This is a genomic window from Tianweitania aestuarii, assembly GCF_018457165.1.
In the GTDB taxonomy this organism is placed as follows: Bacteria; Pseudomonadota; Alphaproteobacteria; order Rhizobiales; family Rhizobiaceae; genus Tianweitania; species Tianweitania aestuarii.
In genome coordinates, this window is record NZ_JAFMNX010000001.1 from 1,237,336 (window position 1) to 1,348,805 (window position 111,470).

116 protein-coding genes and 7 tRNA genes (2 of these 123 only partly in view) are annotated in these 111,470 nt (G+C 60.2%); 102 read left to right on the forward strand and 21 right to left on the reverse strand.

All coding sequences use genetic code 11. The annotated features are described in order from the left end of the window. Together JYU29_RS06110 and JYU29_RS06115 are read right to left on the reverse strand one after the other, a co-directional pair. Nucleotides 1-499 carry the 5' portion of an ABC transporter permease gene (locus JYU29_RS06110; RefSeq protein WP_213983810.1) on the reverse strand. It extends 488 nt beyond the left edge of the window, so 499 of the gene's 987 nt are visible here — the first part of the coding sequence; its start codon is at nucleotides 497-499; its stop codon lies beyond the left edge, outside the window. Between the two features lie 51 nt (nucleotides 500-550). Then, entirely contained in the window at nucleotides 551-2,161 is a 1,611-nt protein-coding gene (locus tag JYU29_RS06115; RefSeq protein WP_213983811.1) for an ABC transporter substrate-binding protein, read from the reverse strand. Nucleotides 2,162-2,354: 193 nt separating this feature from the next. Between JYU29_RS06115 and JYU29_RS06120 the strand changes: the two genes are divergently transcribed. From JYU29_RS06120 to JYU29_RS06230, 23 genes are all read left to right on the forward strand, one after another. Further along, on the forward strand, nucleotides 2,355-2,681 hold the full coding sequence (locus JYU29_RS06120) for a hypothetical protein (RefSeq protein ID WP_213983812.1): 327 nt from the start codon (nucleotides 2,355-2,357) through the stop codon (nucleotides 2,679-2,681). A gap of 210 nt (nucleotides 2,682-2,891) precedes the next feature. Then, nucleotides 2,892-3,257: an NADH-quinone oxidoreductase subunit A gene (locus tag JYU29_RS06125; protein ID WP_213983813.1), complete on the forward strand. Its 366-nt coding sequence runs from the start codon at nucleotides 2,892-2,894 to the stop codon at nucleotides 3,255-3,257. Next, on the forward strand, nucleotides 3,248-3,856 hold the full coding sequence (locus JYU29_RS06130; protein WP_213983814.1) for a NuoB/complex I 20 kDa subunit family protein: 609 nt from the start codon (nucleotides 3,248-3,250) through the stop codon (nucleotides 3,854-3,856). The genes JYU29_RS06125 and JYU29_RS06130 overlap by 10 nt, the downstream gene beginning before the upstream one ends. A gap of 4 nt (nucleotides 3,857-3,860) precedes the next feature. Further along, a complete protein-coding gene (locus JYU29_RS06135; RefSeq protein ID WP_213983815.1) occupies nucleotides 3,861-4,466 on the forward strand; it encodes an NADH-quinone oxidoreductase subunit C in 606 nt (201 codons plus the stop codon). Between the two features lie 9 nt (nucleotides 4,467-4,475). Next, complete coding sequence (locus JYU29_RS06140; RefSeq protein WP_213983816.1) at nucleotides 4,476-5,666, forward strand: NADH-quinone oxidoreductase subunit D; 1,191 nt, start codon at nucleotides 4,476-4,478, stop codon at nucleotides 5,664-5,666. 1 nt (nucleotide 5,667) lies between these two features. Next, nucleotides 5,668-6,741 carry an NADH-quinone oxidoreductase subunit NuoE gene (nuoE, locus tag JYU29_RS06145; protein WP_213983817.1) on the forward strand — a complete coding sequence of 358 codons (1,074 nt, stop codon included), beginning with the start codon at nucleotides 5,668-5,670 and terminating at the stop codon, nucleotides 6,739-6,741. Continuing rightward, nucleotides 6,741-8,045 (forward strand): NADH-quinone oxidoreductase subunit NuoF, encoded by a 1,305-nt coding sequence (gene nuoF / locus JYU29_RS06150; protein ID WP_213983818.1) that lies wholly within the window; start codon nucleotides 6,741-6,743, stop codon nucleotides 8,043-8,045. The genes nuoE and nuoF overlap by 1 nt, the downstream gene beginning before the upstream one ends. Nucleotides 8,046-8,169: 124 nt before the next feature. After that, complete coding sequence (nuoG, locus tag JYU29_RS06155; protein ID WP_213983819.1) at nucleotides 8,170-10,254, forward strand: NADH-quinone oxidoreductase subunit NuoG; 2,085 nt, start codon at nucleotides 8,170-8,172, stop codon at nucleotides 10,252-10,254. 9 nt (nucleotides 10,255-10,263) lie between these two features. Continuing rightward, a complete protein-coding gene (gene nuoH / locus JYU29_RS06160; RefSeq protein WP_213983820.1) occupies nucleotides 10,264-11,310 on the forward strand; it encodes an NADH-quinone oxidoreductase subunit NuoH in 1,047 nt (348 codons plus the stop codon). A gap of 1 nt (nucleotide 11,311) precedes the next feature. Then, nucleotides 11,312-11,503 carry a hypothetical protein gene (locus tag JYU29_RS06165; protein WP_213983821.1) on the forward strand — a complete coding sequence of 64 codons (192 nt, stop codon included), beginning with the start codon at nucleotides 11,312-11,314 and terminating at the stop codon, nucleotides 11,501-11,503. A gap of 2 nt (nucleotides 11,504-11,505) precedes the next feature. Beyond that, nucleotides 11,506-11,997, forward strand: coding sequence for an NADH-quinone oxidoreductase subunit NuoI (gene nuoI, locus JYU29_RS06170; RefSeq protein ID WP_213983822.1), 492 nt, complete (start codon nucleotides 11,506-11,508; stop codon nucleotides 11,995-11,997). A 172-nt stretch (nucleotides 11,998-12,169) separates the two neighbouring features. Beyond that, a complete protein-coding gene (locus JYU29_RS06175) occupies nucleotides 12,170-12,790 on the forward strand; it encodes an NADH-quinone oxidoreductase subunit J (protein WP_213983823.1) in 621 nt (206 codons plus the stop codon). A 2-nt stretch (nucleotides 12,791-12,792) separates the two neighbouring features. Further along, entirely contained in the window at nucleotides 12,793-13,101 is a 309-nt protein-coding gene (nuoK, locus tag JYU29_RS06180; protein ID WP_213983824.1) for an NADH-quinone oxidoreductase subunit NuoK, read from the forward strand. A gap of 10 nt (nucleotides 13,102-13,111) precedes the next feature. Continuing rightward, a complete protein-coding gene (gene nuoL, locus JYU29_RS06185; protein WP_213983825.1) occupies nucleotides 13,112-15,100 on the forward strand; it encodes an NADH-quinone oxidoreductase subunit L in 1,989 nt (662 codons plus the stop codon). Then, a complete protein-coding gene (locus JYU29_RS06190; RefSeq protein WP_213983826.1) occupies nucleotides 15,100-16,608 on the forward strand; it encodes an NADH-quinone oxidoreductase subunit M in 1,509 nt (502 codons plus the stop codon). Before nuoL ends, JYU29_RS06190 begins: the two co-directional genes overlap by 1 nt. A 14-nt stretch (nucleotides 16,609-16,622) precedes the next feature. Continuing rightward, nucleotides 16,623-18,062, forward strand: a complete 1,440-nt coding sequence (gene nuoN, locus JYU29_RS06195) for an NADH-quinone oxidoreductase subunit NuoN (protein WP_213983827.1) — start codon at nucleotides 16,623-16,625, stop codon at nucleotides 18,060-18,062. A 3-nt stretch (nucleotides 18,063-18,065) separates the two neighbouring features. Then, a complete protein-coding gene (locus tag JYU29_RS06200) occupies nucleotides 18,066-18,893 on the forward strand; it encodes a biotin--[acetyl-CoA-carboxylase] ligase (protein WP_213983828.1) in 828 nt (275 codons plus the stop codon). 10 nt (nucleotides 18,894-18,903) lie between these two features. Next, the gene (locus tag JYU29_RS06205) at nucleotides 18,904-20,574 is read left to right on the forward strand and encodes a ribonuclease J (RefSeq protein ID WP_431192826.1); all 1,671 of its coding nucleotides are present in this window, start codon (nucleotides 18,904-18,906) and stop codon (nucleotides 20,572-20,574) included. A 35-nt stretch (nucleotides 20,575-20,609) separates the two neighbouring features. Further along, a complete protein-coding gene (mce, locus tag JYU29_RS06210; RefSeq protein ID WP_213983829.1) occupies nucleotides 20,610-21,014 on the forward strand; it encodes a methylmalonyl-CoA epimerase in 405 nt (134 codons plus the stop codon). A gap of 12 nt (nucleotides 21,015-21,026) precedes the next feature. After that, a complete protein-coding gene (locus tag JYU29_RS06215) occupies nucleotides 21,027-21,302 on the forward strand; it encodes a DUF1467 family protein (RefSeq protein ID WP_213983830.1) in 276 nt (91 codons plus the stop codon). A 399-nt stretch (nucleotides 21,303-21,701) separates the two neighbouring features. Next, nucleotides 21,702-23,030, forward strand: coding sequence for a proline--tRNA ligase (gene proS / locus JYU29_RS06220; RefSeq protein ID WP_213984295.1), 1,329 nt, complete (start codon nucleotides 21,702-21,704; stop codon nucleotides 23,028-23,030). A gap of 68 nt (nucleotides 23,031-23,098) precedes the next feature. After that, nucleotides 23,099-24,325: a lipoprotein-releasing ABC transporter permease subunit gene (locus JYU29_RS06225; protein ID WP_213984296.1), complete on the forward strand. Its 1,227-nt coding sequence runs from the start codon at nucleotides 23,099-23,101 to the stop codon at nucleotides 24,323-24,325. After that, nucleotides 24,325-25,008, forward strand: a complete 684-nt coding sequence (locus tag JYU29_RS06230) for an ABC transporter ATP-binding protein (RefSeq protein WP_213983831.1) — start codon at nucleotides 24,325-24,327, stop codon at nucleotides 25,006-25,008. Before JYU29_RS06225 ends, JYU29_RS06230 begins: the two co-directional genes overlap by 1 nt. Nucleotides 25,009-25,150: 142 nt before the next feature. On the opposite strand, the gene lipB is transcribed toward JYU29_RS06230, so the two are convergent. Next, nucleotides 25,151-25,960 (reverse strand): lipoyl(octanoyl) transferase LipB, encoded by an 810-nt coding sequence (gene lipB / locus JYU29_RS06235; protein WP_213983832.1) that lies wholly within the window; start codon nucleotides 25,958-25,960, stop codon nucleotides 25,151-25,153. A 223-nt stretch (nucleotides 25,961-26,183) separates the two neighbouring features. Here lipB and JYU29_RS06240 point away from each other — a divergent pair. From JYU29_RS06240 to JYU29_RS06255, 4 genes are all read left to right on the forward strand, one after another. After that, nucleotides 26,184-26,268, forward strand: a tRNA-Leu gene (locus JYU29_RS06240). 152 nt (nucleotides 26,269-26,420) lie between these two features. Next, nucleotides 26,421-27,002, forward strand: a complete 582-nt coding sequence (locus tag JYU29_RS06245) for a transglycosylase SLT domain-containing protein (RefSeq protein ID WP_250157192.1) — start codon at nucleotides 26,421-26,423, stop codon at nucleotides 27,000-27,002. 128 nt (nucleotides 27,003-27,130) lie between these two features. Beyond that, on the forward strand, nucleotides 27,131-28,546 hold the full coding sequence (gene mgtE, locus JYU29_RS06250; protein WP_250157193.1) for a magnesium transporter: 1,416 nt from the start codon (nucleotides 27,131-27,133) through the stop codon (nucleotides 28,544-28,546). Between the two features lie 91 nt (nucleotides 28,547-28,637). Continuing rightward, nucleotides 28,638-29,024 carry a MerR family transcriptional regulator gene (locus tag JYU29_RS06255; protein ID WP_213984297.1) on the forward strand — a complete coding sequence of 129 codons (387 nt, stop codon included), beginning with the start codon at nucleotides 28,638-28,640 and terminating at the stop codon, nucleotides 29,022-29,024. A 67-nt stretch (nucleotides 29,025-29,091) separates the two neighbouring features. Here the strand turns inward: JYU29_RS06255 and JYU29_RS06260 are convergent, their stop codons facing one another. The 5 genes from JYU29_RS06260 to JYU29_RS06280 form a co-directional block, all read right to left on the reverse strand. Continuing rightward, entirely contained in the window at nucleotides 29,092-30,597 is a 1,506-nt protein-coding gene (locus JYU29_RS06260; protein ID WP_213983835.1) for a tripartite tricarboxylate transporter permease, read from the reverse strand. A gap of 4 nt (nucleotides 30,598-30,601) precedes the next feature. Next, nucleotides 30,602-31,063, reverse strand: coding sequence for a tripartite tricarboxylate transporter TctB family protein (locus JYU29_RS06265; RefSeq protein ID WP_213983836.1), 462 nt, complete (start codon nucleotides 31,061-31,063; stop codon nucleotides 30,602-30,604). Nucleotides 31,064-31,124: 61 nt separating this feature from the next. After that, nucleotides 31,125-32,099 (reverse strand): tripartite tricarboxylate transporter substrate-binding protein, encoded by a 975-nt coding sequence (locus JYU29_RS06270; RefSeq protein WP_213983837.1) that lies wholly within the window; start codon nucleotides 32,097-32,099, stop codon nucleotides 31,125-31,127. Between the two features lie 178 nt (nucleotides 32,100-32,277). Beyond that, nucleotides 32,278-33,453: an alpha/beta hydrolase gene (locus JYU29_RS06275; RefSeq protein WP_213983838.1), complete on the reverse strand. Its 1,176-nt coding sequence runs from the start codon at nucleotides 33,451-33,453 to the stop codon at nucleotides 32,278-32,280. 2 nt (nucleotides 33,454-33,455) lie between these two features. Beyond that, on the reverse strand, nucleotides 33,456-34,913 hold the full coding sequence (locus tag JYU29_RS06280) for a TrkH family potassium uptake protein (protein WP_213983839.1): 1,458 nt from the start codon (nucleotides 34,911-34,913) through the stop codon (nucleotides 33,456-33,458). 101 nt (nucleotides 34,914-35,014) lie between these two features. On the opposite strand from JYU29_RS06280, the gene ilvA reads away from it, so the two are divergent. Further along, the gene (ilvA, locus tag JYU29_RS06285; RefSeq protein ID WP_213983840.1) at nucleotides 35,015-36,289 is read left to right on the forward strand and encodes a threonine ammonia-lyase IlvA; all 1,275 of its coding nucleotides are present in this window, start codon (nucleotides 35,015-35,017) and stop codon (nucleotides 36,287-36,289) included. Between the two features lie 354 nt (nucleotides 36,290-36,643). Then, on the forward strand, nucleotides 36,644-37,996 hold the full coding sequence (locus JYU29_RS06290; RefSeq protein WP_250157288.1) for a DEAD/DEAH box helicase: 1,353 nt from the start codon (nucleotides 36,644-36,646) through the stop codon (nucleotides 37,994-37,996). A gap of 59 nt (nucleotides 37,997-38,055) precedes the next feature. Here JYU29_RS06290 and JYU29_RS06295 read toward each other — a convergent pair whose 3' ends face one another. Then, nucleotides 38,056-38,850: an SDR family NAD(P)-dependent oxidoreductase gene (locus tag JYU29_RS06295; protein WP_213983842.1), complete on the reverse strand. Its 795-nt coding sequence runs from the start codon at nucleotides 38,848-38,850 to the stop codon at nucleotides 38,056-38,058. A 210-nt stretch (nucleotides 38,851-39,060) separates the two neighbouring features. On the opposite strand from JYU29_RS06295, the gene JYU29_RS06300 reads away from it, so the two are divergent. The 11 genes from JYU29_RS06300 (at nucleotide 39,061) to JYU29_RS06350 (ending at nucleotide 51,834) form a co-directional block, all read left to right on the forward strand. Next, the gene (locus JYU29_RS06300) at nucleotides 39,061-40,095 is read left to right on the forward strand and encodes a cysteine synthase A (protein WP_213983843.1); all 1,035 of its coding nucleotides are present in this window, start codon (nucleotides 39,061-39,063) and stop codon (nucleotides 40,093-40,095) included. Next, a complete protein-coding gene (locus JYU29_RS06305) occupies nucleotides 40,095-40,832 on the forward strand; it encodes an alanyl-tRNA editing protein (RefSeq protein WP_431192827.1) in 738 nt (245 codons plus the stop codon). Before JYU29_RS06300 ends, JYU29_RS06305 begins: the two co-directional genes overlap by 1 nt. A gap of 4 nt (nucleotides 40,833-40,836) precedes the next feature. Then, the gene (gene sseA, locus JYU29_RS06310) at nucleotides 40,837-41,688 is read left to right on the forward strand and encodes a 3-mercaptopyruvate sulfurtransferase (protein ID WP_213983844.1); all 852 of its coding nucleotides are present in this window, start codon (nucleotides 40,837-40,839) and stop codon (nucleotides 41,686-41,688) included. Continuing rightward, nucleotides 41,685-42,257: a GNAT family N-acetyltransferase gene (locus JYU29_RS06315; RefSeq protein WP_213983845.1), complete on the forward strand. Its 573-nt coding sequence runs from the start codon at nucleotides 41,685-41,687 to the stop codon at nucleotides 42,255-42,257. Before sseA ends, JYU29_RS06315 begins: the two co-directional genes overlap by 4 nt. 105 nt (nucleotides 42,258-42,362) lie before the next feature. Then, nucleotides 42,363-42,436: transfer RNA gene (locus JYU29_RS06320), tRNA-Cys, on the forward strand. Nucleotides 42,437-42,504: 68 nt separating this feature from the next. Next, on the forward strand, nucleotides 42,505-43,179 hold the full coding sequence (locus JYU29_RS06325) for a protein-L-isoaspartate O-methyltransferase family protein (RefSeq protein WP_213983846.1): 675 nt from the start codon (nucleotides 42,505-42,507) through the stop codon (nucleotides 43,177-43,179). Between the two features lie 288 nt (nucleotides 43,180-43,467). Then, nucleotides 43,468-44,829 carry a TolC family outer membrane protein gene (locus tag JYU29_RS06330; RefSeq protein WP_213983847.1) on the forward strand — a complete coding sequence of 454 codons (1,362 nt, stop codon included), beginning with the start codon at nucleotides 43,468-43,470 and terminating at the stop codon, nucleotides 44,827-44,829. A gap of 180 nt (nucleotides 44,830-45,009) precedes the next feature. Then, nucleotides 45,010-45,696, forward strand: coding sequence for a PopZ family protein (locus JYU29_RS06335; RefSeq protein ID WP_250157194.1), 687 nt, complete (start codon nucleotides 45,010-45,012; stop codon nucleotides 45,694-45,696). A 123-nt stretch (nucleotides 45,697-45,819) separates the two neighbouring features. Beyond that, nucleotides 45,820-48,723, forward strand: a complete 2,904-nt coding sequence (locus tag JYU29_RS06340; RefSeq protein ID WP_213983849.1) for a valine--tRNA ligase — start codon at nucleotides 45,820-45,822, stop codon at nucleotides 48,721-48,723. A 115-nt stretch (nucleotides 48,724-48,838) separates the two neighbouring features. Next, nucleotides 48,839-50,677: a dihydroxy-acid dehydratase gene (ilvD, locus tag JYU29_RS06345; RefSeq protein ID WP_213983850.1), complete on the forward strand. Its 1,839-nt coding sequence runs from the start codon at nucleotides 48,839-48,841 to the stop codon at nucleotides 50,675-50,677. Between the two features lie 338 nt (nucleotides 50,678-51,015). Continuing rightward, nucleotides 51,016-51,834 carry a tetratricopeptide repeat protein gene (locus JYU29_RS06350; protein ID WP_213984299.1) on the forward strand — a complete coding sequence of 273 codons (819 nt, stop codon included), beginning with the start codon at nucleotides 51,016-51,018 and terminating at the stop codon, nucleotides 51,832-51,834. A 65-nt stretch (nucleotides 51,835-51,899) separates the two neighbouring features. On the opposite strand, the gene purB is transcribed toward JYU29_RS06350, so the two are convergent. The 3 genes from purB to JYU29_RS06365 are packed head-to-tail and all read right to left on the reverse strand — an operon-like array spanning nucleotide 51,900 to nucleotide 55,350. Next, nucleotides 51,900-53,201: an adenylosuccinate lyase gene (gene purB, locus JYU29_RS06355; RefSeq protein ID WP_213983851.1), complete on the reverse strand. Its 1,302-nt coding sequence runs from the start codon at nucleotides 53,199-53,201 to the stop codon at nucleotides 51,900-51,902. 50 nt (nucleotides 53,202-53,251) lie between these two features. Continuing rightward, nucleotides 53,252-54,268 (reverse strand): P1 family peptidase, encoded by a 1,017-nt coding sequence (locus JYU29_RS06360; protein WP_213983852.1) that lies wholly within the window; start codon nucleotides 54,266-54,268, stop codon nucleotides 53,252-53,254. Continuing rightward, nucleotides 54,265-55,350 (reverse strand): branched-chain amino acid ABC transporter substrate-binding protein, encoded by a 1,086-nt coding sequence (locus JYU29_RS06365; RefSeq protein ID WP_250157195.1) that lies wholly within the window; start codon nucleotides 55,348-55,350, stop codon nucleotides 54,265-54,267. Before JYU29_RS06365 ends, JYU29_RS06360 begins: the two co-directional genes overlap by 4 nt. Nucleotides 55,351-55,477: 127 nt before the next feature. Between JYU29_RS06365 and JYU29_RS06370 the strand changes: the two genes are divergently transcribed. From JYU29_RS06370 to JYU29_RS06390, 5 genes are read left to right on the forward strand one after another with little or no spacing between them, the layout of a single operon-like run. Beyond that, entirely contained in the window at nucleotides 55,478-55,975 is a 498-nt protein-coding gene (locus tag JYU29_RS06370; protein ID WP_213984301.1) for a flavin reductase, read from the forward strand. 21 nt (nucleotides 55,976-55,996) lie between these two features. Continuing rightward, nucleotides 55,997-56,329 carry an XdhC family protein gene (locus JYU29_RS06375; protein WP_213983853.1) on the forward strand — a complete coding sequence of 111 codons (333 nt, stop codon included), beginning with the start codon at nucleotides 55,997-55,999 and terminating at the stop codon, nucleotides 56,327-56,329. Between the two features lie 2 nt (nucleotides 56,330-56,331). Beyond that, nucleotides 56,332-57,024 (forward strand): XdhC family protein, encoded by a 693-nt coding sequence (locus JYU29_RS06380; protein WP_213983854.1) that lies wholly within the window; start codon nucleotides 56,332-56,334, stop codon nucleotides 57,022-57,024. Further along, nucleotides 57,021-58,655: a molybdopterin-binding/glycosyltransferase family 2 protein gene (locus JYU29_RS06385; RefSeq protein ID WP_213983855.1), complete on the forward strand. Its 1,635-nt coding sequence runs from the start codon at nucleotides 57,021-57,023 to the stop codon at nucleotides 58,653-58,655. The genes JYU29_RS06380 and JYU29_RS06385 overlap by 4 nt, the downstream gene beginning before the upstream one ends. Nucleotides 58,656-58,693: 38 nt before the next feature. Next, nucleotides 58,694-59,569: an alpha/beta hydrolase family protein gene (locus JYU29_RS06390; RefSeq protein WP_213983856.1), complete on the forward strand. Its 876-nt coding sequence runs from the start codon at nucleotides 58,694-58,696 to the stop codon at nucleotides 59,567-59,569. A 23-nt stretch (nucleotides 59,570-59,592) separates the two neighbouring features. Here JYU29_RS06390 and JYU29_RS06395 read toward each other — a convergent pair whose 3' ends face one another. Continuing rightward, nucleotides 59,593-59,925, reverse strand: a complete 333-nt coding sequence (locus tag JYU29_RS06395; protein WP_213983857.1) for an SMR family transporter — start codon at nucleotides 59,923-59,925, stop codon at nucleotides 59,593-59,595. Nucleotides 59,926-60,470: 545 nt separating this feature from the next. Continuing rightward, a tRNA-Asn gene (locus tag JYU29_RS06400) sits at nucleotides 60,471-60,545 on the reverse strand. A 184-nt stretch (nucleotides 60,546-60,729) separates the two neighbouring features. On the opposite strand from JYU29_RS06400, the gene JYU29_RS06405 reads away from it, so the two are divergent. Then, nucleotides 60,730-61,056, forward strand: a complete 327-nt coding sequence (locus tag JYU29_RS06405; protein ID WP_431192840.1) for a PGPGW domain-containing protein — start codon at nucleotides 60,730-60,732, stop codon at nucleotides 61,054-61,056. Between the two features lie 9 nt (nucleotides 61,057-61,065). On the opposite strand, the gene JYU29_RS06410 is transcribed toward JYU29_RS06405, so the two are convergent. Further along, nucleotides 61,066-61,740, reverse strand: a complete 675-nt coding sequence (locus tag JYU29_RS06410; protein ID WP_213983858.1) for an alpha/beta hydrolase — start codon at nucleotides 61,738-61,740, stop codon at nucleotides 61,066-61,068. 254 nt (nucleotides 61,741-61,994) lie between these two features. Here JYU29_RS06410 and JYU29_RS06415 point away from each other — a divergent pair, with 254 nt between their 5' ends. The 6 genes from JYU29_RS06415 (at nucleotide 61,995) to JYU29_RS06440 (ending at nucleotide 68,609) form a co-directional block, all read left to right on the forward strand. Beyond that, nucleotides 61,995-63,152, forward strand: coding sequence for a cysteine desulfurase family protein (locus JYU29_RS06415; protein WP_347879858.1), 1,158 nt, complete (start codon nucleotides 61,995-61,997; stop codon nucleotides 63,150-63,152). Between the two features lie 184 nt (nucleotides 63,153-63,336). Further along, nucleotides 63,337-64,872 (forward strand): Fe-S cluster assembly protein SufB, encoded by a 1,536-nt coding sequence (gene sufB, locus JYU29_RS06420; protein ID WP_213983860.1) that lies wholly within the window; start codon nucleotides 63,337-63,339, stop codon nucleotides 64,870-64,872. 45 nt (nucleotides 64,873-64,917) lie between these two features. Beyond that, entirely contained in the window at nucleotides 64,918-65,673 is a 756-nt protein-coding gene (gene sufC, locus JYU29_RS06425) for a Fe-S cluster assembly ATPase SufC (RefSeq protein ID WP_213983861.1), read from the forward strand. Nucleotides 65,674-65,684: 11 nt separating this feature from the next. Next, nucleotides 65,685-66,950 (forward strand): Fe-S cluster assembly protein SufD, encoded by a 1,266-nt coding sequence (sufD, locus tag JYU29_RS06430; RefSeq protein ID WP_213983862.1) that lies wholly within the window; start codon nucleotides 65,685-65,687, stop codon nucleotides 66,948-66,950. 34 nt (nucleotides 66,951-66,984) lie between these two features. Next, nucleotides 66,985-68,226 (forward strand): cysteine desulfurase, encoded by a 1,242-nt coding sequence (locus tag JYU29_RS06435; RefSeq protein WP_213984303.1) that lies wholly within the window; start codon nucleotides 66,985-66,987, stop codon nucleotides 68,224-68,226. A 5-nt stretch (nucleotides 68,227-68,231) separates the two neighbouring features. Beyond that, the gene (locus tag JYU29_RS06440; protein ID WP_213983863.1) at nucleotides 68,232-68,609 is read left to right on the forward strand and encodes an SUF system Fe-S cluster assembly protein; all 378 of its coding nucleotides are present in this window, start codon (nucleotides 68,232-68,234) and stop codon (nucleotides 68,607-68,609) included. Between the two features lie 50 nt (nucleotides 68,610-68,659). Here JYU29_RS06440 and JYU29_RS06445 read toward each other — a convergent pair whose 3' ends face one another. After that, nucleotides 68,660-68,977 carry a DUF1236 domain-containing protein gene (locus tag JYU29_RS06445; RefSeq protein ID WP_213983864.1) on the reverse strand — a complete coding sequence of 106 codons (318 nt, stop codon included), beginning with the start codon at nucleotides 68,975-68,977 and terminating at the stop codon, nucleotides 68,660-68,662. 171 nt (nucleotides 68,978-69,148) lie between these two features. Between JYU29_RS06445 and sufA the strand changes: the two genes are divergently transcribed. After that, nucleotides 69,149-69,535 carry a Fe-S cluster assembly scaffold SufA gene (sufA, locus tag JYU29_RS06450; RefSeq protein WP_213983865.1) on the forward strand — a complete coding sequence of 129 codons (387 nt, stop codon included), beginning with the start codon at nucleotides 69,149-69,151 and terminating at the stop codon, nucleotides 69,533-69,535. Between the two features lie 4 nt (nucleotides 69,536-69,539). Here the strand turns inward: sufA and JYU29_RS06455 are convergent, their stop codons facing one another. Further along, nucleotides 69,540-70,037: a GFA family protein gene (locus JYU29_RS06455; RefSeq protein WP_213983866.1), complete on the reverse strand. Its 498-nt coding sequence runs from the start codon at nucleotides 70,035-70,037 to the stop codon at nucleotides 69,540-69,542. 69 nt (nucleotides 70,038-70,106) lie between these two features. Between JYU29_RS06455 and JYU29_RS06460 the strand changes: the two genes are divergently transcribed. Further along, nucleotides 70,107-70,439 (forward strand): TfoX/Sxy family protein, encoded by a 333-nt coding sequence (locus JYU29_RS06460; RefSeq protein ID WP_213983867.1) that lies wholly within the window; start codon nucleotides 70,107-70,109, stop codon nucleotides 70,437-70,439. Here JYU29_RS06460 and JYU29_RS06465 read toward each other — a convergent pair whose 3' ends face one another. Beyond that, nucleotides 70,440-71,972, reverse strand: coding sequence for a DEAD/DEAH box helicase (locus tag JYU29_RS06465; protein ID WP_213983868.1), 1,533 nt, complete (start codon nucleotides 71,970-71,972; stop codon nucleotides 70,440-70,442). A 158-nt stretch (nucleotides 71,973-72,130) separates the two neighbouring features. Further along, entirely contained in the window at nucleotides 72,131-72,898 is a 768-nt protein-coding gene (locus JYU29_RS06470) for an NAD kinase (RefSeq protein WP_347879869.1), read from the reverse strand. Between the two features lie 146 nt (nucleotides 72,899-73,044). Here JYU29_RS06470 and JYU29_RS06475 point away from each other — a divergent pair. Together JYU29_RS06475 and JYU29_RS06480 are read left to right on the forward strand one after the other, a co-directional pair. Next, nucleotides 73,045-73,120: transfer RNA gene (locus JYU29_RS06475), tRNA-Thr, on the forward strand. A 28-nt stretch (nucleotides 73,121-73,148) separates the two neighbouring features. Continuing rightward, complete coding sequence (locus JYU29_RS06480) at nucleotides 73,149-73,328, forward strand: hypothetical protein (RefSeq protein WP_213983870.1); 180 nt, start codon at nucleotides 73,149-73,151, stop codon at nucleotides 73,326-73,328. Between the two features lie 15 nt (nucleotides 73,329-73,343). Here the strand turns inward: JYU29_RS06480 and rlmB are convergent, their stop codons facing one another. Continuing rightward, nucleotides 73,344-74,156: a 23S rRNA (guanosine(2251)-2'-O)-methyltransferase RlmB gene (gene rlmB / locus JYU29_RS06485; RefSeq protein ID WP_213983871.1), complete on the reverse strand. Its 813-nt coding sequence runs from the start codon at nucleotides 74,154-74,156 to the stop codon at nucleotides 73,344-73,346. 185 nt (nucleotides 74,157-74,341) lie between these two features. Between rlmB and JYU29_RS06490 the strand changes: the two genes are divergently transcribed. The 12 genes from JYU29_RS06490 (at nucleotide 74,342) to rpoC (ending at nucleotide 88,646) form a co-directional block, all read left to right on the forward strand. After that, a tRNA-Tyr gene (locus JYU29_RS06490) sits at nucleotides 74,342-74,426 on the forward strand. 24 nt (nucleotides 74,427-74,450) lie between these two features. After that, a tRNA-Gly gene (locus tag JYU29_RS06495) sits at nucleotides 74,451-74,524 on the forward strand. Between the two features lie 171 nt (nucleotides 74,525-74,695). Next, nucleotides 74,696-75,871, forward strand: coding sequence for an elongation factor Tu (gene tuf, locus JYU29_RS06500; RefSeq protein ID WP_213983872.1), 1,176 nt, complete (start codon nucleotides 74,696-74,698; stop codon nucleotides 75,869-75,871). 395 nt (nucleotides 75,872-76,266) lie between these two features. Further along, nucleotides 76,267-76,342: transfer RNA gene (locus tag JYU29_RS06505), tRNA-Trp, on the forward strand. Between the two features lie 251 nt (nucleotides 76,343-76,593). Then, entirely contained in the window at nucleotides 76,594-76,797 is a 204-nt protein-coding gene (gene secE, locus JYU29_RS06510) for a preprotein translocase subunit SecE (RefSeq protein WP_213984304.1), read from the forward strand. Between the two features lie 25 nt (nucleotides 76,798-76,822). Further along, nucleotides 76,823-77,350: a transcription termination/antitermination protein NusG gene (gene nusG / locus JYU29_RS06515; RefSeq protein ID WP_213983873.1), complete on the forward strand. Its 528-nt coding sequence runs from the start codon at nucleotides 76,823-76,825 to the stop codon at nucleotides 77,348-77,350. A 149-nt stretch (nucleotides 77,351-77,499) separates the two neighbouring features. Continuing rightward, a complete protein-coding gene (rplK, locus tag JYU29_RS06520) occupies nucleotides 77,500-77,931 on the forward strand; it encodes a 50S ribosomal protein L11 (protein ID WP_213983874.1) in 432 nt (143 codons plus the stop codon). 4 nt (nucleotides 77,932-77,935) lie between these two features. Next, nucleotides 77,936-78,640: a 50S ribosomal protein L1 gene (gene rplA / locus JYU29_RS06525; protein WP_213983875.1), complete on the forward strand. Its 705-nt coding sequence runs from the start codon at nucleotides 77,936-77,938 to the stop codon at nucleotides 78,638-78,640. A 357-nt stretch (nucleotides 78,641-78,997) separates the two neighbouring features. Beyond that, complete coding sequence (gene rplJ, locus JYU29_RS06530) at nucleotides 78,998-79,516, forward strand: 50S ribosomal protein L10 (protein ID WP_213983876.1); 519 nt, start codon at nucleotides 78,998-79,000, stop codon at nucleotides 79,514-79,516. Between the two features lie 57 nt (nucleotides 79,517-79,573). Continuing rightward, nucleotides 79,574-79,951: a 50S ribosomal protein L7/L12 gene (gene rplL / locus JYU29_RS06535; RefSeq protein WP_213983877.1), complete on the forward strand. Its 378-nt coding sequence runs from the start codon at nucleotides 79,574-79,576 to the stop codon at nucleotides 79,949-79,951. A gap of 199 nt (nucleotides 79,952-80,150) precedes the next feature. Continuing rightward, nucleotides 80,151-84,284 carry a DNA-directed RNA polymerase subunit beta gene (gene rpoB / locus JYU29_RS06540; RefSeq protein WP_213983878.1) on the forward strand — a complete coding sequence of 1,378 codons (4,134 nt, stop codon included), beginning with the start codon at nucleotides 80,151-80,153 and terminating at the stop codon, nucleotides 84,282-84,284. Nucleotides 84,285-84,449: 165 nt separating this feature from the next. Beyond that, nucleotides 84,450-88,646, forward strand: a complete 4,197-nt coding sequence (gene rpoC, locus JYU29_RS06545; RefSeq protein WP_213983879.1) for a DNA-directed RNA polymerase subunit beta' — start codon at nucleotides 84,450-84,452, stop codon at nucleotides 88,644-88,646. A gap of 86 nt (nucleotides 88,647-88,732) precedes the next feature. Here the strand turns inward: rpoC and JYU29_RS06550 are convergent, their stop codons facing one another. Then, nucleotides 88,733-89,023, reverse strand: coding sequence for a transcriptional regulator (locus tag JYU29_RS06550; protein WP_213983880.1), 291 nt, complete (start codon nucleotides 89,021-89,023; stop codon nucleotides 88,733-88,735). A gap of 434 nt (nucleotides 89,024-89,457) precedes the next feature. On the opposite strand from JYU29_RS06550, the gene rpsL reads away from it, so the two are divergent. From rpsL to JYU29_RS06720, 34 genes are all read left to right on the forward strand, one after another. Further along, nucleotides 89,458-89,829, forward strand: a complete 372-nt coding sequence (gene rpsL / locus JYU29_RS06555; protein ID WP_008837709.1) for a 30S ribosomal protein S12 — start codon at nucleotides 89,458-89,460, stop codon at nucleotides 89,827-89,829. A gap of 55 nt (nucleotides 89,830-89,884) precedes the next feature. After that, nucleotides 89,885-90,355 (forward strand): 30S ribosomal protein S7, encoded by a 471-nt coding sequence (rpsG, locus tag JYU29_RS06560; RefSeq protein WP_189501722.1) that lies wholly within the window; start codon nucleotides 89,885-89,887, stop codon nucleotides 90,353-90,355. Nucleotides 90,356-90,379: 24 nt separating this feature from the next. After that, on the forward strand, nucleotides 90,380-92,470 hold the full coding sequence (fusA, locus tag JYU29_RS06565) for an elongation factor G (RefSeq protein WP_213983881.1): 2,091 nt from the start codon (nucleotides 90,380-90,382) through the stop codon (nucleotides 92,468-92,470). A gap of 66 nt (nucleotides 92,471-92,536) precedes the next feature. Beyond that, on the forward strand, nucleotides 92,537-93,712 hold the full coding sequence (gene tuf, locus JYU29_RS06570) for an elongation factor Tu (protein WP_213983872.1): 1,176 nt from the start codon (nucleotides 92,537-92,539) through the stop codon (nucleotides 93,710-93,712). Between the two features lie 63 nt (nucleotides 93,713-93,775). Further along, nucleotides 93,776-94,084: a 30S ribosomal protein S10 gene (gene rpsJ, locus JYU29_RS06575; protein ID WP_007066362.1), complete on the forward strand. Its 309-nt coding sequence runs from the start codon at nucleotides 93,776-93,778 to the stop codon at nucleotides 94,082-94,084. A 106-nt stretch (nucleotides 94,085-94,190) separates the two neighbouring features. Next, the gene (gene rplC / locus JYU29_RS06580) at nucleotides 94,191-94,910 is read left to right on the forward strand and encodes a 50S ribosomal protein L3 (RefSeq protein ID WP_213983882.1); all 720 of its coding nucleotides are present in this window, start codon (nucleotides 94,191-94,193) and stop codon (nucleotides 94,908-94,910) included. Beyond that, nucleotides 94,910-95,530, forward strand: a complete 621-nt coding sequence (gene rplD, locus JYU29_RS06585; protein WP_213983883.1) for a 50S ribosomal protein L4 — start codon at nucleotides 94,910-94,912, stop codon at nucleotides 95,528-95,530. The genes rplC and rplD overlap by 1 nt, the downstream gene beginning before the upstream one ends. Further along, nucleotides 95,527-95,820, forward strand: coding sequence for a 50S ribosomal protein L23 (locus JYU29_RS06590; RefSeq protein ID WP_189501729.1), 294 nt, complete (start codon nucleotides 95,527-95,529; stop codon nucleotides 95,818-95,820). Before rplD ends, JYU29_RS06590 begins: the two co-directional genes overlap by 4 nt. Nucleotides 95,821-95,842: 22 nt before the next feature. Beyond that, entirely contained in the window at nucleotides 95,843-96,676 is an 834-nt protein-coding gene (gene rplB, locus JYU29_RS06595; protein ID WP_213983884.1) for a 50S ribosomal protein L2, read from the forward strand. A 15-nt stretch (nucleotides 96,677-96,691) separates the two neighbouring features. Next, nucleotides 96,692-96,970: a 30S ribosomal protein S19 gene (gene rpsS, locus JYU29_RS06600; RefSeq protein ID WP_213983885.1), complete on the forward strand. Its 279-nt coding sequence runs from the start codon at nucleotides 96,692-96,694 to the stop codon at nucleotides 96,968-96,970. A gap of 2 nt (nucleotides 96,971-96,972) precedes the next feature. Beyond that, nucleotides 96,973-97,362 carry a 50S ribosomal protein L22 gene (gene rplV / locus JYU29_RS06605; RefSeq protein WP_189501734.1) on the forward strand — a complete coding sequence of 130 codons (390 nt, stop codon included), beginning with the start codon at nucleotides 96,973-96,975 and terminating at the stop codon, nucleotides 97,360-97,362. Continuing rightward, the gene (gene rpsC / locus JYU29_RS06610) at nucleotides 97,362-98,066 is read left to right on the forward strand and encodes a 30S ribosomal protein S3 (protein ID WP_213983886.1); all 705 of its coding nucleotides are present in this window, start codon (nucleotides 97,362-97,364) and stop codon (nucleotides 98,064-98,066) included. Before rplV ends, rpsC begins: the two co-directional genes overlap by 1 nt. 34 nt (nucleotides 98,067-98,100) lie before the next feature. Further along, nucleotides 98,101-98,514 (forward strand): 50S ribosomal protein L16, encoded by a 414-nt coding sequence (gene rplP / locus JYU29_RS06615; RefSeq protein WP_213983887.1) that lies wholly within the window; start codon nucleotides 98,101-98,103, stop codon nucleotides 98,512-98,514. A 15-nt stretch (nucleotides 98,515-98,529) separates the two neighbouring features. After that, nucleotides 98,530-98,730 (forward strand): 50S ribosomal protein L29, encoded by a 201-nt coding sequence (gene rpmC / locus JYU29_RS06620; RefSeq protein ID WP_213983888.1) that lies wholly within the window; start codon nucleotides 98,530-98,532, stop codon nucleotides 98,728-98,730. Between the two features lie 11 nt (nucleotides 98,731-98,741). Then, entirely contained in the window at nucleotides 98,742-98,984 is a 243-nt protein-coding gene (gene rpsQ, locus JYU29_RS06625; RefSeq protein WP_213983889.1) for a 30S ribosomal protein S17, read from the forward strand. 67 nt (nucleotides 98,985-99,051) lie between these two features. Continuing rightward, complete coding sequence (gene rplN, locus JYU29_RS06630) at nucleotides 99,052-99,420, forward strand: 50S ribosomal protein L14 (protein WP_209336929.1); 369 nt, start codon at nucleotides 99,052-99,054, stop codon at nucleotides 99,418-99,420. A 13-nt stretch (nucleotides 99,421-99,433) separates the two neighbouring features. After that, nucleotides 99,434-99,745 carry a 50S ribosomal protein L24 gene (gene rplX / locus JYU29_RS06635; protein WP_213983890.1) on the forward strand — a complete coding sequence of 104 codons (312 nt, stop codon included), beginning with the start codon at nucleotides 99,434-99,436 and terminating at the stop codon, nucleotides 99,743-99,745. Further along, entirely contained in the window at nucleotides 99,738-100,295 is a 558-nt protein-coding gene (gene rplE, locus JYU29_RS06640; RefSeq protein WP_213983891.1) for a 50S ribosomal protein L5, read from the forward strand. The genes rplX and rplE overlap by 8 nt, the downstream gene beginning before the upstream one ends. 26 nt (nucleotides 100,296-100,321) lie before the next feature. Beyond that, complete coding sequence (gene rpsN, locus JYU29_RS06645; protein ID WP_213983892.1) at nucleotides 100,322-100,627, forward strand: 30S ribosomal protein S14; 306 nt, start codon at nucleotides 100,322-100,324, stop codon at nucleotides 100,625-100,627. A gap of 12 nt (nucleotides 100,628-100,639) precedes the next feature. After that, a complete protein-coding gene (gene rpsH / locus JYU29_RS06650) occupies nucleotides 100,640-101,038 on the forward strand; it encodes a 30S ribosomal protein S8 (RefSeq protein WP_213983893.1) in 399 nt (132 codons plus the stop codon). Nucleotides 101,039-101,069: 31 nt separating this feature from the next. Next, nucleotides 101,070-101,603, forward strand: a complete 534-nt coding sequence (rplF, locus tag JYU29_RS06655) for a 50S ribosomal protein L6 (protein WP_213983894.1) — start codon at nucleotides 101,070-101,072, stop codon at nucleotides 101,601-101,603. A 12-nt stretch (nucleotides 101,604-101,615) separates the two neighbouring features. Then, entirely contained in the window at nucleotides 101,616-101,975 is a 360-nt protein-coding gene (rplR, locus tag JYU29_RS06660; RefSeq protein WP_213983895.1) for a 50S ribosomal protein L18, read from the forward strand. An 83-nt stretch (nucleotides 101,976-102,058) separates the two neighbouring features. Continuing rightward, on the forward strand, nucleotides 102,059-102,622 hold the full coding sequence (gene rpsE, locus JYU29_RS06665; RefSeq protein ID WP_213983896.1) for a 30S ribosomal protein S5: 564 nt from the start codon (nucleotides 102,059-102,061) through the stop codon (nucleotides 102,620-102,622). An 11-nt stretch (nucleotides 102,623-102,633) separates the two neighbouring features. Then, complete coding sequence (gene rpmD, locus JYU29_RS06670) at nucleotides 102,634-102,831, forward strand: 50S ribosomal protein L30 (protein ID WP_213983897.1); 198 nt, start codon at nucleotides 102,634-102,636, stop codon at nucleotides 102,829-102,831. A 17-nt stretch (nucleotides 102,832-102,848) separates the two neighbouring features. Continuing rightward, on the forward strand, nucleotides 102,849-103,319 hold the full coding sequence (rplO, locus tag JYU29_RS06675) for a 50S ribosomal protein L15 (protein ID WP_213983898.1): 471 nt from the start codon (nucleotides 102,849-102,851) through the stop codon (nucleotides 103,317-103,319). A 163-nt stretch (nucleotides 103,320-103,482) separates the two neighbouring features. Then, a complete protein-coding gene (secY, locus tag JYU29_RS06680; protein WP_213983899.1) occupies nucleotides 103,483-104,823 on the forward strand; it encodes a preprotein translocase subunit SecY in 1,341 nt (446 codons plus the stop codon). Continuing rightward, nucleotides 104,820-105,410, forward strand: a complete 591-nt coding sequence (locus tag JYU29_RS06685) for an adenylate kinase (protein WP_213983900.1) — start codon at nucleotides 104,820-104,822, stop codon at nucleotides 105,408-105,410. The genes secY and JYU29_RS06685 overlap by 4 nt, the downstream gene beginning before the upstream one ends. Nucleotides 105,411-105,619: 209 nt before the next feature. Next, entirely contained in the window at nucleotides 105,620-105,988 is a 369-nt protein-coding gene (gene rpsM / locus JYU29_RS06690; RefSeq protein WP_213983901.1) for a 30S ribosomal protein S13, read from the forward strand. Between the two features lie 115 nt (nucleotides 105,989-106,103). Continuing rightward, nucleotides 106,104-106,493, forward strand: coding sequence for a 30S ribosomal protein S11 (gene rpsK, locus JYU29_RS06695; protein WP_213983902.1), 390 nt, complete (start codon nucleotides 106,104-106,106; stop codon nucleotides 106,491-106,493). Nucleotides 106,494-106,600: 107 nt separating this feature from the next. After that, complete coding sequence (locus JYU29_RS06700) at nucleotides 106,601-107,611, forward strand: DNA-directed RNA polymerase subunit alpha (protein WP_189501772.1); 1,011 nt, start codon at nucleotides 106,601-106,603, stop codon at nucleotides 107,609-107,611. 61 nt (nucleotides 107,612-107,672) lie between these two features. Beyond that, nucleotides 107,673-108,104 (forward strand): 50S ribosomal protein L17, encoded by a 432-nt coding sequence (gene rplQ, locus JYU29_RS06705; protein WP_189501774.1) that lies wholly within the window; start codon nucleotides 107,673-107,675, stop codon nucleotides 108,102-108,104. Nucleotides 108,105-108,241: 137 nt separating this feature from the next. Continuing rightward, nucleotides 108,242-109,765 (forward strand): DegQ family serine endoprotease, encoded by a 1,524-nt coding sequence (locus JYU29_RS06710; RefSeq protein WP_213983903.1) that lies wholly within the window; start codon nucleotides 108,242-108,244, stop codon nucleotides 109,763-109,765. Then, complete coding sequence (locus tag JYU29_RS06715; RefSeq protein ID WP_213983904.1) at nucleotides 109,765-111,078, forward strand: replication-associated recombination protein A; 1,314 nt, start codon at nucleotides 109,765-109,767, stop codon at nucleotides 111,076-111,078. Before JYU29_RS06710 ends, JYU29_RS06715 begins: the two co-directional genes overlap by 1 nt. Nucleotides 111,079-111,180: 102 nt before the next feature. Beyond that, nucleotides 111,181-111,470 carry the 5' portion of an HNH endonuclease gene (locus JYU29_RS06720; protein ID WP_213983905.1) on the forward strand. 127 nt of this gene lie beyond the right edge of the window, so only the first 290 of its 417 coding nucleotides appear in the window; its start codon is at nucleotides 111,181-111,183; its stop codon lies beyond the right edge, outside the window.

Here is a 111,470-nt window from a genome sequence, read left to right on the forward strand (position 1 = left end):
GCAGCCAGCGCAGCTGCACGGCAAAGATCACGATCAGCACGAGGCCGAGCCAGAAGCCGGGCACGGCGTAGATGGCTAGCGAGCCGACCGACAGCAAACGATCGCGCAGACTGCCGGGCTTCGCACCGGCCCAGATGCCGAGCAACGAGCCGAGCCCAAACGATAGCGCAGTGGCTGATCCCATCAGAAGCAGCGTGTTCGGCAGACGTTCGAGGATCACGTCGAGGTTGGGGCGCGAGAAGATCACGGAGCGGCCGAAATCGAGATGGGCGAGGGCGTAAAGATACGCGGCGAGCCGGCCCCAGACTGACTGGTCCAGCCCCCACTGCGCGCGCAGATCGGCACTCAATCCCGCATCGCCGCCGAGAGAGGCGGCATAAGCATCCACTGCGTCGCCCGGTGCGGCTTCGAGGAGGAAGAACGTACCGAGGACAACGATCGCCAGAACCGGAATGCTGGCGATCAGGCGCCTGCGGATCAGCCGCAAAGCCCTGTTCATGACGCGTCCAGAACCATCAAAGGGCGCAGTTCCGCAAGCGACACTTCGGCATCAAGTCTCGATCCAGGTATCGGCCCAGTTTGAAACGGCCCAGCGGGGATTGTTGGCCACGTTCTTGACGCTCGTTCGCGCCACCGTGATGAAGCCCCAATCCGCCACATTGATCAGGGGCAGGTCGGTCGCGACCAGCTTCTGGAACTCCTTGTAGAGTTCTGTCCGCTTCGTCTCGTCTAGCTCGCTCGCTGCTTTGTCGATCAGCGCATCGAGCTCAGTGTTCTTGTAGCCGCCCTGGTTGGAGAAGGGCACGCCATCCGGGATGCCGCTCTGCACCAGGATCGTCGTCGAGATTGCCGGATCGCCGCGGAAGACCGTTGGCGCAATTGCCAGATCGAAGGCGTGGTCGGTGTAAACGGCCTTCTGATGCGCAGCTGCATCGTTGTTCACCAGTTCAGCCTCGATGCCGACGGTAGCCAGCGCCTGGCGCAGATAATCGCCGAACTGGCGCGTTTCGTTGAAGTAAGGCGCCGGCAGAAGCTTGAGGCTGAAGCGGATGCCGTCAGCATTTCGGGGATAGCCGGCTTCATCCAGCAGAGCATTGGCTTTGGCGACATCAAAGGGGTAGGTCGCAACATCGCCCGTGTAGAATTGCGGATCGTTCTTGGGCACCGGCCCCGTCGCGGTTTCCGCGTAGCCGAGGAAAATCGTCTTCACCACGAAGTCGCGATCGATCGCATGCGCGATTGCCTGGCGCACCTTCAGATCGGCAAGCTCCTTGCGGCGGTGGTTAATCTCCACCACGAGCTGGTAAGTCAGCGCTTCATAGCCCTTCGAGATGACCTCGATGCCTTCGACTTTGCTGATGCGATCGAGATCGGCGAGCGGCACCATCGAGAAGGCGGCAAGCTGGATCTCTTCGGCTTCCAGCGCGCTCGCTGCCGCACCGCGGTCCGGCAATACGCGATAGATGATCTCATCGAGATATGGTGTGTCGTCGCCCCAGTAATCCTCGTTGCGCGTCAGCCGGTAATATTCGCCCGGCTTGTATTCCGCGAACTTGAACGGTCCCGTACCCACCAGCTGAATGTTGGCAGGGTTGTTGGCGATGTCGCCGGTCTCATAGATGTGCTTCGGCAGCACGCTGGAGACCACGGGCAGGGCATTGCGGATGAGCTGAAACGGTGTCGGCCTCGAGAAGCGGAAGATCGCCGTGGTGGCGTCGGGCGTCTCGACGGCTTCCAGATCCTTGAAGATCGTACGCCCCAGATTCTGCAGCGGCTTCCACACGTTTAAGGCCGAAAAGGCCACGTCATTCGACGAAAACGCGCTGCCATCATGCCATTTCACGTTCTCACGCAGCTTAAATGTAACGCTTAAACCGTCGTCGGAGCCCTCCCACGAAGTCGCCAAACGCGGCGCCAACCCATCCTCACCTTCATACGACGCTTCCGCCAGCGGCTCTATCACCTTGGAAGCAATAAAGAACACGCCGTTCGACGCGACGATCGCAGGGTTCAGGTTGCGCGGCTCGGAATCAGCTGCAACAATCAACCGCCCACCCTTCTGAACCGCCTGCGCAAAGCCGATTGTCGGCAGCGCTGTGGAGGCTAACAGGACAGATGATCCGGCGATAAACGAGCGTCGGTTGAGGGAAAGGGGCGGCATCAGCACATCCTTGACAAGGTGACAGTCGCGCAATCTTTCTTGCGCAGACCGGCTTCACCAGCAACAACAACCTAAACCCGGCGCGCTTCGAAGAAAATGGTGATATTTCGCTGCAGAAGCTGATTTGCGCGGATCGAAGGCGCTGAGGAATAAAGGTGCCTGACAGGCGGGTCGACAAAGTTCGCGGATCAGCGTGGCGACGGGCTTCCCGTTGGTGAGTCGTTTGAAGCGGTATGTCCTGCTAAGATGGAGCGGCGCGATCCCGCTGCATGTGCTCATCGTCCGTGACATGCTGATTCTCGGCACGCTGCTGAACGTTGTCACGACGATCGCTTCGTTGATTGTGCTCGCTGCCGGTGCGCCTGTGCCGCTCGGATTCGCCGTTTTTCTCCTGCCTCTTCCCTATAACCTCTTCATCTTCGGGTGCGTTTGGCGTTCGGCGGGACAGGTGGGCGGAATTTGGGGAAATCTTTCATGCATATTGGCAGCTGTATGGCTGGTCGGTGCGACAATCCTTTGAAAAGCTTATGATTAACATTGGTATAGGTTCTGTCAGTTTCCTGCGAACTCTTACCCCACGTCGCGCCTAATTGGCTTGCAAGCCGGCTGCGGAAGGGATAGTCACGCCGCGTTGCAGCAATGCCGCCGCTTATCTCCTTGTGTCGCATCTGCTTTCTCGCGAAGCTGCTGTGCCTTAGATAAGAAGCGTTAGGCTAGCCAAGGTCTGTTCATGGACACCCTACTGAGTTCCTATCTTCCGGTCGTGATTTTCATCGGCGTCGCCATGTTGGTTGGCGTCGCGCTAACGGTCGCGCCCTTTCTGGTTGCTTATCGCAATCCCGATCCCGAGAAACTGTCGGCTTACGAGTGCGGCTTCAATGCGTTCGACGATGCGCGCATGAAGTTCGACGTCCGCTTCTACCTGGTGGCGATTCTCTTCATCATCTTCGATCTCGAAGTGGCGTTCCTGTTCCCGTGGGCAGTGTCTTTCGGTGAGATCGGCATGTTTGGCTTCTGGTCGATGATGGTGTTCCTGGGCATCCTGACGCTCGGCTTCATCTATGAATGGAAGAAGGGAGCACTCGAATGGGATTGAGCCCGACGCCGGTATTTCCGACCAAAGTGACCCCTGAGGGAACACTCGTCGCGCGCCAGCCGCGCGGCATCATCGATCCGAACACCGGCAAGCCGGTTGGCGCGGACGATCCGTTCTTTGGCGAGATCAACGACGAGCTCGCCGACAAGGGCTTTATCCTCACCTCATCCGAGGCGCTGATCACCTGGGCCCGTTCGGGCTCGCTGATGTTCATGACTTTCGGTCTGGCCTGTTGTGCGGTGGAGATGATCCACACATCGATGCCGCGCTATGACAGCGAGCGCTTCGGCGTTGCGCCGCGCGCATCACCGCGCCAGTCGGACATCATGATCGTGTCCGGCACGCTGACCAACAAGATGGCGCCTGCTTTGCGCAAGGTCTACGACCAGATGCCGGAGCCGCGCTACGTCATCTCGATGGGCTCCTGCGCCAACGGCGGCGGCTATTACCATTATTCCTATTCCGTCGTGCGCGGCTGCGATCGCATCGTGCCGGTGGATATCTATGTGCCCGGCTGCCCGCCCACTGCGGAAGCCCTTCTGTACGGCATTCTTCTTCTTCAGAAGAAGATCCGCCGCACCGGCACGATCGAGCGGTGAGGCCATGAGCGAAGCTCTCAACGATCTTGCTGCCTATCTCGGTGAAAAGCTGGGCAATCGGCTGGAAAAAGCCGTTGTGGTTCACGGCGAGCTGACGATCACTGTGCCGGCGCCCGTTATCGTGGAAGTCGTATCCTTCCTGAAACGCGACGCGCAGTGCCAGTTCATCTCGATCCTGGATGTCTGCGGTGCGGACTATCCTTCGCGGCCGCAGCGCTTCGATGTGGTTTATCACTTCCTGTCGCCGCGTCAGAACCAGCGCATCCGCATCAAGGTTCTGACGGACGAAGATACGCCGGTGCCGTCCATCATCAGCGTTTTCCCGGGCGCCGACTGGTATGAGCGCGAGACCTACGACCTCTACGGCATTCTGTTCTCCGGTCATCCGGATCTGCGCCGCATCCTGACTGACTACGGTTTCGAAGGTCATCCACTGCGCAAGGACTTCCCGTTGACGGGCTTCGTCGAAGTTCGCTACGACGACGAGGTGAAGCGCGTGGTCTACGAACCGGTGGATCTCAAGCAGGAATTCCGCAACTTCGACTTCCTGTCTCCGTGGGAAGGTACCGATTACGTGCTGCCCGGCGACGAGAAGTCGAAGGCGAATTAAGGCGCTAAAATGCCCGAAACATCCGTTCGCAATTTCAACATCAACTTCGGCCCGCAGCACCCTGCGGCACACGGCGTTCTGCGCCTCGTGCTGGAGCTCGACGGCGAAGTGGTGGATCGCGTCGATCCGCATATCGGCCTGCTCCATCGCGGCACCGAGAAGCTGATCGAAGCTAAGACCTATCTGCAGGCCGTTCCGTATTTCGATCGCCTCGATTACTGCGCGCCGATGAGCCAGGAGCATGCCTTTGCTCTGGCTGTGGAGCGTCTGCTCGAGATCGAAGTTCCGAAGCGCGGCCAGCTCATCCGCGTGCTTTGTTGCGAACTCAGCCGCTGCATGTCGCACATCCTCAACGTCACGACTCAGGCGCTTGATATCGGCGCCTTGACCCCGCCGCTGTGGGGCTTCGTCGAACGCGAGCGGATGAACACGTTCTATGAGCGGATTTCCGGCTCGCGCATGCACGCAGCCTATTTCCGTCCCGGCGGCGTTCATCAGGACATTCCGGACCAGATCATCGAGGACATGGGCAACTGGCTCGATCCGTTCCTCAAGACCCTCGACGATCTCGACAGCCTGATGACGGGCAATCGCATCTTCAAGCAGCGCAACGTCGATATCGGTGTCGTGTCTCTCGATGAGGCTTGGGAGCGTGGCTTCTCCGGTGTGATGGTACGCGGCTCGGGCGCTGCCTGGGATCTGCGCAAGTCGCAGCCCTATGAGTGCTATTCCGAGATGGAATTCGACATTCCGATCGGCAAGAACGGCGACTGCTATGATCGCTACCTAATTCGCATGGAAGAGATGCGCCAGTCGGCGCGCATCATGCGCCAATGCATCGATCGTCTGCTTGGAGCGGAAAAGGTCGGCCCGGTGTCGAACACCGACGGCAAGGTCGTTCCGCCGAAACGCGCTGCGATGAAGCGGTCGATGGAAGCGCTCATCCATCACTTCAAGCTCTACACCGAAGGCTACAAGGTGCCGGCCGGCGAGGTCTATGCCGCCGTTGAAGCACCGAAAGGCGAGTTCGGCGTTTATCTCGTGTCCGACGGCACCAACAAGCCGTATCGTTGCAAGCTGCGCGCACCAGGCTTCGCGCATCTTTCGGCGATGGATTTCATGTGCAGGGGCCATCTTCTGGCCGACGTGAGCGCCGTTCTCGGCTCGCTCGATATCGTGTTTGGTGAGGTCGACCGCTAAAATGTCCGTTCGTCGCCTTGCAGAGCCCGCAGTTCAGCCAGCCAGCTTCGCCTTTAACGAGGAAAACGCTGCCTGGGCTGACCGCGCCATCGCCAAATATCCGGAAGGCCGCCAGCAGTCCGCCGTGATCCCGCTGCTCATGCGGGCACAGGAACAGGAAGGCTGGGTTTCGAAGGCTGCCATCGAGACTGTCGCTGATATGCTGGGCATGCCCTATATCCGCGTTCTCGAGGTTGCGACCTTCTACACTCAGTATCAGCTGAAGCCGGTTGGTACGAAGGGGCATGTGCAGGTTTGCGGCACCACGCCCTGCATGGTGCGCGGCGCCGGCGCGTTGATGGATGTGTGCCGCTCCAAGATCCATCACGACCAGTTCCACACCAATGAAAGCGGCACGCTGTCCTGGGAAGAGGTCGAATGCCTCGGCGCCTGCGTGAACGCGCCGATGGTCATGGTGTTCAAGGATACCTATGAAGACCTGACACCGGACCGTCTGGCTGAGATCATCGATGCTTTCGAGGCGGGCAATCCGCCTCAGCCCGGTCCGCAGATCGATCGTTTCTATTCCGCTCCGGCTTCCGGCTTCACGTCGCTGACCGACGAGCAGGCCATTCAGGACAACGCCCGCGAATGGCGTGAGAAGCGCAAGCAGGCATGGTCGGCCGAAGCGGCACCGGCAACCGGAGAAACGGCTGCGCCGCCGTCGGAGGCCGCACGACCGAAAACGGATGCGGCTGAAACCAATCCAACCATCAAGTCGCCATCGCCGGAAAAGACCAACCCTGCGGCCGAACGCGCCGATAGCGTGAAGGCACCGACTGGCAACGCCGCCGAGGCCAACAAGGCCGATCCTTCCGTTGAGGGTGAGGCCAAGCAGCGCAAGAACAGCACCGAGAAGGAAGGCGACGAGAGCCTGAAGGCTCCGGAGCTTTTCAAGGAAGAACCGGTTGGTGCTGACGCCAAGGGTGAAGCAGCATCCGACGCCGACACGACGAGCGCTGGCAAGGATATGGCCGGTCATCCGGATGCCGAAGCTGAAGGCAAGTCTGGCAGCAAAGACGGTGAGGCAAGCTGATGCTCGCAGATAAGGACCGCATCTTCACCAATATCTACGGCCGTTTCGACCAATCGATCCAGGGTGCGATGGCGCGCGGATTGTGGGACGGAACGGACGAGATCATCGCAAAGGGTCGCGACTGGATCATCAACGAGATGAAGGCGTCCGGCCTGCGTGGCCGCGGCGGCGCTGGATTCCCGACCGGTCTCAAGTGGTCCTTCATGCCGAAGAACACGGAAGGGCGTCCGTCCTATCTCGTGGTCAACGCCGATGAGTCGGAGCCTGGCACCTGCAAGGACCGAGAAATTCTGCGCCACGATCCGCATACGCTGGTCGAGGGCTGCCTGATTGCCGGTTTCGCGATGGGCGCAACCGCTGCCTACATCTATGTTCGCGGCGAGTTCATCCGCGAGCGCGAAGCGCTGCAGCGGGCGATCGACGAAGCCTATGAGATGGGTTTCATCGGCAAGAACAACAAGAACGGCTACGATTTCGAGATCTACGTTCACCACGGCGCGGGCGCTTATATCTGTGGTGAGGAAACGGCCTTGCTCGAGAGCCTCGAAGGCAAGAAGGGCCAGCCGCGCCTGAAGCCGCCATTCCCGGCGAATATGGGTCTTTATGGCTGCCCCACGACCGTCAACAACGTCGAGTCGATTGCGGTCGCACCGACCATTCTTCGTCGCGGCGCCAGCTGGTTCTCGTCCATCGGCCGTCCGAACAATGTCGGCACCAAGCTGTTCATGCTGGTCGGGCACGTCAACACGCCCTGCACGGTTGAAGAAGCCATGGGCATCTCCTTCCGCGAGCTGGTGGAAAAGCACGGCGGCGGTATTCGCGGCGGCTGGGACAATCTGCTTGCCGTTATTCCCGGCGGCGCATCCTGCCCGGTGGTGAAGGCGGAAGACATCATCGATTGCCCGATGGACTTCGATGGCCTGCGCGAACGCAAGTCATCCTTCGGCACGGCAGCCGTGATCGTGATGGACAAGTCGACGGATATCGTGAAGGCAATCGCGCGGCTGTCCTACTTCTTCAAGCATGAAAGCTGCGGCCAGTGCACGCCTTGCCGCGAAGGCACGGGCTGGATGTGGCGTGTGATGGAGCGGCTGGTGCGCGGCGAAGCGCAAAAGCGTGAAATCGACATGCTGCTGGACGTGACGAAGCAGGTCGAAGGTCATACGATCTGCGCACTTGGCGATGCGGCAGCATGGCCGATCCAGGGTCTGATCCGTAATTTCCGGCCCGAGATCGAACGTCGTATCGATGAGTTTTCCTACAACGCGCACCGTGTCGAGCCGGTGCTGGTTGCTGCGGAATAAGGGTACGGGATCAGCGAGCCTGGCACGGCATTGAGATCAAGGATCTCGCAGCGCCAGCAGGCACGATATTGGTAGAGTGGATCAGGAGGCACTGGCCTTCAGGATCCAAAGGAATTGGCAGATCATGGCTAAGCTCAAGGTCGACGGGAAAGAAATAGAGGTACCCGACCACTACACGCTGCTTCAGGCAGCGGAGGATGCGGGTGCCGAGGTGCCGCGTTTCTGTTTCCATGAGCGGTTGTCGATCGCCGGAAACTGCCGCATGTGCCTGGTCGAGGTAAAGGGTGGACCTCCCAAGCCGCAGGCTTCCTGCGCCATGGGTGTCAAGGATCTGCGTCCGGGTCCGAACGGCGAGCTGCCGGAAATGTTCACCAACACGCCGATGGTCAAGAAGGCCCGCGAAGGCGTGATGGAGTTCCTGCTCATCAACCATCCGCTGGATTGCCCGATCTGCGATCAGGGCGGCGAGTGCGATCTGCAGGACCAGGCGATGGCCTTCGGCGTCGACGCTTCCCGCTATGGTGAGAACAAGCGCGCGGTTGAAGACAAGTATATCGGTCCGCTGGTCAAGACGATCATGACGCGCTGCATCCACTGCACGCGCTGCGTCCGCTTCACCACTGAAGTTGCCGGCATTTCCGAGCTCGGTTTGATCGGCCGCGGCGAGGATGCCGAGATCACCACCTATCTCGAACAGGCGATGACGTCCGAACTGCAGGGCAATGTCATCGATCTCTGCCCGGTCGGCGCGCTCACCTCGCGTCCCTATGCTTTCCAGGCGCGTCCTTGGGAGTTGTCGAAGACGGAATCGATCGACGTCATGGATGCGGTAGGTTCGGCGATCCGCGTTGATACGCGCGGCCGCGAAGTCATGCGCATCATGCCGCGCGTGAATGACGAAGTGAACGAGGAGTGGATCTCCGACAAGACCCGCTTCATCTGGGATGGCCTGCGCACACAGCGGCTCGATCGTCCTTACATCCGTCGCGGCGGTCGCCTGCAGCCGGCAAGCTGGGCCGAAGCCTTTGCAGCGGTGAAGACGGCTATGGCCGGCAAGGCGGGTGACCGTGTCGGTGCGATTGCTGGCGACCTGGCAACCGTCGAGGAAATGTACGCGCTGAAGAGCCTGATGGGCTCGGTCGGTTCGGCCAACATCGATTGCCGCCAGGATGGTGCAGCACTCGATCCCGCTCACGGCCGCGCAAGCTACATCTTCAATCCGACCATCGACGGCATCGAACAGGCTGACGCCGTTCTGATCATCGGCTCGAATCCGCGCTTCGAAGCCTCGGTGCTGAATGCGCGCATTCGCAAGGCATGGCGTCAGAAGGGCATGCCGATCGGCGTGATTGGCGACATGGGCGATCTGCGTTACGACTACGAGATGCTCGGTGCCGGCACGGATACGCTGACCCAGCTGTCTGATGGCAAGCTCGACTTCCTCGATGTCCTGAACAAGGCCGAGCGTCCGCTGATCATCGTAGGGCAGGGCGCTTTGGCGCGTGCCGATGGTTCGGCTGTTCTGTCGGCTGCAGCAAAGCTCGCCGAGTCCGTGGGCGCCGTCGCTGAAGACTGGAACGGCTTTGCGGTGCTTCATACTGCGGCAGCGCGCGTCGGCGGTCTCGATATCGGTTTTGTGCCGGGCTCGAACGGCAAGTCGGTTGCCCAGATGATGGGTGCGCTCGATGTGCTCTTCCTGCTTGGCGCCGATGAGTTCGACATGAACCAGATCGGTGCGGACACGTTCACCGTATACATCGGCAGCCATGGCGATGCCGGCGCACATCGTGCTGATGTCATTCTTCCAGGTGCCACCTACACGGAAAAGTCCGGTTTGTTCGTGAACACCGAAGGTCGTGTTCAGCTTGCCAACCGTGCCGGCTTTGCGCCAGGCGAAGCCAAGGAAGACTGGGCCATCCTGCGCGCTCTGTCTGACGTCCTCGGCCATAAGCTGCCGTTCGACAACCTGGCTCAGCTGCGTGCCAAGCTCTTTGCCGAGTTCCCGCATCTGGCCGCGATCGATGAGATCGCGCCAGCGGATATGGCGGGCCTTTCGGCTCTGGCCGATCTTGGTGGCGACTTCGAGCGTGGCGCTTTTGTTTCTCCGGTGAAGGACTTCTACCTCACCAACCCGATTGCCCGTGCATCTGCTGTGATGGCCGAATGCTCTTCGCTTGCGCAGAGCGGTTTCCAGCAGGCAGCGGAATAAGAGATGGCGATGGAAACTTCCTTCTTCTGGGTCTATGTCTGGCCGCCACTGCTCATCCTGATCCAGTCGCTGGTTCTGGTGGTGATCCTGCTCGTGGGCGTGGCCTACCTGCTTTACGCCGACCGCAAGATCTGGGCCGCCGTTCAGCTGCGCCGCGGCCCGAACGTGGTCGGTCCATGGGGTACGCTCCAGGCATTTGCCGATCTGTTGAAGTTCGTCTTCAAGGAGCCGGTGATTCCGTCCGGCGCCAACAAGGCCGTGTTCCTGTTGGCACCAATGGTCTCCGCCGTTCTGGCGATCGCGGCCTGGGCCGTTATCCCGGTGAGCGAAGGCTGGGCTATTGCCAGCATCAACGTCGGCGTTCTCTACATCTTCGCGATTACTTCGCTTGAAGTGTATGGCGTGATCATGGGCGGTTGGGCGTCGAACTCGAAATACCCGTTTCTGGGCGCGCTGCGTTCGGCTGCACAGATGGTGTCTTATGAAGTCTCGATCGGCTTCGTGATCGTCACCGTGCTTCTCACCGTCGGCTCGCTTAACCTGACGGACATCGTTCTGTCGCAGCATACCGGCCTTGGCACGATGCTCGGCCTGCCGAACACGTTCCTCGACTGGAACTGGCTGGCACTGTTCCCGATGTTCATCATCTTCTTTATTTCGGCGCTGGCTGAAACGAACCGTCCGCCCTTCGATCTGGTTGAAGCCGAGTCGGAACTCGTCGCCGGTCATATGATCGAATATTCGTCGACGCCGTTCCTCTTGTTCTTCCTTGGCGAGTATGTCGCGATTGTCTTGATGTGCGCGCTCACCACCATCCTGTTCCTGGGTGGATGGCTGCCGCCGTTCGACTTTGCCCCCTTCACCTGGGTGCCGGGCGTCATCTGGTTCGTGCTGAAGCTGTGCATGGTCTTCTTCATGTTCGCGATGGTGAAGGCCTTTGTTCCGCGCTATCGCTATGACCAGCTGATGCGTCTGGGCTGGAAGATCTTCCTGCCCATCTCGCTGGCGATGGTTGTGCTTACGGCGGCCTTTCTCAAGATCACAGGGTTCGCCTGATATGTCGCTTTCCATGATCGGTGCATTGGTTGGCTTGGTGATCGCGCTCGGCTTTGCCGCGTTCAGCCTTGCGCTCAGCCGGCGCGTCGATCTGGATGAAACACGTAAGGCACTGCACGTAAGTGCCTTGATTCAAATGATTGTTCTTCCTGCTGCGGGCTGGTTCGTCGCGCCTGCCTTATTTGGAGACTGAGGATGTCCGCCTTTGCCCAGGCCGCAAAGTCTCTGCTGCTGATTGAATTCGTAAAGGCGTTCGGCCTTTCCATGCGGCAGTTCTTTGCACCCAAGCACACGATCAACTACCCGCACGAAAAAGGGCCAGTGAGCCCGCGCTTTCGTGGCGAACATGCTTTGCGCCGTTATCCCAACGGTGAAGAACGCTGCATTGCCTGCAAGCTGTGCGAAGCGATCTGCCCGGCGCAGGCCATTACCATCGAGGCCGGCCCGCGCCGCAACGATGGCACCCGCCGCACCGTGCGTTACGACATCGATATGGTGAAATGCATCTATTGCGGCTTCTGCCAGGAAGCCTGCCCGGTGGATGCGATCGTGGAAGGGCCGAACTTCGAGTTCGCCACCGAAACCCGCGAAGAGCTTTACTACGACAAGGACAAGCTGTTGGCGAACGGCGACCGTTGGGAGCGCGAACTTGCGCGCAACATCCAGCTCGACGCGCCGTATCGCTGATAACCAGGGGTGAGGGCGCATGATCCGTCTGCACAGCTTGGAAGACACCAGACCGCGAATGATCCTTCCCCTTTCGCGGAACGCAAATTAAGAGGAGCTGGCATCTGCCCGAGGGGGTAAGCTGCCTGCATGTCGTGTTCTCCGAACACGGCGCCGAGAACCGAGGATACCCATGCTGACCGGTATAGAGGCGGCCTTTTTCTATCTTTTCGCTTTCGTCGCCGTGGCGTCTGCCTTCATGGTGATCGCGGCGAAGAACCCCGTTCATTCGGTTCTTTTCCTGATCCTCACCTTCTTCAACGCCGCCGGCCTGTTTCTGCTGACGGGTGCCGAGTTCCTGGCGATGATTCTGCTGGTGGTTTATGTCGGCGCGGTGGCGGTTCTCTTCTTGTTCGTCGTGATGATGCTCGACGTCGACTTCGCAGCCTTGAAGAGCGGTGCGCTTCAATATGCGCCGGTTGGCGCACTCGTCGGCATCGTTCTGGCGGCCGAGTTGATCGTGGTTGCGGGTGGATACGCCTTCACGCCTGAGCTTGCGGCAACGGCATCCATGCCGACGCCCGATCTCGCGGTGCGCAGCAACACGGCAGCGCTCGGCGACATTCTGTACACGCATTACGTCCATTACTTCCAGATGGCCGGTCTGATCCTGCTGGTTGCGATGATCGGCGCGATCGTGCTGACGCTTCGTCATAAGCCGAACGTGCGCCGCCAGTCGGTTGCCGCTCAGGTCGCGCGGACGCCGGCAACGGCGATCGAGGTCAAGAAGGTCGAGACGGGCAAGGGTATCTGACCATGGAAGTAGGCATCTCCCACTTTTTGACCGTTTCGGCCGTTCTGTTCACGCTCGGCATCTTCGGCATCTTTTTGAACCGCAAGAACATCATCGTCATTTTGATGTCGGTCGAGTTGATCCTGTTGGCGGTCAACTTGAACTTCGTCGCCTTCTCCAGCGTACTGGGCGATCTGGTTGGCCAGGTCTTTGCCTTGTTCGTTCTGACGGTGGCAGCCGCAGAGGCGGCCATCGGACTTGCGATCCTTGTGGTCTTCTATCGCAATCGCGGCTCCATCGCGGTTGAAGATGTTAATGCGATGAAGGGCTGACGGCAGCGCCATGTATCAGGCCATTGTTTTTCTTCCGCTCCTCGGCTTCCTGATCGCCGGCCTGTTTGGTCGCTCGATCGGTGCAAAGGCGTCCGAATACGTCACGTCCGGCTTCCTGGTCGTGGCTGCCGTTCTTTCGTGGATTGCCTTCTTCACGGTTGCGCTCGGTCAGACCAAAGCCTTCACCGTTCCGGTTCTGCGCTTCATTCAGGTCGGCGGCATCGACGTCTTCTGGGCACTGCGCATCGATACGCTGACCGCCGTCATGCTGATCGTGGTCAACACCGTGTCTGCATTGGTGCACATCTACTCGATTGGCTACATGCACCACGATCCGCATCGGCCGCGCTTTTTCGCTTACCTCTCGCTCTTCACCTTCGCCATGCTGATGCTGGTGACATCGGACAATTTGATCCAGATGTTCTTCGGCTGGGAGGGCGTGGGCCTGGCGTCGTATCTGCTGATCGGCTTCTGGTACAAGAAGCCGTCGGCCAGTGCTGCGGCCATGAAGGCGTTCATCGTCAACCGTGTCGGCGATTTCGGCTTCGCGCTCGGCATCTTCGGCGTCTTCGTTCTGTTCGGTTCGGTGAACTTCGATACGATCTTCGCCAATGTCGCGACCTTCATTCCGGCAGAAGGTGCTGCGCCGCAGGGGCAGGTTGCCCTGACCTTCCTCGGTTATGCGCTGAACAACCAGGCCGCTCTGACGGTTGTCTGCCTGCTGCTCTTCATGGGCGCGATGGGCAAGTCCGCACAGATCCCGCTGCACACCTGGTTGCCCGACGCGATGGAAGGCCCGACGCCTGTGTCGGCGCTGATCCACGCTGCAACCATGGTGACCGCCGGCGTGTTCATGCTGGCCCGCTTGTCGCCGATCTTCGAGCACAGCGCGACGGCTCTGACCTTCGTCACCTTCATCGGCGCGACCACGGCAATCTTCGCCGCAACCGTCGGTCTGGTTCAGAACGACATCAAGCGCGTAATCGCTTATTCGACCTGTTCGCAGCTCGGCTATATGTTTGTCGCGCTTGGTACGGGTTTCTACGGCGCCGCCGTGTTCCACCTCTTCACGCATGCCTTCTTCAAGGCGCTGCTGTTCCTGGGCTCGGGTTCGGTGATCCATGCCGTGTCCGACGAGCAGGACATGCGCAAGATGGGCGGGTTGCGTAAGCTTATCCCGACCACATACTGGATGATGGTGATCGGCACGATCGCGTTGACCGGCGTCGGTATTCCGACGACGATTCTCGGTACCGCCGGCTTCTTCTCGAAGGACGCGATCATCGAAGGTTCGTTTGCTGCGCATAATGCGGCAAGCGGCTACGCCTTCATCATGCTCGTGCTCGCCGCCGTGTTCACCAGCTTCTATTCCTGGCGCCTGATCTTCATGACCTTCCATGGCAAGCCGCGCGCGTCGGCTGACGTCATGCACCACGTGCATGAATCACCGCCGGTGATGCTGGTGCCGCTTTATATCCTGGCAGTTGGTGCCCTCTTTGCGGGCGTTCTCTTCCACGAATATTTTGTCGGCCACGACTACAACGAATTCTGGAAGGGCGCTTTGTTCACCCTGCCCGAAAACGAGATCCTCGAGCACTTCCACCATGTGCCGTTGCTCGTGAAGCTGTCGCCCTTCATCGCGATGATCGTCGGCTTCCTGCTGGCCTACCAGTTCTACATCCGCTCGCCGGAAACACCGAAGCGACTGGCTGCTCAGCATCACGGCCTCTACCAGTTCCTTCTCAACAAGTGGTATTTCGACGAGCTCTACAACTTCCTGTTCGTGCGCCCGGCCATGCGCCTTGGCCGCTTCCTCTGGAGGCAGGGTGATGGCCGCGTGATCGATGGTATGGGACCAGACGGCATTGCCGCACGGGTTGTCGATGTCACGCGCGGTGTCGTGCGTCTGCAGACCGGCTATCTCTACCACTACGCCTTTGTAATGCTGATCGGCATCGCCGCGCTGGTCACCTGGATGATGCTGGGGAACAGCTTCTGATGACTGACTGGCCAATTCTCTCGACGGTCACGTTCCTCCCGCTCGTTGGCGCGTTCCTGATCTTCCTGATCCGTGACGATGGCGCGAGCGCACGTCGCAACATCCGCAACGTCGCGCTTTTGACGACGGTGTTTACCTTCGTCCTGTCGCTTCTGATCTGGATCGGCTTCGACAACAGCCAGTCCGGTTTCCAGATGGTGGAAAAGACGAGCTGGCTCGACTCCGGCATTTCCTACCACATGGGTGTCGACGGCATTTCGATGCTGTTCGTTATCCTGACCACCTTCCTGATGCCGCTTTGCATCGCGGCCAGCTGGGTATCCGTTGAGAAGCGCGTCAAGGAATACATGATCGCGTTTCTCATCCTGGAAACGATGGTCATCGGCGTGTTCTGTGCACTCGACATCGTTCTTTTCTACGTGTTCTTCGAAGCAAGCCTGATCCCGATGTTCATCATCATCGGCGTCTGGGGTGGCAAGCGCCGCGTTTATGCGAGCTTCAAGTTCTTCCTTTATACGCTGCTCGGCTCGGTGCTGATGCTGCTCGCTATCATGGCCATGTTCTGGCAGGCGGGCACGACCGACATTCCGACGCTGATGACGCATGAGTTCCCGGCCAGCATGCAATACTGGTTATGGATCGCCTTCTTCGCGTCGTTTGCGGTCAAGATGCCGATGTGGCCGGTTCATACCTGGCTGCCGGACGCGCACGTTGAAGCGCCAACGGCGGGCTCCGTACTTCTGGCAGGCATTCTCCTGAAGATGGGCGGCTATGGCTTCTTGCGCTTCTCGCTGCCCATGTTCCCGGATGCGTCTGACTACTTCGCGCCCTTCGTCTTCACGCTGTCGGTCATAGCGATCATTTACACCTCGCTGGTCGCGTTGATGCAGGAGGACATGAAGAAATTGATCGCCTATTCGTCGGTTGCGCATATGGGCTTTGTGACGATGGGCATCTTCGCGATGAATGCCGAAGGCGTTCAGGGCGCCATTTTCCAGATGCTGTCGCACGGCCTCGTCTCGGGTGCGCTCTTCCTCTGCGTCGGCGTGGTCTATGATCGCCTGCATACCCGTGAGATCTCTGCCTATGGTGGTCTGGTGCATAACATGCCGAACTACGCGGTCGTGTTCCTGATCTTCACGATGGGCAATGTCGGTCTGCCGGGCACCAGTGGCTTCGTGGGCGAGTTCCTGACCATGATGGGTGCTTTCCGCGCCAACACCTGGGTCGCCTTCTTCGCGGCCACCGGTGTCATCCTTTCGGCGGCTTATGCGCTTTGGCTCTATCGCCGCATCATCTTCGGCGCCTTGACCAAGGAGAGCCTGAAGTCGATGCTGGATCTCTCGACGCGCGAAAAGGCCATCATCTATCCGCTGGTAGTGCTCACGATCTTCTTCGGCGTTTATCCGGCTCCGGTCTTCAATGTAACGACCGCTTCGGTCGACGCGTTGATCTCCCATATCTCCCAGGCGACGGGCGCGGCTGATACCGCCTCGCTCGCGAAGTAAGGACGTCCGCAGCAATGACTACGGCTCTTTCCACAAGCCTTTCGCTGCTTGGCCCGGAACTCATCCTCGCCGTCGGCGCAGTCGCGCTTCTGATGATCGGCGTGTTCAGCGCGGAACAGCGAGCCAACCGGCTTGTCACCGGTCTGAGCGTTGCCGTGCTCGTGGCAGCGCTCCTGTGGATGTGGTTCTACGGTCGTGACGGCTATGCCTTTGGCGGCGCTATTATTCAGGACGCGTTCGGCCGCTTCATGAAGAGCCTTGCGCTCATCGGTTCGGCGGTCACGCTGTTCATGTCGGTCGGCTTCGCCAAGAGCGAGCGCTTCGACAAGTTCGAGTTCCCCGTATTGATCGTGCTTTGTACGCTCGGTATGATGCTGATGATCACAGCCAACGACATGCTTGGCCTGTATCTTGGCCTCGAACTGCAGTCGCTGGCGATCTATGTGCTTGCCGCCTTCAATCGCGACAGCCTCCGCTCCACGGAAGCCGGTCTGAAGTATTTCGTGCTCGGCGCATTGTCTTCCGGCATGCTGCTTTACGGCATTTCGCTGGTTTACGGTTACACTGGCCACACGGGCTTCCAGGAAATCGCACTCGCCTTGAACGGTTCGGAGCGTCAGCTCGGCCTCGTCTTTGGTCTGGTCTTCGTTCTGGCCGGCTTGGCTTTCAAGATTTCCGCCGTGCCGTTCCACATGTGGACGCCGGACGTTTATGAAGGCGCGCCGACGCCGATCACCGCCTTCATGGCTGCTGCGCCCAAGATGGCTGCCATGGCGCTGACAGTGCGCGTCACCATGGAAGCGTTTGCGCCGATCGCACCGGACTGGCAGCAGATCATCGTGTTCATCTCGATCGCGTCCATGCTGCTTGGTTCGTTTGCCGCCATCGGTCAGCGCAACATCAAGCGCCTGATGGCCTATTCCTCGATCGGCCACATGGGCTTTGCTCTGGTCGGTCTGGCCGCCAACTCCGAAACGGGCGTTCGCGGCGTCGTGCTCTACATGGCGATCTATCTGGCGATGACGCTGGGCACCTTCGCCGTCATTCTCGCGATGCGCCGCAAGGAAGGCAATGTCGAGAATATCGACGATCTCGCCGGTCTTTCTACGACCCATCCGCTGATGGCGCTCGTTCTGACCATCATGATGTTCTCGCTCGCTGGCATCCCGCCTTTGGCAGGCTTCTGGGCCAAGTGGTACGTCTTCCTGGCGGCGATCAACTCCGGTCTTTACGCCTTGTCGGTGATCGGTGTTCTCGCTTCCGTGGTGGGTGCCTTCTACTACTTGCGTCTCATCAAGATCATGTGGTTCGATGAGCCTGTCGGCAGCTTCGTTCCTGTTGCCGGTGAGTTGCGCGTTGTTCTGGCTGTGTCGGCTGCCTTTACGCTGCTTTACGTGCTCATCGGTGGTCCGCTCGGCAATATGGCGGAAGCCGCAGCAATGTCCTTCTTCTGAGGAATGACGTTCCAACTCGCTCCGGAGGCACTGGATCAAGGGTATCGCTTGGAGGGCCATCATACGGTCGGTTCCACAAATGCCCTTGCCCTGGAGCGTGCAACGAATGGTGACGCGGGCAATCTCTGGATCTGCGCGCTGAAACAGGAAAGTGGCCGCGGGCGACGGGGTCGCGCCTGGGAAACGCCGGTCGGCAATCTCGCGGCAACGTTGCTGGTGGTCGGAAGCCATGATCCCAAGAGAGCCGCCACGCTCGGCTTCGTGGCAGGGCTCTCGCTCTCGGACGCTCTGCAGGCAGCTCTGCCTGACGCCGATCTTTCGGTCGCAGCCGATGCTGGCGGGATGCGGGACGGCAGTCGCTTTGCCTTGAAGTGGCCGAACGATGTTTTGGCTGATGGTGCCAAGCTGTCCGGCATCTTGCTTGAATCGACGTTCCTGCCGGACGGGCGCTTCGCCGTTGCTGTCGGGATCGGCGTCAACGTAGTCGCTCACCCCGCAGATCTTCCCTATCCCGCAACATCGCTGCAGGCTCTGGGTGCTGATCTGACGGCCGAGGACCTGCTCAGCCTGCTCAGCGCAGCCTGGGCGCGCAACATTGCGCTGTGGGACGAGGGGCGGGGCCTGGCTGTTATCCGCGACCTTTGGCTTGCAAGAGCCGCTGGCCTAGGCGGCGATGTGGCCGTGCGGCTTGACGGCGCGGTTCTTCGCGGCACATTCGAGACCATCGACGAGGATTGCCGCTTCGTTATTCGTCTGAACGACGGCAGCCTGGCGCAGATCGCGGCAGGTGACGTACATTTCGGGGCTGTCGCTTCGGCGTCCGCTTCATAAAGGATAGACATTGGCTGACGAGAACAACGCGGAACTGGTCTTTGTGCCTCTTGGAGGCGTCGGCGAAATCGGCATGAACTTCGCGCTCTACGGCTTCGGTCCGCCGAAGGCACGCGAATGGATCGTGGTGGATGTCGGCGTGACCTTCCCAGGCCCGGATCTGCCTGGTGTCGACCTTGTTTTGCCCGACATCCGTTTCATTGAGGAGCGGCTCGACGATCTGCGCGGCATTATCATCACGCATGCGCATGAAGATCACTATGGCGCTCTGCTCGATCTTTGGCCGCGCCTGAAGGCGCCGGTCTGGATGACGCCCTTCAGCGCCGGCCTCTTGGAAGCCAAGCGCTCGGCGGAAGCCAAGTCGCTGGAGGTGCCGGTCGAGATCTACAAGGCGGGATCCACCTTCCAGGTTGGACCTTTCTCGATCGAGGCGATTGGCGTGACCCACTCGATCCCCGAACCAGTTTCGCTGGCAATCACCACGCCGGTGGGAACAGTCATTCATACCGGCGATTGGAAGATCGATCCAGCACCGACACTGCCGCCACTGATCGACGAGAACCGGTTCCGCGAGCTTGGCCAGAAAGGCGTGGCCGCGCTGATTTGCGACTCGACCAACGCGTTGCGCGAAGGCGACTCGCCTTCCGAGGAAGCCGTCGGTGAAGGCATTCGGGGTGTCATCGAAAATGCGCCGGGCCGCGTTGCGATCACGACTTTCTCGTCGAATGTCGGCCGCATCAAGTCGGTTGCAGAGGCCGCTTTGGCGACCGACCGTCAGGTGCTGGTGCTCGGCCGCTCGCTCAAGCGCGTCATCGACGTTGCAAGCGACCTTGGCTATCTCGAAGGTCTTCCGTCGTTCATCGGTGAGGAGGATTACGGCTATATCCCACGCGACAAGGTGGTGATCCTGTGCACCGGCAGCCAGGGCGAAGCCCGCGCAGCGCTTGCGAAGCTCGCGCGTGACGAGTTCCGCAATGTTGCCTTGTCGCCGGGTGATCTCGTCATCTACTCGTCGCGGACCATTCCCGGCAACGAGAAGGCCACTCTTGAAACCAAGAACCTGTTGATCGAGCAGGGAATTAAGATCGTCGAAGACAGCGATGCCCTCGTTCATGTGTCCGGTCACCCGCGCCGCAGCGAGTTGCGCCGGATGTATGAATGGGTGAAGCCGCAGATCGCGGTGCCTGTTCACGGCGAGGCGGCTCACCTCATGGGGCATGCCCAGCTCGCGCGCGATTGCGGTGTCACCGATGTCCCGAAGGTTCGCAACGGTGACATGGTTCGCTTGGCGCCCGGTCCGTCCAAGATCATCGATCAGGTGCCGATCGGGCGCGTCATGAAAGATGGTCGCCTGATTGGCGATGAGGTTGCGACCGGCGTTCGTGATCGCCGCAAGCTATCCTTTGCCGGCCATGTGGCGGTGAATGTCGTGCTCGACGAGCGCTATGACCTCGCAGGCGATCCTGATCTGGTTGCGATCGGCATTCCCGAATCTGATGGCAGAGGCGAGGACTTCGAGGAAGTTCTGCTCGACGCTGCGATCGGTGCCTTTGACAGTATCCCGCGCCAGCGCCGCAAGGATCTGGACATGGTGTCGGAAGCGGTGCGGCGTGCGGTCCGCTCGTCGGCCAACGAAGTCTGGGGTAAGAAGCCGATCGTAACCGTCTTCGTGACGCGCTGAGTGCCCGCCAGGAAGAACCGCCAGGGGAGGACAGCATGCTCGGACGTCTCAACCATGTCGCGATCGCGGTGCCGGATCTCGCCGCGGCGTCGGCGGTTTACCGTGATACGCTCGGCGCAACCGTCACGGAGCCTCAGGCTCTGCCGGAACACGGCGTGACGGTCGTGTTCATCGATGTGGGCAACACAAAGATCGAACTGCTCGAGCCCTTGGGCGAGACCTCGTCGATCGCTGGTTTTCTGCAGAAGAACCCGGCCGGGGCTATGCACCACGTTTGCTACGAGGTCGCGGACATCCTCGCGGCGCGTGATCAACTGAAAGCATCGGGCATGCGAATCCTGGGGGATGGAGAGCCGAAGATCGGCGCACACGGCAAGCCGGTGCTGTTCCTGCATCCCAAAGACTTCCAAGGTACGCTCGTTGAACTCGAGCAGGTCTGAGGGCTGATCCTGATGAGCTGGATTTCGTTTGTTGCTGTTTATTTCGTGATCTGGTGGCTGACCCTGTTCGCGGTTCTGCCGTTCGGCGTTCGCACGCAGGATGACGACAATGCCGTCACTCTGGGAACAACGGCCAGCGCACCGCGCGGTCCGCATATGCTGCGCGCAATCGTCAGCACCACGATCGTGGCGTCCATTATTGTTGGAGGCTTTTATTGGCTGACCCACGGTTTGGGCTACAGCTTTGACGATATTCCGCTCATGGTTCCTCAGGACCTCGCCCGCTAACCTTCTGAGTTCATACAGGTCAAAAAAAATGCAGGGCATTTAGCCCTGCATCCAAGATACGCGTCCGACCATTTCCGTATTCCGGCGGCTGCGAGTGACCGCGCCTAGATCGCATCCTCCCAAGACTTGACCGCGTTCGGAGAATGAAATGTTTTTCTTCATTCCCGCTGTTGTATGATTGACCTTAACTGTTGGACACAAAGTTGTCACGAAGAATCTTATTCAATAGCTTATAGCTTGTGCTGCATTGCACAAAAACTGCGCAGCTGGACCCAAGCTTTCGCTTCTGGAACGGTCGGGCTGGCTCGGGTTTCCAAGCTGCCATGAAATGGCTATGAAGCGAGCCCAGTCACAGCCAAAGCACGCCGATTCCGGCAGCACTCTTTTACGGATTTCATGATGCGTCTGTCGCGCTACTTCCTTCCGATCCTCAAGGAAACGCCGCGCGAGGCGGAGATCGTGTCGCATCGCCTGATGCTGCGTGCCGGCATGATCCGCCAGCAAGGGCAGGGCAGTTTCTCCTGGCTGCCGCTTGGCAAGCGCGTGTTGGACAAGGTCTGCACCATCATCCGCGAGGAACAGAACCGCTCCGGTGCCTTGGAGATCATGATGCCGACCGTGCAGTCGGCGGATCTTTGGCGCGAAAGCGGCCGCTATGATGCGTATGGCAAGGAAATGCTGCGCATCAAGGACCGGCATGATCGCGACATGCTTTACGGTCCGACCAACGAGGAAATGGTCACAGACATTTTCCGGTCGTATGTCCGGTCCTATAAGGACCTGCCGCTCAACCTCTACCATATTCAGTGGAAGTATCGCGACGAGGTGCGCCCGCGCTTCGGCGTTATGCGCTCGCGTGAGTTCCTGATGAAGGACGCTTACTCCTTCGATTTGGACTTTGAGAGTGCGAAGGCTGCTTACTACCGTATGTTCGTGGCCTATCTGCGCACCTTCGCGCGCGTCGGCATGAAGGCGATCCCCATGAAGGCCGATACGGGCCCGATCGGTGGCGATCTCAGCCATGAATTCATCATCCTGGCAGATACGGGCGAGAGCGGCGTGTTCTGCCACCGCGATTATCTCGACATGCCTGTTCCGGGCGCCGACACGGACTTTTCCGACGACGCGGCGATTGCCGGCATCGTGCAGGACTGGACGACGCCCTACGCGGCAACCGACGAGATGCACGACGAAGCGGCCTGGAACGCCGTTCCTGCCGGTGATCAGCTCGCTGCCCGCGGCATCGAAGTCGGCCACATCTTCCACTTCGGTCAGAAATATTCCGAGCCGATGGGCGCCAAGGTTCAGGGTCCAGACGGCAAGGACCATTTCGTGTCCATGGGGTCTTACGGCATCGGCCCGTCGCGCTTGATAGCCGCGATCATCGAGGCCAGCCATGACGAGAACGGCATCATCTGGCCGGAAGGTGTTGCCCCCTTCGATGTCGTGATCATCAATATGAAGGCCGGCGATCCCGAATGTGACCGTGTGTGCGCCGAACTCGAAGCGGCTCATGAGGCTGCCGGGTTCGATGTGCTCGTGGACGACACGGATCAGCGCGCCGGAGGTAAGTTCGCGACCGCTGATCTGATCGGCATTCCGCTGCAGGTCATCGTCGGCCCGCGCGGCGTGGCTGATGGCACTGTGGAAGTCAAGCGCCGCGCGACAGGCGAGCGCGACGTGAAGACCATTGCTGAACTCAAAGCGTCTCTGGAGACAAAGGCTTGAGCAAACAACCCGCACCGGCAGCCCATCCTTTGCCGGCTGGTGCCGGACCCTTCTCGGTATTCGAACGTATGGTCGCCTGGCGCTACCTGCGTGCCCGGCGCAAGGAAGCGTTCATCTCGGTGATCGCTTCCTTCTCCTTTGCCGGCATCATGCTGGGCGTCGCGACCCTGATCATCGTCATGGCGGTGATGAACGGCTTCCGTACGGAGTTGATGAGCCGCATTCTGGGCGTTAACGGCCATCTCATCATGCAGCCGATCGATCGTCCGCTTGATGATTATGCGGAAGTTGCTCGCCGCATCGAAGGCGTGGGCGGCGTCAAATATGCGCTGCCTCTGGTTGAGGGTCAGGTGCTGGCTTCCGGCAAGGTTGGTGCGGGAACTGGCGCGCTCGTACGCGGCATTCGCGGCGAGGATCTCGCCAAGGTTCAGCTTGTCGCCAACAACATCAAGCAAGGCACGCTGGAAGGCTTCGACACCGGTGACGGTATTGCCATCGGTACGCGCATGGCGGAGAGCCTGGGTGTCGGGCTGGGCGACGGCGTGCAACTGATCTCGCCTGAAGGCGACGTGACGCCCTTTGGCGTGACAGCCCGCCAGAAGACCTATCCGATCAAGGCGATCTTCGAAGTCGGCATGTCGGAATATGATGCCTCCATCATCTTCATGCCTTTGTCGGAAGCCCAACTCTACTTCAATGCCGAAGGGCTGGCGCAAACGATCGAAATTTATGTCGACAACCCGGACAATGTCGACGCTCTGAAAGTCCCGATCGAGGATGCCGCGCAGCGGCAGCTCGTGCTGACGGATTGGCGATTGCGTAACCAGACCTTCTTCTCGGCGCTGGAAGTCGAGCGCAACGTCATGTTCATGATTCTCACGCTGATCGTGCTGGTGGCCGCGCTCAACATCATTTCCGGCCTGATCATGCTGGTGAAGGACAAGGGACGAGACATTGCCATCTTGCGCACCATGGGTGCCAGTCGCGGGGCGGTGATGCGCATCTTCCTGATGACAGGATCTGCCATCGGCATCACCGGCACCATTGCTGGCGTGATTCTTGGCGTCGTGGTCTGCCTTAACGTGGAGCGCATCCGCGCCTTTTTCTCTTGGCTTTCGGGAACGACCCTGTTCAATCCCGAGCTTTATTTCCTGTCACAGCTGCCGGCTGAGATGAACATGAGCGAGACCGTTTCGGTGGTCGCCATGGCGCTCGTTCTGTCTTTCCTGGCAACGCTGTTCCCGGCTTGGCGCGCTGCTCGGCTCGACCCGGTCGAGGCCCTGAGGTACGAATAATGGCTGGTGAAACCGTGCTCGCGCTCAAGCGCGTCGAGCGTCATTACGTCCAGGGCGAAAAGAAACTCAGCATCCTCAATGGTGCTGACTTCGTGCTGCGTCGCGGCGAGATGGTTGCGCTTGTTGCCCCATCCGGCGCCGGCAAATCGACCCTTCTGCACACCGCTGGTCTGCTCGAGCGACCGGATGCCGGCGAAGTCATTCTTGCTGGACGCCAGTGCGGCGAGATGAGCGATGAAGAGCGCACGGCAGTCCGCCGCAACGATGTCGGCTTTGTTTATCAGTTCCACCATCTTCTGCCGGAGTTCTCCGCCTTGGAGAACATCGCGATGCCCCAGCTCATCAAGGGCCTTGCGCCCAAGGAAGCACGCGACCGTGCGGCGCAGCTGCTGGATTACATGAAGATCGGCAAGCGCGGTCATCATCGGCCGGCCGAGTTGTCGGGTGGCGAACAACAGCGCGTCGCAATCGCCCGTGCCGTTGCCAATGCGCCCCTGGTGCTTCTGGCCGATGAGCCGACCGGCAACCTCGATCCCGTCACCGCTTCCTATGTGTTCGATGCCATGGAGGCATTGGTTCGCCAGTCGGGCCTCTGCGCCCTGATTGCCACGCATAACCATGATCTGGCTGCGCGCATGAACCGACGCGTCACGCTGCAGGACGGCAAGATCGTCGACTTCTGACGACTGCCCCCAAGCGGCCGCTCACCGCTACTGTTAATTAAAAGCCTAAGCTTCCGTTCACCCTGTCAGGAGACCTGTGGGGAACGGAAGAAGAACACTTGCAATTTGAACAAAAATGGAACAAACATGGTACATACTCAGATCAAGGAGCTAAGCCATGACCGAGATGTTCCAGGACGTGTTTTCCCTCGTTTCCATCAGCGCCTTCCTCGTGGGCGCTGCCTTCTGGATCGGCGCCATCTGAGGCAACCGTTCCGAACACCTCGATGAAGGCTGATCGCAGCGCTTCATCCAGATCAGCCATCGTGACCGGCAAACCAAGATCCACCAGGCTGGTCACGCCATAGCCGCTGATTCCACAAGGCACTATGCCGGAAAAGTTGTTGAGCTCGGGTTCGACATTGATCGCGATGCCGTGGAAGCTCACCCATCGCCGGAGCCGAATCCCGATGGCCGCGATCTTGTCTTCGGCAGGGGAACCATCGGCGAGCGGCGGCCGATCCGGCCGCACCACCCAAACGCCAACCCGATCGTCACGGCGCTCGCCGCGAATGTTGAAGCGATCGAGCGTCTTGATGATCCACGCTTCCAGTGCGGCCACAAAGGCGCGCACATCCTCGCGGCGACGCTTCAGGTCGAGCATCACATAAGCCACGCGCTGTCCTGGCCCATGATAGGTATATTCGCCACCACGACCGGCTTCGAACACCGGGAAGCGGTCGGGCTGAAGTAGGTCCGTCGAAACCGCGCTCGTGCCGGCCGTATAAAGCGGCGGGTGCTCCACCAGCCAGATCACCTCGTTGGCGTGTCCGTTGCGAATCGCAGCCGCACGCTCCTCCATCAGCGCCAGTGCGGCGGGGTAGGCGGTCAGGCCGGGCTCGATCCGCCATTCCACCGCAGGTGAGTCCGCCTTGGGGAGAAAGGATGTATCGAGTTGATCGCGCGTGGACATTACCGGGCAGGCTCCTCGGAGCTTGTTTTTAGAGGTGGAAGGGCGGCAACAATCCTTGAGGTGAGCGCGCCACTCTGCGTCCGCTTCATATAGACTTTCGTCGGCGCGCCTGCATCCCCAGTGAAAAAGTGTTCGAACGCGATTATTCCGCTGTTTCGCACTTGTGCGCCCCAAACCCATTTGCTAGATGCCCGGAGCCGGTCAACGACCGGATCTACCACGTGCGGTCGTGGCGGAATTGGTAGACGCGCAGCGTTGAGGTCGCTGTGCCGCAAGGCGTGGAAGTTCGAGTCTTCTCGACCGCACCATTCGCTCCAGGAGCGATCCCAGACAATTTGTGATCAGGCATCTCATGCCGGGGTTTGGGATTTCGCTCGGGCGGGCAAGGCAGCCTCACAGATCCGTTAATTCGCTCTTTACGCGATATTTAAACATCCCGCTGTTTCTTGCGCGGATGACGATGAAACCTCTTTATGCCTGCTTGCTGTTGGCATCCCTTGCTGGATGCGCCAGCGCGCCACACAGCATCAACAATGCCTGCGCGATCTTTAATCAACGCGATGGTCTCTTCAACGACTGGCATGCTGCGGCCAAGCGTGCCGAACGTGCGCATGGCATTCCTGTGCCAATCCTGATGGCGACGCTGCGGCGGGAATCAGGCTTCCAGAGCGATGCACGGCCGCCGCGCACCAAGCTGCTGGGCTTCATCCCTTGGTCGCGGCAATCCAGCGCCTATGGCTATTCGCAGGCCCTGGATGGAACTTGGCGGCAATATCGTCAGGAAACGGGCCGATCGCTCGCGCGCAGAAACAACTTCGCGGATGCGGTGGATTTCGTCGGCTGGTATCATTCCCGCACGGTGGCGAACAAAGGCGTTGCACCCAACGACGCGTACAACCTTTATCTCGCCTACTATCTGGGCTGGTCCGGCTTCGACAACCGCGGCTCGCGCAGCAACAAGGCCGTTCTTCGCTACGCGCGCGACATGGCGACAACCGCCAAGCGCTACCAGGCACAGCTGGCGTCCTGCAGCCGGCTCTGAGCCGCGTGGGCGGTTCTTTGCCAAATAGCCCGCATTTCGTTTTGCCTCCGTCACGATAAGAGGTTATGGCTCGCGAAGTTGGCGTCCGGCCGGCTTCCCCTATCATCGAACGGCATTTGGAGGCGCTCTTGGACGACTCGCACGGCGTCGACAAAGATCAACGCAACGCCTCCGACGAAGCCGACATCTACGGCGAAGACGGCGCGATCCGCTCCAGCTTCCTGCAGACGATCAGCGATGCGCTCGAGCGCCGCGATCCGGCCGCGTTGAAGCGCGAGATCGAGGATCTTCACCAGTCCGAGATGGGCGATCTGATCGAGGCACTGCAGCCTGATCAGCGTAGCGAGCTGGTGACACTGCTCGGCTCGGATTTCGACTTTGCGGCGCTGACCGAAGTCGATGACAACATCCGTGCCGAAATCGTCGATGCGATGCCGAACGAGCAGATCGCGCAAGCGGTCCAGGAGCTCGATTCGGACGACGCCGTTTATATTCTGGAAGATCTCGACGAGGCGGATCAGGAAGCGATCCTTGCCCAGCTTCCCTTCACGGAGCGCGTGCGACTGCGTCGCTCGCTGGATTATCCGGAAGAAACTGCCGGACGCCGTATGCAAACGGAGTTCGTGGCGGTTCCGGCCTTCTGGAGCGTCGGTCAGACGATCGACTACATGCGCGACGATGGCAATCTGCCGGAGCGTTTCAGCCAGATCTTCGTCATCGATCCGACGTTCAAGCTGCTCGGTGCGGTCGATCTCGATCAGGTTCTGCGCTCCAAGCGCGGCGTGCGGATCGAAGAGGTCATGCACGAAACCCGCCACGCCATTCCGGCCACGATGGACCAGGAAGAGGCTGCCCGCGAGTTCGAGCAGTACGATCTCCTGTCTGCCGCCGTCGTGGATGAGAACGATCGTCTCGTCGGCGTGCTGACCATTGATGACGTCGTGGACGTGATCCAGCAGGAGGCGGAGGAAGATCTTCTGCGCATGGGTGGCGTCGGCGATGAAGAACTGTCCGACTCGGTGCGCGACACCTCCCGCTCGCGTGTTCCGTGGCTCCTGGTCAACCTCGTCACCGCGTTCCTTGCGGCGTCGGTCATCAACCTGTTCGAAGGCACAATCCAGCAGATCGTCGCCCTTGCGGTTCTGATGCCGATCGTTGCCGGCATGGGCGGCAATGCGGCTTCGCAGACGATGACGGTTACCGTGCGCGCGCTCGCCACCCGCGACCTCGATATCTACAATGCAGGCCGCATCATCCGGCGAGAAATGGGCGTCGGCTTCATCAACGGCGTCCTGTTTGCCGTGCTGATCGGCTGCGTAGCGGGCTTCTGGTTCGGTGATCCGAACATCGGCGGCGTCATTGCGGCTGCCATGGTCATCAACATGTTCGCGGCCGCTCTCGGCGGCATCCTGATCCCCTTGCTGCTCGACAAGGTTGGTGCGGATCCGGCTGTTTCCTCATCCGTATTCGTGACGGCGGTCACCGACATCGTCGGCTTCTTTTCCTTCCTCGGCCTCGCGAGCTGGTGGTTCGGCCTGTCCTGAAGGAGTAGGTGGTCAGACGTTGGCTGATTTGACTCTTACGTAAATGCAGTGACAAGGTTGGCTGAAGAAGCGAGTGCAGAGCCGACAATCCGTGCGGGAATATTACACCATCACCGAGTTGACGCGCGAGTTCGACATCTCGACGCGCACCCTGCGCTTCTACGAGGATGAGGGGCTCATCCATCCGTTGCGACGCGGCCGCACGCGATTGTTCCGGCCAAGCGATCGCCATCTGCTCAAGCAGATCCTGCGCGGCAAGCGCCTGGGATTTTCGATCAACGAGATCCGCGAAATCGTTCAGATGTACAAGGAGCCGCCCGGCGAAGTCGGGCAGCTCAAGCTGATGATCCATCGCATCGACGAAAAGCGCGACGACCTCAAGCAGAAGCGCAGGGATCTCGAGGAAACACTGGCCGAGCTCGACCACGCGGAAGAAGCCTGCGTAGAGCGTCTGGCGGAACTCGGCGTCAACACCTGATTCCGAAAGCAAAGCAGGGCGGAAGCCCAGCTCCCGCCCCGCTTTCCTCCTGCTCTGGCAGGAAGGATCAATCCTCTTCCACAAAGACCTCGTCGCGCTTCTTGCGCACGGACGGCAGGAACACGACGATCAGAACCGTAAGCGCCAGCAGAAGCAGAATGGCGCTGATCGGGCGGGTGACGAAGACGGATGGATCGCCGCGTGAGATGATCATGGCGCGGCGCAGGTTTTCTTCGAGAAGCGGACCAAGCACGAAGCCCAGAAGAAGCGGCGCCGGCTCGCAGCGCAGTTTGGCCAGCACGTAGCCGATCAGGCCGAAAAACGCGACGGCATAGAGGTCGTAGGCATTGCCGTTCACGCTGTAAACGCCGATCGAGCAGAACGCCATGATGATCGGAAACAGCACGTAATATGGCACCGTCAGAAGCTTCACCCACAAGCCGATCAGCGGCAGGTTCAAAACCACCAGCATAAGGTTGCCGATCCACATGGAAGCAATGATGCCCCAAAACAGCTTCGGCTGCTCGGTCGCGACATTGGGTCCGGGCACGATGCCCTGAATGATCATTGCGCCGATCATCAGCGCCATGACGGGATTGGCCGGAATGCCGAGCGTCAGCATCGGGATGAACGAGGTCTGCGCGCCGGCATTGTTGGCAGACTCTGGTCCAGCCACGCCAGCCACGATGCCCCGCCCGAACTCTTCCGGCGTTTTCGAGATACGCTTTTCAACGGTGTAGGAGGCAAAGGAGGCGAGGATTGCGCCACCGCCGGGCAGAATGCCCAGAGCAGAGCCGATCGCCGTGCCGCGCAGCATGGGCGCGACCATTGCCTTCAGATCCTCGCGGGACGGCATCAGTCCACCGACCTTTGCCATCAGAACTTCACGCGTTTTCTCGCTTTCCAGGTTCCGCAGGATTTCGGCAATGCCAAAAATGCCGACCGCAACCGCCACGAAGTTCAAGCCATCGGAATATTCCCGAATGCCGAAGGTGAAACGTGGTGTGCCGCTGTAGATGTCGGTGCCGACAAGGCCGAGAAGAAGGCCGAGCACCACCATGCCCAGCGCCTTGACGATGGAGCCATGGGCGAGCGCGATCGACGAAACCAGGCCAACGACCATCAGCGAGAAATATTCCGCGGCACCGAATTGCAGCGCGATCGAGGTCAGCGGTGGTGCGAACAGCGCCACGAGGAAGGTCGAGACACTACCCGCAAAGAACGAGCCAAGTGCTGCAATGGCGAGTGCCGCGCCTGCTTTGCCCTTTCGCGCCATCTGATAGCCGTCGAGCGCGGTGACGGCTGACGAGCTTTCGCCAGGCATGTTGATGAGGATGGCAGTGGTCGAGCCGCCATACTGCGCGCCGTAATAAATTCCGGCCAGCATGATCAGCGATGAAACCGGTTCGAGCTGGAAGGTGATCGGCAAGAGCATGGCGATCGTGGCAGTTGCGCCAATTCCCGGCAGCACGCCGACCAGCGTTCCAAGAAGCGCGCCGACGAGACAGAACAGGAGGTTCCAGGGCGAAGCGGCCGTTGCAAAGCCGAGAGCGAGATTACTGAACAGATCCATCCAATCAGTATCCCAGCCACGGCCCGAACAGGCGGAAGGGCAGGCCGAGCCCTTTGATGAACACCAGAGCCGAGAACAGGCTGACGGCGATTGCAAGCACGACGGCCATGAGCGGTCGCATCCGGGTGGATGCAAAGGCGGCGATCAGCGCAGCAAGGAACAGGGCAGGGACGAAGCCCAATCCCCGAACGGTCAGGCCGAAGATGATCGGAGCAGGCAAGATGAGCAGCATACCGCGCCAGGCAAAGGCGCCGATCGGCTCTCCTTGGACTTGGGTTGCCTGAACAAGCACGATGCAGCCCAGGAAGATCAAAATAAGCGAGAGGACCAGAGGGAAATAGCCAGGTCCCATACGGAAGGTCGTGCCAAGCTCAAGGCCGAACGCCTGAAAGGCAAACACTGCTCCGATGGCGATAAACAGCGCGCCGGCCGCTCCGTTGGCTGGATCGATGGAAACAGATTTCATGCGCAGTCCAGATAAGGAAAGCGGAAAAAGAAGGCGGCAATACGCCGCCCTCAGCCTGGGATCAGTCGGCGTATTGTCCGGCAGCCTCGATCACCGGCTTCCAGCGGGCGATCTCGCCTTCGAGCTTGGCCTTCAAGGCGGCAGGCGTGGCATCCGATGCAGGTGACGGCGCAGTGCCCAGTTCCGCGAACCGATCAACCACGTTCTGGTCGGCCAGTGCGACCTGCAGCGACTTCGACAAACGGTCGATCACGTCGGCCGGCGTGCCCTTTGGCGCGTAGAGGCCATGCCAGATGGACACATCGAAGTTGTTCAAGCCGCCTTCCGTCGAGGTTGGAATATCCGGCAGAACTTGAAGGCGCTCGGGCGTGGTGACCGCATAGGCTTTGATCGTGCCGCCCTGGATCTGCTTGGTTGTATTGGTGGTCTGGTCGCACATGATGTCGACCTGGCCGCCGAGAAGATCGGTCATGGCTGGACCGGTCCCCTTGTAAGGAACGGTCACCAAGGGCGTGTCAATCGCGCTCATGAACATCATGCCGCACAGGTGCGACGCCGCGCCGATGCCGGCATTGGCGACCGTGACGGTGTCCTTGTTCGCCTTGGCGTATTCCACCAGGCTCTTCAGGTCGGTCGGCTCGAGATCCTTGCGCGCCACAAGCGTCATGGGAACTTCGGTCACTAGGCCGATGTAATCGAACGCGTTCAGCGTGTCATAAGGAAGCTTGCGGTAGAGCGTGGCGCTGGTTGCCATGCCGATATGATGCAGCAGAAGCGTGTAGCCGTCGGGATCAGCATCCGCCACGCGCCCAGCACCCAGAGTGCCACCGGCACCGCCGACATTTTCCACGAGAACCTGTTGTCCGAGGTCCTTCGACATCGCTTCGGCAACAAGCCGGGTCACGGTGTCGGTCGGGCCACCGGCCGAGAACGGTACGACGACGGTGATGTTGCGGTCAGGGAATGTCTGCGCCTGAGCGCCAAGTGTGCCGACGACAGACAGACCTGCGGCTAGAACTGCCACGAGTTTCTTCACGATGTTCCTCCCGGTTATCTGCGCGAACGGTCCGATCTCCTCCCGGACATGGTGCGCAGTTGGGATGATGGTTCCCTTTTTTTCAGCTTTCCGCAACTGGTCTGCGGCGCGAAAAGCGGGCTAAACCGCTTGCGGGAGCATCTTCCACATCATCAATTCGTCGTAGATGGCTGCGCCGCTACTGTCCGAGCACCACGTTGAAGACTTCGAACGGGGTGGTCACGACGATCGAGGCAGCGGAGGCCACGGTCTGGCCCAATGCCGAGCCGAAGGTTTCCACACGGCTTGCCGGATTGCCCGATTGATCCCCGCGCATCCCGCCATCGGAGCGCAGCTGGTCGCCGAGCATCTGGATCAGGAGTGGGTTGTCGGCGAACTTGGCGTGGTTCAGGCGATCGGCTGAATGCACTTCCGTCAAATCCGCGACGGTCACACCGAGCTTGGCCAACGCTGCATCGTCATCATAGCCGCCAACGCGCGGACGGTTGCCGGCAATGAGCCCGGAAATGCGAAGCGCATTGTCGTCGCGCGACAAAAGCAGCAGGAACGGCTTCTTCGGCGTGCCATAGCGTTTCATCTGCGAGCGGAACACGTCGATGTCGATGTCGGGCGAGGCGAGTATGACATCGCCGAGCTTGCCGTCGAGATCCCCGTCATTGGTGATAGCAAGCTGGCGCAGCGCTTCCATCGTGAGCCACGTGCCCATCGAATGCGCGATGATGTCGATGCGGCTGGCACCCGATTTCGCCAGAAGCCGCAGCGTTTGTTCCAGACTGTCGCGCGCAACGGTGGCGCTGTTGCTGTCATAAACATAATCGAGCGTGCGACCGGCCGATGCCCAGGTGAAAAGCACGGGCGTACCGGGATACTTCGCGTCGTGAACGATCTGCGTTGCGCGATAAACGGCGGCATCGAAGCTGGTGTTGTAGCCGTGCACGAAAACGAGCGCGCGGTCGCCTTTCCTCTTGATGCTTGCATCGAGATCGCGGCTGAAGGCGCTCTGTTCCTTGTAGAGCGCGATCTGGGTCGGCGTGAAGAAACGCGCCGGATCGGGCTTCCCGTTACGGGCATGCTCGATCATGCCGACCTGATGCACCGCAGGCACCGTCACGTCGATGCGCGCGAAGCTCAGGCCTTCGCCGCGCATGCCGCTGTAAACGAAGCTCGGATCATCGGCTTTCTTGCGGGTGGTGGCGATGAAGATGTCATGATCGGCTGCCACCTGCGGGCTCGACGCAGCGTCGGCAACGGGCACGAGCGGGAAGGCGCTGCGTCCCGCACATGCGCCGAGCGACAGGCTGAGAAGCGTGATGAAGCAAAGCCGCGCGAAGGAGAGGGTGGTCGGCAAGGTCATGGTCAGCGTCCCCAGAAGCCCGGCGTAAAGATCACCAGCACGGCCAGAATTTCCAATCGCCCAAGCAGCATGGCGAAACACAGCACCCATTTGGCGGATTGGGGCAAGCCCGAATAGTTGCCGGCAGGGCCAATCACGTCGCCCAGACCCGGACCGACATTCGTCAGGCACCCGAGTGCACCGGAGAGCGATGTCATGATGTCGAGGCCGGTCGCCGCAAGCAGGATCGTCGTGATTAGCCAAATCATCATGAAGGCGGAGATGAACAACACAACTGCGCGCTGCATCGTGTCTTCCACCGGGCGATCTCCATAGCGAACCGGAAGAACCATGTTCGGATAGATCAGGCGCTTGAGACCATTCACCAGCAACTCATACAGGATGAGGAAGCGGTAGGCCTTGATGCCGCCAGCCGTCGAACCCGAACAGCCGCCGAGAAAGGTGGCAATAAAGGCGCTGGCGACGGCGAACGGCCCCCACAGCGAGTAATCAACCGACGCATAGCCCGTGGTGGTGATGATCGACACGAAGTTGAAGGTGGCATGCGTGATGGCGGCACTGAACGGCATGCCGGTGGATACCCGGAGGTAGATGGCGACCGCGCAGGCAAACACGATCGTGTAGCCCGCAAAAACGCGGATCTGCGGGTCGCCTAGCGCTTCGGTGCGGCCGCGCACGGCAAACAGGATCAGGATCGACGAGGGAAGCGCGCCGATCACCATGAAGGTGATGGCGGTCCACAGGATCATGTAATTGTCGGCATACATGCCGAAGGAAATGTCGTGGGTCGACAGTCCCGCCGTGGAGATCGTCGTCATGGCGTGGTTGAGCGCGTCGAAGCTTCCCATGCCGGCTGCGGCATAAGCGAGCGCGCAGGTGAGCGTCAGCGAGACGTAGATCGTCAGCAGGGTGAACGTGAAGGTGGCGAGGCGCTCGAACGGGCGGTCTTCGATGTCGCTCGACTCGATCCTGAAATAGGTGATGCCGCCGATGTTCAGGAAAGGAAGCAGGAACAGGCCGAGCGCGATCACGCCGAGCCCGCCCATCCATTGCAGAAGCGATCGCCACAGGAGAATGCCGGGAGGGGCATTGTCCAAACCGTTGATCACCGTTCCACCCGTCGTGGTGATCGCGGAAACGGCTTCGAACACGGCATCCGAGATCGTCAGTTCGAGCGATGACATCATGAAGGGCACGACGCCCGCCGCGGCCATCGTGAACCAGAGAAGGTTCACCAGCAGAAAGCCGAAGCGCGGTGATACCGTTGGCGGCCGGGCCTGGGTTGCGAGGGCGACGCCGAGGGACAAACCGCCGGTGAAGAAGGCGGAGAACACGAACACCTTCCAGTCCTCATGCCCGTAGTAAAGATCCACGGCAGCCGGCAGCAGCATGGCCACCGACAGATACATGCCGAAGATACCGGCAACGTGGAGGGCGGCGCGGGTGGCGAAGCTTTGCAAACAAACGTTCCAGTGGCGGCGCCGAACAAGACGGGCGAGTGGTGGCGATAGGCTTTCGAATATGCAATGACGGCCTCTTCGTCCACAGCCGGGTTGCCGTCATGTCCACGCTCGAAGCCTCCACCGCCTTTATTGACCATGTGGCGGAGGCTGCACGCGCCATTCGCGAGATCTTTCCTGAAACACCGTTGCAGGAAAACGACTATCTTTCGCGCAAATATGGGGCGCGCATCTTCCTGAAGCGCGAGGACCTGTCGCCGGTTCGCTCCTATAAGATTCGCGGCGCCCATAATTTCATGCGCCGTTCGCTCGATGCAGCGCCGGACACCAAGACCTTTGTTTGTGCTTCGGCCGGCAATCATGCGCAGGGCCTCGCTTTCGTGTGCCGCCACTTCGACAAGCAGGGCGTCATCTTCATGCCTGTCACGACGCCGCAGCAGAAGATCGACAAGACCCGGTTGTTCGGCGGCGCGAATGTCGAGATCCGGCTGGTGGGTGACTTCTTCGACGATTGTTATCGAGCAGCTATCGCCTTCGCGTCCGAAACGGGTGCCGTGCTGGTGCCGCCTTTCGATCATCCCGACATCATAGAGGGTCAGGCAACGGTTGCGATGGAGATCGCGGAGCAATTGCCGGCGGATGTCACCGTTGATCGCATGATCATCCCCGTCGGCGGTGGCGGTCTGGCGGCAGGCGTTTCGAACTATCTCGACACTCAGGGTTGGGAGACGACCTTTACCTTTGTCGAGCCTGTTGGTGCGCCGAGCCTGCGCACGAGCCTTGCCACCGGCAAGCGCGAAAAATTGGCGCGCGTCGACAACTTCGTGGATGGCGCTGCGGTGGCTGAAATCGGCGAAGCGCCGTTCGAGCAACTTCGCAAGTTCTCTGCCGATGATGTTCGTTTGATTCCGGAAAATCGTCTTTGCGGCACGATCGTCGAGATGCTGAATGTCGAAGGCGTCGTGCTGGAACCGGCGGGCGCGATGTCGATCGATGCCTTGAAGGATCTTTCGCCGGAAGAGCGGGAAGGGAAGGTCATCGTTGCCGTTGTGTCGGGCGGCAACTTCGATTTCGAACGGCTGCCGGACGTCAAGGAGCGGGCGCTTCGCTTCGAGGGTTTGAAGAAATACTACGTCATCCGTTTTCCGCAGCGGCCGGGCGCCTTGCGAGGCTTCCTCGATCTGCTTGGACCGGAAGATGATGTGGCGCGCTTTGAATATCTGAAGAAGTCGGCGCGCAATTTCGGATCCGTTCTGATCGGTATCGAAACCGCACGGCCTGAGAACTTCATGCGGCTCGAAGTCAAGATGGAGGCCGCTGGCTTCCAGTACCAGAACATCACTGACAACGATGCGCTGGCCAGCCTGATCATCTGAGCTGCAACGGCCGCTGCATCGCACCGCACAATGAAACCTTGCGTTTGGGACCGAACAGGCCCATATGGCGAGGAGTAGGCGCATGGGCTGGCATCGACCAGCTTTCTCGAAATGAGACTGGTTGCGTCATTCTGCCCGAGCCGGATGTTCCGGCGCGGGTCAAGCGCTCCCTCCAAAGGGAGCACGACAGCGCAACCGAGTGGAGCCAAGACTCCGCCGCCACGTCGTTTCCTAGATAATTCTGTCGCGGGGCTGCGCCCGCCGACACATCGCGGCATGTTGACCGCGCGAAAGATTAGTTTGTCCGATATTCAGACTTCCACGCCGACTTCCACGTCCACACCAGCGCCGACCATGGCCGATCTCGGCATCAGCGGCGCCTTGCTTCAGTCCACCGCCAAGGCAGGCCTGGTAAACCCGAAGCCGATTCAGGTAGCTGCGATCCCGCCGCATCTGGAAGGCCGCGACATCATTGCCATCGCCCAGACCGGTTCCGGCAAGACCGCCGCCTTCACCCTGCCGATCCTTACCAAGATCATGGCGCTCGGCGCCAAGCGGATCCCCAAGACCGCGCATGCGCTGATCCTCGCGCCGACGCGCGAACTGGCAGTGCAGATCGAGGACACGATCAAGGCCGTTACCAAGGGCATGCACATTTCCACGGCGCTGGTGCTGGGCGGTGTTTCCCGCTTCAGCCAGGTCAAGAAGCTGCAGCCCGGCGTTGACGTGTTGATCGCAACGCCCGGCCGCCTCGTCGATCTGGTTCGCGAAGGCGATGTCAAACTTGCCGAAACGCGTTGGCTCGTTCTCGACGAAGCTGACCGTATGCTGGACATGGGCTTCATCAACGACGTGAAGAAGCTGGCACGCGCCACGCATCCGAAGCGTCAGACCGCGCTGTATTCCGCGACGATGCCGCAGGAAATCGCGTCACTGGCCGATTCGCTGTTGAACGATCCGATCCGTGTCGAAGTCGCGCCGCAGGGCACGACCGCCAAGGAGATCGTGCAAAGCGTGCACATCGTTCCGCTGAAGCAGAAGCGCGTCTTCCTGTCCAAGCTGCTGGCCGATGAAGCCATGAAGCAGGTGATCGTGTTCGCTCGCACCAAGCATGGTGCCGACCGCGTCACGCGCGATCTGGAGCGCGATGGTTTCAATGCCGCCGTGATCCACGGCAACAAGTCGCAGAACGCCCGTCAAAAGGCGCTGAGCGGCTTCCGCGATGGCTCCGTGCGCATTCTGGTTGCCACCGATATTGCGGCACGCGGCATCGACGTGCCGGGCATCAGCCATGTCGTGAACTTCGATCTGCCGGATGAAGCGGAAAGCTATGTGCACCGCATCGGCCGTACCGGTCGTAACGGCGCCGATGGCGTTGCGATCACGCTGTGCGATCCGGCCGAGGCTTCCAAGCTGCGCGCGGTCGAAAAGGTCACCCGCACCAAGCTGACGATCGCCAGCGATCTGTCCGGCGGTGTTGATCTCGATGCACAGGCAGCCATGCCGCAGCCCGCTCGTAACCAGCGCCCGGGCAACCGTCCGCAGCAGAACCGCGGCGGTCATCGCGGTGGTGGCAAGCCGCAGGGTGAGCATGGCGGCGATCGTTCGGCTCAGGCCAAGCCTGCGCGCAAGCCTGACGGCGACAAGCCGTTCCGCGCCAAGCGCCGCACCTGGGGCAACCGCAAGCCGGCGTCCCGCGCTGCCTGATTGCTGACTTGAACAAATGAAAAAAGGCGGAGCCTGGGAAACCAGCTCCGCCTTTTTGTTTAGCCCCAGCCCTTCTTGTTCCAGCCGCTCAAGCGAAACAGCAGCTCGTGCCGCAATCCATGTGGCAGCATCCGCACCACTTTCATCGGCCATGCCAGGCGCCGGGGAAACACGACCTCGAAGCCACCCGATTGAAGGCCGCTCACCATGCGGGCGGCAGCAGCATCGGTCTGCATCAGAGCCGGCATCGGAAACTTGTTGAGCCGGGTCATGGCCGTTTCTACGAAGCCCGGATTGATCATCTGGATCCGCACATTGATCTTGCGCAGATCAAAACGCAGCGCTTCGGCAATCGTGTTGAGGGCGGACTTCGTCGAGCCATAGGCAGCTGTTGTCGGCAGTCCAAAATAAGCCGTCAGCGAACCGACAATCGCGATCTGCCCCTTCTTGCGGCCCTTCATCTTTTCCACCACTGGCGCCAGGCAGCGCACGACGCCAAAGATGTTCACGTCATAAACCCGCTCATAAAGGGCAGGCTGCACCCGCGACCCGGCGGCCGGCAGCGACGTACCGGCGTTCAAGACGGCCAGTGCAATCGGACCAAGCTCGGCCTCGATTCGCTCCACCGTTGCCCGCGCAGCGTCCTCGTCCGTGACATCGAGCGGGAAGGCCGCGATGCGACCCTTGCCGACATCTTCTCGCGTCAGTGCTTCGAGCTTGTCGACGCTGCGTGCCGAAGCCGCAACCGTGTAGCCTTCGCGGGCCAAAGCGAGACACAAGGCATAACCGATGCCGCCGCTGGCGCCGGTGACCCATGCAACACCCTCTGCTGGCGAAGCGCGAAACAAGGACATATCAACATTCTCCTGAACGCCCTGCCTCTAGCGGCTTCGCGTGTTCGCAGAAAGGCTTTCCAGGCCCATTTGTGCACTTAGAATGGGTGTTTTGCGCTGCCATATAGTGGAATGGGATTCCCATATTGCGGTTTTGCGGCGAACAACCGTCCTTGTCACGCGGCTCGGTGCTTCATAGTTTCCCCTGACAACAGGTTCAGTGAGGACACCATGGATCGCTCCGTACTCGACGCGATTGGCAACACGCCGCTCGTTCGGCTCAAGCGCGCGTCGGAGGAAACCGGCTGCGAAATCTACGGCAAGGCCGAATTCATGAACCCCGGCCAGTCCGTCAAAGACCGCGCCGGGCTGTTCATCATTCGCGACGCGGAAGAAAAAGGCCTGCTGAAGCCGGGTGGCGTGATCGTGGAAGGCACGGCCGGCAACACCGGCATCGGCCTGACGCTGGTGGCAAAAGCATTGGGATATCGAACAGTTATCGTGATTCCTGAAACTCAGAGCCAGGAAAAGAAGGACGTTTTGCGCATCCTCGGCGCCGAACTGATCGAAGTGCCGGCCGTTCCCTACAAGAACCCCAACAACTACGTGAAGCTCTCCGGACGTCTCGCCGAGCAACTCGCACGCACCGAGCCAAACGGCGCGATCTGGGCCAACCAGTTCGACAACACCGCCAATCGCGACGGCCATATCCGCACCACCGCCGAAGAAATCTGGCAGCAGACCGACGGCAAAATCGACGGCTTCATCTGCGCAGTCGGCAGCGGCGGCACACTCGTTGGCGCGTCCATGGGTTTGAAGGCGCATAACCCTGCAATCAAGATTGGGCTGGCCGATCCAATGGGGGCGGCTTTGTACAGCTTCTACACCGAAGGCAACTTCGCGTCGGAAGGCAGCTCGATCACTGAAGGCATCGGGCAGGGCCGCATTACCGCCAATCTCGAAGGGTTTGCGCCAGATTTCGCCTATCAGATCGAAGACAGCGAAGCGCTGCCGATCATCTATGACCTGATCGAGGAAGAGGGCCTATGCCTTGGCGGCTCGAGCGGCATCAATATCGCCGGCGCCATGCGGCTAGCCCGCGATCTTGGGCCCGGCCATACGATCGTGACGGTGTTGTGCGATTACGGCTCGCGCTACCAGAACAAGCTGTTCAATCCCGACTTCCTGCGCTCCAAGAACCTGCCGGTTCCTGCCTGGATCGAGCAGAAGCCTGCGATCGACGTGCCTTTCGAGGCTGCATCCTGATGCCTTTGACGCAAGCCTTGTTCCGCGACGATGCCTATTTCGCGGAAGCCGATGCTGTGGTGGTGGCTGTCAACGATGATGGCGGCATCGTTCTGGACCGAACCATCTTCTATGCCACGTCAGGCGGCCAGCCGGGCGATACTGGTTCTCTGACGCGCGAGGACGGCACGGTCTTACCGATCGCAACCACGGTCACCGGCGATACCAAAGAAGACATCATCCATGTCCCGGCCGAGGGCGCAGCGGCGCTTTCAGCCGGTGAAAAGGTCCATCTAGCGATCGACATGGAGCGCCGGCTCAAGCTCATGCGCATGCACACGGCCTGTCATCTGCTGACGACCTTCTGCCAGTTCCCCGTCACGGGTGCTGCTGTATCGGTTGATGATTCGCGGGTCGATTTCGACATGCAAGGCGCGACGATCACCAAGGAAGACGCGACAGAAAAACTGATGGCGCTTGTGCGCGCCGATCATCCTGTGTTCACCAGAATGATCAGCGAAGAGGAGTTGGCGGCCAATCCTTCCCTTGTGAAGTCGAAGAACGTGCGTCCGCCAACCGGCACCGGACAGATCAGGCTGGTGTGCATCGGGGATGATGCGAGTATCGACAGTCAGCCTTGTGGCGGCACCCATGTTCGCTCCACAGGCGAGATTGGCGAAATACATATCGGCAAGATCGAGAAGAAGGGACGCGAGAACCGACGTCTGCGCCTTCGCTTCGGTCCGTTGGAAGGATAAATCCATGAGCGAACAAGCACGCTTCTTCGTCACGCCGGACTGGCTGCAGGACAATCTCAAGACGCCAGGCGTCACGATCGTGGACGGCTCCTGGTACCTCCCGGCGCAGGATCGCGATCCTAAGGCGGAATATGAAGCCGGCCATATTCCTGGTGCGGTGTTTTTCGATCACGAGCAGGTGGTGTCGCCCGACAGCGATCTTCCCCACACACTGCCATCCCCGGAAGAGTTCGCCCGTATTGTGGGCACGGCAGGTATCACGGCCGATGATACGATCATCGTCTATGACGGGCCCGGCCTGTTTACCGCACCGCGCGTGTGGTGGATGTTCCGAACCTACGGCGCGAAGGATGTTCGGATCCTGGAAGGTGGCATCGATGGCTGGAAAACTGCCGGTCGCCCGCTTACTGCCGATCTGACGAAGATTGCGCCGGCAGTCTTCAAGGTCGATGCGCATCCCGAGCGCATCGCCTCTTTCGAGGACATGATGCGCATTGTCGAAACGGGTGAACGGCAGATCGCGGATGCTCGGCCGGCTGGCCGCTTCACAGGCAATGACCCCGAACCGCGTGAAGGCATGCGAAGTGGCCATATGCCGGGCGCGCGCAGTCTTCCCGCATTGTCGCTGTCGCGCGACGGCAAGCTGCTGCCGGCTGACGAGCTCAAGGCAAAGGTCGAATCAGCAGGCATCGACCTGCAGAAACCTGTCGTGACTTCCTGCGGATCCGGAATCACGGCCGCGGTCTTGTCATTGGCGCTGGAATCACTCGGCCACAAAGACCTCAAGCTTTATGATGGCTCATGGAGCGAGTGGGGCGGGCGTTCCGATACGCCGCTCGCAAAAGGCGAGGCATGAAGCGTCTGTCGCAAGAGCCGAGGGAAGCCATCCCGGTCACAGTCACTTTCCTTGAAATGTTGCGGCAGCCCTCGTTCTATCCCCGAATGCCCGGGAACAGCGAGGTAGCACTGTTTGCCGCACGTGATATCCCGCTGCACTACTACCGCTATCTGATGGATCGTGTCGGGCGCAAATGGCATTGGGTTGCCATGTTGCGCTTGTCCGACGAAGAGCTTGAAACCTATCTTCGGACGCCGGGCCGCGATGTTCGTGTCCTCTACCTGAACGGCGCGCCGACGGGCTTCTTTGATCTGCATGCGCAGGCGCCCGACTTCGTCGACCTCGCTTACTTCGGCATGATGAGCGAGGCGATCGGGCTTGGGCTCGGCCGATGGTTTCTGGGCGCAGCGATCCAGGCTGCCTGGTCCTACGAGCCCAAACGCGTGATCGTGCAGACCTGCACGCTGGATCACCCTGCAGCCTTGCCGCTCTATCAGAAACTTGGCTTCAATCCGATCGGCCAGACAACAAGCGTTATCCAGCCGCTTTCGGAGGCTGAACGAGCTGCGGCGATCTTCAGTAAGTGAGGATTGTCTTAGCGGCAGCAGCGAAAGCTGCGGTTATCAGCAACTGACGCTTGACGGCGCCGGGGGTGGCACCTATTGAACCGCCCTGTGCGAGGCGCGTGTTGAGGCCTCGTGGCGGAGTGGTTACGCAGAGGACTGCAAATCCTTGCACCCCGGTTCGATTCCGGGCGAGGCCTCCACTCGCGGCTCGCACATTCCAGGAATGGTGGATCCTCTTCGAGGACCCCCACAGTCTGCAAGGTTTGCGATGAGCGTCGATTTCGCTACCCAGCGGTTGAGAATGGTGGATGGGCAAGTGCGCACCACCGATGTCACCAGCCTGGAAATCATCGACGCGATGCTCGCAGTTCCGCGCGAAGACTTTGTTCCTGCTCGCAAGCGCGCCCTTTCCTATGTCGACGAAGATCTAGAGATCGCTCCGGCGCTTGGCGGCAATCGGCCGCGCTTCCTGATGGAGGCTTCGCCGTTCGCCAAGATGTTGCAGATGGCTGATATCCGGCCTGGCGACTTCGTTCTGGATGTCGGCGCCGGCACAGGCTACGGCGCAGCGATTCTCTCGCATCTGGCAAGCTCCGTTGTGGCGCTGGAAAGCGATACGACCCTTGCCGAACACGCCACGACCGCTTTGCAGCGTCTCGGCTACGATAATGTAGCGGTGGTCAACGGTGAATTGAACAAGGGCTATCCGACTCAAGGACCCTATGACGTGATCGTCGTGGAAGGATCCGTGGACGAGGTGCCTCAGGTTATGTTCGACCAATTGAAGGAACACGGCCGTTTGGTCGCGGTTGTGGGCCGCGGCAATTCCGGCTCCGCACGACTTTACGTCCGTGAAGGCAAGACTGTCTCGGGCCGGCCAGTGTTCAACGCTGCCGTTCAGCCGCTTCCTGGCTTCGACAAGCCCGCTGCTTTCCAGTTCTAAGCTCTTTCGGTTGTCGAGCGATAACCGACCGGCGGTTGCAAACCGCTTGGGCCATACACTTGCGCGCCTGTGATTATTGCACGAGGCTCATGGTAAGGTTCTGTGGAACCGTGCCCTTGCTGCAACAACGTCTGCAGCAATTATGATCGAACCCTTAACCTCGCTTTGACATTCTTGCGCAACCGCGGGTGGAAGGTATAGCCCTATGCCTCGTGGGCGATTGCATATTCTGAGTCCACCGTCGGCAGGTCGCGGCCATTTGGTCTAGCCGTCAATCAGTGAGGGCGCGTGTCTATTTTTTCCAAAAGTTTGTTCGCCGCATTGCTCTCAACGAGCGTGGCATTTTCTTCCGCAGCTTTGAGCGAAACCCTTACGGGCGCGCTGGCTAAGGCTTATGAATTCAATTCGCAGCTGAACTCTGCTCGCGCTGGTGTGCGGGTGAGTGATGAAGGCGTCGCTATTGCGAAGTCCGGTTTTCGACCGGTAGTAGCGGGCTTCTCCAACTACTCTTTGGCCCGTCAGGCCGGCATTCGTCTCCAAACAGGCGGTTTCGGCGTCTCGGTGTCGCAAATCCTGTTCGACGGCTTCCAGACCCGGAACAACGTTCGTGCAGCCGAATCGCAGGTGTTCGCCCAGCGCGAAGCTCTGCGCAATTCGGAAATGAACATCCTGCAGAACGCCGTCACGGCCTATATGGATGTGATCCGCGATCGTCGCGTGGCGAACCTCTTGCAGCAGAACCTTGCCTTCCTTGAAGAGCAGGTTCGCGCAGCCAATTCCCGCTTCGAAGTGGGCGAGGGCACCCGCACCGACGTTGCGCAGGCGGATGCCACCCGTGCATCGGCTGTTGCCCAGCTTGCCGCTGCCCGTGCGCAGGCACTGGCCAGTGCCGCAGCCTATCGTCAGGTGATTGGCGATGAGCCGGACGGGCTCGCAGCAGCCGCACCGGCTGCCAAGCTTCTGCCGGCCACACTCGATCAGGGAATTTCCTCAGCGCTTCTGGTTCATCCGGCCATCAAGTCCAACCTGCATGTGGTTGATGCGACCGAGTTCACCGTGAAGTCTGCTGAAGGCGCTTTGCTTCCGCAGCTTTCGGCGGAAGGCACCTTGCAGCGCAGTTACCGCGAATCGAGCCCGGGCACCATTCAGGATGGTGACACGGATGCGGCCAGCGTCGGCTTGCAGCTGAACATTCCGATCTACAACGGCGGTCGCACCTCCGCGGTAGTTCGCCAGAACAAGGAACAGGTTGGTCAGGCGCGCATCGATGTCGATGTCAGCCGTGACCAGGTTCGTCAGGCTGTGACCTCTGCCTGGACGCAGTATATCGCAGCGCAGCAGTCCATCGCCGCCAACCGCGAGCTGGTATCTGCCGCACAGCTTGCTTTGTCCGGCGTGCAGGAAGAGCTGAATGTCGGCCAGCGCACCACACTCGACGTGCTGGACCAGCAGGCCGACGTGATCACCGCACAGGTCAACCTCGCCAATTCCGAGCGTGACGCTGTTGTGGCCAGCTATGCGATCCTCAGCGCAACCGGTCAGCTATTTGCCGATCGGCTCGGCCTCAAGGTCGCGAAGCACGATCCGAAAGAGCACTACAAGGCTGTGAAGGACAAGTGGTTCGGCCTGCGGACGCCAGACGGCCGCTAAACGATCGGAGACTTGCGCAAATGTTGTGTGCAAGTCTCTTCTCCCATGTTCCGGGATTCACCGCTTGTTAGGCATCGTTTACGCTCAACCTGTTGATTCGGCAGCTTTGGTTGCTGCCGATTACGGTGAAGCGGCGGTGTGACCATGGCGCAAACGAACAGTGTTCAGCGTGAGCCCTCCATGGAGGAGATTCTCGCTTCGATCCGCAGGATTATCGAAGACAGCGATACTGCGCGGCCTGCCAATGATGCTCCGGTGGCCGTGGCATCTGAGTCGGTGGCCGCCACAAGCGAAGTTGCCGGCATTGAAACGATGCAGCTCGGCGTCCGCGACGCGGCTCCCAAATCCCAATCGCAGCCTGAAGCACGGGCTGACCATGCTTCTGCCGATGAAGCCAGTCTGCAGCGGAACCGTCGCATTGCTGAAGAACTGCGTCCAAGCCTTGCCGCTGTCGCGGCAGCCAAGCCTTCAATGTCCGAGCCCGAAGCCGTCACGCAAGCGCCGGCTGCTCAGGCCGCTGCTGCTGAGCACGAGGCAGCCAGCTCGGTCGGCGCGAGCGCATCTAAGCAAGACGCTATGCCGACCTTCGAAGATCTGCTTGAAGACGAAATGAAGGCTGCGCCCGAAGCGGACACGGCAAGCCCGTTGCCTTCCATTATCTCCGACAAGACCGGCCGTCAGGTCGCGGCTGCCTTTGGGGAACTTTCCGAAGCCTTTGCGGCAACACGCCAGAAAAGCTTCGACGAGATGGCTGAAGCCATGCTGCGCCCTATGCTGACGGATTGGCTCGATAACAATCTACCAACGCTGGTTGAGCGTCTTGTGCGCGAAGAGATCGAGCGCATTGCGCGAGGTCCGGCTCGCTGATCTCCTCGAGGTCGCACTAAAAAGCGGCATCTGTTGACTTGATGGGAGCCTTGGCGTTTTAACCGACGCCAAGATCAGTGGCCGTGAGGCTCGCTCCGTTTATTCAGCAGGTTCGGTATCCCAATGCTAGAGAAAACCTACGACTCGAAGTCCGTCGAGCCGCGTATCGCGAAACTCTGGCAGGAAGCGGATGCGTTCCGCGCCGGTGCTGGCTCAGCCGAGGGCGCCGAGCCCTTTACCATCGTTATTCCACCGCCGAACGTCACCGGCTCGCTCCATATGGGGCACGCGCTCAACAACACGCTGCAGGACATTATGGTCCGCTTCGAGCGCATGCGCGGCAAGAATGTGCTGTGGCAGCCGGGCATGGATCACGCCGGCATCGCCACGCAGATGGTTGTGGAGCGTAAGTTAGCTGCCGAAGGTCAGCCGAGCCGTCGCGAGCTTGGCCGCGAAGCCTTCATCGACAAGGTCTGGGAGTGGAAGAACGAATCCGGCGGGCTGATCTTTAATCAGCTTCGTCGTTTGGGCGCGTCCTGCGACTGGTCGCGTGAGCGCTTCACCATGGATGAAGGCCTGTCGAAGGCTGTCATCGAGGTCTTTGTCTCGCTTTACAAGGACGGCCTGATCTATCGCGGCAAGCGTCTCGTGAACTGGGACCCGCAGTTCGAGACCGCAATCTCCGATCTTGAGGTCGAGAACCGCGATGTCGACGGCCATATGTGGCACTTCAAGTACCCGCTGGCCGGCGGCGAGACCTACACCTATGTGGAGAAGGATACCGACGGCAACGTCGTGCTCTCGGAGGAGCGTGACTACATCTCGATCGCGACCACGCGCCCCGAGACCATGCTGGGCGACGGTGCTGTCGCTGTGCATCCGGATGACGAGCGTTATAAGTCGATCATTGGCAAGCTGTGCGAAATCCCGGTTGGTCCGAAGGAGCATCGCCGGCTGATCCCGATCATTGCCGATGAATATCCCGATCCGGAGTTCGGCTCCGGCGCGGTGAAGATCACCGGCGCGCACGACTTCAACGACTACCAGGTTGCCAAGCGCAACGACATTCCGTTGTACCGCCTGATGGACAGCCAGGCGCGGATGCGCGCCGATGGCGAGGCCTATGCGCGTGAGTCGCAACGCGCCATGGAGATTGCACGGTCGGGCGAACTGCCGAGCGAAGACGACATCGACGGCATCAATCTGGTTCCGGAGGAATATCGCGGTCTCGACCGCTACGAAGCACGCCAGCGCATTGTCGATGCGATCAGTGCCGATGGCCTCGCCGTCACGCGTCTCGATGAGGAAGGCAACGCCGTTCCTTATGTCGAGTCCAAGAAGATCATGCAGCCCTTCGGCGATCGCTCTGGCGTCGTCATCGAGCCGATGCTGACGGACCAGTGGTTCGCCGATGCCAAGACCCTGGCTGAGCCGGCCATTGCTTCGGTACGCGAAGGGCGCACCAACTTCGTGCCGAAGAACTGGGAGAAGACGTATTTCGACTGGATGGAAAACATCCAGCCCTGGTGCATTTCGCGTCAGCTTTGGTGGGGACACCAAATCCCGGCATGGTACGGCCCGGACGGCAGCGTCTTCGTTGAGAAGGACGAAGAAGCCGCGCTTGAAGCGGCCGTGCAGCACTACCTCGCCCATGAAGGTCCTTGGAAAGCTTGGGTTCAGGAGCGTCTGGAGAACTACGAGCCCGGCTCGATCCTGACGCGCGACGAGGACGTGCTCGACACTTGGTTCTCATCGGCGCTGTGGCCATTCTCGACGCTTGGCTGGCCGGATGACACGCCTGAACTAGCCAAGCACTACCAGACCGACGTCTTGGTTACCGGATTTGATATCATTTTCTTCTGGGTTGCCAGAATGATGATGATGGGTCTTCACTTCATGGATGAAGAGCCCTTCCACACGGTCTATGTTCACGCGCTAGTCCGCGACAAGACCGGCGCCAAGATGTCGAAGTCTAAGGGCAACGTTATCGATCCGTTGGATCTGATCGACGAATACGGTGCGGACGCGCTGCGCTTTACGCTGGCCATCATGGCGGCGCAGGGCCGCGACGTGAAGCTCGACCCGGCACGTATCGCTGGCTACCGCAACTTCGGCACCAAGCTATGGAACGCCACGCGTTTCGCCGACATGAACGGCGCTAAGCGCAACGACGCCTTCTGGCTGGCCGATGCCAAGCTGCCGGTGAACCGTTGGATACTGACCGAGCTGACCCGCACGTCGCGCGAGATCACGGAAGCAGTCGAGGCTTATCGCTTCAACGAAGCAGCGGGTTCTGCTTATCGCTTCGTTTGGAACCAGTTCTGCGACTGGTATCTTGAGCTCCTGAAGCCTGTCTTTATGGGCGAGGACAAAGCAGCCAAGGCGGAAAGCCATGCCGTTGCCGCTTTCGTGCTCGACGAGATCTACAAGCTGTTGCATCCGTTCATGCCGTTCATGACGGAAGAGCTTTGGGCACATACGGCCCGCGACACGCCACGCTCGACGCTGCTTTGCCATGCCGAGTGGCCGGCACCATCCTTCGAGGATGCGGATGCTGCGGCGGACGTAAACTGGCTGATTGATCTGGTGAGCGGCATCCGCTCGGTGCGCTCGGAGATGAATGTGCCCGCTGGTGCCGTCGCACCGATCGTCGTGGTGGACGCTTCGGCTGAAACCCAGGCGCGCTTTGCTCGGCATGAGAGTGCGATCAAGCGCCTCGCGCGTGTCGGGGATATCGCGTTTGCCGATGCTGCGCCCGGACAAGCGGCTCAGTTGGTGCTTGGTGAGGCCACGATCTGCCTGCCGCTCGGCAGCCTGATCGATGTCGGCGCCGAGACGGCGCGTTTGACCAAGGAGATCGGCAAGGCAACGGCCGAGATCGAGCGTATCGACAAGAAGTTGTCGAACGAGAAGTTCGTGGCCAATGCCCGCGAGGACGTTGTCGAAGCCGAGCGTGAGAAGAAGGTGGCTTTGACGCAGGATGTGGAAAAGTTGACCGCAGCCCTGCAAAGGGTCCAAAACACTTGAACGGCTTGATGAAGTTACGCGCAGTCAGCGCGTAACTTCATCATTTTGCCCTTCCACCATGCGAGCGCCCACATGACCTCGGAGGCGAGGTCGCCCGAAAATTGGACAGAGTATCATGCCTGCTTATCGCTCCCGTACTACCACCCACGGTCGCAACATGGCCGGCGCTCGCGGCCTTTGGCGCGCGACCGGCATGAAGGACAGCGATTTCGGCAAGCCCATCATTGCCGTGGTGAACTCCTTCACGCAGTTCGTACCGGGGCACGTTCATCTCAAGGATCTCGGCCAGCTCGTGGCGCGCGAGATCGAAGCGGCCGGTGGTGTCGCCAAGGAGTTCAACACGATCGCCGTCGATGACGGTATCGCGATGGGCCATGACGGCATGCTGTATTCGCTGCCATCGCGCGAGCTGATCGCCGACAGCGTCGAGTACATGGTCAACGCGCACTGCGCCGATGCCATGGTCTGCATTTCCAATTGCGACAAGATCACGCCGGGCATGCTGATGGCCGCGATGCGGCTGAATATTCCGGCCGTGTTCGTGTCAGGCGGTCCGATGGAAGCCGGCAAGGTCGTGCTGCAGGGCAAGGAACATGCGCTCGATCTCGTGGACGCCATGGTGGCGGCAGCCGATGACCGGGTGTCCGAAGAAGACGTCAAGACCATCGAGCGCTCGGCGTGCCCGACCTGCGGCTCGTGCTCTGGCATGTTCACGGCCAATTCGATGAACTGCCTGACCGAAGCGCTCGGCCTCTCGCTGCCAGGTAACGGCTCGACGCTGGCGACGCATGGCGACCGCAAGCGCCTGTTCGTGGAAGCCGGCCATGTCGCCGTTGATCTCTGCCAGCGCTATTATGAGCAGGACGATGACAGCGTGTTGCCGCGCAACGTCGCCGACCGCAAGGCGTTCGAGAACGCCATGACGCTCGACATTGCGATGGGTGGATCCACCAATACGGTGCTGCACATCCTTGCGACTGCGCATGAGGGGCAGATCGACTTTACGATGGACGATATCGACGCGCTGTCGCGTCGTGTGCCGGTGCTCTGCAAGGTCGCGCCGGCCAAGAACGATGTCCATATGGAAGACGTGCATCGTGCCGGCGGAATCATGGCGATACTGGGCCAGCTCGACAAAGCCGGCTTGATCCATCGCGACAGCCCGACCGTGCATAGCGGCACGATCGGCGACGCGATCGACCTCTGGGATATTTCGCGCACCACGCAGGACAATGTCCGCAACTTCTATATGGCGGCGCCCGGTGGCGTCCCGACGCAGACGGCGTTCAGCCAGGATCGTCGTTGGGACGCGCTCGATCTTGACCGCGAGACCGGCGTCATCCGCAGCGCCGAGCATCCGTTCTCGAAGGATGGTGGACTAGCCGTCCTGAAGGGAAACATTGCCGTTGATGGCTGCGTCGTGAAGACGGCTGGCGTCGACGAGTCGATCCTGAAGTTCACCGGTCCGGCCAAGGTCTATGAGAGCCAGGATGCGGCAGTGAAGGCCATTCTGAGCAACGAGGTGAAGGCCGGTGATGTCGTGGTCATCATCTATGAAGGCCCGCGTGGCGGTCCCGGCATGCAGGAGATGCTTTATCCAACCAGCTATCTGAAGTCGAAGGGACTCGGTGCATCCTGCGCGCTCCTGACCGATGGCCGTTTCTCCGGCGGCACGTCTGGACTGTCGATCGGCCACGTTTCGCCGGAAGCCGCGGAAGGCGGTTTGATTGGTCTTGTACGCGAAGGCGACATGATCGCGATCGATATTCCGAACCGCTCGATCGACCTTCTGGTGGAACAGGCGGAGCTCGACCAGCGTCGCGCTCAACAGGATCAAGCTGGGTGGAAGCCTTCGGAGCAGCGCAAGCGCAAGGTGTCGGACGCGCTCCGCGCTTATGCCCATTTTACCACCAGCGCGGCCAGAGGCGCCGTGCGCGTGGTGCCTGAAGAGTAAAGATCGCCACATAGCTGAAGAAGGGCCGCCCCAGTGCGGCCTTTCTTGTTTCCAGCAAATAAAACGCCTTCGGTCATCTCGTTGCGATTCAGCAACACTCCTTTGACCAAGCCTCGTCTATACCAGTCACCGGGGATCACACGCCCACTTTGTGCCATAAACCCGGCGCACCTCGAAGCTGTTCGATCGGTGCAAAGGGGGCTTGGCTCGATCGGCGTATGCCGCATACTGCGGCCGGGGTAGGTATGAACGCACGAGTTGTATCAGGGTTGTGTTATGCGCATTCGATTGCGGCTCAAGCTGCGATTCCGATGTCCGCTTCACCCTTCGCGTCAGTGATGAACAAGCGCCAGCGCAGGATACCTGCCGGGGCAACGCGAGCTTTCCTGCTTGCGGCTGCGGTTGCTTGCGGATCCTTTGCCGGAACCGGGGCGGCGCGCGCTTTGGACGAGAAGAAGGTGGTGGAGCCCGGCTCCAACCCGTGGGCGGTCTTCAAGTTCGGTTTTTCCGCTTACAAGAGCGGTCACAAGGACCAGGCTGTCGAAGCTTACAAATACGCTGCTGAAAATGGCCAGATAGGCGCACAGTGGAAGCTGGCGCGTATGTATGCCGAAGGCGATGGCGTTGGCCGCGACGATTACCAGGCCTTCAAGTTCTTTTCCGAGATCGCACGCCAGGAAGTCGAGCCCGGCAGCCCGGAAGACACCTATATCTCCGACGCGCTCGTAGCGCTTGGCCGTTACCTGAAGTCCGGCATTCCCGGCAGCCCGGTGGATGCCGACCTTTCCGCGGCCAATGATTACTACATGCGCGCCGCTGCGACCTATCGCAATCCGGATGCGCAGTATGAAGTCGGCAAGATGTATCTGCAGGGTGACGGCGTTCGCTCGAACATTCGCCAGGCAGGGCGCTGGCTGCAGCTTGCAGCCGAGAAAGGCCATGCCGGCGCGCAGGCGACGCTCGGCAATCTCCTGTTCCACAGCGGCAAGGTCACGCGCGGTCTGGCGATGATGACGGCAGCTCTTGAGCGCGCGACACCGAGCGACCAACCCTGGATCCGCGGCATGCAGGAAGAAGCTTTTGCGCTGGCCGACGAACGCGATCGGCGCAGTGCCATCCTGCTGGCGCAGGACATGCTGACCAAGGGTTCACGGTAGAAACAAAAAGAGCGGGCTTGGCCCGCTCTTTGTCATTCGGCTTTGAGCCTTTGTGCCTATCCGGTCTAGCCGAACACGCGCTTGAAGATCGTGTCCACATGCTTGGTGTGGTAGCCAAGATCGAACTTCTCGCGGATTTCTTCTTCCGACAGCGCTGCACGCACTTCCGTGTCGGCCAGAAGCTCCTCCAGAAAGTCGGCGCCCTTTTCCCACACCTTCATCGCGTTGCGCTGAACGAGGCGGTAAGCGTTTTCGCGGCTGACACCCGCTTGGGTGAGCGCAAGCAGAACGCGCTGGCTCATCACCAGTCCCTTGAACTTGTTCATGTTCTTCAACATGTTCTCAGGATAGATCACGAGCTTTTCGATCACGCCTGCAAGCCGGTGCAGCGCAAAGTCGAGTGTCACGGTGGTGTCGGGGCCGATGGCGCGCTCGACACTGGAATGGCTGATGTCGCGCTCGTGCCAGAGCGCCACGTTTTCCATCGCCGGCACAACCGACATGCGAACCAGACGGGCGAGACCGGTCAGGTTCTCGGTCAGCACGGGGTTGCGCTTGTGCGGCATTGCCGACGAGCCCTTCTGGCCCGGCGAGAAGAATTCTTCCGCTTCCAGAACTTCGGTGCGCTGCATGTGGCGGATCTCGATCGCCACATTCTCGATCGAGGAGGCGATCACGCCGAGCGTCGCAAAATACATCGCATGGCGATCGCGCGGGATGACCTGCGTAGAAACAGGCTCAGCCGTCAGACCCATGGCTGCGGCGACATGCTCTTCAACATGAGGATCGATGTTGGCGAAGGTGCCGACTGCGCCTGAAATGACGCAGGTGGCAATCTCCTCGCGGGCAGCGAGCAGCCGTGCCTTGTTGCGGTCCATCTCGGCATAAAACCGCGCGAAGGTCAGGCCCATCGTCGTGGGCTCGGCATGGATGCCGTGGCTGCGGCCGATGCGAACCGTGTCCTTGTGCTCAAGGGCGCGGGTCTTCAGCGCGGCAAGCAAACGGTCGAGCCCGGCAAGCAGGATGTCGGTTGCGCGCACGAGCTGCACGTTCAGCGTGGTGTCGAGCACGTCAGACGACGTCATGCCCTGATGAATGAAGCGCGAGTCCGGACCGACGAATTCGGCAAGGTGGGTCAGGAAGGCGATGACGTCATGCTTGGTCACGGCCTCGATCTCGTCGATGCGGGCAACATCGAAGGTTGCCGCATTGCCTTTTTCCCAGATCGTCTTGGCGGCTTGCTTGGGGATGACGCCGAGTTCGGCCAGAGCGTCACAGGCATGAGCCTCGATCTCGAACCAGATCCGGAACTTGGTCTCTGGCGACCAGATGGAAACCATTTCCGGGCGGGAATAACGCGGGATCATGCGGGACCTCTCGACTTAAAAGCGGGCTCTATCAGAGTGCGGGCTGCGCCTCAATTGCGGCTATACAAGCGTCCCCAACTCGGCATGAGATCGCCGGGCGCGGGAGTGGCAGCATAAACGCCGCGCGCGATGGCACGTGCCATCGTGGAAGCGCCGGCAGCGTAGATCGCGATGGCATCTTCCGTGCTCAATGGCGCGGGCTCCCTGCCGGTGGCGAGGGCAAAAACAAGATCACCATCCATTGGCGTGTGAGCAGGCCAGATGGCACGGGAAAAGCCGTCATGCGCGGCAATGGCCAGACGCTTGGCGGCAGCTTTGGTGAGCGCGGCATCGGTCGCGATAATGGCGATCGTGGTGGCTTCCACCGGCTGCGGATCGCGGAACTTCAGCCGCACCGCGCCGGCATCTGCGGGCAAGGGATGTGGATAGGGTATGCCGCCGAACTCATCATCCATCTCGAAGGGTGCGGACCAGAACGCGCCTTGATCGCCGACCGTAACCCCGCCCATGGCATTGACTGCCACAAGCGCTGACACGGTGTGGCCGCTGGGTAGCAGCGTCGATGCGGAACCGAGGCCACCTTTCAGGCCGGCAGTGAGGCAGCCGACGCCAGCACCGGCGGTGCCGAGGGTGAAGTCTTCGGATGCGCTCGTTACGGCCTGGTAGCCGAAATCGCGATACGGCGGAAAGCGGCTCCATTCCTTGTTGCCGCCATTTGAAAGGTCGAACAAAATGGCGGCGGGCACGATGGGAACGACGGCGCCACGTACCTGGAAGCCGATGCCCTTCTCACGCAACGCAGCCTGTACGCCCGATGCCGCATCAAGTCCAAAGGCCGAGCCGCCCGACAGAACCAGTGCGTGGACAGTCTCGACGGAATTATGTGGCTCAAGCAGATCTGTTTCGCGGGTGCCTGGCGCGCCACCCAGCACCTGCACCGCGGCCACGGCTGGCTGATCGCAAAGCACAACCGTCGTGCCGGAATTTAAGTCAACATCGCCCGCTTGGCCGACGCGCAGCCCTGCGACATCCGTAAGGAGATTGCGCGGGCCGGGGCGAAGGCTCACGGATCGAGCCCCACGAACTGAGAGCCATCGAAACGGTACAGCCGATAAGGGTTTGCGGCGAGATCGCCCTGTTCGTTGAAGCGGATGGTGCCGATCGCGGTCGAAAAATCCTCGGTGTCGAGAATGCTGCGCGCGCTCTTGCCTTTGGCCGCTGCATCCGCGATCGCCTTGGCCGCGATCTCTACCGCCGCATAGCCCGGCATGACATAGCCTTCCGGCTCGATGCCGGCGGTGCGCAACTGCAGCAGGGTTTCCGTTGTGGCTTCGGTCGACCAGTCGGGCGGCGCGATCATCAGGGTGCCTACGGCAGGAAGGGTGTTCACGGTTGCCGCGCGCAGCGCTTCGCCGCCGGCGAGCGTGAGGTCATAGTCGAGCTGCTGGGCGTCACGCCCCATGATCGCGACGTCTTCGCGATCGCCACCAACAAACACATGCGTCGCCCCTGCGCGCTTCAGGCGGCCAACCAGTCCAATCTGGTTCTCCAGCTGCGGCCGGAAAGTGTCGACGAAGGTTGGCTTCAGGCCGGTGGCTTCAGCGGCTGAGCGAAAACTTTCCGCGAGATTGCGGCCATAGATCGTTCCATCATCCACGATGGCAAACAGCGTGTCGCGCCAAAGCGGAAGAAGCAAACCTGCCACCGCCTGCTCTTCGGCGTCGTCCCGGGGCGCGATACGGTAAATCGGCCAGCCGGTTTTCTCGCGATTGTCGGTCAGGCTGTTTGTACGCACGCCGGGTGTGACAACGGGAATGCCGGCCTGCGAAAGAAAGGGCATCGCAGCGTTGATGGCGTCCGTGCACAGGAAGCCGATCACAAAGTCAGCTTTCATTTCAACAAAATGGCGGGCTGCGGTCGCTCCGCCTTCGGCGGTGCACAGGTCGTCCTGAACCTCAAGCGTGATTGGGCGATCAGTCATCGCCTTTGCCGCCGCTTCCGCGCCGTTGCGCAACTGCTGGCCGAGCAAGGACGAGGATCCGGAAAGCGGTGCGGCAACGCCGATGACATCAGCGCGTGCGGGTGTCCCGGCAGCAATGGTGCTGATAAGGATGAGACCGGTCAGGAAAGGGCGGTATCGAAGGGGCAAGGGTAATGTCCAAACGCTTGGCGCTCGTTCAGACCTAAAGCCTAGCTCCCTCGCGTGCAACTGCTTGCCGGCGACTTGCAGCGCGGAAGCGGCCGCCTATATCGCCGAAGAAGGAATGGATACAAGCGTGTTGAAGCAGAACAAGGTTGAACCCGGCGATTACCGCGAGGCGATGAGCCTGTTTGCAGGTGCCGTGCATGTCGTCACCACCGACGGGTCGGCTGGTCGTCGCGGTACGACCGTGATTGCGGCCTGTTCTGTGTCGGATAGCCCACCGACGGTTCTGGTGTGCCTTAATCGGTCCAGTGCGAGCAACGACTTGTTCGTCAAGAACGACGTCTTCGCCTTGAACACGCTGAGCTCCGATCAGATCGACGTGTCGCATGCCTTTTCCGGTCTGACCGGCCTGTCTGCGGATGAGCGTTTCGCAAGTGCCCAGTGGGACACGATCGAAACAGGTGCGCCGGCGCTCATTGGTGCGCTTGCGACGTTCGATTGTCGTGTCATCGAAGCCAAGGATGTCGCCACGCATCGCATTCTATTCGGCAAGGTGACGGGTTTGCGGGTTGGCGAAAGCCACGAGCCGCTGATCTATCACGGCCGCAGCTATCGAGCGTTGGGTTGAACGAGGCCGAGGAGCCAATCCATGAGCGCACCGGACAGTCCGCACCTCAATCCGCTTGACATCGCAGCAGCGTGGACCGCTGAAGGCCGGCAGATTGCCCTGGCGACGGTTGTAGAAACCTGGGGCTCTGCGCCGCGCCAAGCCGGCAGTCAGCTGGTGATCGACGCGGAAGGAAACTTCGAAGGGTCGGTCTCGGGCGGCTGCGTCGAGGGTGCCGTTATTGCAGAAGCGGTTGATGTGATCGCATCGAACAATCCACGCATGCTAGAATTCGGTGTTGCTGACGAAACCGCGTGGCGCGTCGGATTGTCCTGCGGAGGCCGCATCAAAGTCTTCGTCGAGCCTTTGGTCTGATCGTGGATCGCGCGCTTCTCCTTGCCTTGAATGAGGAACGCCGCGTGCGGCGCGCCGCGGTCGTCGTTACCGACCTCGTAACCGGAAGCGGACGCCTTGTTCGTCAGGCAGATGTCGCACAGGATCCGCTTGATGAAACACTGCGGGAAGCCTTTCGATCCGGCCAGTCCAGGCAGGTCGAGGTGGACGGGTGCGCTCTGTTCCTGAATGTCCACCTGCCGTCGCCCCGCCTTGTGATTATCGGCGCCGTTCACATCAGCCAGGCGCTGGCACCTATGGCGCGAATCGCAGGCTTCGAGCTGGAGGTGATTGATCCTCGAACCGCCTTCGCAACGCCCGAGCGATTTGCCGGATCGACCCTTCATGCGGATTGGCCGGAAGAGGTTCTTGCCCGCCAGCCGCTGGATGCTTTTTGCGCGTTGGCTGCGCTGACGCATGATCCGAAGATTGACGACTATCCATTAAAGGCAGCTTTGCAGGCCGGCTGTTTTTATGTTGGTGCTTTGGGAAGCAGAAAAACACATGCAACCCGGTTGGCGCGCCTGGCGGAAAGTGGCGTGTCGGAAGACCAGCTTCGAACGATCCGTGCACCGATCGGGCTTGATATCGGCGCATCCAATCCAGCAGAAATTGCGGTCGCTGTTCTTGGCGAAGTCATTGCTGCCATGCGTGGCCGTATCGGCGTGGCGGGATGAAGTTCGGGCCTGTTCCCGTACGCAATGCGGAAGGCGTCGTGCTGGCGCATGCAGTGAGTGCGGGTTCGCTTCGGTTTAAGAAGGCCCACCATCTGACGGCGGGGGATGTAGGCGCGCTTGAGCGAGCTGGCGTGACAACGGTAGTCGCAGCGACTTTAGAAGCAGGCGATCTCAACGAAAACGACGCCGCCGCGCGGGTGGCGGAAGGTCTCGGTGGCCGAAACATCGAGATCCGTGATGCCGGCACCGGCCGCGTGAACCTGCATGCGAAGACGGCCGGCGTCTTCATCGTCGACAAGGCAGTGGTCGATGCGATGAACAGCGTCGATCCCGCGGTGACCGTGGCGACGCTTGCGCCTTTCGCGACGGTGCGTCAGGGGCAGATGATCGCGACCGTGAAGATCATCCCCTTCGCTGTCCCACTTGCCGATGTGCAAGCGGTTAGGGCCGAGCTTAGCGAAACCTCGCCGCTGGAGGTGGCAGCGTTCAGGTCGGCGCGGGTTGCCTTGATCCAGACGGAACGTGCCGGCCTAAAAGCATCGGTGCTCGACAAGACCGCCGGCGTCACACAAGCCCGGCTCGACCGATCCGGTAGCCGCATTATCCGAGAAGAGCGAATCGCCCACAATGCTGGTGCGTTAGCGCAGACGCTTCGCGCTGTTGCTGAAGAGTGTGAGCTGATCCTCGTGTTTGGCGCATCGGCTGTGAGCGATGCGCATGATGTCATTCCTGCAGGCATTCGAACTGCACGCGGCGTGGTGAAGCGGGTCGGTATGCCCGTTGATCCCGGCAATCTGCTGGTACTGGGTGAACTGGAGGGCAAGCCTGTGATCGGCGCACCCGGCTGTTCTCGCAGTCCTAAGGAGAACGGGTTTGATTGGGTGCTGGATCGCATCCTCGCCGGGCTTGAAATCACGGATCGCGTCTTCTCCGGCATGGGCGTCGGTGGGCTTCTGGGAGAGATTGCCACCCGTCCTGCGCCGCGAGAACGAACGCAGCCGTTTGGAGAAAAGCGCGAGGCTGGTTTCAAGGGGCTGAAGGTACACGCTATCGTCCTCGCCGCGGGACGCTCAAGCCGTATGGGCGGTAAAAACAAGCTGCTGGCGAAGTTTGGTGGCGAACCGCTGATCCGGCGCGTTGTGTCGCGTGTTCTTGAAAGCGGTGCCGCAACCGCGACGGTTGTCTCGGGTCACCAGGCGGATCTAATCACCGCAGCGCTCGTCGGACTGCCGGTGAAGGCCGTCCTCAACCCGGCTTATGCGGAGGGTATGGCGACCTCCTTGCAAACCGGGTTGGCAGCACTTCCGTCAGATGTATCCGGGGTCTTGGTGGTGCTTGGTGACATGCCGGAGGTAGGCGCCGAGGATCTCGCGCGCATGAAGAAGACTTTCGAAGCGCGAGGCGGAACGGTAATCGTCAGGGCAACGAACGATGGTAAGCGCGGCAATCCAGTCATACTGCCACGTGCATGTTTTGCGGAGATCGCTGCGCTTCATGGCGACACCGGCGCACGCGCGATCATCGAGTCGGGCGCGTTTGAAGTGGTCGATATAGAGCTTGGTCAGGCGGCCAGTGTCGATGTCGACACACCGGCGGCACTTCAGGCGGCAGGCGGTATCCTGCCGGGATAAACCGTGGCGTTGGCGGCGGAGATGGGTGACAAAGAGCCATGCGCCGACTCATTATCGCTCTTCTCGCCACGACCCTACCTTTTTCGCTGCCCGCTCAGGCCGAGCAGTTGAAGCCGTTCAAGGACAAGCTGTTCGCGTATCCGGCAGTTCTCGCGACCTCGGACAACGGCGCACATGTCACGATCGACTATCAGGAAATGCGCGACATCAACGGTCGCGATGCCATTCCTGAGCGGCGCGTGAAGCCCAGCTACATCTCAACCAATGTGCGTGGGGTTCAGCAGGATCTGGCGCTGGTGAGCGATAGCGGCGCAAAGATCAGTCATGTCGCGGTTGGCAAGCGTGAGAATGCGAGCATGATCGTGCTCTATCTTCACGGGCAGGGCGGCTCGCGCAAGCAGGGTGTGGACGACTTCACCTTTGGCGGAAACTTTAACCGGATCAAGAACTTGATGGCCGCCAACGGCGGTCTTTATCTGTCGCCGGACTTTCCTGACTTCGGTGATAAAGGCGCGGCGCAGATCGCTGAACTCATCAAGCACTACAGCGACGCGTCACCAAAAGCGCGGGTCTTCGTGGCCTGCGGTTCCATGGGAGGGGCGCTTTGCTGGGCTTTGGCGCGTAAGCCGGAGGTCCTAAGTAAGCTGGGTGGACTGCTGCTGCTTGGGTCGCTGTGGGACGATGACTTCCTGACGAGTGCAGCTTTCAAGGCGAAAGTTCCGGTGGTTTTCGCGCAAGGCAGCCGCGATCCGGTGTTTCCGGTGGAGAAGCAGGAAGCATTCTTCCGCAAGATCCGAGCGGCCAGCCCGACCTATCCGACCCGCTTCATTCGCTTCGAAAGCGGGTCGCATGGCACGCCTATTCGCATGATTGACTGGCGCGAAACGCTGAATTGGATGGGCAATTCAGGCTGATTTAGCGATTTGGCAGCGCAATTTTAGTGCGTACTCGTCTTCGACAGGAGGTTGATGACGAGTACGCCGGCAATGATCAGAGACATGCCGAGAACCGCGAAACCATCCGGTCGCTGATTGTAGAGCGCCCAGGCTACGAGCGTGACCAGGATGATGCCGCCGGCCGACCAGATCGCATACGCAATGCCGACGGGAATGGTGCTGAACACGCGAGCCAGAAGGTAGAAGGCAGCGCCATAGGCTAGAGCCACCACGAGGGAGGGGCCGACACGCGTGAAACCCTGTGACGCCTTCAATGCACTGGTGCCGATCACTTCGGCTGCAATCGCAAGAACGAGAATCACGTAGGGCTGCATCGGCCAGGTTCCTGATGGTTCTGTTCAAACGGCAGACGAAGACGGCTTGTCATGATCAGGTGCTGTGACCCGACGCCTTGACCCAGATCGGGTCTGTTGACGAGTGAACAACACTTTGGCAGTGATCACACGTTGCGAAAGCAACAAGGGCGCTGGAGGGAACAAGTCGGTTTTGACGACTTGTCCCTCTCAGCTCGCAGATCCCTTTCTAGCCTCCGCTGGGATTGGTGCCCCAACTTCGCCGGCCTTCTGGGCACTGCGTCTCTTCTAAATACTGAGTACGGTCTGCCTGGAGCAAGGATTTGTTTCTGGCAAATAGCCGGCACAAGATATTGATCGGGACAGTGTGGATAACGGGATGTTCCCGTGGCCACGAATGTCTTCAAGGATCAAATCCTGATCCCTTTGGCTGCGGCTCAAGGATCAATCGCCGGCAACAAAAGCAATACGTCAACAGCAACGGCTAGAACCGTCACGAACAACGTTTGCCTTGCAAAGTAAGGGGACACAAAAGCACGACCAAACAACGCCTTGAGGTAGGCGAGTGGCTCCCCGGGCCGGATTCGAACCAGCGACCAACCGGTTAACAGCCGGTTGCTCTACCACTGAGCTACCGGGGAACAGGTGCTCGTTTGTGAGTGCGCTGCCTATAGCAAAGAGGTTTTGGTTTTGCAAAGAGGCAATTCACTTTTTCCACACTGGAAAGTCATTCCGCACCGTCACTTCAACAAAGCAGCCGCCATGCCTATGTGCGAGAAGCCGTTTCAAAGCCGCACCAGACGGATCGAGAGGAGTGCCAGTATCATGACGATTGATCCGAATCTGCCGCCCAGGCGCAAGATCAACCTTATGGGACGTGACTTCACCATGCCGCAGTCGCGGCGCTGGCGGATTACGATCGGCGTGCTGCTGATCATCGGCGGTTGTCTGGGTTTCCTGCCGATCCTCGGCTTCTGGATGATTCCGCTCGGGCTTCTGGTGCTGTCTTACGAATATGCCTGGGTCAGACGACGGCGGAGGCGCGTTTCGGTCTGGTGGGGCAGGAAGCGGCAGAAGCCGGCGATGAAAAACAAACGGCCGCCGCGAGATGTCGCGACGGCCGTTCAGAATGCCGAGACGTTGAAGAGCTAGACGAACGGCCTAGCGCAGGCGCTTCGGCCGTGCGTCGGACAGTTCGCCGTTCAAACGGCGGTCGAGGTAATCCGAGCAGGCGTCGATCAGCTCGGTTTCCTGGTTGGCGAAGAAGTGGTTGGCGCCGGGCATCGTGTTCTGCGTGATCGTGATGCCTTTTTGCGTGTGGAGCTTGTCCACCAGCGTTTGCACGTCCTTCGGCGGCGCGACCTTATCGGCATCGCCATGGATGATCAGGCCGGACGACGGGCAGGGCGCCAGGAACGAAAAGTCGTAGATGTTGGGCTGCGGCGCGATCGACATGAAGCCTTCCACTTCCGGACGACGCATCAGGAGCTGCATGCCGATCCAGGCGCCGAAGGAATAGCCGGCAACCCAGCAGCTCTTCGAATCGGGATGCAGGGACTGCACCCAATCCAGCGCCGCCGCCGCATCCGACAATTCGCCGGTGCCATGGTCGAACTCGCCCTGCGAACGGCCGATCGAGCGGAAGTTGAAGCGCAGCGTGGTGAAGTTGCGCTTCTGAAACATGTAGAACAGGTCGTACACGATACGGTTGTTCATCGTTCCGCCGAACTGCGGATGGGGATGCAACACGATTGCGATCGGGGCACTCTTTTCCTTCGAGGGCTGATAGCGACCTTCGAGGCGGCCTGCCGGACCGGTGAAAATGACTTCGGGCATAGGTACTCCACTTGAGCGCCGGCCCAGCCTGTGCATGGCCTCAGATGAATGGCAGTCATGCCTGTCGCGCACTTGACGCTTCTGGCCGGGCTCCGGTAAAACCCTTGTTTAGAACCATTCAAAACTGGCGGACAGTTAGGATCCCGCCGGCAAAGCGGCTAGATAGGACGCGGAGCCTTGCGTTTTCAAGGAAATAACGCACGAACAGTGATCCGGACCTGCCTATGCCCCGCACAGCGTGGAGGATGGCAGTGATGCAGTCGCGCGCTTATCTCGACCATAACGCGTCCATGCCGCTTCGCCATTCCTCCCGGGCCGCGATGATCGAAGCCCTGGATGTTGTCGGCAATCCCTCGTCGGTTCATGCGGAAGGCCGCAAGGTCAGGCAGCTAGTTGATGGCGCACGGCGCGATGTTGCCGCACTCGTGGGAGTCGATCCGGCACGGCTGGTTTTCACGTCCGGTGCTACCGAAGGCGCGATGACGTTGTTGACGCCGCATTGGACCATGGGTCGTGCGCCGCTGTTGTTTTCGCACCTGTATGTCGGCGCGACGGAGCATTCCTGCGTGTCCGGTGGCGGACGCTTCGCGCCCGAGCAGATGACGGTGATTCCGGTTGGTCCAAACGGCGTGATCGATCTGGCGGCGCTGCCAGCGCTGCTTGAAGCGCATGATCATGCCGAAGGCCTTCCGCTGGTTGCGGTGCAAGCCGCTAACAACGAAACCGGCGTGGTTCAGCCGATCGAAGAGATCACGAAGATCGTTCGTGGCGCGAAGGGTACGCTGATCGTGGATGCGGTGCAGGCGGCCGGGCGGTTGCCGATCGCACTCGATGCGGGCTTTGGCGACTATCTCATTTTGTCGGCGCACAAGATCGGTGGGCCGAAGGGCGTGGGGGCCATTGCGTCTTCCTCGGATGTGTTGATGCCGGCCGTGCTGATCCGCGGCGGCGGGCAGGAGCGCGGGCATCGCGGCGGCACGGAGAATGTCAGCGGCATCGTCGGCTTTGGCGCGGCCGCGCGTGAAGCGTTGGGTGAGCTTGGCGAGATGCCGCAGCTCGCAGAACGTCGGAAAGAACTCGAAGCCGAGATGAGGCAGCGTGTCCCCGATGTCGTGATCCACGGTGCGGCGGCGGCGCAGCGGCTTCCGAACACGATCTTCTTCACGATACCGGGGATGAAGACGGAAACGGCGCAGATCGCCTTTGATCTCGCAGGCATAGCCTTGTCGGCCGGGTCCGCCTGTTCTTCCGGCAAGGTGGGAGCGAGCAAGGTTCTGAGCGCGATGCACTGGGATGGCGACGGCGCACTGCGTGTGTCCTTCGGACTGGCAACGAGCGCCGACGACCTGGCTCGTTTCACGAATGCGCTCGGCACATTGGCCGCGCGCCGGGCCGGGCGGCAAGCCGCCTGAAAAAGTCTAGGGCGGCAAGCTGCCTGAAGAAGCACCGGGCGGGTAGCCGCCTGAAGAAATTGAAGGATGCGTCACCTCGACGGGGTGATTTCCTTTGGGTGAATGACTACATGACGGCCAATCGCTTTAAGCGGCCATGTCGTCGACTGCCGGGCCTTGAACCTGGCAAGGATGGAGAGTGCCAATGCCTGCAGTGCAGGAAACAATCGATCAGGTTCGCCTCATCGATGTCGATCAGTATAAATACGGTTTCGAAACTTCGATCGAGATGGACAAGGCCCCCAAGGGCCTGAACGAAGACATCATTCGTTTCATCTCCGCGAAGAAGGATGAACCGCAATGGATGCTCGACTGGCGTTTGGACGCCTTTGAGCGCTGGAAAACCCAGGAAGAGCCCGATTGGGCGCGCGTCGATTATCCGAAGATCGACTTCCAGGACATCTATTACTACGCCGCGCCGAAATCGACGCCGGGACCGACCTCGCTGGCCGAAGTCGATCCGGAGCTTCTGCGCACCTATGAGAAGCTCGGCATTCCGCTGCGCGAGCAGGAAATTCTCGCCGGCGTGAAGAAGCCCGGCCATGAAGAATCCGAAGATGGTGTGCTGGCCGACAGCGAGAGCCAGAGCGCGAACGGCGGTCGTCGCGTTGCCGTGGACGCCGTGTTCGATTCGGTTTCTGTTGTGACCACCTTCAAGAAGGAACTCGCCAAGGCCGGCGTGATCTTCTGCTCGATCTCGGAAGCGATCCGCGAATATCCGGATCTCGTGAAGAAGTATCTCGGCTCGGTCGTGCCGCAGTCCGACAACTATTACGCGACGCTGAACTCGGCCGTTTTCACCGATGGCTCGTTTGTGTTCGTGCCGAAGGGCGTTCGCTGCCCGATGGAGCTGTCGACCTATTTCCGCATCAACGAGAAGAACACCGGTCAGTTCGAGCGCACGCTGATCATCGCCGAAGAAGGCGCTTATGTCAGCTATCTCGAAGGCTGCACGGCACCGCAGCGCGACGAGAACCAGCTGCATGCGGCCGTTGTCGAACTGGTCGCGCTGGATGATGCCGAGATCAAGTATTCCACGGTCCAAAACTGGTATCCAGGCGATTCGCAGGGCAAGGGCGGCATCTACAACTTCGTGACCAAGCGCGGCGACTGCCGTGGCGACCGCTCGAAGATCTCGTGGACGCAGGTCGAAACCGGTTCGGCCATCACCTGGAAGTACCCGTCCTGCATTCTGCGCGGCGACGATAGCCGTGGCGAGTTCTACTCGATTGCCGTGTCCAACGGGTATCAGCAGATCGATAGCGGCACCAAGATGCTGCATCTCGGCAAGAACACGTCGAGCCGCATCATCTCCAAGGGTATCGCTGCCGGTTTCAGCCAGAACACCTATCGCGGCCAGGTTTCGGCGCATCGCAAGGCGACCAACGCCCGCAACTTCACGCAGTGCGACTCGCTTCTGATCGGCGATCAGTGCGGCGCCCATACGGTGCCTTACATCGAAGCCAAGAACGCGACGACCCAGTTCGAGCATGAAGCCACGACGTCGAAGATTTCCGACGATCAGAAGTTCTACGTCATGCAGCGCGGCATCCCGGAAGAAGAAGCGATCGCGCTGATCGTCAACGGCTTCGTCAAGGACGTCATCCAGGAGCTCCCGATGGAGTTCGCGGTGGAAGCGCAGAAGCTCATCGGCATCAGCCTTGAAGGCTCGGTCGGCTGAGGTTTTTTCCTCAGCCTTTGACCCCTGATTTTTGAAAGAACGAATATGCTAGAAATCAAGAACCTGCACGCCCGTATCGCCGATGAAGGCACCGAGATCATACGTGGTCTGAACCTGACCGTGAAGGCCGGCGAAGTCGCTGCGATCATGGGACCGAACGGTTCGGGCAAGTCGACCCTGTCCTACATTCTCGCCGGTCGCGAAGATTATGAAGTGACTGAAGGCGAGATCCTGTTCAACGGCGAGTCGATCCTCGAGATGGACCCGGCCGAGCGCGCCGCATCGGGCATCTTCCTGGCTTTCCAGTACCCGATGGAAATACCGGGCGTTGCGACGATGGAGTTCTTGAAGGTCGCGATGAACGCGCAGCGCAAGGCGCGTGGCGAAGAGCCGCTGAAGATCCCTGAGCTGCTGAAGCGCGTGAAGGAAGCGTCGGGCGCGCTCAATATCGACATGGCCATGCTGAAGCGCCCGCTCAATGTCGGCTTCTCCGGCGGCGAAAAGAAGCGCGCCGAGATCCTGCAGATGCAGTTGCTCGAGCCGAAACTTTGCGTACTCGATGAAACTGACTCCGGTCTCGATATCGATGCGTTGAAGATCGTGTCGGATGGCGTGAACGCGCTGCGTTCGCCGGATCGCGCGGTCGTGGTCATCACCCACTATCAGCGCCTGCTCGAGCACATCGTGCCGGACAGCGTCCACGTTCTCTACAAGGGCCGCATCATCAAGTCCGGCGACAAGTCGCTGGCGATGAACCTGGAAGAAAATGGTTATGCCGGCATCATCGGCGAGGCGGCCTGAGGAGGGTGATCATGAACATGCATGTCACTCCCCAGCATACGCCCGCTGAAAAGGCGCTGATCGAGGGCTACCATGCGCGCGTTGGCGATCTGCCGGGCGACGGCATGGTCACGATCAAGCGCGACGAGGCGATCGAGGCCATCAAGGCCGGCCTGCCGACGCGCCATGTGGAAGCCTGGCATTACACGGATCTGCGTCGCCTTCTGACGACGGTTCCGGCTGCTGCGACGGCTGGCAATACGTCGGCACTGGAGCCGTTGCTTGCCGGCTCGACGGTGCTGCACGTGTCCGGGGGCAAGACGCAAGCGTTTCCTTCGGCGCAAGGTCTGTCCTTCATGCGCCTGAGCGATGAGCTCGTTGAAGGGCGCGGTCTCGCAGCGCTTGGACCGACTGACGCCGCCGACACGATCGGGGCGATCAACACGGCTTTCGTCAGCGATGGCTACGGCGTCGAGATCGCGGAGGGCGTTGAGCTTTCCGCACCGCTCGAGCTGCAGAACCTGCACAATGGCGGCCAGGTGCATACGCGCTTCGGCGTCAATGTCGGTGCCGGTGCGAAAGCTGTGATCGTGGAGCGTCAGACCGGCGAAGCTTCGGCCTTGGCCAGCGCGATCACGACGCTGAGCGTGCGCGACGGTGCCGAGGTCATGTATCTGATCGTTCAGGAACAGCCGAAAGGCTCGTCGCATCTCGGCCAGTTCCGCGCGACGATCGGCAAGGACGCAAAGCTGACGGTCTTCATCATGAACGCCGGCGGCAAGTTGGTGCGTCAGGAGATCATCGTGGATGCGGCCGGCGAAGGCTGCGATTTCCAGCTGCGCGGTGTGAACCTGCTTTCGGGCGACAGCCATACCGATGTGACGATGGTTCTGGATCATTCGGTGCCGAACACCGGATCGCGCGAAGTGATCCGCAACGTTCTGACGGATCGCGCCAAGGGCGTGTTCCAGGGCCGCATCAACGTGCACCAGATCGCGCAGAAGACCGACGCGAAGATGGCGTGCAACACGCTGCTTCTTTCGGATGATGCCGACTTCTCGGCCAAGCCGGAGCTCGAAATCTTCGCCGACGACGTGGCCTGCGGCCATGGCGCGACGGTGACCGACATCAACGAGGACCACCTGTTCTACTTGATGGCGCGTGGCGTGCCGGAAAAGGCCGGGCGTGGTCTTCTGGTGAAGGCGTTCCTGGCTGAGGTCATCGAGGAACTGGAGAACGAGGCGGTCATCGAGGCGCTGGAAGCCAAGCTCGACGCCTGGTTCGTCCTGCACGGGTAACAGGCAGGGAGCTTCCCTGCCGGAAAGGCTGATGATGGATCAGCAGGTTGTCTCCGCTCCGTTCGACGTCGAGGCCGTGCGTCGCGACTTCCCCATCCTGTCGCGGGAAGTCTACGGCAAGCCGCTCGTTTACCTCGACAATGCGGCGTCGGTTCAAAAGCCGCAGGCCGTTCTGGATGCGATCCAGCACGCTTATTCGCAGGACTATGCCAACGTCCATCGCGGGCTGCACTTCCTCTCGAACGCAGCCACCGATGCCTTTGAAAAGGCACGTGAAACGGTTCGCCGCTTTCTGAACGCGCCGTCGGTCGATCAGATCGTCTTCACGTCCAATTCGACGGCAGCGATCAACACGGTCGCCTACGGCTACGGCATGCCAAAGATCGGCGAGGGCGACGAGATCGTTCTTTCGATCATGGAGCATCACTCCAACATCGTGCCGTGGCATTTCATCCGCGAGCGGCAGGGCGCCAAGCTCGTCTGGGCGCCGGTTGAGGATGACGGGTCGTTTTCGATCGAAGCGTTTGAAGAGTGCCTGACGCCGCGCACCAAGCTGGTGGCGATCACGCATATGTCGAACGCGCTGGGCACGGTGACGCCGATCAAGGAGATCTGCCGCATCGCGCATGAGCGCGGCATCCCGGTTCTGGTGGATGGCAGCCAGAGCGCCGTGCACATGCCGGTAGACGTGCAGGACCTCGATTGCGACTTCTTCGTTTTCACCGGCCACAAGGTCTATGGGCCATCGGGCATCGGCGTGCTGTACGGCAAGCCCGAGATGCTGGAAGCCATGCGGCCGTTCCAGGGTGGCGGCGAGATGATCCTCGATGTCAGCGAGGACGGGATCACCTATAACGACCCGCCGCATCGTTTCGAGGCAGGCACGCCGCCGATCGTTCAGGCGATCGGACTGGGTGCGGCGCTCGATTACATGGACTCGATCGGCCGCGACCGGATCGCGGCGCATGAAGCGAAGCTCAGCGATTACGCGCATGAGCGGCTGCGCGCTATCAATTCGCTGCGCATCATCGGTGAAGCACCGGGCAAGGGCGCGATCATCTCGTTCGAACTGCAGGGCATTCATGCCCATGATGTTTCAATGGTAATCGATCGCTCGGGCGTTGCGGTGCGGGCCGGCACGCATTGCGCCCAGCCGCTTCTGAAGCGCTTCGGCGTGACGTCGACCTGCCGCGCATCCTTTGCGATGTATAACACCATGGCCGAGGTGGATGCCTTGGCCGAAGCGCTCGAAAAAGCGCGCAAATTCTTCGGGTGAGCGAAATGAGCGAAGTGTCTGAAGGAACTGGCGGCGCCAATGCAGCGGTCGTCGAATCGGCTATTCCCAAGGAGGAACTGGCGCGGTTGACGGATGACATCATCAGCGCGTTGAAAACGGTCTATGATCCGGAGATCCCGGCCGACATCTACGAACTCGGATTGATCTACAAGATCGACATCGAGGACAATCGCGAGGTCAAGATCGACATGACGCTGACTGCCCCCGGCTGTCCGGTGGCGGGTGAAATGCCGGGCTGGGTTGAAAACGCGGTCAGCACCGTGGAAGGGATATCGGGCGTCGAAGTTGCGATGGTGTTTGATCCGCCCTGGACACCGGAGCGCATGTCGGAAGAAGCGCAGGTCGCAGTCGGCTGGTACTAGAAACAAAAAGAGCGGCCCGAAGGCCGCTCGATTTGTAGATGACGTCGGATTTAGTCGACGATCTGGACCACGCGGCGCGTGCCCGGCTCGACTAGAACGGTCTGGCCGCTCGGCGTGACGACATACTCATACTTGTCGGTCATCTCAGGCACTTCAAGCGGGTGAACTTCCACGACGTCCGGAACGACGGTGCCGACTGCAAAGTCATAGTCCTTCACGACGGTTACGGGAGCCGTCTTCTGGCGAACGACATAATCACGAATCATCGGCTGCTGTTCCTGCGTGATGACGACGGTCTGCGCATTGGCAGCGGCGGCACCGGACAGGATGGTAACAGCGGTCAGACCGGAAAGGATCAGGGTTTTCATAGGTCTCTCCTTGGTTGGACAAGAAGAATTCGCGAGACGGTAACCCGTTCCTTCACGCTGTGCGGCACAGTGAAATATAGATGGTGGCGATGCCGGTTGCATGATCGGCGATCACCGCCCATCTTAGGAACAGAACGATGCTTCGGCATCGATTGAACAGGTAGGTGTGAGATGGGACGTTTCAGCGTCATGAGCCTTACGGATCGCGCGGCTGAGCGTGTTCGCGAGATCGTCGATGATCGCGATGAGGTGCACGGCATCCGCATTGGCGTGAAGAAGGGCGGCTGCGCCGGCATGGAATATACGGTCGACCTCGTCAGCGAGATCAATCCGAAAGACGATCATGTCGAGCATGATGGTGCGAATGTCTATGTTGCGCCCGAAGCCGCTCTGTTCCTGCTCGGAACGCAGATGGATTTCGAGACAACCAAGCTGCGGTCCGGCTTCGTGTTCAACAATCCCAACCAGTCCTCGGCCTGTGGCTGCGGCGAATCGGTGGAACTGCAGCCGGCCGACCTGAAGGCGCTGGCCGAAGCCCGCGCCCAGGGTGCCGCCTGAGCCATCAATCGACCCAGAGTCCTTTCTCCCGATGCCAGTCTTCGAGCGACTGTTCCGGATAAAGGTCGAAGGTCGCATCGTTTGGGCCGATTTCCGGCTCCACCCATGACGCCTTGTATTTCAGCATGAGGTGAACGGAGCTTGGTGGCTTCGGCAGATCCGTGTCGATCGCCGAAGCGAAGGGATCAACGAGGTCCGGCCAGGACGGATCGTAGAGCCATAAGGCCGAGCCGCATTCGCGACAGAAATTGCGCTCGCCTGATGACGTCTCACAGTGCGCGTGTTCATCGTCATCGATCTTCGCGCGGTACACACCGAGATGCTTCTTGCCTTCGATCTGCATCGTGTTGTTGTCTGCGCCAAGGTTGATCGCATATCCTCCGCCGCCCTGCTGCTTGCGGCAGATGGAGCAATAACACCGCTGATACGGCACGGGCATGTGGCTCTCGACCTGGAACTTGACGGCGCCGCAGCGGCAGGATCCTTTGAGCAGCAGAGGCATGGCTTGTTCTCCTTGTCCGGTTCAGGAGAAAACAGGCGAGGCGCTTTGCTGTTCCGTAGGAGGAGAGCCTTGGATGATGATGCAATCCGCGAGATTTTCGACGGGCTGGGTAACGTCGAGATCCGGCGCATGTTCGGGGGCAAGGGCATCTATCATCGCGGGCTGATCGTCGGCGTGCTGTTACACGACGAAATCATGCTGAAGGGTGATGATGAGGCTGGCCGCTTCTTTGAGGCGCTCGATGCGCAGCGCTGGATCTACGAGAACAAGCGTAGCATGCAGCCGGTCAAGATGCCTTACTGGTGCTTGCCGGCCGATGTTCTGGATGAACGCGATCAACTGGCGCTATGGACGCGCCGCGCTTATGAGAGCCCGGTGCGGATAGAAGCGGCAAAGCGCTGATCAGGCCGGCAATTCCGGCACGGCAATCTTCATGAAGGCCGGGATATCATCGCCGAAGCCGACAACCGTGTTGACGTCGTCCTGATCACGATAGCGGCGGTTGCGATCGTCACGCTCGCGACGCGGCTGCGGCGCACGCGCTTCCTGATGCTCGGCATTCTTCTGGCGGATCGCTTCGCGACGATCCTGACGCGGTGCAGGCGCAGCCTCTTCGGGCTCGATCGCTGCGGCAGCGACGGGTGCGGGCTCCGGCTTGCGCTCACGCGGTTCACGACGCTCGCCACGATCACGGCTGCGCGTGGTGCGTTCGGAACGCCCGCCACGGCCACGGCGCGGCGATTCCTCGCTCTCGCTTTCGGCTGAAAGGGTCGAGAGATCGCCGTCGAGCCATTCGATCGCCTGGTTGGTCAGCTTCTGAACGGCATCGAGATACTTGCCGTCAGACTTCGTCACCAGCGTGAACGCCTTGCCCGAGCGGCCAGCACGACCGGTGCGGCCGATGCGGTGAACGTAATCTTCAGCGTGGATCGGCACGTCGAAGTTGAAGACGTGGCTCACAGCCGGGATATCGAGGCCGCGCGCCGCGACGTCGGACGCCACCAGCAGCTTCAGCTTGTTGTTGCGGAACGCATCCAGCGTCTGCATGCGGGCGCGCTGGTCCATGTCGCCATGAAGCGCGCCGGCCGAATACTCGTATTTGGTCAGCGAGCGATAAAGCTCCGACACATCGACCTTGCGATTGCAGAAGATGATCGCATTGGTGACGGCGTCGCCTTCCTCGTCGATGAGGCGGCGCAGAACGGCGCGCTTGTCCCAAGGCTTGGAAGCCGTCTTGACCAGGCGCTGCGTGACCGTGGTGGCAGTGGAGGAGGGCTTGGCCACTTCCACGCGCACAGGCGCCTGCAGGAACTTCTCCGTCAGCTTGGTGATCTCCGGCGGCATGGTCGCGGAGAAGAACAGGGTCTGGCGGGTAAAGGGAATCATCTCGCAGATGCGCTCGATGTCGGGGATGAAACCCATGTCGAGCATGCGATCGGCTTCGTCGATCACCAGGATCTCGACGCCAGTCAGAAGCAGCTTGCCGCGTTCGCGATGATCAAGCAGACGGCCGGGCGTCGCGATCAGTACGTCGGCGCCGCGTTCCAGCTTGCGCTCCTGCTCATCAAACGACACGCCGCCGATGAGAAGAGCGATGTTGAGCTTGTGGTTCTTGCCGTAGTTGATGAAGTTTTCTTCAACCTGTGCGGCGAGTTCGCGGGTCGGCTCCAGGATCAGCGTGCGCGGCATGCGAGCGCGGGCGCGGCCTTTTTCAAGGCGGGTGATCATTGGAAGCGTGAAGGCCGCGGTCTTGCCGGTGCCGGTCTGCGCGATGCCCAAAACGTCTTTGCCCTGCAAAGCGTGCGGGATGGCGCCAGCCTGGATCGGCGTCGGCTTCGTGTAGCCGGCATCCGTCACGGCTGCGAGGACCTTCGGCGAAAGGCCGAGGTCTGCGAATGTTACATCCTGCTGGACGGTGGTATCTTCGGAAGACACGTGGGCGTGATCTTTGCTGTTCTAGGCGCGGAACGTTGGTCGGCGCGAGATCGTCCCGGTCGCCGGAAGACCGGGGAATGCTGAGGGCGCGTTACGGCGATGAGCGCACTTTGTCAAGCTCACCAGCTGATTCCGGCCTGATTTCGCGTGATTTATGGCTAGTAACGGAATTGTTCGAGCAGAATCCGGTCATCCCAGGAATGGCTTGCGTCAAACAAAACCGTCACACGGGCACGCGGCGACTCTCTGACGGTGACCGAAACAACGGACTTTACTTCGTTGTTGTCGGCGACCGCATTGACCGGCCGCTTCTGCATTTCATGAACATCGAAGCGAACTTCGGCGCTGTGCGGCAGGAGCGCGCCGTGCCAGCGCCGCGGCCGGAACGGGCTGACGGGGGTGAGCGCCAGGAGACGCGCCTGCAGCGGCAGGATCGGACCCTGTGCCGAAAGATTGTATGCGGTGGAGCCGGCAGGGGTGGCCAGCAGTATGCCGTCGCAGATCAGTTCTTCCATGCGCGGCTGTCCATCAACGGTGATGGAGAGTTTCGCGGCCTGGTAGGATTGGCGGAACAAGGACACTTCGTTGATCGCGAGCGCCGTGACCGTGCGGCCATCCGCTGTGCGTGCTTCCATGCTCAAGGGACGGATCTTCTCGGCATCGGCGGCAACGATGCGCTCGATGAGACCGTCCTCGTTGTATTCGTTCATCAGGAAGCCGACCGTGCCACGGTTCATGCCGTAGATCGGCTTGCCGGCCGCCATGTTCTCGCGCAGCGTTTGCAGCATGAAGCCGTCGCCGCCGAGCGCCACGATCACATCGGCCTCGGACTTGTCCACACAGCCGTAGCGCTTGCACAGCGTTTCATAAGCGAAAGCCGCGTCTTCACTGTCGGAAGCGACGAATGCGAGCTTTGGATTGTCCAAACGCGTCAAAAGCGGAAACTCCAGCCGTCGGGATGGGGAGGGCGGCTGTTTTGCGGTTAGCACGCCGGGGCCTCGAAGCAAAGTTTACGCTCTTCGCTTGTAGCACTTTGACAAGCCCGGCGGATGTGGTAAGCGCCGCCCGCAGTGCCCTTGTAGCTCAGCTGGTAGAGCAGCGGTTTTGTAAACCGAAGGTCGCGGGTTCGATTCCTGCCGGGGGCACCATTCAAATCAGCCGAGATCGGTACCCATCATGATCAGGCTCGTTCTCTTTGCCTTTTTCGTTGCCGCACTCTGGATCGGCGTTTTCCAGATCGTCCGGATGGTCCGTGCGCGCCAGATCGACTGGCGCGGCGTCGGCCTTGCGGTCTGCTTTATCGGATTGGCAGTCTTCCTCCATCAGCAGACCGGCGTCGGCGGCTTGTTCGACTAATCCAAGCCGCCGCGCTCAGCCTTTCACGAGATGCGCGCGCGCTGCGTAAAGCGCGATGGCCGCTGCGTTCGACACGTTGAGCGAGCGAATGGCGCCCGGCATGTCGAGGCGCGCCAGCGTATCAACGGTGTCGCGTGTCTTCTGGCGCAGTCCTTTGCCTTCCGCGCCCAGAACAAGGGCCACGCGATTGCCGGTGAAGCTTGCTTCCAGTTCGGCAGGACCTTCCGAATCGAGCCCGATGGTCTGGAAGCCGGATGCCGAGAGGGTGCCCAGCGCATCGGCGAGATTGCGCACTTCGATATGGTCGATGTGCTCCAGCGCGCCGGATGCAGCCTTGGCCAGCACGCCGCTCTCCTGCGGGCTGTGACGGGAGGTGGTGATGAGGGCTGCTGCACCGAAGGCGACCGCCGAGCGCAGGATCGCGCCGACATTATGCGGGTCGGTAACCTGATCGAGCACCAGAACAAGGGTGGCATCGTCCATCGCATCGAGGCGCTTGGTGGCCAACGGCTCGGTTTCGAGCAGCACGCCCTGGTGAACGGCGTCCGGACCGACCTGCGCGTCGATGATGCGGGGTTCGACGATCTCCACCGGCACATCGCTGTTCTCGCCCATCTCAAGGCGCTGAAGCGCGTTGCGCGTGGCCAACAGGCGATGCTTGATGCGCTTGGGATTGTCGAGCGCGGCACGAACCGTGTGCAGGCCATAAAGACGGATGCTTGTCTCGTCTTCTGCCGGGCGGGCCGATTGTGTCTGCGCGCGGTGTTCACGCCGCAAACGGGCGTAGTGGGAATCTTTGGGCGTATGGGAAGGGGGCTTGGCACTCATACGCGTGCTATATACGGAACTCGTGGCCTGTGGAAACCAGCCTTACGTACCGCAATCCCCAGGCACCTTCAAAAATGGTATGACGTGCGGTTGACACAGAGCGCGCGTCTTTGCATAAGGCGCTCGCGATTTGGGGTTGCGCCCCGAAGAGCGGACTGCCTCGTTGCAAGGTTCCGTCACAGGATGGAGGAGTGCCCGAGTGGTTAAAGGGGACGGACTGTAAATCCGTTAGCTCAGCTTACGTTGGTTCGAATCCAACCTCCTCCACCACCTGTCGGCCGGAACTTTGGGAATGCGGGTATAGCTCAATGGTAGAGCAGCAGCCTTCCAAGCTGAATACGCGGGTTCGATTCCCGCTACCCGCTCCAGATCGCCCCTAGCATTCATTCGATCCGCATCTTACATGCGGCACTGTGTTTTCGCGAACGGCAACTGATTGCCGGTTCTCTTGCGAAGACACTTGTTTTTTCTCGACGATGTCGTTAAGCGCCGCGCAATCCTGAGATCAGGAAAGCCCTGTCGCCAAGGAAAGAGAGACGATGGCCAAAGGTAAATTCGAGCGTAACAAGCCGCATGTGAACATTGGCACGATTGGTCACGTTGACCATGGCAAGACGTCGCTGACGGCTGCGATCACCAAGTATTTCGGTGAGTTCCGTGCGTATGACCAGATCGACGCTGCTCCTGAAGAAAAGGCACGCGGCATCACGATCTCGACGGCACACGTCGAATACGAGACGCCGAACCGCCACTATGCTCACGTTGATTGCCCCGGCCACGCCGACTACGTGAAGAACATGATCACCGGTGCCGCTCAGATGGACGGCGCGATCCTGGTTGTGTCGGCTGCCGACGGCCCGATGCCGCAGACCCGCGAGCACATCCTGCTCGCCCGCCAGGTTGGCGTTCCTTCGATCGTCGTGTTCCTGAACAAGGTCGATCAGGTCGACGACGCCGAGTTGCTCGAGCTGGTTGAGCTGGAAGTGCGCGAGCTTCTGTCGAAGAACGAATTCCCGGGCGACGACATTCCGATCGTGAAGGGTTCGGCGCTGGCTGCTCTCGAAGATTCCAACAAGGAAATCGGCGAGAACGCCATCCGCAAGCTGATGGAAGAGGTCGACGCCTACATTCCGACGCCAGAGCGTCCGATCGACCAGCCGTTCCTGATGCCGATCGAAGACGTGTTCTCGATCTCGGGCCGCGGTACGGTTGTGACCGGTCGCGTCGAGCGCGGCATCATCAAGGTCGGTGAGACGGTTGAGATCGTCGGCATCCGCGACACCTCGTCGACGACGGTGACGGGCGTTGAAATGTTCCGCAAGCTGCTCGATCAGGGCCAGGCTGGCGACAACATCGGCGCACTGGTTCGCGGCGTTGACCGTGAAGGCGTCGAGCGCGGTCAGGTTCTGGCCAAGCCGGGTTCGGTGAAGCCGCACAAGAAGTTCAAGGCCGAAGCCTACATCCTGACGAAGGAAGAGGGTGGCCGTCACACGCCATTCTTCACGAACTACCGCCCACAGTTCTACTTCCGCACGACGGACGTGACGGGCATCGTGTCCTTGGCTGAAGGCACCGAGATGGTGATGCCGGGCGACAACGTGACGGTCGACGTTGAGCTGATCGTTCCGGTCGCCATGGAAGAAAAGCTGCGCTTCGCTATCCGCGAAGGCGGCCGCACCGTCGGCGCCGGCGTCGTCGTCGCTATCACCGAGTAAGTCGAACTCACTATCGTTCGAAAGAGGCGGCCTTCGGGTCGCCTTTTTTGTTTGGTCCGCCGGTAAGGGCGAACGGTGCCGGGCGATGGCTGATGTGGGCATGAGTTGTGCACAAGCAGCGGGTAGGGAGCAGGGATAAAGAGCAGCCGCACCGGGCGCTCAGTCGCCGGTAAGGCACGTGGTCATCGTCGGCAGGGCCTTATTCGCTTGAGGGCGGCGTCTTGCAGTTCCCGAGGCACACTCAAACGCCGCCTTGTGCCGAATCGCATTGGGCGGACCGGCTCGTGCGACTCAGGCGTCGTTTTTTCTTTGATTGAACGCGGGGTAAGTCGACTTCGCTCTTTACAGATGGGCTGGAGATTCGTAGGAAGCAGCCTGGCGCTTCGACGCCCTGAAGGGGTATAGCTCAGTTGGTAGAGCGGCGGTCTCCAAAACCGCAGGTCGCAGGTTCGAGCCCTGCTGCCCCTGCCACCTTTTCCCCTCCTTTCCCTTAAACCAGCTCTTGCGCCGATCTAGAATCGGTTTTATATCAAGCGTTGCGCGGCGCGTGGGACTCGAGCAACCGAGTTCAACGCGCCCGAACTGCATGGGCGGATGCCCGAGTGTGATTCGGGCCGTGCAGTGTTTAACGCGGGGCGCGTTCGGCTTCGGAATTCTTCAAGCATGCGACAACAGGCATGCAGCAAACTGGTTCCCTCGGGACCCTGAAAATTGAGCGGCATATGGCGTCCAGAACTTCAAATCCATTCACTTTCCTGCAGCAGGTGCGGCAGGAAACAGCGAAGGTCACCTGGCCTTCTCGCCGCGAGACAATGATCTCGACGCTTATGGTTTTGGTTTTCGCCTTTATTGCCTGCGTTTTCTTTTTCGTTGCCGACTTCGCGATGGGTTATGCCATCGAGCTGATCCTCGGCCTCGGACGCTAACGGCCACATACGGAGAACATCTAGGATGACCGCACGGTGGTATATCGTCCATGCCTACTCGAACTTCGAAAAGAAGGTCGCTGAGGACATCGAGCAGAAGGCCAAGCAGAAGGGCCTGTCCGAGCATATCGAGCAGATCGTCGTTCCGACCGAAAAGGTCACCGAGGTTCGTCGCGGTCGCAAGGTCGATGCAGAGCGCAAGTTCTTCCCGGGCTATGTCCTGGTTCGCGCCAACCTTTCGGATGCCGTGTTCTCGCTGATCAAGAACACGCCGAAGGTCACGGGCTTTCTTGGCGATTCCAAGCCGGTGCCGATCACCGACAAGGAAGCCGACCGCATCATGCACCAGGTGCAGGAAGGCGTGGAGCGGCCGAAGCCTTCGGTGACGTTCGAGTTCGGCGAAGAAGTGAGCGTGTCCGACGGTCCGTTCGCTTCCTTCAAGGGCTTCGTCCAGGAAGTGGATGAGGAACGGTCCCGGCTCAAGGTTGAAGTGTCCATCTTCGGACGCGCCGTGCCGGTGGATCTCGAATTCGGTCAGGTCGAGAAGGTCTGATCGTTTCGCGCGGACGGATCGTTCGCGCGGCGCAGGAGAGTTCTCCTGCAAAGGCAGGTGGGAGGAACGAGCGGCTTTAGCCGGTCGCATCAACCAGACCACCGCACTGCAACCGCCGGCATTGGTCCGGCATAAAGAAGGCAGAGTATATGGCTAAGAAGATTGCAGGCCAGCTCAAGCTCCAGGTCAAGGCGGCTTCGGCAACCCCGTCGCCCCCGATCGGCCCGGCCCTTGGTCAGCGCGGCATCAACATCATGGAGTTCTGCAAGGCGTTCAACGCGCAGACTCAGGAGATGGAGAAGGGTTCGCCCGTCCCCGTCGTGATCACCTATTATCAGGACAAGTCGTTCACCTTCGTGATGAAGACGCCACCGGTGTCTTACTTCCTCAAGAAGGCTGCAAAGATCGAGTCCGGCTCCAAGCTTCCCGGCAAGGGTGGCGTGGCTGGTCGTGTCACGCAGGCTCAGATCCGCGAGATCGCTGAAGCGAAGCTCAAGGACCTGAACGCAAACGACGTTGATGCAGCGATGCGCATGGTTGAGGGCTCCGCCCGTTCCATGGGCCTGGAAGTGGTGGGCTGAGATCATGGCGAAGAAGGCTGGAAAGCGCATCACGCTCGCTCGCAAGGGCATTGATGTCGACAAGAACTACGACGTCGCCGAAGCTGTGAAGCTGCTCAAGGAGCGCGCCACGGCAAAGTTCGACGAGACGATCGAAATCGCGATGAACCTCGGTGTTGATCCGCGCCACGCCGACCAGATGGTCCGCGGCGTCGTCAACCTGCCGAACGGCACGGGCCGTACCGTTCGCGTGGCCGTGTTCGCTCGTGGCGACAAGGCTGAAGAAGCCCGCGCTGCCGGTGCCGACATCGTTGGCGCGGAAGATCTGGTTGAAACCGTCCAGAAGGGCGAGATCGACTTCGATCGCTGCATTGCAACCCCCGACATGATGCCGCTCGTCGGTCGTCTCGGTAAGGTTCTCGGCCCGCGCGGCATGATGCCGAACCCGAAGGTCGGCACCGTGACCGTTGATGTCGCCGGCGCCGTGAAGGCGTCCAAGGGCGGCGCTGTCGAGTTCCGCGTTGAAAAGGCCGGCATCATTCATGCTGGCGTTGGCAAGGCATCCTTCGAGTCGACCGCTCTGGTTGAGAACATCCGCGCCTTCGCTGACGCCGTTGTTCGTGCCAAGCCGGCCGGCGCCAAGGGCGTGTATGTCCAGAAGATCGCGCTGACCTCGACCATGGGCCCAGGCCTGAAGGTCGACTTTGGCACGCTGAACCCGGCTTCCTAAGGAAGCCAAGGTCGGCTTTCGGGCCGACCAACCAATTCCGGGCACTTCGGTGTCCGGATATGCGGACCAGAAATGATCTGCAATCCTGTCCGAGACTGTAGGCGGCTCCAGAGCGATCGGAGCCTTAATCGCAAAGCCTGCATGAGACGGGTGAGGGCTGATTTTCCGATGCTTCGGCATCGCAGGGTCGGTTCGAACCGTGAGTGCCTTTTGTCTGCGTGTTGTTCGGCAACGAGCAACATGGCGAAAGGGGACAGGATCCTCGAACGCCGACCGGATGGTCTTCGGATCGCCCGCCGGCAAAAGGCAACCGGCAGACTGCTTCGCAAGAAGTGGAATGCCAACTGGAGATAGGCAGTGGATAGAGCGGAAAAACGCGAATTCGTCACGGGCCTGAACGACGTGTTCAAAAGCACGGGTTCTGTGGTCGTGGCCCACTATGCCGGTCTGACTGTGGCGCAAATGAACGATCTTCGTACGAAGATGCGCGCTGCAGGCGGTACCGTCAAAGTCGCGAAGAACCGCCTCGCCGTTATCGCTCTTCAGGGTACGGACTCCGAGAAGATGGATGCGCTGTTCAAGGGACAGACGCTGATCGCTTATTCGGAAGATCCGGTTGCGGCTCCAAAGGTCGCATCCGATTTCGCCAAGACGAATGACAAGCTTGTCATTCTCGGTGGTGCAATGGGTGCGACGGCGCTTGACGCCGATGGCGTCAAGGCACTGGCAACCATGCCGTCGCTCGATGAACTTCGTGCGAAGATTGTTGGCATGATCCAGACGCCTGCAACCCGTATCGCCGCAGTCGTCAACGCACCGGCGGGCAATCTCGCCCGCGTGTTTGGCGCCTATGCCCGGAAGGACGAGGCGGCCTGAGGCCGTTCCTCGCAATCAACAGAACACGTTTCGAACCAACCATAAGGAACTAAGAACATGGCTGATCTCGCCAAGATCGTTGATGACCTGTCGAGCCTGACCGTCCTCGAGGCGGCTGAACTCTCGAAGATGCTCGAAGAGAAGTGGGGCGTTTCCGCTGCTGCTCCGGTTGCTGTTGCCGCTGCTGGCGGTGGCGCTGCTCCGGCTGAAGCCGCTGAAGAGAAGACCGAGTTCGACGTCGTCCTCACGGATGCCGGCGCACAGAAGATCAACGTCATTAAGGAAGTGCGTGCGATCACGGGTCTCGGCCTCAAGGAAGCCAAGGACCTGGTCGAAGGCGCTCCGAAGACCGTTAAGGAAGCCGTTGCCAAGGCTGACGCTGAGAAGCTCAAGGCTCAGCTCGAAGCTGCAGGCGCCAAGGTCGACCTGAAGTAAGCGTTTGTCGCTTGGTCGGCGGGTGGTTGATCCACCCGCCGGTTGCGACGAAGGAAGAATGGGAAACCTTTTTCCTGAAGGCCGCAAAATGGGGCTTTTGGGAAATGGGTTTCTGCCCGTTTCAGAGATAGGCCGGAGAAATCCGGCACCCGGCAGCGATGTCGGGCGAGGTAAGCCAGTAAGGCAGCAAGGAGCGACGATGGCCCAGACGCAGACTTTTAATGGTCGCAGGCGCGTGCGCAAATTCTTCGGAAATATTCCGGAAGTTGCGGAGATGCCGAACCTCATCGAGGTTCAGAAGGCATCCTATGATCAGTTCCTGATGGTTGATGAGCCGGAAGGCGGACGTCAGAACGAAGGGCTCCAGGCTGTTTTCAAGTCGGTGTTCCCGATTTCCGACTTCTCCGGCGCTTCCATGCTCGAATTCGTGAAATACGAATTCGAAGATCCCAAGTTCGACGTCGACGAGTGCCGCCAGCGCGATCTGACCTTTGCCGCTCCGCTCAAGGTCACGCTGCGCCTGATCGTGTTCGATATCGACGAGGATACCGGCTCGAAGTCCGTCAAGGACATCAAGGAGCAGGACGTTTACATGGGCGATATGCCGCTCATGACCTCGAACGGCACCTTCATCATCAACGGCACCGAGCGCGTGATCGTTTCGCAGATGCACCGTTCGCCGGGCGTCTTCTTCGATCATGACAAGGGCAAGTCGCATTCGTCCGGCAAGCTGCTGTTTGCTGCCCGCGTGATTCCGTATCGCGGTTCCTGGCTCGACATCGAGTTCGACTCCAAGGACGTCGTGCATGCCCGCATCGATCGTCGCCGCAAGATCCCGGCGACCTCGCTGTTGATGGCGCTCGGCATGGATGCCGAAGAGATCCTGTCGACCTTCTATACGAAGATCACCTTCAAGCGGGCTGCCGATCATTGGCGCATTCCGTTCTCGGCCGAGCGTTTCCGCGGCATGAAGGCTGTGACCGACATGGTCGACGCCGACACCGGCGAGATCGTGGTTGAAGCCGGCAAGAAGATCACCGCACGCCAGGCGCGTCAGTTGTCCGAAAAGGGCCTCAAAGCCCTCAAGGCGACCGAGGACGATCTGATCGGCAACTATCTCGCCGAAGACATCGTCAATTACGCTACCGGTGAAATCTTCCTCGAAGCCGGCGACGAGATCGACGAGAAGACGCTCAAGGTCCTGATGGAGCATGGCGGCAACGAAGTCGAGATCCTCGACATCGACCACGTCAATGTGGGCGCCTATATCCGCAACACGCTGAACGTCGACAAGAACGAGAGCCGTCAGGACGCGCTGTTCGACATCTATCGCGTCATGCGTCCGGGTGAGCCGCCAACGCTGGAAACGGCCGAAGCGATGTTCAACTCGCTGTTCTTCGATGCGGAGCGCTACGACCTTTCGGCCGTGGGTCGCGTCAAGATGAACATGCGTCTCGAACTCGACGCGGAAGACACCGTGCGCGTTCTGCGCCGCGAAGACATTCTGGCTGTCGTCAAGACGCTGGTTGAACTGCGCGACGGCAAGGGCGAAATCGACGACATCGACAATCTCGGCAATCGCCGCGTGCGTTCGGTCGGCGAGCTCATGGAGAACCAGTACCGTGTTGGTCTGTTGCGCATGGAGCGTGCGATCAAGGAGCGCATGTCGTCGATCGAGATCGACACCGTCATGCCGCAGGACCTGATCAACGCCAAGCCAGCCGCTGCAGCCGTGCGCGAGTTCTTCGGTTCCTCGCAGCTGTCGCAGTTCATGGATCAGACCAATCCGCTGTCGGAAATCACGCATAAGCGTCGTTTGTCCGCACTCGGACCTGGCGGTCTGACCCGCGAGCGCGCCGGCTTCGAAGTCCGCGACGTGCATCCGACGCATTACGGCCGTATCTGCCCGATCGAAACGCCGGAAGGCCCGAACATCGGTCTGATCAACTCTCTGGCGACCTTTGCCCGCGTCAACAAGTACGGCTTCATCGAAAGCCCATACCGTCGCATCAAGGACGGTCGGGTTTCGGACGACGTCGTTTACCTGTCGGCCATGGAAGAAGCGAAGCACTACGTTGCGCAGGCAAACGCCGAGCTCGACGGCAATGGTTCGTTCGTGGACGAGTTCGTGATCTGCCGTAATGCCGGCGAAGTCTTGATGACGCCGCGCGAAAACGTCGATCTCATGGACGTGTCGCCCAAGCAGATGGTGTCGGTCGCTGCCGCGCTGATCCCGTTCCTGGAAAACGACGACGCCAACCGCGCTCTGATGGGCTCCAACATGCAGCGTCAGGCTGTTCCGTTGGTTCGCGCCGAGGCGCCGTTCGTCGGCACCGGCATGGAGCCGATCGTTGCTCGTGACTCGGGCGCCGCTATCGGTGCACGCCGCACCGGTATCGTCGATCAGGTCGATGCGACCCGTATCGTTATCCGCGCAACGGAAGATCTCGAAGCCGGCAAGTCGGGCGTCGATATCTACCGTCTGATGAAGTTCCAGCGCTCCAACCAGTCGAGCTGCATCAATCAGCGTCCGCTGGTTCGTGTTGGCGACCGCATCCAGAAGGGCGACATCATCGCTGACGGTCCGTCGACCGATCTCGGCGATCTGGCGCTCGGCCGTAACGTGCTCGTCGCGTTCATGCCCTGGAACGGCTACAACTACGAGGACTCGATCCTGCTGTCCGAGCGGATCGTTGCCGACGACGTCTTCACCTCGATCCACATCGAGGAGTTCGAGGTCATGGCTCGCGATACGAAGCTTGGACCTGAGGAAATCACGCGCGATATTCCGAACGTTTCGGAAGAAGCGCTGAAGAACCTCGACGAAGCAGGTATCGTTTACATCGGCGCCGAAGTGCAGCCGGGTGACATTCTCGTCGGCAAGATCACGCCGAAGGGCGAAAGCCCGATGACGCCGGAAGAAAAGCTTCTGCGCGCCATCTTCGGCGAAAAGGCTTCCGACGTGCGTGACACCTCCATGCGCATGCCGCCCGGAACCTTCGGCACGATCGTGGAAGTGCGCGTCTTCAATCGCCACGGCGTTGAAAAAGACGAGCGCGCCATGGCCATCGAGCGCGAGGAAATCGAGCGTCTCGCCAAGGACCGTGACGACGAACAGGCGATCCTCGACCGCAACGTGTACGCTCGTTTGGCGGACATGCTGACGGGCAAGGAAGCTGTTGCCGGCCCGAAGGGCTTCAAGAAAGGCACCACGCTTTCCCGCGAGATGCTGACCGACTATCCGCGTTCGCAGTGGTGGCAGTTTGCCGTCGACGACGAGCGGGCTCAAAGCGAACTCGAAGCACTCCGGGGGCAGTACGACGACTCCAAGAAGGCACTCGAGCAGCGCTTCATGAACAAGGTCGAAAAGGTTCAGCGCGGCGACGAGATGCCTCCGGGCGTCATGAAGATGGTCAAGGTCTTCGTGGCCGTGAAGCGCAAGATGCAGCCGGGCGACAAGATGGCCGGCCGTCACGGCAACAAGGGCGTGGTCTCGCGGATCGTGCCGGTGGAAGACATGCCGTTCCTCGAAGACGGAACGCATGCCGACATCGTGCTCAACCCGTTGGGCGTGCCGTCGCGCATGAATGTGGGCCAGATTCTGGAAACGCATCTGGGCTGGGCTTGTGCAGGCATGGGCCGTCAGATCGGCGAACTCATCGAGGCGTACAAGACGGGTGGCGATATCCAGCCGTTGCGTGCGACGCTTGAAGAGCTGCTGCCGGACAACGACCGCAACGAGCCAGTTCGCAGCTATGACGACGACAGCGTTCTGCTTCTCGCCGATCAGATGAAGCGTGGCGTCTCGATCGCGACGCCAGTGTTCGATGGTGCCAATGAAGCCGACATCAACGCGATGCTGGAACAGGCCGGTCTGCATTCTTCGGGTCAGTCGCAGCTCTATGACGGACGCACGGGTGAACCGTTCGATCGCAAAGTGACGATGGGCTACATATATATGCTCAAGCTCAATCACTTGGTGGACGACAAGATCCACGCGCGTTCGATCGGACCGTACTCGCTCGTGACCCAGCAGCCGCTGGGTGGCAAGGCGCAGTTCGGTGGCCAGCGCTTCGGCGAGATGGAGGTCTGGGCTCTGGAAGCATATGGTGCAGCCTACACGCTGCAGGAAATGCTGACGGTGAAGTCGGACGACGTGGCAGGCCGCACGAAGGTCTATGAGTCGATCGTGCGCGGCGACGATACGTTCGAAGCCGGTATTCCGGAGAGCTTCAACGTTCTCGTCAAGGAAATGCGGTCGCTGGGCCTCAACGTCCAGCTTGAGAACTCGAAGGGCGAAGAGCCCGTCCGTCTTCCGGACGCCGCCGAGTAAAACGGCATCTGGATGCGTCGCTTTCCGCGGCGCATCCACCCCATTTTGCAGGACCATCGTCCTGCCGCGTTGTGGTCCGATACTGTGACCATGACAGAAGCCGAGCTGCCCGCTCGCAGCGAGATTTAAAAAGAGGGGTTTGCGGACCCCGATAAGGAGAACGGCATGAACCAAGAGGTCATGAATCTCTTCAACCCTCAGACGCCGGTACAGACCTTCGACTCCATCCGGATCTCGCTGGCCTCGCCGGAGAAAATCCTTTCCTGGTCGTTTGGCGAGATCAAGAAGCCTGAGACGATCAACTATCGTACGTTCAAGCCTGAACGCGACGGCCTTTTCTGCGCGCGCATTTTCGGACCGATCAAGGACTACGAGTGCCTGTGCGGCAAGTACAAGCGCATGAAGTACAAGGGCGTCATCTGCGAAAAGTGCGGCGTGGAAGTTACGCTGTCGCGTGTTCGCCGTGAGCGCATGGGCCATATCGAACTGGCTGCACCCGTGGCCCATATCTGGTTCCTGAAGTCGCTGCCTTCGCGCATCGGCACGCTGCTCGACATGACCCTGAAGGACATCGAGCGCGTTCTGTACTTCGAGAACTACATCGTCACCGAGCCTGGCTTGACCGCGCTGAAGGAGCATCAGCTCCTGAGCGAGGAAGAGTACATGATCGCGGTCGACGAGTATGGCGAAGACTCGTTCACCGCCATGATCGGCGCCGAGGCGATCCATGAGCTTCTGGCTTCCATGGACCTCGAAGCCATTGCCGGCGAGCTGCGCACGGAACTGGCGTCCACGACGTCCGAGCTGAAGCAGAAGAAGTATCTCAAGCGCCTCAAGGTGGTTGAGAACTTCATGGAGTCCGGCAATCGTCCCGAATGGATGATCATGAAGATCATCCCGGTTATCCCGCCGGATCTGCGCCCGCTGGTTCCGCTGGATGGCGGCCGCTTTGCGACGTCCGATCTGAACGATCTGTATCGCCGCGTCATCAACCGTAACAACCGTCTCAAGCGGCTGATCGAGTTGCGTGCGCCTGGCATCATCATCCGCAACGAGAAGCGCATGCTTCAGGAAGCGGTTGATGCGCTGTTCGACAACGGCCGCCGCGGCCGCGTCATCACGGGTGCCAACAAGCGTCCGCTGAAGTCGCTGTCCGACATGCTGAAGGGCAAGCAGGGCCGCTTCCGCCAGAACCTGCTCGGCAAGCGCGTCGATTATTCCGGCCGTTCGGTTATCGTGACGGGTCCGGAGCTCAAGCTGCACCAGTGCGGCCTGCCGAAGAAGATGGCGCTCGAGCTGTTCAAGCCCTTCATCTATGCCCGTCTGGACGCCAAGGGTTATTCCTCGACCGTCAAGCAGGCAAAGAAGCTGGTCGAGAAGGAGCGTCCGGAAGTCTGGGATATCCTCGACGAGGTCATCCGCGAGCATCCGGTTCTCCTGAACCGCGCGCCGACGCTGCACCGTCTTGGCATCCAGGCGTTCGAACCCACCCTGATCGAAGGCAAGGCGATCCAGCTTCATCCGCTGGTCTGCACGGCCTTCAACGCAGACTTCGACGGCGACCAGATGGCGGTGCACGTACCGCTGTCCCTGGAAGCGCAGCTCGAAGCGCGCGTTCTGATGATGTCAACGAACAACATCCTGCACCCAGCGTCCGGTGCGCCGGTTATCGTGCCGTCGCAGGACATGGTGCTGGGTCTCTATTACCTGTCGATCGTCAATCAGAACGAGCCGGGCGAGGGCATGGTCTTTGCGGACATGGGCGAGCTTCAGCACGCTCTTGAAACCAAGGCCGTCACGCTCCACGCCAAGATCAAGGGCCGCTTCAAGACCGTTGATGCTGAAGGCAACGTCGTGTCGAAGATCCATGACACGACGCCTGGCCGCATGATCATCGCCGAGCTGCTGCCGAAGAACGTCAACGTTCCTTTCGACACGGCTAACCAGGAGATGACCAAGAAGAACATCTCCAAGATGATCGACACGGTGTATCGCCACTGCGGTCAGAAAGAGACGGTGATCTTCTGCGATCGCATCATGGCGCTCGGCTTCGGCCATGCCTGCCGTGCCGGCATTTCGTTCGGCAAGGACGACATGGTGATCCCGGATACCAAGCATAAGCTCGTGTCCGACACCGAAGCGCTCGCGAAGGAATACGAGCAGCAGTACAATGACGGCCTGATCACTCAGGGCGAGAAGTACAACAAGGTGGTCGACGCCTGGGCCAAGTGCTCGGAAAAGGTCGCCGAGGAAATGATGGGCCGCATCAAGGCGGTTGAGTTCAACGATGACGGCCGTCAAAAGCCGATGAACTCGATCTACATGATGAGCCACTCGGGTGCTCGTGGTTCGCCGACGCAGATGCGTCAGCTCGCCGGCATGCGAGGCCTTATGGCCAAGCCGTCGGGTGAGATCATCGAAACGCCGATCATCTCGAACTTCAAGGAAGGTCTGACCGTTCTCGAGTACTTCAACTCGACGCACGGTGCCCGTAAGGGCCTCGCCGACACCGCCTTGAAGACCGCGAACTCGGGTTACCTCACGCGTCGTCTCGTCGACGTGGCGCAGGATTGCATCGTCAACGCGATCGACTGCGGCACCGAGAAGGGCCTTACCATGCAGCCGATCGTGGATGCTGGTCAGGTTGTGGCATCGCTGGGTCAGCGTATCCTCGGCCGTACGGCTTTGGACGACGTGAACCACCCGCTGTCGGGCGATCTGCTGGTGAAAGCCGGCACGCTGATGGACGAGCGCGATATCGAGAAGATCGAAAAGGCTGGCATCCAGGCTGTTCGCATCCGCTCGGCTTTGACTTGCGAAGTGCGCGTCGGCGTTTGCGCCGTCTGCTACGGTCGCGATCTGGCACGCGGTACTCCGGTCAACCAGGGTGAAGCTGTCGGCGTCATCGCCGCGCAGTCGATCGGTGAGCCGGGCACGCAGCTGACGATGCGTACCTTCCACATGGGCGGCACGGCGCAGGTCGTCGATCAGTCGTTCCTGGAAGCGTCGTATGAAGGTCAGGTGCAGATCCGCAACCGCAACGTGGTTCGCAACTCGGACGGCAACCTCGTCGTCATGGGCCGCAACATGGCCGTTCTCATCCTGGATGAGGCGGGCAAGGAGCGTGCAACCCACCGCGTGACCTACGGCTCGCGCATTTACGTGGACGATGGCGATACGGTTCGTCGTGGTCAGCGTATTGCCGAGTGGGATCCTTATACCCGTCCGATCCTCACCGAGCTGGAAGGCCGCGTGGAGTTCGAAGATCTGGTGGACGGCATCTCCGTGCAGGAAACCGCGGACGAGGCGACCGGCATCACCAAGCGTGAAGTCATCGACTGGCGTTCGACGCCGCGTGGTTCGGATCTCAAGCCGGCGATCACGGTTCAGGACGCAAAGGGCAAGATTGCCAAGCTGGCACGTGGCGGCGATGCCCGCTTCATGCTCTCGGTCGAGGCAATTCTCTCGGTCGAGCCTGGTGCCCAGGTGAAGCCCGGTGACGTGCTGGCGCGTATTCCGATGGAATCGGCTAAGACGAAGGACATCACGGGCGGTCTGCCGCGCGTGGCGGAACTCTTCGAAGCGCGTCGTCCAAAGGATTGCGCGGTTATCGCCGAGATCGACGGTACGGTTCGTTTCGGTCGCGACTACAAGAACAAGCGTCGCATCGTGATCGAACCGCATGACGATACCATGGAGCCGGTCGAGTACCTGATCCCGAAGGGCAAGCCGTTCCATCTCCAGGACGGCGACGTCATCGAGAAGGGCGACTACATCCTGGACGGTAATCCGGCACCGCACGACATCCTTGCGATCAAGGGCGTCGAGGCGCTTGCTTCCTACCTCGTCAACGAGATCCAGGAAGTGTACCGCCTGCAGGGCGTGTTGATCAACGACAAGCACATCGAGGTGATCGTTCGCCAGATGCTGCAGAAGGTTGAGATCACGGAGCAGGGCGACTCGACCTACATCCCGGGCGATCACGTCGATCAGGTCGAACTCGACGAGATCAACGATCGCCTGATCGAGGAAGGCAAGTCGCCTGCCGCAGGTCAGCCGGTGTTGCTCGGCATCACCAAGGCCTCGCTGCAGACGCCGTCCTTCATCTCGGCTGCGTCGTTCCAGGAAACCACGCGCGTTCTCACCGAGGCGGCAGTTGCCGGCAAGATGGACACGCTGCAGGGTCTGAAGGAGAACGTCATCGTGGGTCGTCTCATCCCGGCCGGTACTGGCGGTCAGATGACGCAGATCCGTCGTATCGCAACGTCGCGCGACGAGCTGATCCTCGACGAGCGCCGCAAGTCGACGGGTTCTGAAGCTGCGGACCCGATGTTGGCCGACATGACCAACGCCGCCGAATAAGCTGCGGTATCATCGCTAAAGAAAAGGCCGCCTTTCGGGGCGGCCTTTTTCGTTTGAGGTATCAGTCGATGTTTGCTCGACGCTCGTCAGGTCATACGAACGATCGCGATCTCACCTTCAACGGCACCCTGATAAGCCGATGCATGGGGCTCTTCGTCGGGCATGCCCTGCATCTCGCCGATCTGGTCCAGCTCGGCTTCGACATAGCCTTCGCGTGAAAGCGCCTCGAGTGCATTGCGCACGGCCGAATCGTCATCCGGCGCGACAAGAAGAACGTGCACTTCCTCCGACTCGCCGTCCTTCTGCATCCAGGCGCGACCCACGATAATCGTTACCGGCGGCGACTCATTGTCGTTCTCACCCGAATCTAGCTTCATGATTCTGCCCTTTCCTGGTTTTTGCGGTGCTTCCCGACCAGTCTAGCATTAAGAAAGCGGAAAGAATCCGAGATCGCGGCCTTCATGCGGGAAATTATCTTGCTCGATGGCGCGGATTCACCGCTCGTGAAGGACAAATCCCGGCGCAGCGGGGTTTCGGGGTTGACGGATGGTGACATGCGCAGTAGAAGCCGCCTCACAGAGCCGATGTGAGGGCTACCGCTTCGGGACGACACGTCCTGGACAATGTCCTCAAACAGGGTTCGTTTCTACGAGCGAATGACATTGCCGGCGCGCATGAGGCGGGAAACTGCTTCCTCTGCATTTGATTGGGCAAAGGCCGCGAGAGCGGTTTCTTGCCCGAAAACGCGTATGCTAACGGCGCTTGTATATGCCTGGAAACGGGCCCGAATGAGATAAGAGGACGACGGTTAATGCCTACCGTAAACCAGTTGATCCGCAAGCCGCGCATTGCGCCGGTGAAGCGCAACAAGGTACCGGCCATGCAGGCCAATCCACAGAAGCGTGGCGTCTGCACGCGCGTTTATACGACGACCCCGAAGAAGCCGAACTCGGCACTTCGTAAGGTTGCAAAGATCCGCTTGACCAATGGCTTCGAAGTCATCGGTTACATTCCGGGTGAGGGTCACAACCTTCAGGAGCACTCCGTGGTCATGATCCGCGGCGGCCGCGTGAAGGATCTTCCGGGTGTGCGTTACCACATCATCCGCGGCGTGCTCGACACGCAGGGTGTGAAGAACCGCAAGCAGCGTCGTTCGAAGTACGGCGCCAAGCGCCCGAAGTAAGCCAGGTCTGGTCAGGCAGCCTTTGGCGCCGACCTTTGATTGAGAGACAGAAGCTATGTCCCGTCGTCACAGTGCAGAAAAGCGCGAGATCAACCCGGATCCGAAGTTCGGTGATCTCGTCGTTACGAAGTTCATGAATGCCATCATGCTGCACGGCAAGAAGTCGGTTGCCGAGACCATCGTTTACTCGGCGCTGGATCAGGTTCAGAGCCGCACCAAGCAGGAGCCGGTCACCGTGTTCCGTCAGGCTCTCGACAACGTTGCGCCGCACGTCGAAGTGCGTTCGCGTCGTGTTGGTGGTGCGACCTACCAGGTTCCTGTCGATGTGCGCCCAGAGCGCCGTCAGGCTTTGGCTATTCGTTGGTTGATCACGGCTGCTCGCAACCGCAACGAGACCACGATGGTTGATCGTTTGTCGGGCGAGTTGATGGACGCTGCAAACAACCGCGGCACGGCTGTCAAGAAGCGTGAAGACACGCACAAGATGGCTGAAGCCAACCGCGCATTCGCGCACTACCGCTGGTAATCGGCGGAAGAGAGAGGCATTCCTATGGCCCGCGAATATAAAATCGAAGACTACCGTAACTTCGGCATCATGGCTCACATCGATGCTGGTAAGACGACGACGACCGAGCGCGTCCTTTACTACACCGGCAAGTCCCACAAGATCGGCGAAGTCCATGACGGCGCCGCTACGATGGACTGGATGGAGCAGGAGCAGGAACGCGGCATCACGATCACGTCGGCTGCGACCACGACCTTCTGGAAGGGTCGCGACGGCCAGATGCGCCGCTTCAACATCATCGACACGCCAGGCCACGTTGACTTCACGATTGAAGTCGAGCGCTCGCTGCGTGTTCTTGACGGTGCGATTGCTCTGCTGGACGCCAACGCTGGCGTTGAGCCGCAGACCGAGACCGTTTGGCGCCAGGCAGACAAGTATCATGTTCCGCGCATGATCTTCTGCAACAAGATGGACAAGATCGGCGCTGACTTCTATCGCTCGTATGAAATGATCGCGACCCGTCTTGGTGCGCAGGCTGTTGCCATGCAGCTGCCGATCGGTGCCGAGAACGAGTTCAAGGGTGTTGTCGATCTCATCGAGATGAACGCGCTTGTTTGGCGCGATGAAAGCCTGGGCGCTGCCTGGGATATCGTCGAGATCCCGGCCGATCTGAAGGATCGCGCTGAAGAATTCCGCGAGAAGTTGATCGAAGCCGCCGTCGAAATGGACGACGAGGCGATGAACGACTACCTCGAAGGCAAGATGCCGGACAACGACAAGATCCGTGCGCTGATCCGTAAGGGCACGATCGCGGTCAAGTTCTTCCCGATGTTCTGCGGTTCCGCCTTCAAGAACAAGGGCGTACAGCCGCTTCTGGACGCAGTCGTCGAGTATCTGCCGTCGCCGGCTGATGTGCCTGCAATCAAGGGCATCGATGCCAAAACGGAAGCAGAGATCGAGCGTCACGCTGACGACAACGAGCCGTTGTCGATGCTGGCCTTCAAGATCATGAACGATCCGTTCGTCGGTTCGCTGACCTTTGCTCGCATCTATTCGGGCAAGCTGACCAAGGGCACGTCGCTCGAGAACACCGTCAAGGGCAAGCGCGAGCGCATCGGCCGTATGCTGCAGATGCACTCGAACTCCCGTGAAGACATCGAAGAAGCCTATGCAGGCGACATCGTTGCTCTGGCCGGCCTCAAGGAAACCACCACGGGTGACACGCTCTGCGATCCCCTGAAGCCGGTTATCCTCGAGCGCATGGAATTCCCGGAGCCGGTCATCCAGATCGCGATCGAGCCGAAGACCAAGGGCGACCAGGAAAAGATGGGCCTCGCGCTCAACCGCCTGGCTGCAGAAGATCCTTCGTTCCGCGTCAAGACGGATGAAGAATCGGGTCAGACCATCATCGCCGGCATGGGCGAGCTTCACCTCGACATTCTCGTCGATCGCATGAAGCGCGAGTTCAAGGTCGAAGCGACTGTGGGTGCTCCGCAGGTTGCGTATCGTGAAACGATCACGCGTCGTACCGAGGAAGACTACACGCACAAGAAGCAGACCGGTGGTACGGGTCAGTTCGCTCGTGTGAAGCTGATCTTCGAGCCCAATCCGGATGGTGAAGAGTTCGTGTTCGAATCCAAGATCGTTGGTGGTGCAGTTCCCAAGGAATACATCCCCGGCGTTCAGAAGGGCATCGAGAGCGTTCTGTCCTCGGGTCCGGTTGCTGGCTTCCCGATGCTCGGCGTCAAGGCGACGCTGATCGACGGTGCCTTCCACGACGTCGACTCCTCGGTTCTCGCATTCGAAATCGCTTCGCGTGCCTGCTTCCGTGATGCGTCCAAGAAGGCTGGTGCACAGCTTCTCGAGCCGATCATGAAGGTCGAAGTCGTTACGCCGGAAGAATATGTCGGCAGCGTCATCGGTGACCTGAACAGCCGTCGCGGTCAGATCCAGGGTCAGGAAGCACGCGGCGTCGCCGTTGTGATCAATGCCATGGTTCCGCTGGCTAACATGTTCAAGTACGTCGACAACCTGCGCTCGATGAGCCAGGGACGTGCGCAGTACACGATGTTGTTCGATCACTATGAGCCGGTCCCGAATGCGGTGGCTCAGGAAATCCAGAAGAAGTTCGCGTAAAGCCCGCGCGCTTACGCCATCACCCATTGATGCCCCGGCGCGGGCAAGAAAGTTAGGAGAAGTCACATGGCTAAAGGTAAATTCGAGCGTAACAAGCCGCATGTGAACATTGGCACGATTGGTCACGTTGACCATGGCAAGACGTCGCTGACGGCTGCGATCACCAAGTACTTCGGTGAGTTCCGTGCGTATGACCAGATCGACGCTGCTCCTGAAGAAAAGGCACGCGGCATCACGATCTCGACGGCACACGTCGAATACGAGACGCCGAACCGCCACTATGCTCACGTTGATTGCCCCGGCCACGCCGACTACGTGAAGAACATGATCACCGGTGCCGCTCAGATGGACGGCGCGATCCTGGTTGTGTCGGCTGCCGACGGCCCGATGCCGCAGACCCGCGAGCACATCCTGCTCGCCCGTCAGGTCGGCGTTCCCTCGATCGTCGTGTTCCTGAACAAGGTCGACCAGGTCGACGACGCCGAGCTGCTCGAGCTGGTTGAGCTGGAAGTGCGCGAGCTTCTGTCGAAGAACGAATTCCCGGGCGACGACATTCCGATCGTCAAGGGTTCGGCACTGGCCGCTCTCGAAGATTCCAACAAGGAAATCGGCGAGAACGCCATCCGCAAGCTGATGGAAGAGGTCGACGCCTACATTCCGACGCCAGAGCGTCCGATCGACCAGCCGTTCCTGATGCCGATCGAAGACGTGTTCTCGATCTCGGGCCGCGGTACGGTTGTGACCGGTCGCGTCGAGCGCGGCATCATCAAGGTCGGTGAGACCGTTGAGATCGTCGGCATCCGCGACACCTCGTCGACGACGGTGACGGGCGTTGAAATGTTCCGCAAGCTGCTCGATCAGGGCCAGGCTGGCGACAACATCGGCGCACTGGTTCGCGGCGTTGATCGTGAAGGCGTCGAGCGCGGTCAGGTTCTGGCCAAGCCGGGTTCGGTGAAGCCGCACAAGAAGTTCAAGGCCGAAGCCTACATCCTGACGAAGGAAGAGGGTGGCCGTCACACGCCATTCTTCACGAACTACCGCCCACAGTTCTACTTCCGCACGACGGACGTGACGGGCATCGTGTCCTTGGCTGAAGGCACCGAGATGGTGATGCCTGGCGACAACGTGACGGTCGACGTTGAGCTGATCGTTCCGGTCGCCATGGAAGAAAAGCTGCGCTTCGCTATCCGCGAAGGCGGCCGCACCGTCGGCGCCGGCGTCGTCGTCGCTATCACCGAGTAATAGGCACGGGCTTTAGTCCCGCGGCAAAGTGGCCGCGGGAGCTAAGCGCAAGGAAGTGACGCAATGAACGGACAAAATATCCGCATCCGCCTGAAAGCGTTCGACCATCGTGTACTCGACGCTTCCACGCGCGAGATCGTGTCGACGGCGAAGCGCACCGGTGCGAATGTACGTGGCCCAATCCCGCTGCCGACCCGCATCGAGAAGTTCACCGTGAACCGCTCGCCGCACATCGACAAGAAGAGCCGCGAACAGTTCGAGATGCGCACCCATAAGCGCCTTCTCGACATCGTCGATCCCACTCCGCAGACGGTTGATGCGCTGATGAAGCTCGATCTCGCCGCTGGCGTGGATGTTGAGATCAAGCTTTAAGAGGCTTTCGCGACAGGTTTGTGACGCCCTTTGCGGCTCCAGACCTGAGGAAGAACGAGAGGCGTGACGGCTGCGGCCGACAGCGAACTCTGAAGGAAACGAACCGATGCGTTCAGGTGTAATTGCACAGAAGTTGGGGATGACGCGCATCTACAACGATGCCGGCGAGCATGTGCCCGTGACGGTTCTCCGCATGGAGAACTGCCAGGTAGTCGCTCAGCGCACCCAGGAAAAGAACGGCTACACGGCGGTGCAGCTCGGCGTCGGCCTTGCCAAGGTGAAGAACACCTCCAAGGCACTGCGCGGCCATTTTGCAACCGCTTCCGTTGAGCCGAAGGCCAAGGTCGCCGAGTTCCGGGTCACCCCTGAGAACCTGCTCGACATCGGCGCCGAAATCACGGTCGAGCATTTCGTTGCCGGCCAGAAGGTCGACGTTACGGGAACCTCGATTGGTAAGGGTTTCCAGGGCGTCATCAAGCGTCACAACTTCGGTGGTGGCCGCGCTACTCACGGTAACTCGGTTTCGCACCGCGTTCACGGCTCGACTGGTCAGCGCCAGGATCCGGGGAAGGTGTTCAAGGGCAAGAAGATGGCCGGCCACATGGGCGACGTTCGCGTCACCACCCAGAATGTGGAAGTCGTCTCGACCGATACCGATCGTGGCCTGATCCTGATCCGCGGTGCGGTTCCGGGTTCCAAGGGCGCCTGGATCATGGTTCGCGATGCGGCCAAGGTTTCGTTGCCAGACAATGCGCCGAAGCCGGCTGCAATCCGCGCCGCTGCCCAGGCTTCCAATGAAGCTCCGGCTACTGAAGGGGCCGAATAATGGATCTGACGGTCAAAACTCTTTCCGGCGGTGAAGCCGGTCAGCTCTCGCTGAACGAGGGCATTTTCGGACTGGAGCCGCGCGAAGACATCGTGGCTCGCGTTGTTCGCTGGCAGCTCGCAAAGCGCCAGCAGGGCACGCACCAGGCCAAGGGCCGTGCGGAAATCTCCCGCACCGGTGCCAAGATGTACAAGCAGAAGGGTACGGGCCGCGCTCGTCACTCCTCGGCACGCGCTCCGCAGTTCCGCGGCGGTGGTAAGGCTCACGGCCCGGTTTCCCGCAGCCATGAGCATGAACTGCCGAAGAAGGTTCGTGCGCTCGGTTTGAAGCATGCGCTGTCGGCGAAGGCCAAGGCATCCAACCTGATCGTCATCGACGATCTGGCTGTTCAGGATGCAAAGACCAAGGCGCTGATCGCGAACTTCGCGGGTCTCGGCCTGACCAACGCTCTGTTCATTGGTGGCGCTGAGCTGGACCAGAACTTCGCCCGGGCTGCCTCGAACATCCCGAACATCGACGTTCTGCCGATCCAGGGCATCAACGTCTACGACATCATGCGCCGCGGTACGCTCGTCCTTTCGAAGTCGGCCGTGGAAGCTCTCGAGGAGCGCTTCAAATGACGGACCTGCGCCACTACGACGTAATCGTCAGCCCGGCGATCACCGAAAAGTCGACTATGGCTTCCGAACAGAACCAGGTCGTCTTCAACGTCGCCAAGAAGGCGACTAAGCCTGAGATCAAGGCAGCGATCGAGTCGCTGTTCGGCGTCAAGGTGACGGCAGTGAACACCCTGGTCCGCAAGGGCAAGGTCAAGCGCTTCCGTGGCACCATCGGTCGTCAGAGCGACGTCAAGAAGGCTGTTATCACCCTGGCAGACGGCGACACGATCGACGTCTCGACGGGTCTATAAGTAGGCCGGAAGGACAAGAACAATGGCACTCAAGTCTTATAACCCGACGACGCCGAGCCAGCGCCAGCTGGTCATCGTTGATCGCTCCGGGCTCTACAAAGGCAAGCCGGTTAAGGCTCTGACCGAAGGTTTGACCAAGAGCGGCGGCCGAAACAACTACGGTCGTATCACGGCTCGCTTCATCGGCGGCGGTCACAAGCGTACCTATCGTCTGATCGACTTCAAGCGTCGCAAGTTCGACGTTTCGGGCACGATCGAGCGTCTGGAATACGATCCGAACCGCACCGCGTTCATCGCGCTGGTGAAGTACGACGACGGCGAACTGGCTTACATCCTGGCTCCGCAGCGCGTTGCTGCCGGCGACAAGATCATTGCCGGCGCAACCGCCGACGTGAAGCCAGGCAATGCAATGCCGCTGCAGGCAATGCCGGTCGGCACGATCATCCACAATGTGGAGCTCAAGCCGGGCAAGGGCGGTCAGATCGCTCGTTCCGCCGGATCCTACGCCCAGCTGGTCGGTCGCGATCAGGGCATGGCGATCCTGCGCTTGAACTCCGGTGAACAGCGCATTGTGCACGGCTCGTGCATGGCAACCGTCGGCGCCGTGTCCAACCCGGACCACGGCAACATCAATGACGGTAAGGCTGGTCGTACCGTTTGGCGTGGCAAGCGTCCGCATAACCGCGGTGTTGTCATGAACCCGGTTGACCACCCGCATGGTGGTGGTGAAGGCCGTACGTCCGGTGGTCGTCATCCGGTGTCCCCATGGGGCAAGCCGACCAAGGGCAAGAAGACGCGGTCCAACAAGTCGACCGATAAGTTCATCATGCGCTCGCGCCACCAGCGCAAGAGCTAAGGTAGAGGTACGACAGTGACCCGTTCAGTCTGGAAAGGCCCGTTCATTGATGGCTTTCTTCTCAAGAAGGCCGACAAGGTTCGTGAAGGCGGCCGCAACGAGGTGATCAAGATGTGGAGCCGCCGCTCCACCATCCTGCCGCAGTTTGTCGGCCTCACCTTCGGTGTTTACAACGGCCAGAAGCACATTCCCGTCAACGTGTCGGAAGACATGGTTGGCCACAAGTTCGGCGAGTTCTCTCCGACCCGTACTTATTACGGTCACGGAGCGGACAAGAAGGCGAAGAGGAAATAACGATGGGCAAGGCCAAAGCTCCGCGCCGGCTTGCTGATAACGAGGCGCGCGCCGTTCTGCGCACCATTCGCATCAGCCCGCAGAAGCTGAACCTGGTTGCTGCGCTGATCCGCGGCAAGAAGGTGCAGGCTGCGCTTGCCGATCTTGAATTCTCGCAGAAGCGTATTGCCGGCACCGTCAAGAAGACGTTGGAATCGGCGATCGCCAATGCCGAGAACAACCACGATCTCGATGTCGACGCCCTGGTTGTTGCCGAGGCTTATGTCGGCAAGTCGATCGTGATGAAGCGTTTCCATACCCGTGGCCGCGGTCGCGCCAGCCGCATCGAAAAGCCGTTCGCGCACCTGACGATCGTGGTTCGCGAAAAGGAAGAGAAAGTGGAGGCCGCCTGATGGGCCAGAAAATCAACCCGATCGGTCTGCGCCTCGGCATCAACCGCACCTGGGATTCGCGTTGGTACGCGAACACCGGTGAGTACGGGCAGCTGCTGCACGAAGACATCAAGATCCGTAAGTATCTGATGAACGAGTTGAAGCAGGCCGCGATCTCGAAGGTTGTGATCGAGCGCCCGCACAAGAAGTGCCGCGTAACGATCTACGCTGCTCGTCCAGGCCTGATCATCGGCAAGAAGGGCGCGGACATCGAAAAGCTTCGCAAGAAGCTGATGGAGATGACCAAGTCCGAAACGCACCTCAACATCGTTGAAGTGCGCAAGCCGGAAACGGATGCTACGCTGGTTGCCCAGTCGATCGCGCAGCAGCTCGAGCGTCGTATCGCTTTCCGTCGTGCTATGAAGCGTGCCGTTCAGTCGGCAATGCGTCTGGGCGCCGAAGGCATCCGCATCAACTGCGCGGGTCGTCTGGGCGGTGCTGAAATCGCTCGCATGGAATGGTACCGCGAAGGTCGCGTTCCGCTGCACACGCTGCGCGCCGATGTTGATTATGGCACGGCTGAAGCCCATACGGCTTACGGCATCTGCGGCGTGAAGGTCTGGGTCTTCAAGGGTGAGATCCTCGAACACGATCCGATGGCTTCCGAGCGCCGCGCAGCCGAGGCTGAACAGCCTTCGAGCAACCGCCGCCGCGAACACGCGTAAGCTGGTCGCTTTAGAGAATTTGGAGTAGAGAACAATGCTGCAGCCAAAGCGCACAAGGTTCCGCAAGCAGTTCAAGGGCCGCATCCACGGCCTGGCCAAGGGTGGTACCGACCTGAACTTCGGTGGCTTTGGCTTGAAGGCTTTAGAGCCGAATCGCGTCACCGCACGTGAGATCGAGGCGGCCCGCCGCGCGATCACGCGTGAGATGAAGCGTCAGGGTCGCGTCTGGATCCGAGTGTTCCCGGATCTGCCGGTGACCTCGAAGCCGACTGAAGTTCGTATGGGTAAGGGTAAGGGCGCTGTTGACTATTGGGCGTGCCGGGTTAAGCCGGGCCGCGTGATGTTCGAGATCGACGGTGTTTCGGAAGATATCGCACGTGAGGCTCTTCGCCTTGGTGCTGCCAAGCTTTCGGTTAAGACCCGCTTCATCCAGCGCATCGCAGAATAAGGAAGGGCGAGGATCATGAAGACCGCCGATGTCCGGGCGATGAGCCAGGACCAGATGAACGACAAGCTGGCCGACCTCAAGAAGGAGCAGTTCAACCTGCGCTTCCAGAAGGCAACCGGTCAGATGGAAAAGACCGCGCGGGTCAAGCAGATCCGCCGCGACATCGCCCGGATCAAGACGATCGCCGCCGAGAAATCGGCTGGTCAGAAGGCATAAGGAAGAAAACCATGCCGAAGCGCGTCATGCAGGGCACTGTCGTCAGCGACAAGAACGAGAAGACCGTTGTCGTAAAGGTGGAGCGTCGCTTCACCCATCCGGTGATGAAGAAAACCGTCCGTCTGTCGAAGAAGTACAAGGCTCACGACGAAAACAATGCCCACAAGGTTGGCGATATTGTTTTCATTCAGGAGTCGGCACCAATCTCGCGCGACAAGCGCTGGGTGGTGATCGCTTCCGAAGAAGCGAACTAGAAACGTTTTGACAAGCCGGGGAGGGTATTAGGCCTTCCCGAGATAGAAAAGAAAAAGGCGGCCAGTCATGATTCAGATGCAGTCGAACCTCGACGTGGCGGATAATTCCGGTGCGCGTCGCGTCATGTGCATCAAGGTGCTGGGCGGCTCGAAGCGGAAGTACGCATCCGTCGGCGACGTTATCGTCGTATCGATCAAGGAAGCGATCCCGCGTGGCCGCGTAAAGAAGGGTGACGTGATGAAGGCCGTCGTGGTTCGCACCGCGAAGGACATTCGCCGTCCCGATGGCAGCGTGATCCGCTTCGATAAGAATGCGGCCGTGCTGATCGACAACAAGAAAGAGCCGATTGGCACGCGTATCTTCGGACCGGTTCCGCGCGAATTGCGCGCCAAGAACCACATGAAGATCATCTCGCTCGCGCCAGAAGTGCTCTGAGGAGAACGGACCAATGAACAAGATCCGCAAAGGCGACAACGTCGTCGTTCTCTCGGGCAAGGACAAGGGCCGCAGCGGCGAAGTCCTTCAGGTCATGCCGAAGGACGATAAGGCTGTTGTTCGCGGCGTGAACATGGTGCGCAAGCACCAGAAGCAGACCCAATCGCAGGAAGGCGGCATCATCTCGAAAGAGGCGCCGATCCACCTGTCCAACATTGCGCTCGCCGATCCCAAGGACGGCAAGCCGACGCGCGTCGGTTTCGACATCCGTGACGGCAAGAAGGTGCGCATCGCCAAGCGCTCGGGAGATGTCATCAATGGCTGAGCAGCAGTACAAGGCGCGTCTTAAGTCCCTTTACCAGGACACGATCCGCGCGTCGCTCCAGGAGCAGTTCAACTACTCCAACGAAATGCAGATCCCGCGCCTGGACAAGGTCGTGATCAACATGGGCGTCGGCGAAGCCACGGCCGACTCCAAGAAGCCTTCGGTTGCTGCCGAAGATCTCGCGATGATCGCCGGCCAGAAGGCTGTCGTGACCCGCGCGCGCACTTCGATCGCCGGCTTCAAGGTTCGTGAGAACATGCCGATCGGCGCCAAGGTTACGCTTCGCAAGGAGCGCATGTATGAGTTCGTCGACCGTCTGGTCACGATTGCTCTGCCGCGCGTCCGCGATTTCCGTGGCCTGAACCCCAAGAGCTTCGATGGCCGTGGCAACTTCGCCATGGGCATCAAGGAACACATCGTATTCCCCGAGATCAACTACGACAAAGTTGATCAGGTTTGGGGAATGGACATCATCGTTTGTACGACTGCAAAGACGGATGACGAAGCACGGGCTCTTTTGAAGGCCCTGAACTTCCCGTTTCGCCAGTAACGGCAGCGAGCAAAGGAAAATCTGAAATGGCAAAGACCAGCTCAGTCCAGAAAGACAAAAAGGTCCGCAAGATTGTGGCTCGCTACGCTGAGAAGCGTAAGGAGCTCAAGGACATCATCATGGACCAGGATCGTCCGATCGAAGAGCGTTTCCGCGCGCAGCTCAAGCTTGCCGCGCTTCCGCGCAATTCCTCGAAGGTTCGCATCCATAACCGTTGCGAAGTGACTGGCCGTCCGCACGCCTATTACCGCAAGCTGCGCATGTCGCGTATCGCACTGCGCGATCTGGGTTCCGTGGGCGCGATCCCCGGCCTGGTCAAGTCGAGCTGGTAAGGAGAGACAGTTATGTCCATGACCGATCCTCTCGGCGATATGCTGACCCGCATCCGCAACGCACTCGGCCGTCGCAAGCTCACGGTTTCCACGCCGTCTTCGCGTCTGCGCATGCGCGTTCTGGATGTTCTGAAGTCCGAAGGCTATATCCGCGATTACTCCGTATCCGAATTCGAGAACGGCAAGTCCGAGATCGAGATCGAGCTGAAGTACCACGAAGGTGCTCCGGTTATTCGCGAGATCAGCCGCGTTTCAAAGCCTGGCCGCCGCGTCTACGTTTCGATGAAGACGATCCCGCACGTGGCCAACGGCCTCGGCATCTCGATCCTGTCGACGCCGAAAGGCGTGATGGCCGATCACGAGGCGCGCGAGCAGAACGTCGGCGGCGAAATCCTCTGCCAGATCTTCTGATCGGCGGACAAGAACAACGAGGACAAGACCAATGTCTCGTATTGGCAAGAAACCGGTTCCGGTGCCTCAGGGCGTGACCGCCGACGTGAACGGCCAGACCGTCACGGCGAAGGGACCAAAGGGCGAGCTCAAGTTCGTCGTCAACGACGAAGTGCTCGTCAAGTCGGAAGGTGGCGAGATTTCGGTCCAGCCGCGCGACGACTCGAAGGATGCGCGCTCCAAGTGGGGCATGTCGCGTACGCAGATCGTCAACATCCTGACGGGTGTGAAGGACGGTTTCGAGCGTCGTCTCGAAATCACGGGCGTTGGTTATCGCGCCACCATGCAGGGCAAGAACCTGCAGTTGGCTCTTGGCTTCAGCCACGACGTGGTTTACGAGACGCCTGCCGGAATCACCATTGCGACGCCGAAGCCGACGGAAATCGTCGTCACCGGCATCGACAAGCAGGTTGTCGGCCAGGTTGCTGCCGAAATTCGCGAGTATCGCGGCCCCGAGCCTTACAAGGGCAAGGGCGTTCGTTATGCCGGCGAGCGGATTGTCCGCAAGGAAGGCAAGAAGAAGTAAGGATCGCCGGTTATGGCTAATAAGGTTGCTCTTAAGAAGCGCGCCGCCCGCATCCGTCGCCAGATCAAGGCGGTTGCCGGCGAACGTCCGCGCCTTTCCGTTCATCGCTCGTCGAAGAACATCTACGCACAGGTCATCGACGATGCCAACGGCCACACGCTGGCCGCTGCATCGACCCTCGAGAGCGATCTCAAGGGTTCGCTGAAGACCGGTGCCGATACGGCTGCTGCCGCTGCCATTGGCAAGCTGGTTGCCGAGCGCGCCGCGCAGGCAGGTGTGACCCAGGTCGTGTTCGACCGCGGTGCCTACATCTTCCACGGCCGCGTCAAGGCCCTGGCAGAAGCCGCTCGCGAAGGCGGTCTCAGCTTCTAATCTGAGTTTTTCACCCCGGCCTGCGCTCGTCGCAGGCCGGATTTTGTCAACTGTGCTTCCGGAAAAGAACAAAGGAACAGGATATGGCACAAGAACGCAGGGACGGCGGTCAGCGCCGCGACCGCGAAGAGCGCGATGACGGTTTCGTCGACAAGCTCGTACACATCAACCGCGTTGCTAAAGTCGTAAAGGGTGGTCGCCGTTTCGGTTTCGCTGCTCTCGTCGTCGTTGGTGACCAGAAGGGTCGCGTTGGCTTCGGTCACGGCAAGGCACGCGAAGTGCCGGAAGCGATCCGCAAGGCTACCGAAGCTGCAAAGCGCGATCTGATCTTCGTGCCGCTGCGCTCGGGCCGTACGCTTCACCATGACGTTGAAGGCCGCCACGGTGCTGGCCGCGTTCTCCTCCGCGCCGCCAAGGCTGGTACCGGCATCATCGCCGGTGGTCCGATGCGCGCTGTGTTCGAGACGCTCGGCATGCACGACGTGGTCGCCAAGTCGATGGGCTCCTCGAACCCATACAACATGGTTCGCGCCACGTTCGACGCGCTGAAGAGCCAGGTTCATCCGAAGGACGTTGCTGCCGCTCGCGGTATCAAGTTCGCCACTCTGCAGTCGCGTCGCGGCTCGGCCGTGACCGTTGACGAGTAAGGAGCGCGATCATGGCTAATGAAAGCGGTAAGACGCTGGTTGTCGAGCAGATCGGCAGCCCCATCCGCCGTCCGAAGGAGCAGCGCGCGACGCTGATTGGTCTCGGACTGAACAAGATGCATCGCCGCAGCACGCTGCAGGATACGCCTTCCGTGCGTGGCATGATCGCCCGTGTTCAGCATCTCGTCCGCGTTGTGGACGAGGCCTGAGCGCCAGGAGAGGTCACATGAAACTCAACGAGATCAAGGACAACGAGGGCTCCACGCATTCGCGTAAGCGCCTCGGTCGCGGTATCGGCTCGGGCACCGGCAAGACCGGTGGTCGTGGTGTCAAGGGTCAGAAGGCCCGTTCCGGCGTCGCCATCAACGGCTTCGAAGGCGGTCAGATGCCGCTGTATCGTCGCCTGCCGAAGCGCGGCTTCAACAATCTCTTCGCAAAGAGCTTCAACGCTGTATCGCTCGGCCGTATTCAGGCTGCTGTTGATGCTGGCAAGCTCTCGGCCGACGAGACTGTTACGGGTGCCGCGCTCATCAAGGCTGGCGTGATTCGCCGTGCCAAGGACGGCGTTCGGGTGCTTAGCGACGGCGAACTGACGTCGAAGCTTTCCTTCGATGTTGCCGGTGCCAGCCAGTCGGCGCGCGAAAAGATCGAAAAGGCCGGCGGTTCGCTGAAGCTTCCGGAAGCAGCCGCCGAGTAAGCGACAAGAGGTCACTGATCCAGGTGTGAACTTGGATCAGGCCTCGCTTGCATCTTTTCCTGCCGGAGCCTATTTCGGGACTTCGGCAACACGCGGCGCCCGCTCTGTCGGGCGCCTTGTTGCGTAAGGAAGCGCCTTCTGGGCGTCAGCGGAGTTTTTCCCCATGGCATCTGCCGCAGAGCAGCTCGCATCCAATCTGAATTTCGCTGCCTTCGCCAAGGCCGAGGATCTGAAACGCCGAATCTGGTTTACGATCGGCGCACTGCTTGTTTACCGCCTCGGCACCTATATCCCGATGCCGGGCATCAACCCGACAGCCTTTGCTCAGGCTTTCCAGCAGCAATCCGGCGGCGTGCTGGGCATGTTCAACATGTTTGCTGGCGGCGCTGTCGAGCGCATGGCAATTTTCGCCCTCGGCATCATGCCATATATTTCCGCTTCCATCATCGTGCAGCTCATGACCTCGGTTATTCCGAGCCTTGAAGCGCTGAAGAAGGAAGGCGAGCAGGGCCGCAAGGTCATTAATCAGTACACCCGCTACGGAACGGTGCTTCTGGCGACCGTTCAGGCCTACGGCATTGCCGTTGGCCTCGAGGGCGGTGCCAACCTGGTTGCCGATCCGGGCTGGTTCTTCCGCGTTTCGACCGTCATCACCTTGCTTGGCGGCACCATGTTCCTGATGTGGCTTGGTGAGCAGATCACCGCACGCGGCATCGGTAACGGTATTTCGCTGATCATCTTCGCGGGCATCGTGGCAGGCCTTCCGCGCGCTCTGAGCGGCACGCTGGAGCTTGGACGCACCGGCGCCTTGTCGACCGGCTTGATCCTGGCGATCCTGGTTCTGGCTGTCGTCGTCATCGCCGTGATCGTGTTCTTCGAGCGCGCCCAGCGTCGCTTGCTGATCCAGTATCCGAAGCGTCAGGTCGGCAATCGCATGTTCCAGGGCGATACATCGCATCTGCCGCTGAAGCTTAACACCGCCGGTGTGATTCCTCCGATCTTCGCATCGTCCTTGCTGCTTCTGCCGGCAACCGCTGCAGGCTTTACGGACACGACGACGCTTCCCTCATGGGCAAGCAGCGTGTTGGCAGCGCTCGGACATGGTCAGCCGCTTTACATGCTGGCCTATGCCGCACTGATCATCTTCTTCTGCTTCTTTTACACGGCAATCGTTTTCAATCCGAAGGACACGGCCGATCAGCTGAAGAAGCATTCAGGCTTCATTCCGGGCTACCGTCCGGGTGAGCGGACCGCCGACTACATCGATTATGTGCTGACTCGCATTACGGTTGTCGGTGCGATCTACATCACCTTGGTTTGCCTTCTGCCTGAGTTCCTGATCTCGGCAACCGGCGTACCGTTCTACCTTGGTGGCACGTCGCTGCTGATCGTAGTCAGCGTGACGCTCGATACGGTTGCTCAAATTCAGGGGCACTTGATCGCGCATCAGTATGAGGGTCTGATCAAGAAATCGAAGCTGCGTGGAGGAAAGAGGGGACGATGAGGCTGATTCTGCTTGGGCCGCCGGGGGCGGGTAAAGGCACGCAAGCGCAGCGACTTGTTGAACGTCACGGTATTCCGCAGCTTTCCACGGGGGACATGCTGCGGGCCGCTGTGAAGGCGCAGACGGAAATCGGCCTTCGCGCCAAGTCCGTCATGGACGCCGGCCAGCTCGTGTCGGATGAGATCGTCAATCAGATCGTGTCCGAACGGGTCGACGAGGTGGATTGCGCCAACGGGTTCATTCTCGATGGGTTTCCCCGCACGGTGCCTCAGGCGCAGGCCTTGAACGCCATTCTTGAAGGCAAGGGCCTCTCGCTCGATGCCGTGATCGAGCTCAAGGTTGATGAAGAGGCTCTGATGAGCCGCATCGAGAAGCGTGTTGCGGATACGATCGCCGCCGGTGGCACTGTTCGGGCCGACGACAATGCCGAATCGTTTGGCAAGCGTCTCGAGGAATACCGTGCCAAGACTGCTCCGCTTTCGGCCTATTATGCAGAGACCGGCCAGTTGCGCGTGATCGATGGCATGGCTGACATGGACGTCGTGACGGCTGAGATCGAGAAGATCGTAGCGCCGGCCAAGCATTAACGGTGCTTTGAGACACGTTAAGGGCCGGGAGTTGACGCGGCTGCCATAGCGGACTATAGCGACGCGTCTCCATCTAAACAATGGGTTGATGAGCTGCTCGGCGTTTGCCGGTCGCTCATGACTTTTTGGAAGACCCCGCAAGGGCCGGCCTCCACCGGACGCGGGACAACAACAATGCCGGCTTCGCCGGCGCACATGGAGTGACCATTATGGCACGTATCGCCGGCGTTAATATTCCGACCAACAAGCGCGTTGTTATTGCGCTTCAGTACATTCACGGCATCGGCAAGCATTTTGCCCAGGAAATCGTCGAGAAGGTCGGCATTCCGGCTGAGCGCCGCGTAAACCAGTTGACGGACGCTGAAGTTCTGCAGATCCGCGAAGCGATCGACCGCGACTACCAGGTTGAGGGCGATCTGCGCCGCGAAACCTCGATGAACATCAAGCGCTTGATGGATCTCGGTTCTTATCGCGGCCTGCGTCATCGTCGTTCGCTGCCGGTTCGCGGTCAGCGTACGCACACGAATGCGCGCACCCGCAAGGGTCCTGCCAAGGCAATTGCCGGCAAGAAGAAGTAATCGCAGAACGACTGAATGGCTGCACGGATTGCCTGTTTCGCAGCGCAGTTCGTGCATTCCAAAGGTGGAGCCGCTGGCATTACGGCGGCGTAGAGATCAATAAGAAAGGACTACCATGGCTAAGGAAGCCGGTCGCGTTCGCCGTCGCGAACGTAAGAACATTTCTTCGGGCGTCGCCCACGTCAATTCGACCTTCAACAACACAATGGTGACGATTACCGACGCACAGGGCAATGCGATTGCCTGGTCGTCGGCTGGTGCGCAGGGCTTCAAGGGCTCGCGCAAGTCCACGCCGTTCGCTGCCCAGATGGCTGCTGAAGATTGCGCAAAGAAGGCGCAGGAACACGGCATGCGCACGCTGGAAGTTGAAGTGTCCGGTCCGGGTTCGGGTCGTGAGTCAGCACTGCGCGCTTTGCAGGCTGCTGGTTTCACCATCACCTCGATCCGCGACGTGACGCCGATCCCGCACAATGGCTGCCGCCCGCGCAAGAAGCGCCGCGTCTAAGCCGCACAGAATGATCCTCGAATGCGCCGGGCTGTTGCCTGGCGCTTCGTAGTTTCCGAACCGATGATTGCCACGATTGGATGGTGGCAACGAGGAAGGACCAATCAATGATCCAGAAGAACTGGCAAGAACTGATCAAGCCGAACAAGGTCGAGTTCTCTTCGAAGAACAAGACCCTGACGACGCTTGTTGCCGAGCCGCTCGAGCGCGGTTTCGGTTTGACGCTGGGCAACGCCCTTCGTCGTGTTCTCTTGTCGTCGCTGCGCGGCGCGGCTGTGACCGCAGTGCAGATCGATGGCGTGCTGCATGAATTCTCGTCGATCCCCGGCGTTCGCGAAGATGTCACCGACATCGTCCTGAACATCAAGGAAATCGCGATCCGCATGGAAGGCGACGGCCCCAAGCGCATGGTTGTTCGCAAGTCCGGACCGGGTACGGTCACGGCTGGCGACATCCAGACGGTTGGCGATGTCGAGATCCTGAACCCGGATCACGCGATCTGCACCCTCGACGAGGGCGCCGAGATCCGCATGGAGTTCACGGTTGATACCGGCAAGGGCTATGTTCCTGCCGATCGCAACCGCGCCGAAGACGCTCCGATCGGCCTCATTCCGGTCGACAGCCTGTACTCGCCTGTGAAGAAGGTGTCGTACAAGGTCGAGAACACGCGTCATGGTGAAGAGCTCGACAAGGACAAGCTCACCATGTCGATTGAAACCAATGGTTCGATCACCGGTGAAGACGCTGTCGCTTTCGCAGCCCGCATTCTGCAGGACCAGCTCGGCCTGTTCGTCAATTTCGACGAGCCGCAGAAGGAGCAGGTTTCCGAGCAGGTCACCGAACTTGCTTTCAACCCATCGCTTCTCAAGAAGGTCGACGAGCTGGAACTGTCGGTGCGTTCGGCAAACTGCCTGAAGAACGACAACATCGTTTACATCGGCGACCTCATCCAGAAGTCGGAAGCAGAAATGCTGCGCACTCCGAACTTCGGCCGCAAGTCGCTCAACGAGATCAAGGAAGTGCTGGCCGCTATGGGTCTGCATCTCGGTATGGAAGTTCCGGATTGGCCTCCGGAAAACATCGAAGATCTCGCCAAGCGTTACGAAGACCAGTATTAAAAACCACAACAGCCCAGGGAGCGCGCAGCGCTTCCGGCTTCAACCCTAAAGGAGATTAGCCATGCGTCATGGACGTGCCCATCGCCGGCTCAATCGGACCCACAGCCACCGCAAGGCGCTGTTCACCAACATGGCGGCATCGCTGATCGAACACGAGCAGATCGTGACGACCCTGCCAAAGGCAAAGGAGCTTCGCCCGATCGTGGAGAAGCTCGTGACGCTCGGCAAGCGTGGTGATCTCCATGCACGCCGCCAGGCAATCGCTGCGATCGGTAGCGAGACCATGGCCAAGCGCCTGTTCGACACGATCGCTCCGCGCTACGCCACCCGCAACGGCGGCTACCTGCGCATCATGAAGGCTGGTTTCCGTCATGGCGACAATGCCGCCATGGCCGTGATCGAGTTCGTTGATCGCGACGTTTCTGCCAAGGGTGCTGCCGATCGTGCGCGTCACGAAGCAGAATTGGCTGAGCAGGACAACGAAGCCGCTTGATCGGCTTTGATCGTCAGACATGAGAAAGGAGCCGAAAGGCTCCTTTTTTGTTTCTGAACGAGCGGTGCCGGCGCTCCTTGGTGGAAGTGCCGGGCGGAAGGCTTACATAAAGCCGGCTTGGTTCTAGGAATTGTTCGATGGCTTTGAGATCCCGTTCGGCGCTGGTCGCGTCCGTGCTTGTAGCAGCGCTCGGCTTAGGCTCTGTCGCGATGGCACAGGAAGAGCAGGGCGGTTTGCGCTCGCTGCTGGGTGATCTGATGGGGAGCAAGGAGCCTGAGGCCCAAGCTTCGCAGCAACCGGAGCCGAACGAACCCGCGCCAGCGCACGCGGCACCGGATCCGCAGCGCCGTGTGCCGTTTGGACAAGCTGAACTTCAGCTGTCCTATGCACCACTCGTGAAAACCACGGCTCCGGCCGTCGTCAACGTGTATGCGTCGCGCAAGCCGCGTGGCGTTCCGTCACCGTTTGCGGGCGATCCCTTCTTTGAACAGTTCTTCGGCCGGCAGCTGCCGCCGCGAGCGCAGTCGGCGCTTGGATCGGGTGTGATCGTGGACGGTAGTGGCCTGATCGTCACGAACAACCACGTCATCAAGGACGCCGATGAGGTCAAGGTCGCGCTTGCCGATGGTCGTGAGTTCGAAAGCAAGATCCTGCTCAAGGACGAATCGCTCGATCTTGCTGTGCTGAAGATCGACGGAACGGAATCCTTTCCGGTGATCAAGGTCGGTGATTCCGAAGCGCTTGAGGTTGGTGATCTCGTGCTCGCGATCGGCAACCCGTTTGGCGTCGGCCAGACAACGACGAGCGGCATCGTGTCGGCGCTTGCGCGCACGCATATCGGCGTCAGCGACTTCGGCTTTTTCATTCAAACGGATGCCGCGATCAATCCGGGCAACTCCGGCGGCGCGCTGATCGATATGCGCGGCAACCTGATCGGCATCAACACGGCGATTTACAGCCGGTCGGGTGGATCGATCGGCATCGGCTTTGCGATTCCTTCCAACATCGTGAAAGCCGTGGTCGCGTCGGCCAAGGCCGGCAATGATTATTTCGAGCGCCCCTTTATCGGCGCGACGTTCGATCCGGTCACGGCGCCGGTCGCGGAAGCGCTCGGCATGCCCCGTCCTTCCGGTGCATTGGTGTCGAACGTTTATGCCGAAGGCCCGGCCGAGAAGGCTGGGCTGCGACCGGGTGACGTCGTGGTCGCGATGGACGGTTCGCCGGTGGAAAGCCCCGACGGAATGGGCTACCGCCTTGCAACGCTGGAGATCGGCGCGACCGTGACCGTCAATGTGCTGAGAAGCGGCAAGGAAGTCACGCTGCCGGTGGAACTGGTCCGTGCGCCCGAAAGCGAGACCGGTGAGGTCGACATCGACGGTGACAGCCCGCTGTCGGGTGCAAAGATCGCCGAACTGTCTCCGGGCCTGGCGCAGCGCCTGAACCTGCCCATCACGAGCACCGGTGTGATCATCCTCGATGTGGCGTCGCGCTCGCCTGCTGCGCAGGTCGGCTTTCGCCGCAATGATATTGTGCGCGAACTGAACCAGCAGCCGATCAAGACCGCGTCTGATTTGATTGCCCTGACGAAGGGGGGCAGCCGGTATTGGCGCATCGCCATCGAGCGTGATGGTCGCATCATCCAGCAGACGCTGCGCTACTGATGTCGGATCTGTTCGGCACTAACGATCCAGCGCCTTCCAAGGCTGAAGCGGCACGGCCGCTGGCCGACCGCATGCGTCCGCAAACGCTCGGCGAGGTCGTGGGGCAGGAGCATATCACCGGCGAAGACGGCGTTCTGACCCGCATGATTGCTTCTGGAACGCTAGGCTCCATGATCTTCTGGGGACCGCCGGGAACCGGAAAGACAACGGTCGCGCGGTTGCTCGCAAACCAGACCAACTTTGCGTTCGAGCAGATTTCCGCTGTGTTTTCCGGTGTCGCAGACCTGAAGAAAGTGTTCGACGCCGCGCGCCTGCGCCGCAGCAATGGACGTCAGACGCTGCTCTTCGTGGACGAGATCCATCGTTTCAACCGGGCGCAGCAGGACTCGTTTCTGCCAGTGATGGAAGACGGCACGGTGGTGCTGATCGGCGCCACGACGGAGAACCCGTCTTTCGAGCTCAATGCAGCGCTTTTGTCCCGCGCGCGTGTTCTGACCTTCAAGGCGCACACGGAAGACAGCATCGGCAAGCTGTTGGATCGCGCCGAGAGCCTGGAAGCGCGCCCGCTGCCGCTGGACGAGGATGCACGCGCCATGCTGGTGCGCATGGCCGATGGGGATGGTCGTGCGTCGCTGACCCTTGCGGAAGAGGTCTGGCGTGCTGCCAAGCCAAGCGAAGTGTTTGATCCGGAAGGTTTGGTCCGCATCGTTCAGCGCCGTGCCCCGGTTTACGACAAGAGCCAGGATGGTCACTACAACCTGATTTCGGCGCTGCATAAGTCGGTGCGTGGGTCGGATCCCGATGCGGCACTGTATTATCTCTGCCGCATGTTCGATGCCGGCGAGAACCCGCTTTATATCGGACGCCGCCTGGTTCGCATGGCTGTGGAAGATATTGGTCTCGCCGATCCTCAGGCGTTGGTGATCACCAACGCAGCCAAGGACGCCTATGATTATCTTGGTTCGCCGGAAGGTGAGCTGGCCCTGGCACAGGCCTGCGTTTATCTGGCGACGGCACCGAAGTCGAACGCGGTTTACACGGCGTTCAAGGCGGCGATGAACACGGCAAAGGACAACGGCTCTCTGATGCCGCCGAAGCTGATCCTCAACGGATCGACCAAGCTGATGAAGCAAGAAAATTATGGTGATGGCTATGCCTATGACCATGATCAGCCTGATGCTTTCTCGGGCCAGAACTATTTCCCTGATCGGCTGGGACGTCAGACCTTCTATGAGCCGGTGGACCGGGGTTTTGAAAGGGAAATCCGCAAGCGTCTGGATTATTGGGAGAAGCTGCGCGCCTCCCGCAGGTAAGTGTTGGGAGGATTGAGGAAATCGACCGGGTATTGGAAGGGCTGAAGCAAGTATTCCGCAATTTCTTTCGCCTAGTCTGCGGCTTCATCTAGCGAGCCGCTCATGTCGCCCAATCCAACCAAGTTGATCAACCGGAAAGTCGGAAACTGGTGGGCTGACGATCGAAAGAACTGGTGCGCTTATTGTGGCGTTGCGCTTGAAGTGGGCGGCAACCAGCCGAATATGCGGACCCGCGACCATGTTATGCCCAGAACTCACAAAGGTACGGCGGTGACAATTCCGGCGTGCCGCTGCTGCAATCAGGCAAAAGCCAACCGCAGCATGCCCGAGTTTCTTTCCTCCAAATACTTTGCGGAGGTGCGCGACAGGAAGCTTGCCAACAGCTGGTCGCT

Coding starts and splice junctions, on each gene's coding strand:
- secY (WP_213983899.1), top strand. CDS start 103,483: ATGGCATCTGCCGCAGAGCAGCTCGCATCCAATCTGAATTTCGCTGCC.
- rplF (WP_213983894.1), top strand. CDS start 101,070: ATGTCTCGTATTGGCAAGAAACCGGTTCCGGTGCCTCAGGGCGTGACC.
- JYU29_RS06700 (WP_189501772.1), top strand. CDS start 106,601: ATGATCCAGAAGAACTGGCAAGAACTGATCAAGCCGAACAAGGTCGAG.
- rplQ (WP_189501774.1), top strand. CDS start 107,673: ATGCGTCATGGACGTGCCCATCGCCGGCTCAATCGGACCCACAGCCAC.
- JYU29_RS06715 (WP_213983904.1), top strand. CDS start 109,765: ATGTCGGATCTGTTCGGCACTAACGATCCAGCGCCTTCCAAGGCTGAA.
- rlmB (WP_213983871.1), bottom strand. CDS start 74,156: ATGAGTGCCAAGCCCCCTTCCCATACGCCCAAAGATTCCCACTACGCC.
- rpsQ (WP_213983889.1), top strand. CDS start 98,742: ATGCCGAAGCGCGTCATGCAGGGCACTGTCGTCAGCGACAAGAACGAG.
- JYU29_RS06290 (WP_250157288.1), top strand. CDS start 36,644: ATGGCCGATCTCGGCATCAGCGGCGCCTTGCTTCAGTCCACCGCCAAG.
- nusG (WP_213983873.1), top strand. CDS start 76,823: ATGACCGCACGGTGGTATATCGTCCATGCCTACTCGAACTTCGAAAAG.
- rplC (WP_213983882.1), top strand. CDS start 94,191: ATGCGTTCAGGTGTAATTGCACAGAAGTTGGGGATGACGCGCATCTAC.
- JYU29_RS06135 (WP_213983815.1), top strand. CDS start 3,861: ATGAGCGAAGCTCTCAACGATCTTGCTGCCTATCTCGGTGAAAAGCTG.
- JYU29_RS06435 (WP_213984303.1), top strand. CDS start 66,985: ATGGATCAGCAGGTTGTCTCCGCTCCGTTCGACGTCGAGGCCGTGCGT.
- JYU29_RS06550 (WP_213983880.1), bottom strand. CDS start 89,023: ATGAAGCTAGATTCGGGTGAGAACGACAATGAGTCGCCGCCGGTAACG.
- rplL (WP_213983877.1), top strand. CDS start 79,574: ATGGCTGATCTCGCCAAGATCGTTGATGACCTGTCGAGCCTGACCGTC.
- tuf (WP_213983872.1), top strand. CDS start 92,537: ATGGCTAAAGGTAAATTCGAGCGTAACAAGCCGCATGTGAACATTGGC.
- rpsE (WP_213983896.1), top strand. CDS start 102,059: ATGGCACAAGAACGCAGGGACGGCGGTCAGCGCCGCGACCGCGAAGAG.
- JYU29_RS06200 (WP_213983828.1), top strand. CDS start 18,066: ATGACGTTCCAACTCGCTCCGGAGGCACTGGATCAAGGGTATCGCTTG.
- rplR (WP_213983895.1), top strand. CDS start 101,616: ATGGCTAATAAGGTTGCTCTTAAGAAGCGCGCCGCCCGCATCCGTCGC.
- JYU29_RS06125 (WP_213983813.1), top strand. CDS start 2,892: ATGGACACCCTACTGAGTTCCTATCTTCCGGTCGTGATTTTCATCGGC.
- sufC (WP_213983861.1), top strand. CDS start 64,918: ATGCTAGAAATCAAGAACCTGCACGCCCGTATCGCCGATGAAGGCACC.
- JYU29_RS06385 (WP_213983855.1), top strand. CDS start 57,021: ATGAAGTTCGGGCCTGTTCCCGTACGCAATGCGGAAGGCGTCGTGCTG.
- rplB (WP_213983884.1), top strand. CDS start 95,843: ATGGCACTCAAGTCTTATAACCCGACGACGCCGAGCCAGCGCCAGCTG.
- rpmD (WP_213983897.1), top strand. CDS start 102,634: ATGGCTAATGAAAGCGGTAAGACGCTGGTTGTCGAGCAGATCGGCAGC.
- JYU29_RS06175 (WP_213983823.1), top strand. CDS start 12,170: ATGCTGACCGGTATAGAGGCGGCCTTTTTCTATCTTTTCGCTTTCGTC.
- rplP (WP_213983887.1), top strand. CDS start 98,101: ATGCTGCAGCCAAAGCGCACAAGGTTCCGCAAGCAGTTCAAGGGCCGC.
- rplV (WP_189501734.1), top strand. CDS start 96,973: ATGGGCAAGGCCAAAGCTCCGCGCCGGCTTGCTGATAACGAGGCGCGC.
- rpsJ (WP_007066362.1), top strand. CDS start 93,776: ATGAACGGACAAAATATCCGCATCCGCCTGAAAGCGTTCGACCATCGT.
- nuoN (WP_213983827.1), top strand. CDS start 16,623: ATGACTACGGCTCTTTCCACAAGCCTTTCGCTGCTTGGCCCGGAACTC.
- rplO (WP_213983898.1), top strand. CDS start 102,849: ATGAAACTCAACGAGATCAAGGACAACGAGGGCTCCACGCATTCGCGT.
- JYU29_RS06415 (WP_347879858.1), top strand. CDS start 61,995: ATGCAGTCGCGCGCTTATCTCGACCATAACGCGTCCATGCCGCTTCGC.
- JYU29_RS06260 (WP_213983835.1), bottom strand. CDS start 30,597: ATGGATCTGTTCAGTAATCTCGCTCTCGGCTTTGCAACGGCCGCTTCG.
- mce (WP_213983829.1), top strand. CDS start 20,610: ATGCTCGGACGTCTCAACCATGTCGCGATCGCGGTGCCGGATCTCGCC.
- rpsM (WP_213983901.1), top strand. CDS start 105,620: ATGGCACGTATCGCCGGCGTTAATATTCCGACCAACAAGCGCGTTGTT.
- JYU29_RS06445 (WP_213983864.1), bottom strand. CDS start 68,977: ATGAAAACCCTGATCCTTTCCGGTCTGACCGCTGTTACCATCCTGTCC.
- JYU29_RS06350 (WP_213984299.1), top strand. CDS start 51,016: ATGAACAAGCGCCAGCGCAGGATACCTGCCGGGGCAACGCGAGCTTTC.
- rplD (WP_213983883.1), top strand. CDS start 94,910: ATGGATCTGACGGTCAAAACTCTTTCCGGCGGTGAAGCCGGTCAGCTC.
- JYU29_RS06305 (WP_431192827.1), top strand. CDS start 40,095: ATGCCTTTGACGCAAGCCTTGTTCCGCGACGATGCCTATTTCGCGGAA.
- rpoB (WP_213983878.1), top strand. CDS start 80,151: ATGGCCCAGACGCAGACTTTTAATGGTCGCAGGCGCGTGCGCAAATTC.
- JYU29_RS06190 (WP_213983826.1), top strand. CDS start 15,100: ATGACTGACTGGCCAATTCTCTCGACGGTCACGTTCCTCCCGCTCGTT.
- JYU29_RS06130 (WP_213983814.1), top strand. CDS start 3,248: ATGGGATTGAGCCCGACGCCGGTATTTCCGACCAAAGTGACCCCTGAG.
- rplN (WP_209336929.1), top strand. CDS start 99,052: ATGATTCAGATGCAGTCGAACCTCGACGTGGCGGATAATTCCGGTGCG.
- nuoI (WP_213983822.1), top strand. CDS start 11,506: ATGTCCGCCTTTGCCCAGGCCGCAAAGTCTCTGCTGCTGATTGAATTC.
- JYU29_RS06225 (WP_213984296.1), top strand. CDS start 23,099: ATGGTCGCCTGGCGCTACCTGCGTGCCCGGCGCAAGGAAGCGTTCATC.
- nuoE (WP_213983817.1), top strand. CDS start 5,668: ATGTCCGTTCGTCGCCTTGCAGAGCCCGCAGTTCAGCCAGCCAGCTTC.
- ilvA (WP_213983840.1), top strand. CDS start 35,015: ATGTCCACGCTCGAAGCCTCCACCGCCTTTATTGACCATGTGGCGGAG.
- rpsK (WP_213983902.1), top strand. CDS start 106,104: ATGGCTAAGGAAGCCGGTCGCGTTCGCCGTCGCGAACGTAAGAACATT.
- rplE (WP_213983891.1), top strand. CDS start 99,738: ATGGCTGAGCAGCAGTACAAGGCGCGTCTTAAGTCCCTTTACCAGGAC.
- JYU29_RS06685 (WP_213983900.1), top strand. CDS start 104,820: ATGAGGCTGATTCTGCTTGGGCCGCCGGGGGCGGGTAAAGGCACGCAA.
- rplK (WP_213983874.1), top strand. CDS start 77,500: ATGGCTAAGAAGATTGCAGGCCAGCTCAAGCTCCAGGTCAAGGCGGCT.
- JYU29_RS06275 (WP_213983838.1), bottom strand. CDS start 33,453: ATGACCTTGCCGACCACCCTCTCCTTCGCGCGGCTTTGCTTCATCACG.
- JYU29_RS06440 (WP_213983863.1), top strand. CDS start 68,232: ATGAGCGAAGTGTCTGAAGGAACTGGCGGCGCCAATGCAGCGGTCGTC.
- nuoG (WP_213983819.1), top strand. CDS start 8,170: ATGGCTAAGCTCAAGGTCGACGGGAAAGAAATAGAGGTACCCGACCAC.
- JYU29_RS06215 (WP_213983830.1), top strand. CDS start 21,027: ATGAGCTGGATTTCGTTTGTTGCTGTTTATTTCGTGATCTGGTGGCTG.
- rpsL (WP_008837709.1), top strand. CDS start 89,458: ATGCCTACCGTAAACCAGTTGATCCGCAAGCCGCGCATTGCGCCGGTG.
- JYU29_RS06265 (WP_213983836.1), bottom strand. CDS start 31,063: ATGAAATCTGTTTCCATCGATCCAGCCAACGGAGCGGCCGGCGCGCTG.
- secE (WP_213984304.1), top strand. CDS start 76,594: ATGGCGTCCAGAACTTCAAATCCATTCACTTTCCTGCAGCAGGTGCGG.
- ilvD (WP_213983850.1), top strand. CDS start 48,839: ATGCCTGCTTATCGCTCCCGTACTACCACCCACGGTCGCAACATGGCC.
- JYU29_RS06300 (WP_213983843.1), top strand. CDS start 39,061: ATGGATCGCTCCGTACTCGACGCGATTGGCAACACGCCGCTCGTTCGG.
- rpmC (WP_213983888.1), top strand. CDS start 98,530: ATGAAGACCGCCGATGTCCGGGCGATGAGCCAGGACCAGATGAACGAC.
- JYU29_RS06230 (WP_213983831.1), top strand. CDS start 24,325: ATGGCTGGTGAAACCGTGCTCGCGCTCAAGCGCGTCGAGCGTCATTAC.
- rplA (WP_213983875.1), top strand. CDS start 77,936: ATGGCGAAGAAGGCTGGAAAGCGCATCACGCTCGCTCGCAAGGGCATT.
- nuoK (WP_213983824.1), top strand. CDS start 12,793: ATGGAAGTAGGCATCTCCCACTTTTTGACCGTTTCGGCCGTTCTGTTC.
- rplX (WP_213983890.1), top strand. CDS start 99,434: ATGAACAAGATCCGCAAAGGCGACAACGTCGTCGTTCTCTCGGGCAAG.
- sufB (WP_213983860.1), top strand. CDS start 63,337: ATGCCTGCAGTGCAGGAAACAATCGATCAGGTTCGCCTCATCGATGTC.
- rpsH (WP_213983893.1), top strand. CDS start 100,640: ATGTCCATGACCGATCCTCTCGGCGATATGCTGACCCGCATCCGCAAC.
- tuf (WP_213983872.1), top strand. CDS start 74,696: ATGGCCAAAGGTAAATTCGAGCGTAACAAGCCGCATGTGAACATTGGC.
- JYU29_RS06710 (WP_213983903.1), top strand. CDS start 108,242: ATGGCTTTGAGATCCCGTTCGGCGCTGGTCGCGTCCGTGCTTGTAGCA.
- sseA (WP_213983844.1), top strand. CDS start 40,837: ATGAGCGAACAAGCACGCTTCTTCGTCACGCCGGACTGGCTGCAGGAC.
- JYU29_RS06295 (WP_213983842.1), bottom strand. CDS start 38,850: ATGTCCTTGTTTCGCGCTTCGCCAGCAGAGGGTGTTGCATGGGTCACC.
- sufD (WP_213983862.1), top strand. CDS start 65,685: ATGAACATGCATGTCACTCCCCAGCATACGCCCGCTGAAAAGGCGCTG.
- lipB (WP_213983832.1), bottom strand. CDS start 25,960: ATGTCCACGCGCGATCAACTCGATACATCCTTTCTCCCCAAGGCGGAC.
- JYU29_RS06245 (WP_250157192.1), top strand. CDS start 26,421: ATGAAACCTCTTTATGCCTGCTTGCTGTTGGCATCCCTTGCTGGATGC.
- JYU29_RS06410 (WP_213983858.1), bottom strand. CDS start 61,740: ATGCCCGAAGTCATTTTCACCGGTCCGGCAGGCCGCCTCGAAGGTCGC.
- JYU29_RS06375 (WP_213983853.1), top strand. CDS start 55,997: ATGAGCGCACCGGACAGTCCGCACCTCAATCCGCTTGACATCGCAGCA.
- rpsC (WP_213983886.1), top strand. CDS start 97,362: ATGGGCCAGAAAATCAACCCGATCGGTCTGCGCCTCGGCATCAACCGC.
- JYU29_RS06165 (WP_213983821.1), top strand. CDS start 11,312: ATGTCGCTTTCCATGATCGGTGCATTGGTTGGCTTGGTGATCGCGCTC.
- JYU29_RS06140 (WP_213983816.1), top strand. CDS start 4,476: ATGCCCGAAACATCCGTTCGCAATTTCAACATCAACTTCGGCCCGCAG.
- JYU29_RS06395 (WP_213983857.1), bottom strand. CDS start 59,925: ATGCAGCCCTACGTGATTCTCGTTCTTGCGATTGCAGCCGAAGTGATC.
- sufA (WP_213983865.1), top strand. CDS start 69,149: ATGGGACGTTTCAGCGTCATGAGCCTTACGGATCGCGCGGCTGAGCGT.
- JYU29_RS06340 (WP_213983849.1), top strand. CDS start 45,820: ATGCTAGAGAAAACCTACGACTCGAAGTCCGTCGAGCCGCGTATCGCG.
- JYU29_RS06590 (WP_189501729.1), top strand. CDS start 95,527: ATGACGGACCTGCGCCACTACGACGTAATCGTCAGCCCGGCGATCACC.
- nuoF (WP_213983818.1), top strand. CDS start 6,741: ATGCTCGCAGATAAGGACCGCATCTTCACCAATATCTACGGCCGTTTC.
- JYU29_RS06390 (WP_213983856.1), top strand. CDS start 58,694: ATGCGCCGACTCATTATCGCTCTTCTCGCCACGACCCTACCTTTTTCG.
- nuoL (WP_213983825.1), top strand. CDS start 13,112: ATGTATCAGGCCATTGTTTTTCTTCCGCTCCTCGGCTTCCTGATCGCC.
- JYU29_RS06455 (WP_213983866.1), bottom strand. CDS start 70,037: ATGCCTCTGCTGCTCAAAGGATCCTGCCGCTGCGGCGCCGTCAAGTTC.
- nuoH (WP_213983820.1), top strand. CDS start 10,264: ATGGAAACTTCCTTCTTCTGGGTCTATGTCTGGCCGCCACTGCTCATC.
- JYU29_RS06325 (WP_213983846.1), top strand. CDS start 42,505: ATGAGCGTCGATTTCGCTACCCAGCGGTTGAGAATGGTGGATGGGCAA.
- JYU29_RS06115 (WP_213983811.1), bottom strand. CDS start 2,161: ATGCCGCCCCTTTCCCTCAACCGACGCTCGTTTATCGCCGGATCATCT.
- rpsN (WP_213983892.1), top strand. CDS start 100,322: ATGGCAAAGACCAGCTCAGTCCAGAAAGACAAAAAGGTCCGCAAGATT.
- purB (WP_213983851.1), bottom strand. CDS start 53,201: ATGATCCCGCGTTATTCCCGCCCGGAAATGGTTTCCATCTGGTCGCCA.
- JYU29_RS06315 (WP_213983845.1), top strand. CDS start 41,685: ATGAAGCGTCTGTCGCAAGAGCCGAGGGAAGCCATCCCGGTCACAGTC.
- JYU29_RS06405 (WP_431192840.1), top strand. CDS start 60,730: ATGACGATTGATCCGAATCTGCCGCCCAGGCGCAAGATCAACCTTATG.
- fusA (WP_213983881.1), top strand. CDS start 90,380: ATGGCCCGCGAATATAAAATCGAAGACTACCGTAACTTCGGCATCATG.
- JYU29_RS06480 (WP_213983870.1), top strand. CDS start 73,149: ATGATCAGGCTCGTTCTCTTTGCCTTTTTCGTTGCCGCACTCTGGATC.
- rpoC (WP_213983879.1), top strand. CDS start 84,450: ATGAACCAAGAGGTCATGAATCTCTTCAACCCTCAGACGCCGGTACAG.
- rpsG (WP_189501722.1), top strand. CDS start 89,885: ATGTCCCGTCGTCACAGTGCAGAAAAGCGCGAGATCAACCCGGATCCG.
- JYU29_RS06335 (WP_250157194.1), top strand. CDS start 45,010: ATGGAGGAGATTCTCGCTTCGATCCGCAGGATTATCGAAGACAGCGAT.
- proS (WP_213984295.1), top strand. CDS start 21,702: ATGCGTCTGTCGCGCTACTTCCTTCCGATCCTCAAGGAAACGCCGCGC.